Below are 115343 nucleotides of genomic sequence, written 5' to 3' on the forward strand. Positions count from 1 at the left end.
ATTCATGTCTCCTCCCTGTCAGATGATACAAGGAAAACGCTATACGAATTGCCCGAATATTTGCCTTTGACGGAAGAAATGAATCGCTTAACCGACCTTATGCTGATTATGCGCAAACATGCTTCGCTCGATGACCCTGCAATGATAAGTTTAGGTCTAGCCGCGCTTCATCTATATCCTATTGAATCAGAAAGAGTGCTTCTCCAGAAGGAGAAGCACCCTGCCGTTTATTCTGCGCTATCTTGGATCCATGAGCACTACCCGGAAGACATCACGCTAAAAAAGCTGGCCAGTCAAGTCGGCCAGTCTCCCGAGCATCTGCTCCGGCTCTTCAAAATGAACGTTCAATCGACGCCAATCCATTATCTATGGGAATATCGGGTTAATCAGGCTGTCGCGCTTCTGACCAGTACCGGGTTGACCGTCTCTGAGATTGCCCACCGCTGCGGGTTTAAGACGTCCCATCACTGTGCGAGGCTAGTCAAGAAGTCGACGGGAAGGACGGCCACCGAAATGCGCCAGTTGTCTTGGAGCGGCGTACGCAAATCATAAATTAGTTGCTAGCGCGCTATAATTGGCCATTTCAAATATTGGGATATGAGTGTTTAATCTCGTGTCCGTTTTCCAAAAAACGACGATTTGTACCTTTGGCTGCTGTAAGATTATTGACGATATTACTCTTTGTTCTTGCCGCTATTCACCCTTACGCACATGAAACGTTACGCTTGTCCCTTTCCCAAATGCACTTTGGATGCGAAGTCCCGTTCCGAAGTGCCTGATTAAACGCTGATTCGTATTGATCAATCCGACACCCGAGCTGCTGTCCGCTTTTCTTTCCAATATTCGTTGCAATAACCCATCCTCCATGCCGACCCCGTCGTCTTCAACGGTTATCTCTGCATACGTTTCATAGACAGAAATTCGAATGACAATCTTACCGCCCTCCGTGCGTTTCATAATGCCGTGTCTTATCGCATTTTCAACCAAAGGCTGGATCGATAGAAAGGGAACTTTTACATGCCCGCGGCGATCGACCTCCCAAATAATCTCCAGCCTTTCTTCAAAACGAACCTTTTCAATATATAGATAAGACTGCACTAAACTTAGCTCGTCTTCGAGCGGAATAAGCTCGTCTATATTTTGAAACTTAAATTTGTTCCTCAAAAAATGGCTGAACTCATGCAGCAAATCGCGCATTTTATCCAAATCGATTTCACTTAAAGCCGTCACCGCATTTAAGGTGTTAAATAAAAAATGAGGCTGGATTTGCGCTTGCAGCCACGCGGCTTCCAACCGCAGCTGCTCGCGGACGAATTGTTTAATCGTCGTTAGCGCCTCTATCCGCGACTTTAATTCGATCGCTTCCACCGGCTTGGTCACATAATCGTTGGCTCCCGCCAAAAAACCGCTTTGAATGTCTTTGGGCCGGCTTCTTGCGGTAAGGAGCAACACGGGCAGCTCTGTAAATGAAAATCGCTCGCGAATCGTTCGCGTCAGTTCATACCCTGACATCTGCGGCATCATAATATCGGAGATGACCAGATCCCACTCCTTTGTATCCAGCAGCGCCAGCGCTTCTTTCCCGCTCGTGGCCGTCTCGATCACATATTCGTCCGGCGGCAATATGGATTCCAGCACTTGAAGATTGACAGGATCATCATCAACAATAAGGATGAGCGGACGGTTTGGATTCATTTCCAATAACGTCGCCGGTCTCGCAGCCGGAAGGTTTTCCGCCCTAGCCGAATGGACCACTAACGGATCGTGATCCCTGCCGGAGCCTTCTTTCACTTCTTTCTCTACATTCTCATTCAAACCAGCCAGATCTAACGAAAATGTAAAGGTCGATCCTTCGCCCAAAGCGGAGGCCGCCTCCAACGTACCGCCATGAAGCTCAACCAGCTGCTTGCTTATGCTTAACCCTAGCCCAAAACCGCCTTCGATCATCGTCTCGCTCGTGCTGGCTTGCTCGTATGGACGGAATACCCGTTTAAGCATCTCCGCATCCATCCCGATCCCGGTATCCGAAATAACGATATAGGCGCGGTCGTCCTCCGCATAAGCCTGAATCGATATGATGCCTTCATTCGTATATTTCACTGCATTATGAAGTAAATTGAAAACGATTTGAATGACCCGGTTCTCATCCGCGGAAACCGGAGGGAAATCATCTGGAATATGATTGGCTATTTTAACGAACTTCACTTCCGCGTTTAATTGCAGCATGTCAATGACTCCGGTTACGATCGGCTGAATAAACAGGACCGTTTTCTGTAAGCGCGGATTGCCCTCACGTAAACTCATCACGTCGATCAAATCGTTTAATATGAGCGTCAGCCGGCGTCCTACGCTCAGAACCGTTTCAAGCTCTTTGACGCTTCTTTCCTGCAGCATGGATTTTTCTCTATTTAAAACGGATTGCGACATGTTGAGCATGCTGTGAAGCGGGTTTTTAAATTCATGGGAAGTATTGGCCAGAAATTGATCCTTATGGTCGTTCATTCGCTGCAAGGTTGCGGCAACCTCTTTCGTTCGGGCATGCATGATAAAATAATCCTTAAACCAAACGGTGGCTAAACATCCCATCGAAACAATCATATCGAACGGATAAAAGACAAGACTCAACCCGCTATCCCGCCACAGCAACGACCAAATAAAATGATGAATGATCGCAAGGAACGACATCAGCAGCAATAGATTGCTTCTTATATCTTTAATTACTTTTTTATAAATGGCGATCATCGTGATCCCTGCCGCAGTGAAGCCTAACAGGTAATAAACCGGGAAGAGCATAATCACCTGACGCGTATCCAAAAACAACGTGATGCCGGCAGTCCCTAAACTCATTACCCTATAAACCGGATATATCTTCTTCCAGTATGGGAGCTCCCGATGATTCGTACATTGCAGCAAAGCGTAGGCTCCGATAACGAGCGCAGCGTTCGCCAGCCGGAAATCCCAATTATTGCCCATGTAAAATAACTGGTGAAACAGCTTCTCATCATTACTGAGTACGTTAGTTAGCGCAATACAGAAAGTCAGCAATGAAAAATAGAGCAGCTTCTTCTCCTTATTTCCCAGTAAAAATAAAATAAGCGCGTAGACGGCATGCATAAAAAAGATGATGGTTGCCAAAAGCTGCATTGATACGGAAATTTTCATTTCCTTATCGACGGCTTCTTCCGAACCGAATTTAACGGAACGAACAATGCCGCTGCTTCGGCTATCCGTATAATTCGACGCCTGAATCACAAGCTCGATTACGCCGTTAACGTCTGGAGTAAATGTCGCAGAGTACGGCAGGTTTTTCGCTACATACGCATTCTCCGTTCCCGCTACCCGTCCGGATTTGGCAAGCAATCGTCCGTTTACGTACAATTCCGACGAACTGCGCACGCTCGGTACGCGAACGCTATAATTAAGATCCTTTTCCGGATCTACATAAAGCCGCAAACGATAAGAAGCAAATCCAAACTGTGAAGATTGGTCAGCATGCAATGCTTCGTCCCAGCCTCCCGGAACTTGAATAAGCTTCGGCTCATTCTCGCCCGACGCTTGCCGCTTCCCGTCTCCCATCAACCATTGCGAAGGATAAAACTCCCATTCCCCGTCAAGCAAAAGAATGCCGCCGTCCTCCGCATTCCAATTATGCAAATCCATTTGCCCGTTTGTAATGGATTCTTGTTTTTGAATATGGAACGTTTTGAGCCACAACATGCGCGAACCGGATAAAACAACGAGTATTAATCCCAGCACGAGCAGAATATGGCTTTTTCTCATCTGGTATTTCGGTGAATGGTTTGCCAAGAAGTATTCCTCTCCCAGTCAATAGATGTCCTAATGTCTATTATACAACCATCCTTGCTTGGCGGACTTTTAATATTTTTTAGTGAAAAATAAAAAAATGAACAAAGGATGTCGTCCTTTGCTCATTCTCTCATGATTCGAATTCGCGAGCCCAATTGCTTTTCATTCCCAAAATGGTGTGCCTGTAAATAAAAAGTCTTCCCTATTTGCATACCTGCCAAATTCGCGAAACGATGACTTTTTTACATCCATCGGCAGCCAACAGTACGCATCAGGCAGACCGATAGCGTTCATCATCATAGCCTCATTGAGCTCTTGTACCTGTTAGCTTAAGGAACCTCGGATAATGACACGGTCCAAATTAGGGTCAGTTTAAGTATACTACCAGTATAACTGCCCCTTTCTCATTTTGGCGATGTATGTGATTTGCCCTGTGTGACCTGGCAAATGTCTAAATTGATGCAGCATCATTTCAAGAACAGTAACATTGTTGTCAACTCCGCTATTCGTTAGTGGCGGCAAATTCAAATACGGTTGATCGACTAACATTTCAGGTTTTACTTTCACCTTTTCCAAGACTTCAATGATGAGCTCAAAAGATCTGGTAATAAGCGCCAACGCTTGTCCTTTCGATAGTTGGAGCCCACGTTCAAACTCCTTATCTCTGTTTCTTGTATCTGAAACGTTAAAAAATACGGTTTCAATTCGTTGATGAACGGTTCCCCAAATGTGAGCCACTATATTGGCGATGCTATTGCTCTCAGGTGTGGGTGCCCATACGATATCTTCGTCTGATAATTGTTCAATTACGTATAAAGTCCATTTTTTTTCTGATTTATATTTCATCAAGAGAAATTCAATCAGTAACGATGTGCTGTCCAAGAAACTCACACCTCCTTTAATTTCACAAAGACACAACAAGAACATATGTTCCTATTATTAGGCCATATTAATCCATTGCAAGCAAATATTCATTGCAAAAAATTATCCAATCGTTTAACGAGGTAGCTTTTTTTCAATCTCTATTCATAACCAAGAAAACGGCTTAGAGGATCCCCTAGTACGTTCCGCGCGTTCCATTTCTTCGGCAATGATGCCAAGGCCTTCTTCAATATCACGTTCATCGGTCCGTATGATACTCATGCGTAACAAGTTCATTTTAGGAAAAGCTGAAAGGTACTGCCGGTCGGCCGCTAGGACGTCAACACCACGATTGTTCAATTGCCTGATCAATTCCTCTTTATTCACGTCTGAAAGGCGTATTGCAGAAAAGAGTCCTCCGCTAGACTGGATGGAATACAAGGAATCTTTAGGTAATAATCTCCTTGAAATATCTCTTAATTTGTTCATGCGATGATTGTACAAGGATTTCATTTGCTTAGCATGATGATCGTACATTCCGGACTTTAAATAAATCTCCAGTACCCCTTGGGACAGAACGGACGTACTAAGATCGGCCGACTGTTTGTACAGGTGAAGCAGAGGAATTAATGAATTCGGTACTGCTGCTGCAGCAAGTCTTAATCCGGGCAGCATCACCTTAGAAAAACTTCGAAGATAAATGACACGACTGGAGCCATTATAAGCACGAATAGGATCTGCCTTGGCGTTTGTTTCCAAATCCGCAAGATAGTCATCCTCTACAATGTAAACGTCGTATGCCTGAGCCAGCTCCGCTAGTCTCTGCTTTTCTTCTTGTGTATATGAAGTACCTAATGGATTATGGAATCGCGGTATTGTATAAAAAAACTTTATTAAATTGCTTTGAAAATGTCGCTCCAAAGCTGCCCAATCCATTCCGTTAGGCGTTCTTTCGATGCCAATTACGGTCTGTTTTTGTGCTTTTAATGCATTCAGCATTCCCCAATATGTCGGTTGTTCAAGCAAAATGTTCGTCTTCCCGTTCGGAAAAGGCATCCCGGCTAAAAGATGAAGAGCTTGCTGAGCGCCCGAGAATATAAATATTTGCTCTTCCGATGAAAAGACTTGTTGCTGATGAAACAGCTTCACAATTTCCTGACGAAGGGAGAGTAATCCTTGCGGATCCGGATATGTGAATATAGAAGCCTCAAATAGCTCCATTGCTTTGTTTATACATTGCCTAAAATCCTTTTGTGATATAGATGAGGGATCAGGCGCTGCTGATGCAAAATCGATTCGTTTTGTTTGTATCAAGGGTAGAAGCGCTTCTTGCGCTACGACAAAGTAACCGCTCTTCGGGCGTGAATAAATCAGATACTCCTTTTCGAGTTCCTGATACGCGCTAATGATTGTGTTAACGCTGCAATCAAATTTTTGGCTCTGCATGCGGATGGAAGGCAATCTCTGGCCGGGTTTAATTAGACCTTTGACGATGTCTGAGCGAATGCTTTGTATAATCGAGTCCTTTTTATTTGTCATAGCCCTACCCCTAATTCGTCTGTACCCATACAGATGGAACTTTTATAGATACACACATACTTTTGCACCTATTATAATGCAGATTATCGTACAAAAGTATATCCGGGGTGACTAGCATGAACAAAACGACAAATGGTTGGATCAGCGGATTCTTAGGTGTGCTTATCTTTAGTGGTTCTCTACCGGCTACACGTTTGGCTGTAATGGATATTAATCCTTTGTTCCTAACGGTATGTCGTGCCGCAATAGCTGGGGTCCTGGCGGGCGTACTCCTTCTCCTATTCAGGCAGCAACGCCCTGCCAGAAGCGACATTCTTCCGCTGTTGTTAGTAGCTCTTGGTGTTGTAGTGGGGTTCCCGCTGCTGACTGCCCTAGCGCTTCAGTATGTCACATCCGCTCATGCGATTATTTACATCGGGCTTCTGCCGCTCTCGACTGCAATTTTTGGCGTACTGCGGGGCGGTGAGCGTCCGCGACCAATTTTTTGGGTATTATCCGCTTTAGGAAGTTGCCTTGTGGCAGGATTCGCTCTAGCAAATGGGGCCACATCTTCGCCAATAGGTGATGGACTCATGCTGGCATCAATTATTGTGTGCGGTTATGGTTATGCGGAAGGTGCACTTCTCTCACGGAAATTAGGCGGTTGGCAAGTCATCTCTTGGGCGCTCATCATCTCGCTTCCCGTAATGTTATTGCTCTCGTTATATTACATGCCACAGTCTTGGGCTAACATCCGCGTTTCGGCATTCTTAAGCCTGGCTTACGTCTCTCTTTTCAGCATGCTTATCGGTTTCGTATTTTGGTATCGCGGTCTTGCTCAAGGAGGTATAGCGGCAGTCGGGCAGCTGCAGCTCCTCCAGCCATTTTTTGGTTTGTTGCTCTCGGCTCTCGTTCTGCATGAGTCAGTCGGTTGGCCAATCTTTATTGTAAACATCGGTGTCGTATTGTGCGTGGCGTTTGCAAAACGTTTTGCATCCAAATAGTTGAAGATCAGGGTTGGAGCCCTGATCTTTTTTCCTTGGAACGGTCATGTAGCGATGAAGCATTCAACCGTTTTATTTCCGCGATCATAACGCCCAGCAGAATGAATGCTGCTCCGACATAACCTTTTATCGGCAAAAGTTCATGTGCGAAAAAATAAGCGAATATAGCTGCAAATACAGGTTCCAAGGAAAAAATGAGGCCCGTATGCGTTGGCGTCGTATATTTTTGGGCGATCGTCTGCGCAATATACCCGAATGCACTGCAAACGACGCTTAGTACCAACACGGCTTGCCAACTCTCATAGGAAGACGGAAGCATCGGAACTTCATAAATGAAAGCGAACAATAATCCAAAGCCTCCTGCAAAACCAAGCTGCAAAATTCCCAGGTTTACTATGTCCGCAGCCTTCGCGGCCGATCCAGTTAACAAAATATGAATGGCATACAGCAGCGCAGCTAACATACACAAGAAATCGCCTGGCATGATGCTCATACGATCATTTAACGTAAGCAATCCGATACCGACCATAGTTACCAAAACCCCTGCTATCACGTTCGATTCCGGTTTCTTCTTTACTATAAGCGCAGACAATAAGGGCACGAAAATAACGGTTAAACCGGCTAGAAATCCGGCGTTGGACGCGGTCGTGTTTTTTAGGCCGAAAATAATAGAGGATGACACGGCAAACAGAAGAAAACCGAGCGCGAATGAGAATATCACCGTTTTCAAATTTATAGCTCGATATCGTTTGACCAGAATGGGAAGACATAATAAAAAAGCCAGCCCATAGCGAAGAGCAACGATATTGAAGGCGGACAACGAATCCAGGCCGATCTTCATAAACAGATAGGACGAACCCCAGCACATCGTAACGAGTAGGATCAACAAATCGGCTTTTAGCGGTTTCATTCATATCCCCCTGCAAAAGAAGTTAAGAGTATTTCCAATAGACAGCCATTCATTTTTTCATTAGTATATTACTCAGTAGATAAATTAGTAAAATGAATATTTATTATCTTATACATGAAAAAAAGTAATGTTTAAGGGAGGGTTTGGGTTTGAGTATCGCCAAGTATGAAATTTTCCGAAAGGTTGTCGAGGTTGGGGGTTTGACCAGTGCAGCGGAATCCTTGGGACTCACGCAATCGGCAGTAAGTCATGCCATAGCCAGCCTTGAAGATGAATTCGGTTTTTTGCTTCTGGCGCGAAATCGAACGGGAGTCCGCTTAACCGTAAACGGTGAACGCGTCTTAAAGCATGTTCACGAAATTTTATCGGGTAATGAACAATTAAAGCAAGAAGTCGCTGCGATTAACGGCTTGGAAGTTGGCACCATTCGGATCGGCACGTTTTCAAGCGTTGCGATTCATTGGTTGCCCGGCATGATGAAACAATTTCTGTACGATCACCCTTCAATCGATATAAAGCTGGTACAAGGCAACTATAATGATATTGAAGCATGGATTAAAAACGGTGAAATCGACTTTGGATTTTTGTCTTTGCCTTCCGCGGAAAGCTTTGAGACGATTCCCTTGGAAAGGGATCGCATGGTATGCATCGTTTCCAAAGAACATCCCTTAAGCCAACAATCGCGCATACGTTATGATCAAATCGAAAAAGAATGGTTTATTATGCCTACTTACAGCTGCGACCAAGACGTTAGGCGCATATTACAATTACACGCTTGCAAGCCGCACGTTCAATTCCAAGCAGGTAATGATCATGCGATCATCGCTATGGTTGAGAACGGTCTGGGGATAAGCATCATTTCTGAAATGTTCGTAAAAGGATGCACTCATAATGTCATACCGATAGAGCTGGAAGACGGAATGTATAGAACACTCGGTATCGCCATCCCCTCTTTGAAGCATGCTTCACCTGCAACACGCAAATTTATCGACCACGCCCAACTATGGTTAAAAGGAAAGGGAAGTATGATTTAGGCAGTGAAACATAAAGGAGATTCAATTTGGTTAAGGTTAGCCAACTTCACTTTACTTCGACAAAAAGGTTCAAGTTCTTGTCGTTCATCTGCAACAAGAACTTGAACCTTTAAAAACAAAAACCCGCAAGTTATGCGGGCTTGAATCGGGCTATATTCTTGTCGATGTTTTTGGTGTTCTTTGTTCCCCCTCCTCCTTCTGAATCTCTTGAATGATTACCGTAATAAAATCTTCTTTTTCCTCCGTAAGTTCTTTCTTAAACCATGCGGCGCATTCTTCAGAAAAACTGTTGCGTTCGTTTTTTAAGAAGATATCCACCCATTCGAAAACCTGTTTCGATTCACTTATGCCCATGTAAAACATCGGGCGTATGGCTATTTTCAAAAGCTCTCGTTCAAGGTGCGGTCGCGAGGAGATAACTATAGGGATAACTTCTAAAAAACCATCCGCAGCTGCTTCACAATTGTAGCTTGGTATCCAATTTCCGATCATTTCGATAATTAGTTTATCTTCGACTTCGCAGGAACCTGCTTTGATGCTACCCAGTAATTTGGAAATGTCATCGCCAGATACTTTTTCCATAGCGGAGACCTCCGATTTCTTATCTCTTACCACTTCATTTCTTTTGTTTTCTAACTGTTTCACTCTCTTACATGCGCCTCATTCCATTCCCCTGGCATAGCGTTTAAGTACCCCTCTTAGCTTAATAGAATATCTTCAACATACTCGTCGAATATCACCCAATTATCCCCAATCCAGATCAATTCTTCTATAAACCGGCTCATAGGTCTGTTGCTCTTATACTTTGCATGTATCCATTTGCATTCTTTGTACCATGTTAATTTTAGAGATCTTACTAATCGTTTAGCTGTTATCATTTCGTGTTCCGAATAACCCTCGACATAAGCCTTTACGTTTTCTGATGGAAAACCATTAGATGTAAGCGTGCAGGAAAGCAATGCTCTTGATAAATCAAAGTCGGTGTATACGTAACTGACTCGATCAAAATCAATAATATCGACAATTCGGTCGTCTTCAAACATTAAATTATCGATATGCATATCCCAATGCGCCCATCCATGAGCACAGGCTAATAGATCATTAAGATCTATACGATTTAAAATATTCATCTGACATTCAATAGCTTCAGCATACCGTTTATGTTCGGCAGACGATGTTTCCATAAGGTTTGTCTGGAGTCTTTTATACATACTTTCTTTTGAAGGTAATTCCCAATGGAGAGAATCAAGTTGTGATAAGTTGATATTCATCCATTTATGCATATGTCCGGTTGCTTTCCCTAGCGTGAACATCTGGGAAGAATTCGCCTGTCCAGCCTGAATATGTTTTCCCTGACTTGCCCCAGTTATGGTGTATTCAACATCCCTTGCCGTCGAATATGTACATTCGCCCTTGTAGGACATTACTGGCTGACATGGAATTCCTGCAATGTACATCTGATTTTGACATTTTAATGCTTGACGTGTTCCTTCGATTGTTCGTTTATTTCGTATTTTATCGTGCATTTTAACAAAAAGCTCTCCTTGGTCGGACATCATAAGCCAACAGACATTTCCATGATTCCAACCTACTGGCACTGCTGAATCTACACTGATCCCAAACTTTACTTTCATATCCGCAATAATATCGTCCATTAGCAATTCACGAATGACTTCATTTTCCACTACTTTAACCCCATCCCCTTACATCCATTTATGTCTGATTCGCCGGTGATATAGATTACTCAAATTATAGGACATTTGACTTTCCGATGGAAGTTTGATTAAGCGTAGCCGCCGTTAGGTGAACAAAGGCAGCCGATCATTCTGGCCGGCTGCCTTCGTGGTGACTTATTCATTTCTTGTACCCGTCTTAGTTTAGTCTTTTCACGGAGCAAATTAAGAATTTACTCTATATGTTACTATCAACTCAAAAACGACCAACGTGTAAAGAGGTCTACTCATTATGCGTACGCTCTAATAAGTAACGATCAATTACATTATTTAAAAAAAGAAGTTAAGAATCATGATGTGTACCAAATCTTCCAAAGAGACGGGATCCTGTCACAATATCCTCCCCCCTTAACGCAACGTTCCTTCGAAAGACTGAGATCCGCTCATTACAAATAATGCAACCTTCTTGGCAACTTCCTCTTTATTCGTGGTGATGTTACCGGTTGCCCATTGCAAGGCACCTTCATGAATGACTTGAGCAAAAACAGGCACAAACATATTCTTCTCGTTATCTGTACAGATCTGTTCCAAACTTTTCGACAAAAAAACCTTCAACTCCTTTAGTATTTTTTCCTTCATTTGCGGTAAAACCAAGCCAACATAGCTGCTGCGGCATTGAATGTTCGGTTGATGATAAAAATCGCATACCGCTAAAACGAGTTGAGTTATGCTGTCTTGATTGAAACTGACAACGCCCGCAGTATGGTTTTCGATGGAAGCCGAGGCGGAATCCCCCAAAATATAATCCATTAAATCGTATTTATCATTAAAATGCGCATAAAATGTAGCCCGGTTAACTTGTGCTCCCTTTGTTATATCCGCTATTGTAATTTTTTCAAAATCCTTTTTAGAAACCAAATTGAAAAAAGCATGAATCAATGACTGTTTCGTTTGGGTCATTCGTAGATTCATTACTTTTGTGGCCATCCTTCTCACCTCTTACCCGACAATTTAACCTTCTTGTCGCTATAGCAACATTCGCCCGTAGGTTGTTTATTGTTGCATGAAGCCAATGACTGTATAGTTTTCATTAAAGCAACATATGTTACTTTAATATATCATAGGTAAGGAGTTAATAAAAAATGAAAACTATTGCCATTGTTGGTGCTGGCCCTGGATTAGGCTTGTCTCTAGCTAAGAAATTCGGTGAGAATGGATTTAGAGTAGCGGCCATTGCACGTAACCCTGAGAAACTAGCAATTATCGAACATGAGCTTAAAAAACTAAACATTGAGGCTCAGACTTTTGTAGCGGATGTCACGGACTTAGCTGCTTTAAAACTAACCATTCAAGCAGTAAAAAAAGAGTTCGGTTCGATCGATGTGCTTGAATTTAGCCCTTATGCCGGGTGGAATACATTCACAAATGTGCTGGAAACTACGCCTCAAAGCGTATTAGAACAAATAAATAGCTATTTGCTGCCTGCCGTTCTTTCCGTCAATGAGGTTCTGCCGGACATGATGAATAACGGTTTCGGTGCCATTCTATTTACAACAGGTTTATCAGCCATGTTCCCATTACCTATGGTCGGAAATGCCGGAATCGTGATGTCGGGTATTCGTAATTATGCTACAAATCTGCACAATCAGCTGAAAGATAAAGGGGTTTTTATCGGACATCTTTCAATCGGAACCATGATACAAGCCGGTACAGCAGGGGATCCCGATGTTATTGCAGACGCTTGGTATCATCTATACGAGAAAAAAGACCGCTTTGAAGAAATATTCCCTCAAGGGTTTGATCCGACTAACATTCCTAATTAATCAGGTTCTTGTCGCGCGTAGACAAAAGGGGCCAGTTCTTGTCGTTCGTCCGCGACAAGAATTTGTCCCTTTAAACGTGTATAATATTTTTACATTTAAACGGTTATGTTTTTATGCAGCGAAATGGAGGTTACATTTATTGAAACTGGAAAGGCTCTTATCCATCATTATTCTACTGCTGAATCGTCGTATGGTGCAGGCTAAGGAGTTGGCGGAGCGGTTTGAGGTATCCATTCGTACGATATACCGGGATATTGACGCCATTAATGCAGCGGGCATCCCGATCGTCACTTATCAAGGAACAAACGGCGGCATTGGTTTGTCGGAAGGTTACCGCTTGGATCGAAATATGCTAACCAATGACGAGCTTGCTGCTATCGTTACCGCCCTCCGCAGTATCTCCACTTCATATGGCAAAGAGCAACACCAACGACTCGTAGAAAAAATAAATAGTGTCGTACTGCCGGCACATGAAGAAGAATTTCAACATAAGACAAATCGCGTCCTAATCGATTACTCTCCATGGGATGGAATCGAACATCTCCGTCCGAAACTACAACTGTTAGATGAAGCCATAGATAGCTGTGTATTCGTTAACTTCACCTATTCGAATGCAGAAGGTGAAGTTTCCCAGCGAAAAGCAGAGCCGCACATGCTCATCCTCAAAGGACGGCAATGGTATCTAAAAGCATATTGTTTAGAGAAACAAGAGTTCCGCCTTTTTAAACTAAAAAGAATGAAAGAGCTCGCAATAAATCGTGAAGGAACGTTCACTCGTCGAGATCCCGCAACTCAGGAGCATATCGATGGCAAGAGTAAGCTCAAGCCGTCCAACGTACCGGAAGTTGTCTTTCAATTCCAAGAGGAAGCCCGTCATATTGCGGAAGAATGGTTTGACATTGAAGAACTTTTGCCAGTTCAGGATGGCAGTTGGCTTGTAAAAAAGGCGTATCCGGAAAATGAATGGCTCTATAGTTTCATTCTTAGCTTGGGACATCATGTAGAGGTGCTTGAGCCCCAACATTTAAGGAAGATCATTGCTGATCGTGCGGAAAAGATAGCAAAGATTTATAAAAAAACAAAGTAACTTGACAGTCAGTTGTCAGGTTTATTGTTTTATACTGGTTTCATTCTATAATAAGGAGCATGATTAAGGATGGAACGAATTGTACCTGCGCGGATTGAGGAATTACCTTCCTTCACGTTAGCTGGAATTAGCACTGTTACGACAAATGAAGCCGAACTAAGCAAAGATGGAAAAATTGGTAAGTTATTTGAACAGTTCCATTCGCAAGATATTGGTAAGAAGCTAGGTGTTACTATCCAAGAGGACGGTCATTATAGCTGTTACTTCAACTATGAGCGGGGAGATGCGGGACTTTATGAAGTAATGGTCAGCGTACATGTACGGGAAGCATTTCAGCTTCAAAACCAAGATATGATAAAAACTTTTACTGTTCCTGCAGCAAAATATGCTGTATTCGTCACTGAACGCGGACCAGTTATAGAGATGGTGCAGCGTGCTTGGGCTACTATTTGGCAATGGTCACAACAGCCAGGCAATAACCGCGCATTCACAGGGGATTTTGAATTTTATAGCAAGGATATTAATCCGGAGGACGGACAAGCAGAGATTTATATTTCGATAATATAGCGTCCATGTTGGTTCGTTTGTTATTTTTATAAAAAGGAATGAGCGAAATGAGCCATATGAGTGCAATTGAAAATACCAAGGTGGAGGATGTATTCAACTATGAAGGGAATCGAGCGATCGTATTTGCTGAAATAGATGAAATACCGGTAGTTGAATTAAAACAGTGCATTGCATTGGCACTCACTTATCATACTCGAAAGCATCAACCAATGCTTGGTATATAAGAAATAGAAATAAGTTCCAGCATCATAACCCGACTGTCTTCGTCCATGTCTGGGCTGATGGTAACAGCAAAGTTTTCATGGTTTTACCAGTCTGAAATCAAAAAAACACCCGATAAGAGTGTTTTCCTTTGTTGAAAATATCTTATTTGTTATCGTTTTTGCCTTTAGATCCTGTTCACTTGAATTGTGCGTGAGACGAATAGACATAGGCTTGCTTTTCAAACAGGGAAATCACCTCGGTAAGAGCCTTAACATCTTCAATTGTCACGGCATTGTATAAGCTAGCTCTTAGTCTTTTTTGGCTTCGGTGCCCGGCTACGCCTATGATATTTCTCTCTTTACAAAACGCTACGAACTTATCATCCGTCTCCTCGTGACCGGTTGTAAAGACAATGTTCATTTTTGAACGGTAGTTAACTCCAACGGGACAACGAAACATGTTCGAGGCATCAATCGAGTCATAAAGCAGCTTTGCCTTTTGATTATTGATCTCCTCCATTGCAGCTACGCCGCCGATCTCATTCTCCAGCCACTTTTGCATAAGGTTGGCTACATAGATAGAAAACACAGGCGGTGTATGGTAATTTGACTTGCTTTCGATATGGGAACGGTATTGAAGAAGCTGGGGAATGTCGTTATTTTCCAAAATATATTTTTTTCTCACTGCAACAACTGTCAAGCCGGAGAGACCAATATTTTTTTGTGCATGGGCATAGATACAGGAAACGTTGTCCAAATTCATTCTGTAGCTTAGCATATCGCTGGATACATCTAGAACCAGTGGCGTACCGATATCGGGGAAGTCTCGAAACTGCGTGCCCTCAACAGTGTTATTGCTGCAAAGGTGAAGATATCTAGCGGATCCGCTCGTACAAGCTGAATCGATTACCGGTAACGAAGTGTCGATATCAGATCCGAATCCGACTACGCTTACCTTTCGTTTGCAAAGTTTAGCCTCGTTTATTGCTTTTTTCGACCAGTAACCGGTATCTGCATACTCGATCAGATCGCCTTCCCTTGAAAGATTCAAAGGCACCATGGAGAACTGCAACGTTCCGCCGCCTTGCAGGAGCATGACTTCCCAATCATCATCCAATTCCAGCAATCGTTTAAAACCTTCAACGGTTTCTTCGATTAGCTCTATGATTTCGCTGCTGCGATGGCTTAGTTCCATCACGCTAGCCCCGCTGTTTTTATACGAGAAAAGTTCACTCTGAATCTGCTTCAATACAGATTTGGGGAGAGCTCCCGGCCCTGCAGAAAAGTTGATTGTCGTCATTTTTATCTCTCTCCTTGTTTAGTAGTTACCGCAAATCAAAATGAATAAAATAACGTGTCTCACCATCGATAATGCTGCATTCAATGACTTTAAATCGAAAGACCCTTTTATACAACGACATTGGGCGGGGGGCCGATGTCGCCAAAAGATCGGTAAATCCGCGGTCAGCCAGCATCTGGCAAGTTTGTCCCCACAACCTTTTATCTATTTTATTTTTTTCTGAAAACAATGTCAGGATTTCGCAAATACGCGTTTTTTCCTTCGGTTGCGGAGAGAAACAGAACCCGTATTCACTGAATTGAAATTCTCTCTCAGCCACATTAAAAGCTATAGCACCAATGATAGAATCTCTTTCGTGAAGATTGAATACCATTTGATCACTATAGGAAATCTTTGTTTTGATCCGTGCGTATGTATCGTCAAACTCCCATATCTTTCGGATAAGATTCTGTTTTTCAAGATGAATATAAGCCTTGTAAAACCTTTCCTCATAATTGTTTAATGCCGTCAAATCGCTTGTATTAAGCAGTTGCAGGTTTGGGAGGTCTGTATCTATTTTTTCCTCCGCGGAAACATGGCTCATTTCGTATTTTCCTCCCAAGATCGCTCATTGTATTTGTATATAGATCGATTCCTACCGCCCTTTCGTCCACCTCGCATTTTCGTCAATAATTGACAGACAACGACAGTATACCAACCCGTCCTCCCAAATCGCTCCCAAAATAAAAAAACAGAGAGTCGCTCTCTCTGTTTATCCCGCTACGTTAATATGCGAAAAGGTCAAATCATCTACTACGTTTCCGTCGATTTGCGTATAAACGCTGCCGCTAGCTTGCGGATCTCCTCCGCAGGCGCTACGTTAAGCTCTGCTTCCAGCCTTCTGACATACTGCTCGTATATCGTACGAAAGGAACCGATCTCCCCGTCTTCGGCATAATGGCGAAGAAGCTCTCCGGTCATTTCCTCATCGAGCGGAGCATGCTGTAAATAGACGCGAAGCGTCTCTTTCGCCGCTGAACGCTCCCCGATTCGCCGGTAATAGGCGGTCAACATACGGGCAAGACCGGCTTGCTGCGCTGCAATCTCGGCAGCCAGCCCTGCACTCCAACTATAATCCTTGCCGCCGAACAAGGAACCGGCATGCGACCGCAGCAGCTTGGCGGCTTCCGCCGCGTTCCGCATATCGATCTCCGACGTACGGTTCATGAAATCCCGGAAACGTTCCAAATCCGAGAAATCGGGAGATATTTGCAGCCGGTATCCTTCATTGCTGTGCGATAAATCCATGCTCACGCCGGCATCCTTCAGCGCTTTTTTCATCCGGTAAACCGAATTGTGCACGTTATGGAGCGCACGATCTTCATCCAGGTCCGGCCAGAGCAGGTCGGCCAGCTGCCATTGTCCCACAAGCCGGTTCGGATACGCCAGCATATAAGCGAAAAGTTCTTCTGTCTTGCGGGTCGGCCAGTTGATCAGGCTTCCGTTCGCCCCCCTTGTTTCGAAGGTGCCGATGCAGCGCGCGATCGGCTCCTTATCCACCGCGATAACGGGTCGATGCCCCGAACGCATGACGTGAAGCTTCAACAATCTTGCCGCTACCCGCTCCAGCTCCTCCGAAGTGACCGGCTTCAGCAAATAATCGGCCGCATGGACGCGGAACGCTTCTACCGCATAATCGGGATACGCCGTTGTGAATACGATCTGAAGCTCCTCATTTTGCGCTTTTAACTTTTCTGCAAGCTGTATACCGCCCATTTTCGGCATCTCGACATCGAGAAACACGGCGTCGGGCTTCAGCTCCTCATGGCGATCCAGAGCGGCAAGCGGACTGGCGAACGATCCGGCAACTTGCAGCAGCGGATGCTCCCCGACCAGTCTCTCCATCAAATCCAAAATCGGTTGCTCATCTTCCACAATCATGACGCGAAGCAAACGTACTCCCCCTCCAGCTAGAATCAGAAAAACCGCGGCAAATGCTAACTAACCTGCCGTTTTTGCCGTCTCTCGTTTCGGCAAATAAACGACGACCCTTGTTCCTTTCTCCAAGGCGGAATCAATGGATACACTCGCGCCCGGTAATGACATCAGCCGTTTGCGGACATTGGTCATTCCAATGCCGGAACCTTCAGGACGTTCGCCTGCATTCAATTGATACAGCACATCATCCGCCATCCCTACACCGTCGTCGGCAATCTCGAACCTGACATATCCGTTCCCGTCCGTAATCGATAACGTCACGGTTCCAACTCCATCCTTTTCAAAAATGCCATGCCGAATCGCATTCTCAACAAATGGCTGAATCGTGAAAAAAGGGATCAAAACCGAGTCCAACCCGAAATCCTGCTGGAGCTTAAAGGAGAGGCGATCGCCGAATCGCGCCTTCTCGATCTCCACATAAGCCCGAATGAGATCCATTTCTACGCCGAGCGACACATAGGACGTGTGAAGTTCCGTCTGAAAGACCGTTCGCAAATAGCGGCTCAACATAGATAGAAGGTAAGCTGCTTTTTTTCCATCCGTGTAACAGAATGAAACGATGCTGCTAATCGCATTGTACAGAAAATGCGGCTTGATTTGCGCTTGCAGAAACGCGATCTCATTGCGCATGGCCTGATCCATCGAAGTTTTCATCGACAATAACGTTCGAACCCGCGCGGCTAACGTCCTCGAATCGAATGGCTTGGCAATAAAGTCATTTCCTCCGGCCCCGAAGCAAAGCTCGATATCGTACAAGGAATCCTTTACCGTGGCAAAAAGAACGGGCAGTTCAAGCACGGAGCGCGTTTCCCGCACGGTTCGGCACAAGTCGATGCCCGAGATTTCAGGCATCATGACATCCACAATCATCAGATCAACGCGCGGATAAGCCTCGAGCTTACAAAGCGCCTCCTTGGCGGAAAAAGCCGTCAACACGTTATATTCTTCTCTCAACAAGTTGAGTAAAATTCTCACGTTCGACGCTTCGTCGTCGACAACCAGTACGGTGATCTCCCGCATCGGATCGACGACATCCAGTTGCATATGTGACGTGGAGGCCAGTCTGCTTCCGGATGCCGCCGATAACATCAATGGTCCGGTCATTTCAGCATTGCCAACTTGAGCGGCCGGCAGGGTGAAAGTCATTCGTGTACCTTGTCCCGGTTCGGACCGTTCAACATAAATACGACCGCCCATTCTCTCGATCAGTTTCCGACTGATATAGAGACCGAGTCCCATTCCCGTAAATCCGTCGTTAGGCATGACCTGATTCGCCTGTTCGAAATAACCGAATATCGCTTCATGGCTTTCAGGCGGAATGCCGACCCCCGTATCCTCGACAGACACGACCAATAGGTCTTCCTCCGATGCGGCGCTGATTTCGATACGACCTTTTTTCGTATGCTTCATGGCATTGTGAATCAGGTTGTACAGCACCTGCCGTACCCGATTCTCATCCGCAGCGGCGATTGTGCCGGGCGGAATACGGTTCTCTAAGCGCACATCCTTGCCTGTCAATTCAAATTCCAGTACTTGAAACGCCGTCTCGGAGGCGACGCGAAGATCCACCGCTGACCGCTCCAGAAGCAGATCGCCATGCTTCAACCGGACAACATCAACCAAATCGCCCACGAGCGCAGACAGTTTGGTCGACGTATCATGAATGAGCGAAAGCTCCGTCCGCTGCCTATCGGATAACATGCCTGCTTTGCCGTCCAGCAAATAGGAAGCGATGTTCTGAATGCCGTGCAAAGGCGTTTTCAACTCATGCGACGTATTTGCCAGAAATTCGTCCTTCAGTTTATCGTGAACGAGCAGCTGCTCCGTCAATTTCTCGTTCTGTTCTGTTGCTGAAGTCAGCCGCAGCGCGAGCAGCGTATTCATGAACATGATGACGGCAAGAAAGGCCATCCGGCGTCCCATGTCGGTCTGTACCATACCGAGCGAGTAGAGAAATCCGACCAGCAGGATCATGGTGACGGAGATTAGCATGCCAACCACCAATATAGCTTCCTTCTGCTTGAGTTGCCCATCCTTCTTCAAGACGAGTCTGACGGCTCGATATAAGTAGAAAGCGACCACCAGCGTAACGTAATTCCAAGGCCAATTGGCGACTTTGGAGTATACCTCGTAAGGCAGTGTAAGGACGGCTCCCAAATAGAGAGCGATCGGCGAAAGCAGCAAAGCGAGATGTCTGCGTGTCAGCAGCTTGCCCTCCAGATGATAGAGGAAGATACCGAGCACGGCAATATTGGAGAATCCGCCAAGGTTATACATTTTGTGATACATTTCATTTGAAATGCCCGGCACGAGCTGCAACACGAGCTTGTCGCCGTCCAGCACGACGAGTACCATCAAGGTTAGAAAGTAAAGTCCGCTGTAAAGGTACGCTTTGTCTTTCAGTCGCATGACGTAAATGCTGAGGTGGTACCCGCCAAACAGAAGCAGGATAAACAGACCGAAAAATTCGAAAGCGAACAAAATGCGGTCTAACCGTAGAATGTCGGCCTGCGAGCCGAAGTACAAATCCTCGAAGCCGCCGCCATTCGACAGGGTGAAATTGGCTACCTGAAGGATGATTTCCATCTCCGGCCCTTGTCCCCAGGCGAACGTGCTGTAAGGCTTGTTGCCTGCCTTGTAATCTTGGTTGGCGGCAGTGGCCGGGTTTCCTCCATTGCCAAGCAATAGTCCGTTCACGTAAAAGCGGTGCGACGAGTTAACGTTCGATATCCGGAACCCATACCGGCTTCCGGGCACGGGCAGCTTCACGGTCAACCGATAGGTTCCATATTTGGTCTGGCTTGCTTTGTCGACAGGAACGCTGCCGTACCACGCATTCGGAATATGGGCGGTGTAGGATGACGTGACAGATGTTCCCCCATTGCGGAAATCATCCGGTGTCAAGAGTGCATTCGGGTAAAAGCTCCACTCCCCGTTAAGCGCGATGAAGCTTCTCTGGCTGAAATCCCACCGGCTCAGATCGAGATCGCCCTGCCGTGCTGTCGGCGCCTCCCGATCGGGAACCGTAAATTGGTAAAGCGCGATTAGAAGAACGAACGAGATCAGCGGGACGAGCGCAACCCCCGCCGCCCGATAACCGAATCGTATTCCCTGTCGTAAATTCAAGCTTCGCATCGCCGCCCTCCATTCCAACATCTCCTTGCCGCATTTGTTCCGCAGTGCTTGTATGCTGAATCATACCATAGCATACTCTCAATATCCTCGCTGTTTTATAGAGAGTCATCATGTACTACATTCTATAAGAATACAATCCCAAACTACTCACAAAAAATAAGACCTGGCAACCTCCTGCTCCAAACAGCCAACCGACAGGAATGCTGCGCATAAAGGTAGTGTCGCTGGTGATCCAGACGTGCATAGAGGAACGGGCACTACACATAAAAACAGATTAATTGATCCGAATCTCGTAATCTCAAAAAATGAAAACCAGTCCGTCACTAAGTTACAGTGCCGGACTGGTTTTCCATTTACCGCATGCTATTAATTTAAGCTGCTCCACGCGGGCTTCTTCTTACCAGAAAGAAATAAGCCAGCATGGCTGCAGCGCTCGTCAATAAAATAATGACGCCCAACGGAACGGCAGTATCTTCACCCGCAATGCCGACTAGCGGAGAAACGACTGCTCCGAGCAAGAAGGGAATGACCCCAAGCAGCGCAGCAGCGCTCCCCGCCATATGACCCTGGCTCTCCATCGCAAGCGGGAATGCTGCCGTAGATGTAATGCCGATTGCCGCTACGAAGAAAAACAGCGGAATTACCAATGCGAAAAGCGGTCCATGAACGATGGCCACCACTAAGACAGCGACGCTTGCCAAACAGGCAAGCCATAGGCCCAACAATAAAAAAGCGTGTTCGGATACGCGATGCGCCATCCGACCTACAAGTTGGGAGCCGATGATCAGGCTGATGCCGTTCGACCCGAACAAAAGAGCGAATACGGTCGGCGAGGCCCCGTAAATATTTTGATAAATAAAGGGCGTTCCCGAAACATAAGCGAAGACTCCCGCAATCATAATACCCTGTGCCAGCATATAGCCGGCAAACTGCCGATCTCGCAGAAGCGATCCAAAGTTCCTCAGCTGCTGCACGAAATTGCTGGGCCTGCGGAGATCGGATGGCAGAGTCTCCTGCAGCCTCCATTTAGTCATCGTCAAAAGGTAGATGCCCAGCAGTGCCAGCGCTATAAATACGCCGACCCAAGTAGTGAAAGAAAGAACCCCGCTACCGGTTACCGGTGCCACGAGCGGTCCCAAATTACCGACAAGCAGAAGCAGCGAGAAAAATTTTGTGAGCTCGTGACCGGTGTACAGGTCGCGTGCGATCGCGCGGGAAATGACAATGCCTGCGGAAGCGGCAAACCCCTGCACAAACCGGAATGCGATCAACAGTCCGATATTTGGCGAGAATGCGCAAGCTAACGAGGCGGCTACATAAACGGCCATGGAGATAAGCAGCGGATTGCGTCTACCGTAAACATCGCTTAGCGAACCCATGACGAGCTGTCCGATGCCAAGTCCGAGCAAACAAGCGGTCAGGCTGAGCTGCACCAGCGAAGCTGTCGTATCGAATTGCTTCACAATCTCCGGGAACGCCGGTAAATACATATCGATCGTAAAAGGCCCGAGCGTCGAAAATAAACCGAGCAGCAAAGCAAGTCTAAACACATGCTGATTGTTCTTGTTGGTCATAATAAAGCGAATCTCCTATTCTTCATTCCATATCCGAGTCTCTTACTCTCTATTTCGCTTTCGAATTTGCACAAGATCCGGAAACCGGCTTGTATGTTTCAAAGCAAAGAGTCTGTTTTTCATCCTATCACAACTGTACGGATTCCGACAACAAAATAAGTGTGTGAGCTGTCGTATTCATGTCCTGCAGAATCGAACGATAATGAGGCAAAAGTTTAAGAGTTGAAACGCTACTATCCTTGTTGTTATTGAACTTTATATTCCGTTAGCGCAACAGGCTGCCTATTCGGCAGCCTGCACATGTTACCTACGCTATTAGTTGATTTACTTATAATCCAAAATGCTCACGAATTAGTCTAAATTGTTCTTCAACACTTAAGCTAGTAGTTCTTTCAATAGTCTTAATACCATTTTTAACACAGGCATTTCTAATATCACAAGAAACCTTTACCATGTTTTTGTTTCCATTTTTGATTGTTTCCGCTGGATTAACTGTAAGGTTAATAACATCCAAAATCATCTTATGGTCTTCCCTGAAGAAATAGAGCCTTTCTATTTCTTCATCGGACGTATAAAGACATATCATTCTTTCTTTAGGAATAAAGGGCAATATTTGTTCGGGCATAATTCCTAAATCTATTATAATTGGTGTATCGGTAGGCATTTTCAACAAATCGATAACAAGAAACTCCATCATTTCTTCGACAATTTGAAAAAGCCATTCACAATGTTCATCATTGGGTTTATTAAACCATTTGTCCCAATCCAAATCAGGATGAGGATATTGAAGGGCAGGGTATTCAATAGGGCTAGTGAATGGTCTATATTTTAAGACATTATCCTCTAGTGTTTGAAATCCTAACTCCTCAATAAATTTCTTTGTCATTGTGGTCTTGCCCGCGCAACAACCACCATTTAACCAATAAACATGCTTTAATTGTTCTTTTAGATAATTATCATTAATTTTCATATTTCTCCTCCTCAAATGTTAATTTTGAGGAAGCTGGCGGATTCTTATCGGCTTTCTATAATAGTGAAAGTACAAATTAAATCCTCCTTTCTATAATATCCCAATAACATTCGACTAACTGGGTATTAATTCCTCTTACATTCTCTATCCTGCCCATTCTCTCGCTAATTGTTCCTCAACTTCCGGTCACTCCTTCCTTCCCGTCGTTTGTTCAGAACGAATAAACTAATAAGAACAATAGATTCCGACTATTAACACCAAGAAACCGCGTAGCATCAAGCCTTCGCGGTTTTTTTAAAAAATTGACGTTCCAGCGCATGCAATTGCTTATTGAGATCCGAAGATATTTCGTCAGAAATTCCGGTTAATGTGATTTTTTGGGTGTTGATTTTAAGCCGTACCTGTCGTTCCCGTTCCGTCTGGGCCATCTATAAGATCCACCAGGCCAATACCAATGGTGGTGATCGCCGCTGCCTTCCCCAGCTTCTTTACGCCTTCTTTAAGCAGCTCTTTATCGTTTTCTTTCATGCCTGTCACCATATCTTTCCCGCTTTCAACCACGTATTCGATCCCATAGCCGATACCTTTAACAGTTGTACTTACCACATCTCCAAGCTCGCCTATTCCCGTCTTCGCTTGCCGATTATCAGCCGTTAACAAGCCTGCGCCGACATCCCATACGCCGCTCGCCGCTTGCCCTGCAATTTCACCCGTCTTAGCGGTTACTCTTTCTACATCATTGCCGATCTCTTTAATGTAATTGCTATTAACGAGCTCACCGGCAACACGCACAGTACCTCCAATCACTAGCCCTGTCACATCGCCCGCCAGCTTCCCAATGCCTCTCAGAAAATCCATCTAAAGCACCTCTTTATCTCAAATTATTATATATTGACTGTTGACACACTTGTTTAGTCATTATTATATTTGAGTACCGGTATTAACAGGAACAGACCTGCGGCTTTATTTGAACTGGACTTTAGTCGGAGGAAAGCTATTCGATTAATCGCTAACTCATTGGGCTGCTTTCCTGGTAGCTCCTTACCGCCTAGGCGGAAAGGCAAGAATACGGGAGTGCACCGCTTATTCACTCAAGGACACATCCTCAAAGGAATGCATCATCTATAGCGATGGATTACCGCTTAAGTCTCGCCTGCCCCCATCCCATTGGGGTATTCTCATAAAGATGACGCCGGTTCGGCCAGGTTATTCCATCGGTTGACTCACTAGCATATGGTAAAGCCCTTTGACCGCCATCAATTCCTCATGCGTGCCCGACTCCGCGATCACCCCTTGATCCAGAACGAGGATCCGGTCCGCATGCCGGACTGTGCTCAGCCTGTGCGCGATGATGAGGGTCGTCCGATCTTCGAGGATCGTCCTCATATTGCGCTGAATCGTCTGCTCGGATTCATTGTCGAGCGCGCTTGTCGCTTCATCGAAAATCAATATGGGCGGGTTGCCCATCAAGGCCCGGGCGATGGCAATGCGCTGGCGCTGCCCGCCGGACAGGTTTGCTCCCCGCTCTCCGACATGCGTCTCGTACCCGCTCGGGAAACTCATCACGAACTCGTGCGCGCCGGCCAGCATAGCCGCCGCTATCACTTGATCCATCGACGCTTCGGGAAGCTGGTAGGCGATGTTCTCGCGGATCGAACCGCTAAAGAGTGCCGCTTCTTGCTGCACGACCCCGATCTGCTTGCGCAGCGTAACGGCCTGCACCTGCATCAGGTCGTGCCCGTCGATGCGAATCGTCCCGCTGCTAGGCGCGTAGAGCCTCAGCAGCAAATTCGCCAGCGTGGATTTCCCGGACCCGCTTCTCCCCACGATGGCGATCGTCTGGCCCGGCGCCAGCTCGAAGGAAATATTTTGCAGCACATTTTTCCCGTCGGCCTCGTAGCGAAACGAGACGCGTTCGAAGGCTATCGCCCCCTGAAGCTTCGGCAGCGCCGTCAATCGGCTCGGATCGGCTTCCTCCCGTTCGGTCTCGAACACATCGTCCAACCGCTCCAAAGCGATCCGCACGCCCTGAAACTCGTCCCACATGCCGATCAAGCTCAGCGCCGCCTGGGTCACGAGCGCATATACCGCGCTGAAAGCCATCAATTCCCCGACCGTCAGTTTCTCCCCGATAATCAATTCGGCTCCGGCATACAGTACCGTAACGCTGCTTAAGGTCTGCAGCACCGTGGCGACGGAACCGGAGAAGATGCCGAGTTTCCATCCCTTCATCTGCACGAACGTCGTTTGGCGAAATTTGCTCTCCACTTTCTTCCGCACTTCGTCTTCAGCTGCAAGAGCCTTCACGGTACGCATGGAGCCGATCGTTTCCACTAATGCGTTTTGCAGATCGACATTGGCTTGGAACTGATGTCGGCTGTTGCGCTTCATGAGCGGGGTCACGATCAGCGTCAGCGCGATGAAGCAGGGGATGAACGCCAATGCGAGCCAAGCCAGCACGACGTTGTAGGTAAACATGACGGTCATGTACACAATGATCGTCATCACGTTCAACACGGCGTTCATGCTATTCGTAACGAGGAATTGCCGGATCACCTGATTCTCCCCGGCGCGCGTCAAGATGTCGCCCACCTTCCGCGTGGCGAAGTAGCGCATAGGCAAACGAAATACGTGCCGATAGAAACCCATGAGCATGTCGATGTCGATCTTGATGAACGTCCCCGCGATGACCCATTCCCGGATCGCTTGCACGAGCATGGTCAGCACGGACACCCCTAACATGACGACCAGCATCACATTCAAGTCCTCATACTGGCGGCCGATCAGCACCCGGTCGATCACTCGCTGCGTGAACAGCGGGAGCGCCAGATGAATGACCTGCAGAAGCAAGGTCAGCCAGACGAGATGGAACAGCCCTTGCTTATGCGAGGCAAAATACGCCCAGTATCGGCCAAACGACGGCTTCGACTCTTCCTGCGCGAATAAAGCTTCGGTCGGCTTCAAGAGCACCGCATTCAGCGTCCAGCCCTTCAAAAAATCGGCGTGCGTATACGTCAGCAGCCCGATACTCGGGTCGGCGACGGTTACATGACGGTCCTCGACTTGCACGACCACGACATAGTGCTTGCCCTGCCAATGGGCGATCACCGGCATCGGCTGCTCGGCCAGTCCCTTCATGCTGCTGCGGACCGCCTCCGCTTGGAAGCCGATCGCTTCGGCAGTTTTGCATAGATGGAAGATCGTGCTGCCCTCCAAGCCTACCTGCGCCAGCTCCCTCAGCCGATGGATGCTCAGTCGCTTGCCATAGTGCCGGGCGATCATCGAGAGGCAGGTCGGGCCGCAGTCCATCTCGCTTTGCTGCAGGAGCACCGGGAACCGGTTCCGGAATCGCCATGTTCTCCGCCCGCCATATCGCTGCCGCTTCTCCCGATCGGCTTCCTCGGCCATGCTTGGTTCGTCCCCCGCGCTTGCATCCGCCGCGGCCGTGTTCGTTTCCGTCTTTAGCAAGATGTCCGCAGGCTGCCGGTAAGCGGAAGCAATGCCGATGATCGTGGCTCTAACTTTCGGATAAGCCGCGATCAACCGGTCGAAATCCTGCTTGGCCAAGCTGAAAACGGACACCGCTCCATCCGCCACTACGCTGGCCTGCCGGGGACCTCCTGTCAGCAGCGCCAGCTCTCCGAAAAATTCGCCGGCTTGGACCGTATTCAACTTCCGGCCTCCCTCGCTGTCCTTCAGGACGGAAGCCGTGCCTGAACGAAGAATATAAAAAGCGTCTCCCGCTTCCCCTTCACGGACGATCGCTTGACCCGGGGCATATTCCTTTATCACCATAATATCCAGCAGGGAGCGCAGCTCCTGATGCTGCAGCGGGGCGAACAGCGCCGTCCGCTTGAGAAACTTGCGCATCGACTCATCGGCCAGCTGTTCGAGCAAATACCCCTTCAATTCCGGATGGGCGTCGATCAATTGCATGAACATCGACCTGGACAGCCGCAGCAGCTCCAACTGCGTCGAAGCCCGCAGCGTAAGCTCCTGCAAGTCCTCATTCAGCAGGGCTTCCTGTCCGAAATGCGAGCCGGATTCCATCAAGCCCAGATTGATTTCGTTCCCGTTCGGCTCCGTCCCGATCATGCGCACTTTGCCCGCGATGACGAGATAGAATGCATCTCCCCGCTCCCCGGCCTGAACAATCGTGTCCCCCATCTGGTAGGACACCTGTTCGAAGGAGGCGGCAACCTTCGCTTTCTCCTGCGGCAACAGCACCTGAAAAATAGGAATCGTGTCCAATATCATAGATTGTGAATAATCTAGCATTCCCGAGCCTCCCGAACGTTCCCCCTCATGCTTCCCCTGCCAAATCGCGCCAAAGTTTCACATCGACGTTTGCTTGATTCACGGCTTCGTCCAGCCAGGCTTCAAATAGCTGATCCGCCAACTGCAGCCGAAGCTCTCCGGTCAGTGCCGCCGAATTCACTTCCCACACATGCAGCAATCGGTAGCAGGAGCCAAATGGAAACGGTCCCACCGTACTTCCGGCTTCCGCCCCAAACACCAAGGCTTCCTCTTCACCGCTCAGCTCGGCTCGTCCGACCCATCCGACGTAGCCTCCGTCATACCGGCTGCCGCCGATCACGCTATACGTTTGCGCCAGCTCGTAGAACGACCCGCCCTCTTCCAGCTGAAACCGTAGCTCCAGCGCCTGTTCCCGGGTTCGGAGCGCCAATTGCGACACACAGGCCCGATCGAAGGCAAGCCGATTCTCCAGGAAATAGGCGTCGACCCGAGCCTCCGTCACGAGACGCTTCACCTTCTCGGTCAGCAGACGGGCCCGAGCCTCCTCGAAAAGATCGGTTGTCGCCAGCCCGTGCCTCCTCAGCCAAGCTTTCGTCTCCGCCGCGCTGTACAATCCCATTTGCTGCCGCATCGCATTCGCCGCCGCTTTCCACTCTTGCTCGTCGGCCGGCAGACCGTGCTGTTCCGCCACCGCCAAGATCACAGCTCTTCGTATGCCGTCCTCGACCGTTGTGAATCGGCCTGTCATTGCCGCCAGCTTGAGGATGTCGCGCAATCGCCATTCCGTTCCGTTCACGCTTAACGCTACCTGCTCCATCGCTTTCATTTTTCAGTCCCCTCACCAAGAAAAACGGAAGAAACCTAACCAACGTTAGGTTTCTTCCCTTTAGCAACGATTTGCACAAACCGCTTTCATTCGACCCCGACACGACAGCAGCGGAGCGGCCCCGCGGCCTAAGCTCCGTTTGGAGCTTAAAAAGGTCTGGTAGGCGTGACGGGCGTGACTATCCCGCCTGGTTGGGGCGCATTCATGTTTGGATTTGTCAACGTACCTGGTGCCCCTTGCGCGGGTGGGGGTTTAATGCCCTGAGGAGGCATATAGCCGAATTGGCCAGTAGCTCTGGGATCGATGTATCCAACTATTACTAACTGGCCGTTGATTACTTGTACGATGGGGGTCCGTTCTCCTTCTCCTCCGGCTGCTTCTTTCATTTCCTGCTCAGTTAATGGCTTCTCCAAATCATCAAGCTCAAAATCTTTTGCTGTTTTGTCATTGGACATTGCTAGTTCCTCCCGTTCATTAGCAAATCTAACTTAATCGATGTAACCGTTCTTTAAAGCACGATAGCTCTAGAAGAATGATGAGTGCAGCATGAAAGCTATAATATAAGTATAGTTCAGCTCAATAAAAGAATAATGAAAGATTCCGGCTATAAATAGCAAGAAACCGCGTAATATCAAGCCTTTGCGGTTTTTAAAAATGACGGACTTTTTTTAATGAATAGCGTCGATGTTGCCAAATCATTATTTTCAAATCTACTGATACTAAAATTACAACAAATACCGCTTCGATATGCTCCTTTGAAAATTCAAGCCCCCCGTTAGGAACGCTTTCGTTGTGAATGACCGCCATTGGCTGCAGTACCTTCTCCATTCGGCTCATAAAAAAAGCTCAACCCAAGCTCCAGCGAGGTTGAACCTTTTGGTTGTTTTAACGGCAAGCTTTAAGGCCACCCTTAGTGGGTGGACTTTTCTTCTATCTCGATTTGTTCAAAATTCTTATGCCGATCTAACTCTTCCGAAAACCGTTCACATACGCCTGCCCTTCCCTCGGCGATGCTGCCGATCATTTCCGTGGCAGCATCGTTGGTTCTGGAGCTCTTGTACCCGTCGTGTTTTGAGGTCAGCCAGTTTTACTGGACAATCCCCATAACACCGTCTGAACGATCGCCGCGGCAGGATACAATTTGGATTTTTCCGCCTCAAAACTTTATGTACTATAGTTAGGAGTAGTACAATATTACAAGATGAATAAGGAAGCGAGAGTGAAAAAAGTGAATACAAGAGTTGCAAAAGAATTTGACTATCCCGCTTTAAGGAAAATTTACTTGGAATCACGCCGTAAAAATTTTTATTGGGCGGATACAGAAGCAATGACTTTAGATGATTTTGATAAGCATACGGAAGGAGAGTATATTATTTTAGCAGAGGAGGATAATCGAATCCTCGGATTTGCTTCTCTCTATTTGCCGGATAACTTTATCCATAATTTATTCGTTCACCCCGATTTCTTCGGTATGAGTGTTGGCGGATTGTTGCTTCATGCCTCTATAGAAAAAATGAACAAACCAATAAGATTGAAATGCATATCGGAAAATCATGCGGCGATAAAATTTTATGAGCATAAAGGCTGGAAAAAAATCGTTGAAGAAGGTAATCCATCAGAGAAATACTGGGTTATGGAATACAAATAACAGTATTAGGCGGTATTCTTTCTGTGCCGGATTTAAGGATGCGCCGTCCATCCCGCATCGTTTTCCTCACGTGCGGGAACCGTGCAGGTTTCGCCTTCTGTACTCTTCGGGAGTGATGCCGTTCTGCTTTTTGAAAAAGCGAATGAACGCCATGCTGGAATGATAGCCCGTTTTCTCCGCGATATCCTGAATTTTCATGGCCGGCCTCTGCAGCAACTCCTTCGCCTTCGCGTTCCGAATGTCCGCAATATAGTCCGAGAGCCCGTTCCCCGTCGTTTGCTTGTAGAACCGCGAGAAGTAGGACGGATTGAAATTGACATGCCCAGCCAGCGTGGCCAAGGTCAGATCGTCCGCAATTTGCGCCTCGATGTAAGCATGGATTTTATCGATCACATCATTCGCATTCACGTTCGCCGCACTCCGCTTGCATTTGAAAATCGTCGCGGCAAAGATACGGAAACAGCCGCCGATCGTCTCCCACGAGCCTTCCTCGCCGGACTGAATGCGCTTATACAGCGTTCGCAGCACATCTAATTCGTCCTGCAGGCCGCAGGCAGCCAAATTCGGGATGTAAACGGCGTTAAGCGCGTGCAAGCATTCGAGCTTATGCATATGCCCGGTCGCATTGCCAAGCAGGAACGCATTCAACTCGCCGAACAGCTTGTCGAACTCGGCTTCGCGCCCGCTTTCCAGATATTCGCCCAATAGACGGACTTTGTGCAGCTGAAAATAAGCCGTGCCCGCTTGTACGGCTGTCTCCTCCGCCTCCGGCTGAGCGGCTTCGGCCTGCTTTCGCCCGATTGCAATCCGAAGCTCGCGGAGCGTGCCGCGGACGGCCTCCGATCCGAACGGCACATCGCTCATGGCAACCCCGCCGTCCGCATCGAGCAGCTCCCGGTATGCTTGCTGAACCAAGCTGCGGGCGGCGTCTTCTTCGCAGATCGCATCGATTGCCTTTTCGATCGTCCGAATGATTTTCCGGTCGTCCTCAACCTTGAGAATATACTCGAACCCGCCAAGGGACATCGCGCTGCGCACGTATTCAAAGTCGTCGTATGCCGTAAGAAAGATGACCTTGCAATGCGGCCAGCGGTGCCGGATCTCTTTCAGCAGGTCGATTCCCTCCATGCCCGGCATCTTTATGTCGCAAAGTACAATGTCGATCCGTTCGCTCCGCAACACATCGAGCGCTTTCGAGCCGGAATACGCTTTATAAAGCTTGACGTTTAAATGAGCCGCCTCTTGCAGCAGCCCTTCCAGCCCGTCCGCCACGATCGGCATATCGTCAACGATGAGCAACCTGTACATCGGATTCCACCTCCTGCCATGGCCTCAGTTTAATTTGCACGTGCAGCCCCCCGAGCAGCGAACGGTTGAACGAGATGCCGCAGTCTTCCCCATAACGCAATTGAATGCGTCGATGAACGTTCGCAATTCCGTTCGAATCGTCGAGCTCTCCTCCATCGTTTCCCAGTATGCCGTTCAAACGGCCGATCGTACGGTCGTCCAGCTTGCTCCCGTTATCCTCCACGTGCACGAGCAGAAAGCCCCCCTCTCTCTCCATATGTACCCAAAGAAACCCGTTTTCCTCCTGTTTCTCAAACACATGCTTGTACACGTTCTCAATAATCGGCTGAAGCACGAGCCGGATCACCATTCCGCCTTCGGCCACCCATTCGGGAACCTGGAATTCGACCCGAACCCGATCACCCAAGCAAACAGTCTGGATATGGACGTAGGTTTGGGCATGTTTGATTTCAAGCGCGAGCGGAATTTCATCCGCCCGATCGCGCGTCACATACTGAAAGTAATTCCCCATGTAGGTGCAGAATTGATATGCCCGTTCCGTATCGACCGTTTTGATCAGGCGGCACAGGACAAAAAAACAATTATACAGGAAATGAGGATTGATTTGCGATTGAAGCCGCTTCAATTCCGACCTCTGGCTTCGAATTTTCTGTTCATACACTTCCTGTATTAAGCTTTTCTGCCGATCGACCATATCGTTAAAGCCCCGATACAAAAAGCCGAATTCGTCTTTCCGGTTTTCCGGCAGCGTCGGGTACGTGTGAGCATCCCACATTTTGTTGAAGGCGCGGACGATTTTGTTCATCGGGCGGCGGATCACGTTGTTGATCGAATACGAGAACAGGATGATGATTAACACGGACGCAGCGGACAAAACCCAGAACCAGTTCTTAAGTGTCGTCAATGCGCCGAGCACATAAGTCTCCGGCGTGAACGTAACCAGATAGGCATTGATCGAGGATGAATACCGGTACGAGACGATCATCCGCTGGTTTTCCATGGAAATCGTCGACACTCCGTTCTGCCCTCCCTGTGTCTGGCGGTTCTGTAAAAATTGCTTCAAAGCATCGATATTTGAAGCGCTAACATTTCTTGCAATCGACCAGTCCTGCTTCAAGTTGATCAGCGCCGCGCTCCCTTCGCCGGGTGTAACGACGGTCGACAGCATGTCGTCTACTTGCTCGATCGAAAGCTCGATGCCCAGCACGAAAATCGGCTTGCGCTTCGCGTTGGACGGATAGTCGAGGCCGAGGAATAATCGGTTGTCCCAATAAATGAGCGGTCCTCCGCTTTTATTTCCTTGCAGCGCCTCCATTTCCGGCATATCGATGCTTGCGTCGTAGCTCGTACTCGAGACGGTTCTGCCGATTAGCGGAACATACGCTTTGGCGTCGGCGATGAACAAACTCGAGTATTTCATCAGGTAGAGCCGCCGCTGTAAAGCGTTGACAAGCTCCAGCCGCTCGTATTCGCTGATTTGATCGCCGATCGCGCTGAGCTTCCGCAGGTCCTGGTCGACGACATATTCAGGCATGGAGGCGGAGATTCTATCGATTTCCCGCTCCAGCACGTTCATGAAATAATCGGTTCGCGCTTTGATCGACTCGGTCATCTCGTTCCGGATGCCGTCCGACCCTTTCTTGTTCATGCTAAGCGTTATCAGATACAGCGGCGTGATGACAAGAAAAAACGTAAGAAACAGCTTCAAAAAAATCGAAGGATTTTTCAATTCATGAATGAGCCTCATTTGCGGACCCCCGCCCCGTCTCTATATTGTCTTTATATTTGCATGGTTTCGGCGGATTCGGCAAATGAAACATTTTACAGATGCTACAAACAAAAACAAGCGCCTGCGGCATCCTTTGGACGCCAAACGTTTACCGAGAAGTCAAGCCACATCCGCGATATATTTTCCGAGACCTCAAGGATAAACGATTTCGCCGTTCTTGAAACTAATAAAATCTGATCGTTTATACAAAAAAGCAAAAATAAGAGGCCTGACGGCAACCTCTTATACATGCTTCAGTCCTTTTTATTCTTTTACGCTGCCCATAACGATCCCTTTGATAAAAAAGCGCTGCAGGAACGGGTAGACTATCAATATCGGAAAAGCGGCGACGAAAATTTGCGCGGCGGTACTCGTCCGGTCCGACAGCTGCCGCAAAATATCCAGCTCCTCCGAGGAAATGAACCGAAAATCTTTCTTGATGATAATGGTCTGCAGGAAGGTCTGCAGCGGATAATTTTCGGGACGGTTCATCAGGATAAGACCGTCGAACCAGCTGTTCCAATGCCCTACGATCGTAAACAATCCGATTGTCGCCAAAGCCGGCGTCGATAACGGCAAATAAATTTTAAACAGTGTCACGAAATGGTTCGCTCCGTCTATTTTCGCCGATTCCTCCAGTTCCTTGGGGAGCCCGCGGTAAAAGTTCAACAGTAAAATGACGTTGAAGACCGGCACGGCGCCCGGCAGGACAAGCGCCCAGATCGTATCCATCAGACCGGTCGCCTTGATCGTCATATACCATGGAATCAAACCGCCGCCGAACAGGATCGTGATGACGAAGTACCAAGCATATACGGTGCGGAACTTGAAATGCGACGTCTCTTTCGACAATGGATATGCGGCCAGCACCGTGAGCAGCATGCTGATGGAGGTACCGAGCGCCACCCGCTTTAGCGTCACCAAAAACGCTGTGAAATATTGCGGCTTGCTCATGATATTTTGATAGGCTACGGTCGTAAACTCGACGGGCCACAGCGTCACCTTCCCGGCAGCGGCCGCAGAACCCGAACTGAAGGACAGAGCCAGTATATGGATCATGGGCAAAATGCACATCAAGGAGAGCGCGCCGAGAAACAGGTAGTTGAACACGGTGAATGTCAATCTGCCCGGGGTCATTCGGGTTTTCAATGGGCCTCCCCCTTCAGAAAATTCTATAATTGGCAAATCGGTAAGCCAGGAAATAAGACATAGAAATAAAGACAAGGGAGACGACGGATTTGAACAGTCCAACAGCCGTTGCGACTCCGTACTGGAACTGCTCCAGACCTAATCTATATACCAGCGTATCGATAATGTCGCCGCTCTCGTAAACTTGCGGGCTGTATAGGTTGAAAACCTGGTCGAAACCGGCGTTCAACACGTTCCCCAAACTCAAAGTCGCCAGCAAAATGATCACGGGCAACATTCCCGGCAGCGTAATATGCCAAGTTTGTTTCCACCGGTTGGCGCCGTCCATTTCGGCGGCTTCGTACAGCGAAGGATTAATGCTTGTCAGCGCAGCCAAATAAACGATCGTGCCGAAGCCGAATTCCTTCCACACGTCGGAAAGTACGATGACGGCCGGAAACCAGCGATTGTTTCCGAGGAAGTAGATCGGATCGATACCGATGAATTCCAGCGCTTTGTTGACAATCCCCGTCGAAGGCGACAAAATATCGATCAGAATGCCGCCAAGCAGCACCCACGACAGGAAGTGCGGCAGATAAACGAGCGTTTGAAACACACGCTTGAACAATTGTTTGCGAATTTCATTAAGCAGAATGGCCACGACGATCGGCACGATCAATCCGACGATCATTTTCATGATCGCGATGCTGACCGTATTGAACATGATGCGCCCGATATCGGGATATTCGAGGAGCCACTTGAAGTTTTTCCACCCGACCTTCGGAGAATGAAAAATCCCTTTGGCCGGCATATATTTCTCGAAAGCAATCGTAATGCCGGCCATCGGAATGTAGCTGTAAATAAACAGAAGCACCACGCTCGGCAATATCATCAGATGCAAAGGCCATTCCCTTATCCATCGTTTCTTGAGCACTATTCCCACCACCGCATGTCACAGGATAAAGACGGCAGGAGGGAAAGCCCTCCCGCCGCGTCAGACCGCTGCCTTACTTTTGCTTCGCGAACCAGTCGTTGACTTCTTGCGTAATTTTTTCGCCGCCGAGGCTCTTCCAGTCGGCCACGAATTTGTCGAACTCATCGATGGATACTTGGCCCATGATGATTTTAGTAAACGTTTCTTTTTCTTTCGCGTCCAAAATCGACTTTTTGTCCTGCATCGTTACGGTAGGCGCGCCAAAGAATTCATCCGCCATATACCGTTTTTCTTGCAAATACTGGTTCATGATCGAGAAGGAACCGCCCGGTTTGGCGATCATCCAGTTTAGCCAGCCGCTCATGTCGCCGTTCAAATAACGCAGCGAGGTTTCGTACCGGTTCGTCCAATCCGCATTGTCTTTAAAAGCGCTAGGGTCTTTCGCTTCGATTGCTTTCGGAAGCACGGCGCCGGCTTGCACGTTGCCGTCCTGCGAGTTGAGGCGGATCGGATTGACTTTGTAGTACAGCTTCCCTTTATCCTCCAACTCTTTTCCGTTCATATACAGCTTCCGCTCATCCGTCACGCCGTTCGAATTGATTTTGACCCATTGGTTCAAAATTTGGATGACGGCTTCCGGGTTCTTGCAATTTTTGGAGATAACAACGTATCCGTTCAAGCCTAAGCCGACCTGCGCTCTGGCAGGGGTTGCGTCAATCGACGGCAGTCCGTATACTTCCCAGTCCTGCACCAGCTTGCCATCCTTGATCGCCGCCTTTTCCAGCGGCCATGCGCTCAACCAAAATTCGCCATAGGCGATCCCGATTTGGTTGCCGACAACAAGCTCGTTTTCTTTGTCAACATCCTTCGTGCCGAATTCCGGATCGATTTGACCCGCCTTGTACATATCTTGCAATTGCTTCAGCGCCGTTTTCATTTGCGGCTGGACGCTTCCGTAAACAAGCTTGCCGTCGTCACCCTTCTGCCACGTTTGCGGATAAGCATGGTAGCCGTTGAAGAAGCCGGTAAGTCCGTAAGTGCCGTATAAGTCCTTGTTCAGTGTCATGCCGTACGATTTGCCGGTTCCGCCTCCCGGGTTTTGCTTCGTGAATTCTTCGGCAATTTTCAACACGTCCTGCATCGTTTTCGGTTCCGGCAGGTTGAGCTTTTGCAGCCAATCCTTGCGCACCCACAAGTAGTGAGACGAATTGTACGGGCTGTCCGCCATCGGAATCGCCATCAGCTTACCGCCGGATTTTGCCGACTTCATCTGGTTCCCGCCGTCTTTCGTAAACCAAGCTTTGGTTTCAGGCGTTGCGTACTTATCGAACAAGGCGCTTATATCCATAATCATGTCCGAATCGATCAACTGCTGCAGCTGCATTTGGTCGCTGACCGTGAAGAAATCGGGAATATCGTTCGATGCGATCATCATGTTCAGCTTCTGAGTAAATTGCTTCGAGTCCGCAACCCATACATTCTTGATACGGATTCCCAAATCTTTCTCATAGGCATCGTATACGGCGTTTTTGTCCATCGATTCGCCCGGATCCCACTTGATGTCGGACGGGTTGGAGCGTACAGTCGTCAGCTCCACGACCTTCGCGGAACCGGACGGCGCCGCCGACGGCGAAGATGAAGGCGAAGTGTTTTGCCCGTCTTTAGAGCCGGAGTCGGAAGAACTGCAAGCACTTACAAAAACAAGCGCTCCGCACATGACTCCGAAAGCCGTTGATTTTTGCCACTTTCCCATTGTAAATACCCCCTGCTTATTTTTTGGTCGCTTAAGAATCCGCTTTCGTAATGATTATAGGCCTGATATCCCGCCGTAATCCATTTACTAGTTTTTACTTTGTATACGATCATTTACTTCTTTCCGGAAAGGGAGGCGATCATCGGCTGTAACTGCTCTAGCTAATGAAAATAGCGATGATCGCTTGCGTTAACAGGCTCCATTGGATTTTTGCCCTGCTGAAACGAAAGAAGCTTTCATGGATTTGGCCTAACCTGAAATACAACACGTAAAACCTTCCAGTTCATATTGGAAGGTTATTTGGCATACGCCGTTATCAGTATAGCATCATCCATGGCCGCATCATTAAGGGAAATATTCACAGATATTTTACCCGGGTAATATTGTTATTCTATTTTTATCCGGGTATAATTAGTGAGACAATCAGAGAGGAGGTCAGCATGAGTAATCCCCTAACACGCTTTTACTGCACGGCATTTTTGGGTGTGGGAGTCGTCGCCAGTGGTTCGTTACAGCACGTTGTTACTACAGTGAAGGATGCTCTGGATGACAGAGACCTCACACAGTTGCTTTTATTTGACGATTCTACGGGGAAGCCAGTAGATGTGGATTTTCGTGGGAAGACAGATGATGTGCTCAAACGATTGGGTGAACAGTTTGGTGACTTACCCAGTAAGGAAGTGAATCACCAGCCTACACGGCGGGTCGGTCGACCTAAGCTGGGGGTTGTATCCGGTGAGGTTACGTTATTGCCACGGCATTGGGAATGGCTCAAGAGTCAACCTGGAGGAGCGTCGGTAACATTACGAAAACTCATTGATGAGGCTCGCCGTGCTGGAGAAAAACAGAGCAGTATCCGAGAGTCGCAAGAAGCAGCATATAACTTTATGACAGCTATGGCCGGGAACTTCAATCAATACGAAGAAGCTCTGCGGGCACTGTATGCTGGTGATTTGGATCGTTTTTACCACTTCATCGATGACTGGGCACCTGATATCAGAAACCATGTCAAAAGATTAGCCGCAAATGCATTCGCTGAAGGGAACTTATGAATGAAAGCAATCGGAGGCGTAAAAAATTAAAAAGGAACTACGAAAGGAGTTGCTATGACAGAGTTTGAATCTATTCGTTACATCGAATCATCTGCCTATGGCAGAACTTCCGATACCGAATTAATTGAAGGAGAACATGATCATGAATATTCTGAAAGTCAACGGCGTTGATTTGGCCTATGACAGTTTCGGTAACGAAAATGACGAGGCTATTATCCTAATCGCCGGGCTTGGAACCCAGATGATTCGTTGGACGGTTCCGTTTTGTCGGATATTAGCAGCGGAGGGCTTTCGCGTAATCCGCTTTGACAATCGCGACGTGGGTTGCTCGACACACTTTAGCCATTATCGGGCGCTGGATTTTGACGCACTGGCGACTGCTCTCATGTCAGGACAGCGACCGGACATCCCTTATACTCTCGATGACATGGCTGGCGACGCTATCGGACTGCTCGATGCCCTTGGCAGGTCGATGGGCGGAATGATCGCCCAGATTGCAGCCAGTGAGTACCCTGAACGGGTTTTATCACTCACCTCCATTATGTCTAGTTCCGGTAATCCCACCCTTCCGCAAGCTTCCCCGGATGTCATGGCGATGATGACTAAGCCGGCGCCGAACCCCTTTGAGGATGAAGCAGGCTTTTTGGCGCACAGCCTCTCTTTTGCCAAACGCATCGCCGGCACCGGCTATCCATTTGAAGAAGACGCTTATCGGGCACTCATTCTGGAGGAAGTCCAGCGAGCCTACGATCCAGGCAGTGTCGGACGGCAAATTGCTGCGATCGCCGTCTCCGGTGACCGTCGTCCGCGGCTGGCGACCATAAAAGTACCAGCACTTGTCATTCATGGGATGGACGATCCCCTGTTCGTCCCGGCGTGTGGCGAGGACACGGCTTCGGCCATCCCGGGCGCCGAGCTAATGTTGGTTGACGGCATGGGACACGACCTGCCGCACCAACTGTACAAATTAACCGCTGATGGCATAGTGCGAACGGCTCGTCGCAATTGACAAGTTTTTGACGCGGTGTAGAGTCGATCGGAAAAGAAGCCGGCTTCGCACGCGCTTTATGACGTCCGCGGCCGGCTATTTCGGTTGCGCCGCTATTTGACCAGGTGTTTCAGCACGTCATCAATTTTTTTGCCGTTGGCGAGGGCGCCGCTCGCCATCCAGTAGTTGGCGTCCACTTCGTATACATGGCCTTGCTTGACAGCCGGCACGCTTTTCCAGATCGGGTCCGCCAGCCATTCGTTCGCCTTTGGCCGCACAGCCTCGCCCTGCACCATGTAAAAAATATAATCGGCGTCAAGCTGCGGCAGCACTTCCTGCGAAATCGGCTTGTTCAGTTCCCAGGACAGCTCCCGCACCATCTTGTGGGGTTGCAGGCCAAGGTCGCCGTACAGCACAGGACCGCTATAATACGTGCCGTCCATCAGCAGCACTTCCTTCGGCTTGATCCGAATGACGGCGAACGTTCTGCCTTTGACGACCGGTTCGAGTCGTTGTTTTGCTTCGCTTACCTTGCGATCGTAATCTTGAATCGCTTTTTCCGCTGCGTCTTTTTTGTTCAGTATGTCGCCCAGCACCCGCAGCGTTCCTTTCCAATCGACCGTAGCATCGTCGAATGTGTAGGTCGGGGCGATTTTTTTGAAACCGTCGATTGCGCCATCCGCAGCCAGTTGTTTTGTATACAGCACAATCAGGTCGGGATTGGCGTTCAGCAGCGCCTCCATGTTGACGCCGTTCGCGAAATCGAGCTTCGGCACGTCGGGCAGGTAAGGCTGCAGATAGTCCTGCACGAGCGGACCGAGCGACCATTGCATGGTCGGCTTGACGCCAAGCGTTACCAGGGCGTCCTCGACGTAAGGGGCGACGATGCGCTGCGGCGCTGCGGGAACGCTCACTTGGCCGAGCGCATCCTTCAAGGAGCGTGGAGCCGCGGAAGGCTGGCCGGCGGCCGATTGGCCTGCAGACGGGGAAGGAGACGATGACGCATCGCCGGACTTGTCGCCGGCGGAGCCGCAAGCGGCAAGCGCAACTACCAGACTGCAGATCATCAGGGCATTTAAACATAGCTTTGATGGACGAATCACTGGTGCAAACCCTCCTATGATATTGATTCTCATTATCGTTGATGATTGTATCACAAGAGGGGGTGAATCCACTACCGCGAATGGTGCGAAAAAAAGCGGGTCGATTGTGCGGTCGCCCCCGCCTGAGCAGTAGCCAAGGCGGCGCTACCTCCAAATCCGCGCCGCTTCGTCCAATACAAGCGTGTGCGCAAAAGGCGAATACTCCAGCCACGGAATCTCGTCGATGCGGTGAACCGTCCTGCGGTTCACCGCCGGCAATGCCAGCCAGACAGCGCTTGTTTGCAAATCGTCCCACCGCCGCTGCGATTCGCGATCGGCGTCGACGATCAGCAGGATGCGGTCGCAATCAAGCCGCGTCAGCTCGGCCGCTGTTATTTCGCGGCAAACCTTAATGGCGGCGGCATTATGCGCCGGCGTCAAATCCAGATCCTGAAACAGCACGGAACCGCCGTTGCGGTTTCCATATACATGCAGCCCGTCTGAAGCGATATGTAAGAGCAGCGAGCGCTCCGAGCCGAATCTGCCGCTGATCCGTTTGCGCAGCAGCTCCGCTTTGCGCTCGTATCCGGAGAGCCAGGCCGCCGCATCCCGCTTCTTGGCCAGAAACGAGGCGATCTCGCGGAAATGGTCGCGCCACGTCATCTCCAGCCACGGGATGGTGACGACGGGAGCGATTTTGGCCAGGCTATCCCCTGTTTGCCTGTCCACGAACTCGTCGCACAGGATCACTTCCGGCCTCGCGGCGGCGAGCGCCTGCAGGTGGCTTTCCCATACGTCCGCGTCGGGCTGCTTGACTCGTTTCAAATGAAACGGAATCGCGTCGTGGTAGGCGCTGCGGTGGCTTTCGCGCCTGCGATCCACATAAGTGGCGAGCGGCACCGCCTGCAGCGTCAGCATATGCGCCGCATAGTGGTAGCTGAGAGCAGCTACCTTCTCCCGCTTGCGGGCGATAAACATCGTCGGCGAGATGCCGACCGTCTCCTTGAACTTGCGGCGGAACCGGGATTCGTCGCGGTAACCGACCAACTGCGCCACTTCGCGCACGGTGCAGTCGAGCGACACCAGATGTTCCCGCGCCTTGTCCAGGCGGATGCTCTCGAGCATCTCGCTCGGGCTTCGTCCCGTCGTCTCTTTGAAGCGACGGGAATAGTGCCAGGGGCTCATGCCGGCAATTCGGGCCAGCGTGGCGCGGCTTATCGGCTCCTCGTAGTGCGTATGCATATAGGCGATCGTGCTTGCGATCGCAGATGCCGCTGCCTGCTGCATCGGGGCTTCCAGCTGCGGGACTATCGTTTCGAGCAGCCGGTGAAACATTTGCTGGCGCGCAAACGGCTGCAGCCGCTGTTCGTCGCGTCGCCGCTGACCGGCAATGGCCGCTGCCGCATGAACGGCTTCCGCAAAGCTCAGCTTCGGCAACACGCCGGCAAGCGATTGCGGAAACGCGTCATTCGTTTTCACAAAGGCAAGTGAACCTCCGCCGGCGTCGGCTTCCCGCAACACCTGAAAGGAAACCCGATACCCCTGCAGCGGTTTCGATGGATCGGCATTCAGCTCGAACAAGGAGGCGGGCAGGAGCAGTGCGGCGTTTCCCGGCCCGAGTGGAAACCGACTGCCGTCAACGAGCAGCTCCCCGTTCCCGCTTTCAATCAGCAGCAAGAGATAGTCGCCGGCAAACCGGCGATCCGCCTCCCAGTCCGCAATACCGTGCAGGCTTGTCGCTTCCAGTAGTCGAAACAGAGGGTCGCTGTCGTATCGGCAGGCGTTGTCGGGCATCTCGATACACTCCTTGTTTTTCATTGATAATAATTCTCACATCAGTATAACAAGGAGCGGCTGCGAAAGGAATCGGTCAATCGTTCGACAGCCAAATGCTCTATCATATAGAACGATCAACCGGTTCATCGTAAATCCGGGACATAAACTGTGTCACATCATCCGCGCTCTTGACGCTGATGATGCCCAAAACTTTGTCAATAAAGTTTATGTATTGCTCCTTTTGCTATGCCACGCTCTAGCTTTCATGACTAATAGTCAGCATGTTTTCGTTAGCATCCAAATAAACAACAATCAATTGATCCGTATACTCCGGGTTAAAAGTAAAATCCATAATGAAAATCTGTTCTTTTTGCTCTTTTTCAAAGTTGCTTCCCAGCCATCCTTCGCCCAAGCCGCTTCCCAAGCTTTTTAACATAAGCAGGTCAACCATCTCCAGTTCGCTTAATGTTTCAGGCCGCTCAGTCCCGAGCATTTCTTTTACGCTTTCCTCATCCATTTCTGAAAGATGAAACTCAAAGAAGTCATGTAGTATCGTATAACCGGGATCTTTTTTACTTTGAATACTATCTCTTAGATGTGCCCGAGCTTTGTTTACCAACTCTTCCATGTGATCAAGCGCATGGGCAGCACGGGCGACAGCGGCCTCATTTTGTGTAATCTTTTCCGACACATGAAAATAAAACGGGATCTTATTATCAGGCAAAAGGTTATCTATCCAAATATCGTTGCCAGATGTGTACGCTAGACCAGGAAATTTCGTGCTTGGTATTTGTTTCGTCATTTTGTTAGCTCCTTAAGCAAGTTATTTGTAGTCATGTCCCCAAGAGGTAAAACGTTTCGGTCACACCTTATCCTTGTACAATTTTTCATCGGTCTCTATTAACCATCAAGGGGCATGTTATACGCCCATTTTACCATAGCTTTACTACACTATCCCGCCCTTTCGTTGAGCAAACGCAGCCGATCTGCTTTAAACCAACTAGTCATTAAAAGAAGCTAACGCATAATTCAATTCCACGTCCTGCCCTTCGATAACCTTCATCGTAAACGTTTGCTCGTTCATGGGAACCGTAATGTCGGGAGCAGCTCCGCCTTTTTCGCGTTCATCGCTATCGCCTTGGATCGTTTTGTCTCGATTGAGAGATCTGCCATCCGGGAATCGCACGACATACCCTCCCGGCATTTTCATTTCTATAGGAGCGGAGACGACGCCGAACGAACCGTTCGTGGATGTAAAGCCGACAATTTTGACATTGGGCATTCCTTTTAAAAACAAAGGTAAGCCTTCCCCCGAGCTTGTGGTGTTATGATTAATGAGCACAGCGATTTTCCCTGGAAAGTAAATCCGCGAAGGATACACTTTTCTGGTTTCGGCACGGTTTATTTCGAAACGTCCCGTATTCCGATTGTAGTAACTGACGTATTCAAAAATCTTTTTCTCGTTCACGAAATGTCCTGCCATTTGGGCAACAAGGTCATCCTCTCCGCCCGGATTATCCCGTAGATCGATGATTATTCCCTTTACTTGTTTCTCTTGAAACTCTTTTAATTTATCTTCCAGCGCTTGCGCGGGATCGGATTGCGTTGTTCCAGGGAGGAAGTATCTGATTTTAACGTATCCGTATTCCTTCCGAAGAATCTCGCCTTCCACGGGAGGATCTTCTTTCTTCAGCTTTACCTTCGTTTTCTTCAAGGTTTCGTACTGATCGTCGTAGGCTGTAAGCATCGCAGTCATGATCGCTTGATCGTCCCGATTCCGAAATTCGACTTGGATTTCTTTGCCGATCGGAGCTCTTGCCAAGAACCTTCCTTGATTTTGAATCCGATCTCCTTCGGTTGCCGACGGGTTCTCGCTCCAGGACGTTTGGTCCAATGCTTTCTGAACGTCTTTCCCATCCCACGAAATGATTTCGGCTCCGAGCTTGATTCCGCTTTTGTCGGCCGGGCTGCCCGCTAATAGCAAACTAACCAACACCTTTCCGTTATCCAATCGAACCGTGCTAATACCGACTCCGCCGCCGACCTCGTTCTTAAACGCGATATTATCGTCGTACAGATGTTCGTTCGCGATTTTGATATGACCGTCACGGAAAGAGAAGAGATAATCCCTTAACGTTTTATAGTATAGGTTTGGATCTTGGTTGATTTCCGCTTGGAGAAATAGAGGCTCGTATTTATTTCGCTTTGCTTCCCAATCGATTTTTTTCCAGTCTCCGAAAGGATATTCGGCGGACAATCTTTCGTTCATCGCGATGAAAGCCTTGGAATAGCTCTTCTGGCTTAAATCGCTCACCGGATTGTATCGAACTTCACCCGCAATGTATAATGCGAATAGCGAAGGCAGGGAACCGATGACACAAACGATAACCATGAAAATCCGAAATTTCGGGGACATCGGCTTACTGGCCCGTTTGAAGACTCTTCTAATGGTGCATAAAAAAAGGATAACCGTAGAGGAGGAAATCAGCAGAGCCAGTATAGAGGCATCGCCATTGATAAGGCTTATAACCGCAATGATTACACCGACGCTCGGTATAAAATCAAACCACCGGTTATTTTTGAGGAGGGGCAAGGCATACCGCAGTATGACGAGCATATTTAGCGCACATAAAATCATTGTCCAGACTGTCAACCATTTCCATGAATCCATAACTTCTTCAATAAAGTTCATCGTTCTAATTCCTCCGATCGGTTCAATGTGTTTCGCAATGAGCTTATCGGAGAAATATGAACGGAGCGTGAACTCATTTTTTAAAGGCGGAACCGGAAAGCGGGACGGCGGGAAGCGTTACGGTGAACGTTGTGCCCAGACCGACCGTACTTTCCACTTCTATGCTTCCGCGATGAAGGGCGACGATTTTCTGGGAGATGGCAAGACCGAGACCATTGCCGTTCCTGTCTTCAGCCCGCGACTTGTCCGCTTTGTAAAAGCGCTCGAAAATAGAGCCTATATCCTCCGGTGCAATGCCGATTCCGGAATCGCTTATCGCAATGGCAATCTCATGAGGATGAGGTCGGCTGATCGCGATGAGGATTTGTCCTCCTTGGGGCGTGAACTTGATTGCATTCCCGAGCAAATTCATCCAAACTTGATTGAGCTGATCCCGGTCGGCCGTTATTTTGACGCCGGCACCCGACGGGGACGCTATATCGACATGAATATTTTTGGCAGACCATTGGGGCTCGCACGCGACGACGACTCGTCGAATTTGTTCATCGAGGGTAAACGATTCCGTCTCGAACGGATGATGATCCGATTCGAGGGAAGTCAGCTTCAGCAGATTATCGCTGAGTCTGGACAACCTGTCGCTCTCGGTAACGATAATATCCAAGTACTGGACGCGATCGTCCTCCGCAATAACCAAATTGCCATCCTTCAACGCCTTCGCTAACCCAGAGATGGAAGTTAACGGCGATTGGATTTCATGAGACACGTTCGATACGAAATCCTGTCGCATCCGCTCCATTTGCTTGATTTCTCGGGCCATGTCGTTAATGCTCCGTGAGAGCGTTCCCAGCTCGTCTCCGCGATTGATTTTCAGCTCAACCTCGAAGTCGCCTTTGGCCAGCCGCTTAGTCGCATCCGTCATCGCTTGAAGAGGCTTCACCAGGTATCTGCCGGCAATGAGAATGCACAAGCTTCCGATCGCGAGCATGAGGAACAGAATGGTGAATAACAAACGGATGATCGTGACTTCGTTCTTGGAAGAGCTCTGCAAAAATAAGGCATACCGTTTTCCTTCAGATGGAAACGGAATACCAACGAACGTTCCTTTATCTTTTCCTTGCGAACGGTACGACTCTCCGCTCAACACCTTATGAACGGATTCCGGGTTAATTCCTTCAGCCTTCTTGCCCTTGGTCGGTACATAGGCGTTCAGCCCGCCATTGCCGTCGTAAAGCAGCAAAGTATAGGAAACCATTTCGGCCATATTTTCCATGAAAGCTTCCAAATCCGGAGGATTCGTTTGTTCGTACACGCGTATCATACGATCGCCGACCGCCATCATATCGTTTTTCCCCGTATCGTTCAGATCATTCTGGAATAGAGCAAGGGCGAGGAGAAGGGATGTGATCAAGCTGATGACGATCACGGCAAGAAAAGTCAGCACGACGCGAACGTATAACGTTTTCATCCCGGATTCACCGCCAGCCGATAGCCGACGCTTCGTGCCGTTTCAATGCGAAAATGGCGGACGTCCCCGGCAAAGCGTTCCCGTAGCCGCTTGATATGAACGTCGACGGTCCGGTCGTCGCCTTCGTAATCCATGCCCCAAATCTGTGTGATCAGCTGCTCTCTTGTAAAAATCTGCCCCGGGTGGCCGGCAAGCATGAACAGCAGTTCGAATTCTTTCAGAGGCAAAGCCAGTTCCTCTTCTCCCCGCATGACCTTATACGTTTTCCGGTTCAGCACGATTTCACCCAACGGGATGACCTGGGACGAGGCAATACGGTATCGTCTCAGTAAAGCTTTCACCCTCATCACAAGCTCAACCGGATCGAACGGCTTCGTCAAATAATCGTCGGTTCCGAGCTGGAAGCCTTTTATCTTTTGTCCTGATTCGCTCTTGGCCGTTACCATCAGGAGCGGAATGTCGGGGTCGCTTTTCCGAATCTCATTGCACAAATCCCATCCGTCCAAACGCGGCATCATAATGTCGAGGATAACCAGATCGATTCCCGAACCTTTGACGATGGCATGCGCATCGATGCCGTTGTCCGCCTCGGTCAGATCGAACCCTTCATTCTTCAAGTAAAGGCGCATCAGGGCGCGAATGTGCGGATCGTCGTCCACGATAAGAATTTTGACCATATCAATAATCCTCCAAAGGGAAGCTATAACCTAACTGGGTCAATTCACGAAACGGAAAATCAATGGCTATTAACAGACATTACTATGCTATCAATAAATCCGTCAAAATAATTTTATATAGGAGAAACAGTATGTTCAATACTATCGTGGTTTTCATCTATATTCTATTTCACGCCGGCAGCCCTAGAGCGGCAATGGTTGACGTTGTAATATCCATTGTCATTGTCCGTTCTGCCTGCATGTTATTCTTCACCAATTTTCATATAGTTGAAATCTAAGTCGGATATCAGCCAGTTGTTATGCAGCATCATCGAATAGGAATTTACGGATCCTTCAAATAACTGTTCTACCGTTTTGGTAGCCGATGATAGCCTATAAAAGACCGATTTCCCTGAATGATAATCAATCGTTCTCCACAGAAAATCACCTTCCTTCATCATTCCCAGGTAAGACACCTTCTCCTCTGGACGCCAGAACTTCCCTTTGTTCAAATCTGCCACGAAAATCTGACCATTAAAGCGGGAATAGGGAGACCATGATTCGACGAGTTCCCATTCGTCCAGATCGTACGTCTCCGCTGCCTCAAGAGCGGACAGATTTCCCGTTCGCAACTGTAAGGCCTTGTAACGGTTATCCGCTTTTTGCTCATCGATCGGTTTATTCTTGTCAATTCCATAGTAGTGCACGATGGCAGTTTCCCGTTCCGGTATCCAGCCGGCTATTTCCACGTGAGTGTGAGTTCCTTTTGTCTCGAATCGTTGAATCGTTCGGCCAGACTGATCGGAAATGACAAGGCCCTGCGGGGCTACGATATCGCTCTCTCCTCCGGCCATCCGGTGTTCATCTCCGTCTTCGAATGCGTAGGAATGAGCAGAGAATCGGCCATCCGGACTCCAGTTTACACCGAGCCTGAAACTTCCCTTAGGCAGGGGATCCGCAAGGAGCTGTCCGCCAAGATCATAGAGCTTCCCTTCATGCCAGAACCTCTCTCCATCCGGTGACCGGGAAATCGAATACATAGGCCATGTGCTCGTGAACCGTTTCTTTAGCAGCGAAACGACCGTTTGATTTAACTTGAATACGTCTACGGTTCCTTTGGAAAAAGCGGGCAGAATCAGGGTATCTTTCCTGCTGTTGAGCCACCCCGGCGCATAAAAATCAGGGGAAATATGAGCCGGATTTCTCTCGTAAAGCACCTTCTTCTCGCCCGTGTTTATATTAAGTTTCTCAACATTATAGGAAGTGTTCTCCATTTCTGATCCGTGTACAGCAACGTAAACGATATGCTCATCATCCAGGAAGCCGAATACGTTCGTCACGGAATCCGTCGTATAGGAATCGGACGTCAGACCGCACATGAGCATCAAGGTTCGTACCGCTCTGGTATCCGGATTTATGATTAGCAAGTCTTTGCGATACCAGGTTCCGTTCTCGACAGGTTCCGTTCGCCGTATGACATGGACGATCGCTTCCTGATTCGGTACGATGAGCGTTTGCATGCTGAACCCGTCTCCTGCATCGACCAAATTCACCCGAAACCCCTGAGGTATGTCCGTCAAAGTAGCCTGTAGAGCTTTCTCTTCGAGTGGTATGGGCTTTGGAACATGAATCGAAGGAATTACGTCCGGCTCTGTTGGTGATGGATTAATGCTTGGCGTCGCCAAATCCCCGGAATGCACGGGAGCGAAGGAAGGATTGCGAGTACCAGCTGCACTTGAGATTTCCCCAGATTTCTCTTCGCAGCCCGCCATCAAGATAGCAACCATAATCACTACCGCAAGCGATAAGTTGTATTTCCTCGTCATTGCACCATCACGACCTTCCTTCGCATCCTTTGCTGTATTAGACGCTTTTAACAGTAAAATGTTTCCATTGACATAAACCTACCACTATGTAAAAAAACGTACTCCTACCTGAGAGTACGTGTTATGGGAGAGATGGCAGTTGAGATTAAAACTGGAAAAAGATTTCATGAGCGTTATTAAGGCGTCACAGTCAGAATGGGCTTATGTTCCGCGACAGTCTCATGATATTAGATATGAAGCTATCGTTACCCTTTAACTTTGCCGCCTCCGCTTTACTTCAGCAAAAGGGTCAAGTTTCTGTCGTTCGTCCGCGACAAAAACTTGACCCTTTTGTAGACGTTTCCACTAATGACATTCACGTCTAAACTTTGACAATTAACATTGGGCAACTGTTGCACTATTCTGCCCGTTAAGAACTCAGCCGGATTCCTTAATTCGCCTGATTCCTTGCACTATCCGCTCCTTGAGACTCTCCCGCAGAGAGTAAATGACCGGTGCCGAAGGGATGTCGAATTTCAGATGGGAGTGGGGAATCTCCGTGAGTATGGTGCCGATCGGGTTGCCTTGCTTGTCATGGATTACGTTCCAAAATATTCTCGATCTGTTGTCTTCCGCACCCCATTTTTCAAGGGAGTTTCGGAAAATCAAGCGATTGGCGATAACGAAATCATTCTCTTCGAGCTTCTCCATAGTGCTGAAACCGGCATCTTCCAGCTGTTCGAATATGAACGGCATAAGCTGATCCAAATACAGACCATAGGCCGCATCTTCGATTTCAACAAAAGCAGCCGTCAATTGCTCATACATGGATTCGTACTTGGACCTCCACTCGGACTCGATATAACTGTTGGCCACATCACTTATTTCTTCGATCACCATGTCTTGCCGGAAAAACGGGATTCCTTTCTTCACCATCAAACGCCTCCTTCTCATCATTTCAATTCCATTGTACAACTTGCAAGCCAATTCGAAGGTTAAGAATAAAAAGAGAAGGAATATCAACTATTTTTACAGAAAACCTTATTGACATGTTTAATCTTGATCTATTGTAATGAGGGGAGATGACGAGTTGACGATGCGCCCAAAAAAAATGGCGGCGAAATTCATGATTAGCGCCAGTACCATAAGGAATTACGAGGCTAACGGCCTGATTCCTCCAGCTGAACGATCATCAAATGGCTACCGTATTTATACGGACCGGCACGCAGCCTATCTGTCGTGCATCCAAGCCATGGCCCCGGCATTCGGAATGGAAGTGACGGCCGAGGTGCTTCGTTGTCTCCATCAGAACAAACCGCAAGATGCAATGTGGATCATCAGGAAAAAAGAAGTCGCTTTATACGAGGAAAAAGAGAAATTAGAGAGGTTAATCCAGGATATTCGGATATACGCTAACGAAAATAAATCTCCATTTGCCGAGGAGCCGTTCACCATCAACGAAGCATCCGATCTGACGCAGGTTCCCAAATCGGCGATCCGCTACTGGGAGCAAGCAGGATATATAACGGCGGATCGGGATCCTGACAACCGATATCGTCGATACAGTGGATCTCATTTGCTAAAAATCAGGTTGATTTAAGTGCTGCAAAGCTCCGTGTATTCAGAAGATACCGTGAATTTTAAGCAATCCATCGCCGCGGCCAAAGATACGGATCTGCAGGGGGTCATGAATGTGGCTGAGAACGTCAGGACTTATCTGGATAAGATCATCGAATCCCAGATGTTTGGGATATCCCATTTATACCAATTAATTCAATTTACCAAAACCTCGATCTTCGACGGAGCTATTATCATTCAACCGCACCCGAATGGACCCGACGTTTAGATCATGGAAGGATTGAAACCTGATAGAAGGAATCTTTATTATTTCTTTGTATCGTGTTTAGATTTGGATAACTCCGACAATGCTACTTTTGCTGCATTTCGTACATTAGTATGTTCGTGATTTTCATATCTACTTAAAATTGGTACATACTTTACATTGAAAGTTAAGCCTAAAGCATAAATTGCATCTGCAAGTAGTTCAGATTCGATAAATTCGATTCTTTCTGCTAAATACTCTAATGAATCCTCTGAATAACCGGCAAGCAATTTTAAAATCTCTTCTTTAACTTCCTTTTCATGATTTTCAAACAAGTGTTTTTCCAAAAGAACTATTACTTTATCAAAATAAGGTAAGTCGTATTCAAAATAAGGGTCTAGGTATTTATCTAAGCAAAATAATATACTTCTTTTTTCATCAACATTAGAACTTTTTAAAAATTCATCAATTGCATCTACACCTCTATTAACAATGTCCTCATGCTTCTTAGTATAAATGATCAACTTAAACCACCACCTCATAATGATGACTTTTGCACAAAACTGCTCGTTAGTTGAGAAACGGCAGTCGATCGTTCTGGCCGGCTGCCGTCGTGATGTCTTATTCAACTCTTGTACCCGTTAGCTTAAAGAAGCTGGATGCATCATCTCCCGGCAGCCCCATGTTGTGTTGTATTAAGCTAACGTTCTCCGTTTAAAAATATTTCAATTAACTGGTTTGGATTATCAAATAAAAATGTTGGGTTTAGTGGGGCAAGCCTTCCAAGTTTACCTTCTCCCCAAACAGAAATCCGCGCGATGTGCAAATGAATATCGGGATTTGCCTTCACTTGCTTAGCAAAATACCGGCTGTATGACCCAACGTCTAAGGAGTCGATTGCGATTTTATACATCTCGTTATCGGTCAGTGAGAGCGTTACGTCAAGAATAATCCCAAATAGCCCTAAACCGCCAATAACTAAGGGAAAGAGGTTAGCATTTTCAGTGCGGCTGACGTTGAGGATGCGGCCATCCGCCAAAAGCAGTCTAAATGACTCCACACTTTTGATCAGAGAGCCATTGCGAATGTCACGTCCGTGAGCATTCACACTAAGAGAGCCTCCAACCATAAAAATGTTTTGTGATTGCATTGTCTTAACTGCGAGTCCGTATGGATTGATATAATCCTACACGTCTTTCCATGTTGCGCCGGCCTGGACGCGGATCATTTTTTGTTCCGGATCAAACTCCATCACCTCGTTGTAAGAGGTCATATCCACAACGATGCTGTCTTTGTAATATGTATGTCCACCTTGACTATGCCGTTGTCCAGCGATAGAGATGGTAAGATGCTTTTTCTGGGCTTCCTGTAAAATGTCCCGTAGCTGCTCTTCCTCACGCCCTTTTACAACCCGGGTTACTTTTATTGGATGTAGTCGGCTGTAGTCGGTAATCAGGTAGGGATCCTGGTCTGGCGTAGAGTTCTGAAAATAATTCACAAGACAAAGCACTGTAAGCAGGAGGAGAGCGAACGCCTTTTTCATAAGTACCTCCTCATTAGAGCGATATTGCCAATTCCATTAAAGTACCCCTCTTCTTCCCTTATAACTGTTTCATTCATTACACCCTTTATCGAGACTTATTACTCTGGGACTTCTATATATTCCGATACTCTAGCTTTAAGTATTTCAATTAAATCTTCATCCATATAACCATAATCGTCGGGTATATCTAGGTTCCAGATCGCCTTTTCATTAAGTGTCGAACCAAATTTATGTTTGAGTCGGCTCAAGTGCTTTTTTTCCATTACAAATATGAGATCTGCCCAACCAATATGTCCACTTGTTACCTTAATCCTAGCACCTTCTTCTGTCCCAGCAGACCTCACATCATAACCATTATATTTATGGAATATTTTTTCGGCTGTTGGGCTTCGCCATTTGTTTCTGCTACATATAAACAAAATTTTTATGTTTATCATCCTCTTATCAAATCCACTGATTTTTACCACTCTACGGATAATAATACACTAAAAATGGCATCAACGTTTGCGTTACTCTGCCCGTTACTTCAATAAAAAAAGCAGCCGATCATTCTAGCCGGCTGCCTTCGTGTTCTTCTATAGTGTCTCGTGTAACAAAGCCTATTCAGCATCAAATTGGCCATACGTATTTGGACAATCATACAATCCCTTCCAATGCGTTTTCAATATATTGTCGTATATTCTATATGGAGGTGTAGTTATGCTTCAACTAAACGGAATTGTCGGCGGGAAGGCGCCGATTAAGTTAAGTCCCGGAAAAAGTGTTGATGTGCAAACCATTGTGATTGACGTGCCTAACAGGAAAAGGCTTGTGTTGAAAAGTTTGAATTTCCTGCTGTCCAACGATGCATTCACCTTCAAGGTGGAGGCACTGCCTTCGACAGGATCGTTCACGGTCCGCGGCGGTTCCGGCGATTTGCAGCCGAACAAAGTACTTTTCAACAATCGAACCGGAGACGTAGTCCGAATTTTTCTAAACATTTCCGTTATCAACAGAGCGCGAAACACCCGCACGCTAGACCGCAACTCCTGTTGGCTGCTGAAGCTTGCGCGCGTTTGAAGACACATTTTCGGGCGCGGCCTAATTTGAATATTTTATCAAGGGTACTGAGTTAAGGTCCTAATGAAATAGGGTAAGCAATTGTCATTTTTGCCTACCCCATTACATTTTTATTCAGCACGATGGCGTATTCTTTATTCGTTTAATAAAGTGGTGGACCGGTTTTGGACCAGCTTTGCGACTTCCTCTGCGGACTTCTGGCCGCTGAAATATGCGAGCGACTCCTCCCCCACGATGGAAATCACCTTCAAGTCGAGAATCGAGTATTGATCCGTTATGTCCAAAAGCTGCGTAAATCGGGTAAGTTCCTCGGCCTCCACCTTAACGGTTTGGCCGTCAGGCAGCTTGTAAGATCCCGCATGGATTTTCTCCTTGATCTCATCGAACTTCTGTCCGTTCACCGATTTGAACAGCGAGAATCCTTCCCGCTCCGGCAGCAATTGCCCCTCTTCTGATAAAAGGAAACTCATCAGCTTCCATGCCTCCTTCTGTGCGGGCGTTTTCACCACAATGGCTAATTGGGTGGTCGGGATGATCCGCATATTGCCTGACTGCTCCCCACTGTGCGGTTTTTGCAGCAGCAGAGGTTTATTTAACACCATGTGCGGTACGTTAATCACATCAGCCGGCTCACGCAAAACGGCGGAAAAAAACAATTGCTTGCCAAACTCCGCGGACTCAGCGGTCATCACGCCGTCATCGTACATTTTCTTCACCTGTTTCAACATGGCTATGAATTCCTGGGAATCGAATCTTGCCTTCTTTGCCGCCCTATCCACGTAAAGGCTGTAGCTGTCAATCATCATTTCCTGGACCAGCATGTCCGGCGTATATTCAGCCATTGCAACAAAACCATTTTTCCCCTGTGTCACCTTCTTAGCAATATCGACAAAGTCCTGCCAGGTCCAGGTCTTCTCATTTATGCCGGCATCCTTCAATGCCTCTCCGTTCCCGATGAATGCTCTCAGGTAAAATCCGGACGGAATCGCATACGTTCCGCCTTTCGGGTTCAAAGCCTTCAATACATTCATGTGCATATTATCTTGCTTCAACGTGCCGTCTTGTTTCATCAAAGCATCCATGTTGAGAATAAGTCCCTTTTCGACATAATCATCCGAGGGCAATCCCTCCGTTAGTTCAAGAATATCCGGACCTTTCCCGGATAGCAGCGCCGTATTGATCGACTTCCGGTATTCGTCCCGATCCCCGATGTTATTCTCTTCCCCTGCCTTTTTATAAGCCTGAATCTGCAAATCGATGTCCGGATACTTGGCCTCGAACTTTTTCTCCAACGCCTCGTAGAAAGGCGTGGACTTCATAGTAGACAAAGTGAGGATCGTTTTTCCTCCTTCCGATACCTTGTCTTTTGTTTCCGTCTCGCCTCCGCTGCCTCCAGTGCTGCAAGCTGTCATAGTCACCGCCGCGATAGTTGCCAGTATTGTTCTTAATCTTTTAACCATGGTTAAACCTCCGAATCCTATCCTCTTTATTTTGATTTCTTACTGCAGGCGAATCCGATTCCCGTCCTGCAGCGGCTCGCTGCTTTCAAGAATGATCAGATCCCCTTCGTACAGGCGGTCCGCCGGAATCATCGTCTCCCGATCGTTTACCCCGCTTGCCTCGACCAGTACTTTGCGGGCCACAAACACATTGCCCAAAGCCCCCCGCTGCTGCTCCACCTTGAAAATAAAAAGTCTCTCGCCCTCACGATGGACCGCTTCGTTCGGGATCATCCACCCTTTCTCGGACGAAGACCGCGCCAGCTTGACCGAAACCTGTTCACCCCCTTTCAGGGCGGAATTGGCCACATGGATGAGCAGTTGCTTTTGTTGGACCGCCGCCGGCGCTCCGATGCCGCCATCCGACGAACCGGATGCGCGTGAGCCCGCTTCGGCGATCTTTTCAATCATGCCCTCCAGAACGCGAACCGGCTGTTCCCCCGACGCTGCGGCAGTTAGCTCGATCGGTTGATTGGCCGCGAGTCCGAGGCGGTCGACGAGATCGCCGTCGGCAACGATATCCAGCCGATACCCTAAGTCACTGTTCGACATCACAACATCCGGTTGACTTATGGAAGCGAGACCTTCTACGGCATTCATTTTCAGCACGATTCCATCAAACGGAGCGGCAAGTTCTTTTCGCTGCTTCAAAAGCTCTCGCTGCATGTCGATTTTACGTTGCTGCATGGAAATATCGATTTTTCGCGTTTCCAATTCACGCTTGATTTCCTTCGTGCCAGACTCGTTTTCGTTGATCGCCGACGCTTTAAATTGATCCCACACATTTTCCAGTACGATCGTTTGCTTCTCCAGCTGTGCAATCTCGTCCTCGAGCTCCGCCTCAGCAGAAGTGCTTTCGTACACGACGAGTTTCTGCCCTTTTTTGACTGCCTCCCCTTGCTTCACAAGAACTTGCCGGACCTTCCAACCGGCCGGATTCGGCAGCTCCGCCTGATTCACTGGTCGCAATACTCCGCTTCCCTTCAGCGTGTAGGTTAGTCCTCCTCTCGTCGCCGGATCCGCCCTTACCTTTGGCAGCGTGACCGACTGCAACGTATTGCTGAATAACGTAAAGAACAGCAACAGTCCGAACAGCAGCAGCATCACGGCGGATATCCATCTTTTTCGCTTACGATCAACCTGCTCCTTTGATAACTCCATATGCTTGGCTTTCTCCTCCTACCCTTTGATCCCGGACAATTGAACGCCTTCGATGAAATACGTCTCCGAGTATAGGAACAATAGCACCATTGGAGACATATACAGCATCGATGCGGCAAAAACCATCTCCCATTCCCCGCTTAATCTCGCCAGAAATACCGATAAAGGCTGCTTGAACGGATTGTCCAGAAAAATCAGCGGCTGCTCGACCATATTCCAATAATCGACGAATAACAAAATAATCAGCGCGGCCAGCCCTGACTTGACCATCGGAAGGATTATCGTCAGGAAGATCCTTAGATGGCCGGCCCCGTCGATTTTGGCCGCTTCGATATAGGCGTAAGGAATATGCAGCATGAACTGGCGCAGCATAAATACACCGAAAGCGGCAAAAACCCCTGGAAGGCTCACAGCTCCTGCACTGTGCAGCAAGCCCAGCTTATCCGCCATAATATAATTAGGAACCAGCGTAACCTGAAAGGGCATCAGCATTGTCAGCAGATACACCAGAAACAGGGGATCTCGACCGCGGAAATTCAGCTTCGCAAATGCATAAGCCGCCAGCGCTGCGACCGCCGTTTGTCCGACGATGATCGGCACGACCAGACCTACCGAATTCCAAAACATAAGCAAATAAGTAGGGGAATGCACCAGCAGGCTGCCATATTGCTCCAAGGTCACTTTGTCCGGAACCCATTTTACATTGACGAAAGTATCGGCACCCGACGAAGTCGCCTCCGTGAGTTTTCCAATCACCCCATAGTTGATTTTCTGCTCCTGTCCGGTCATCAGCGAATTCGTAAAGGTAATAATAATCGGGAACAGCATCAGCAATCCAATCATCCCCATCAACGCCGTTAACAGGCCTTTTTGTATCATTGGTATAACCCGCAAAAATTCACCTCCCTACTCCATGAACTGCCGATACCGGCGCTCCAGTCCAAACAGTCCGAGGACGATCGCCATTATGCCGCAGGCCATCAAGGTGGCCGCCGCCGTCAGCTTCTGAATGTCCAGCGACACAAACATGTTGTTCATGTAATGCTGCAGGATGTAAATGCTGTCGTGCGGGTAATCACCTGCCAGCAAATACGTCTCCCGGAACACTTTGAAAGAATTGATGATCGACATTACAACTACAAAAAACGTCGTCGTGGTCAGATAAACCAGCGTGATCCCAAAAAACTGGCGAAATCGCCCGGCACCCTCAATTTGCGCGGTTTCGTAATAATCCTTTGGGATTTGTTGAAGTCCCGCCAGGAAAAGAATGACGTTGTAGCCGACGTTTTTCCAAATATATACCGCTAGAACAACATACCGGGCGGCTTCCGTCTTCATCCAGTCCACCCGTTCGATCCCAAACCGGCTCAGGGTGTAATTGAGAATCCCGTTCCAGTCAAAAATCATCTGCCAGATGATAATGACAGAGGCGACCGGAACGACAAGCGGCAATACAAACGAGGTACGCAACCAATTCCGGAGGTAAATGTTCCGGTTCAGCAATAACGCCAGCCCTAAGGACAAAACCAGTATTAACGGAACGCTAACCGTGCTGAAATAAAAAGTGTTGTATGCCGCCTTCCGAAACGAATGGCTTGCCAAAAGCTCTTGATAATTCGCAAAACCAACGAACCTTCCCCCGGAAACGCCGCTCATGAACGAATACATCACCCCCATGACAAACGGGATAAGATAAAACACGGCAAATCCTCCTGCGCTCGGCATGAGAAATAGCCACGCCGCAGCAGCGTCCCGGCGCATCCAACGCCCCCAGCCCAGCGGAGCACGCAAAAAAAACCACTTCTTCATTTTCCAGTCCTCCTGCCTTTGATGCTCCAAGCATAAGGCAGACTGATAAAATAAGAAGTGGGGTAAATCTTAACTTTCCATTAAAGGAAAGGCTTATGTCGATGTTGATAAATACGGCAAACGCACCTCGAATTCGGTACGGATGACATCGCTTTGCACCGATATGACGCCCTCGTGCCGTTCTACGATGTTTTTGGCGATAAAAAGACCAAGCCCTGTGCTCCCTTCCTGATGGGTTCGCGCACGATCCCCGGTAAAAAACATGTCAAACACATGCGGAAGCTCGTCAGGCGGGATTGTTTTGCCGTAATTAATGACTTGAATGACGACTTGTCCCCCCTCTTGACGGCCGCAAATATCGATGAATCCACCGTCTTTGCCATAACGGTTGGCATTGGACAGCAGGTTCTCGAACACGCGGGCGAGGAGATCACCGTCTCCAGAAATCATTAGATGCGGAGTGATCTGAAGGCGTGCGGTCATCTCGCTTTTTTCGAATACCGGATACATCTCTTCGGTTAATTGGATCAGCAGCTCGCTCAGGTCGAGCGAGCTGCGGCGAATATTCAGCTTGCTGTAATTCATCCGCGTAATATCGAAAAGCTCGTCGATCAGCTTTTCCAGCCGCAGCGATTTCGTGTAGGCGATCGTCGTGTAATGCTTCATTTGCTCTTCGGTCAAATCCTTGCCTTGCAGGATAAAATCTAAATACCCGATGACCGAAGTCAACGGGGTACGCAAATCATGGGCAAGATTCAGCACCAGCTGCTCCTTGCTGTTCTCGGCGAAATCCCCCCGTTCCACCGCCTGCTTCAGCTGTTCGCTGGCCAAGTTGATGTCACGGGCAATGTCTCCGATTTCATCATTGGACGGGACATGGATCCGGTGGGAGAAGTCGCCCCCGGCCAACTGGTTAATCGCCCGGGAAATCTCCCGGAAATAAGATACGTAACGCCGAGTAAACAAATAAAAGTAAAAAAACGAAATCGGAAAAAAAAGAATCAGGAACGAATTAATATCGCCGATGTCTCTGATTGCTTCGCGGACTTCGAACATCGGATTTTCGCGAAGCAACGTGTAATAGTACTGCTGCAGCACTAAATAGATCAGAAATGTAGTGCCGGCGGACAACAACATGCTGAGCCCGAACAGGCGGATCATTTGGAAACGGAAGCCTCGTTTAGCCATTGAACGAATACCCTACTCCCCAGACGGTTTTGATCCGATTATGCTTATTCTGTTCTTCCCCCAGCTTCTTTCGCAAGGTTCGAATATGTACCATCACCGTATTCCCGCCTTCATAATACGCCTCGCCCCAGACTCGCTGATAAATATGCTCGGAGCTGAATACCTTCTTCGGATGGCTGGCCAGCAGCACCAAAATATCAAACTCCTTGGGCGTAAGCTCTACAGGCTCCCCATACAGAAACACGGTACGCTGCTCGGGATGGATCGCAAGCCCCCCGGTTTCCAGTACGGGCGTGCCCGCAGGAGCGGCCATCGACGGGTTCAAATGAATGGAGCGCCGCAGCTGGGCGTTCACTCGAGCCATCAGTTCCATCGGATTAAACGGTTTGGTCATATAATCATCGGCGCCGCGAACCAGGCCGGTGATCTTATCCAGGTCGGTAGCCTTGGCGCTCAGAAAAATAATCGGCAGATGATGGCGCTCGCGGATTAACCGGGTTACTTCGTACCCGTCGATCTTAGGCATCATGATGTCCAAAATCGCCAAATTCACGCTCTGTGTCCGTAACGCGTCGAGGGCTTCTTGTCCGTCAGCGGCTTTTAGGCACCGGTAGCCTTCTTTGACCAGATGCAGTTCGATCAGGTCTGCGATTTCCGCTTCGTCATCCGCAATCAGAATAGTGATCACTTTCAAGGCGTTTCCAGCTCCCTTTTTTTCGTATGTTAGTAGGATAAAGAAAAGTATTAAAAAAGAAATGGTGTTAAAAATTAATGTTTTATTAAATTAATGCACGAACTAAGCTGAACTAACTTCCCTTCTTTGCCAGAAATATTACGTTAGCGCACTATCGATGATTATTCATACCTCCAGTCAACGAAAAAGCTGCCGGATGCTCCGGCAGCTTTTTCGTAGGTTTTCCTGACCATTAGTTAAGCAACCTACTGAGCGGAAAAACAAACAACCTGTATCCGATTTTTTGAAGCGCGCAATGCTGAAGCCTATTACCAGCCCGTAAATCCGTGCGTAAAAAAATGAGCGCCGTTGACACGGTTCCGCCGCTGGATGCAAAAATAGCTTTTATGCCTGACGGCGGTACACCAAATCAGCGGCGATTCTTATAATCCCGGCGCCTTCGCTTGATCAGCCGGTACAACGTTTTGTCCCGAAGCCGCGCGAACAGCGCGTGAGACGGATAATCGAAGTTAACCTCGATCAGCCAGAGCTTTCCGTCGCGATCCACCCCGTAGTCGATGCCTATCTGGGATGAATATTTGTATTTGTTAAACCGGTCGCATATCGCATAACTGGCGTCGACCAGTTCTTTTTCCAGCTTTTTCTGCTCATCCTGTTTGCCCTTGGCAACGGAACGGCTCAAAGCCTGCCCGATCGGTAAAACATAACCTCCTCCTCGCCGAACATTTGTGATGATGCTCGACGATCCGGCTACTTTGGCCAGCATGCCGGAATACCGCCACTTGTTACGGCCATCTCTCATCATCATGACGCGGATGTCGTAACTGCGCCCGTTCACTTCGGCAAGGGGAATAGCTTGCTGCACGATATGGGCCTTGCCCTTTACCGCCGTAAGAACATGCCCGCAGACCGACTCCGCGGTCGCGAAAGTTCGCGGCTTCCCTTTTACTCGAAGCATGCGGTAACCGCCGTCCTCTTTCCACACCTTCATGATGCCTTTCCCCATATGCGCCATGTTCGGCTTCACATAGACGGAACCATACCGGCTCAACATGTCCTGAAATGCGGACTTGCCGTACCGTTTCGTTTCCGGAAGCATTGGAGCGATCCGGGAATCTTTCTGATAAAACGTATGCAGTCCCCATTTCCCCGGCATTTCGTTTCACCTTCCTGTCTGTCGAGATGGAAAGACAACATCCGCGTAACAGCGAACAACCGGAAGCGATGTGTGACGCTGCCACGGCCAATATTTGGCGGCATGCGACGTGTTGAAGCAAACGACCGTTTCGCCGGGCAGTACGGCTCTGCGATCGCAAAGCCGGAACAGCCCGGCCAAAGCCGCCGCCCCCTCAGGGGAAGCGGACAGTCCCATGCGAGCCGACTCGCACTGGGCTTGCCGGATTTCTTCTCGCGTAACGGCGATCGCATCGCCGCCCGACTGCTTCAGGATGGAGACGATCAGCTTCCCGTCCGGAGGCTCCGGAACCCGAAGGCCGGTCGGACTTGCGTCACAAGAACCTCCATCGCAGGAAGCCGCGGAATCCCCTTCCCGGTCGTGTAACAGACTGACAATCGGCTCGCAACCGCTTTCTTGCACCGAAACGAGACGCGGCAAGTCGCCCTGCACCCAGCCGAGCTCCTTCAATTGCGCGAAGGCTCGCCATAGGCCGATAATGCCGGAACCGCCGCCGGTCGGGTAAAGGATCACATTCGGCATTACCCAGCCGAGCTGCTCCGCCACTTCCAGCCCCATCGTTTTTTTTTACCTTCCGCCCGGCCAGGCTCGCGCAAAGTTCCCGTGTGAAACCAGCCCTGTTCGGCAATTCCTCTTCCCACGATTCGCCCTGCATCTTGAATCAGACCGTCGACAAGAAATACGCGGGCACCGTAATGGACCGCTTCCTCCACGATCAAGCCCGGGCAATCCATCGGTACGAACACGAATGCCTCCATCCCGGCGCATGCGGCATAAGCCGCTAAGGCGGAAGCGGCGTTTCCGTTCGAGTTGACGGCAACCTTCCGGATTCCGCGTTCCTGAAGCAGCGTTACCGCGACGGAAAATCCTCTCGCTTTGAAGCTGCCGGTCGGATTGATCTCTTCCCGCTTGCTGTACAAGCCGCCGAGTCCTAACCTCCGTTCCAGCGAGGTCAGACGCAGCAGCGGCGTCCCGCCTTCTCCTAGCGTTACCGGACTAGCTTGCTGCCGGACAGGCAGCAGTTCCCGGTACCTCCACATCGTCCAAGGACGGCGCGCAAGCGACTGCCGATTCCATGATTTTCGAAGGTACGGCAAATCGTACTCGACAAGGAAAGTCCCGCCGCAGCCGCATTTTCCTTTAACGTCGAACGGTTCCGTGTTTCCGCAGCGCGTACATGTCAGCAAGAAGCGTTCCACTTCATCACCACCGGCATTTGTAGTCATTGCTGCATTTTATACGGGGCGGATACCGAAAGGAACGGCCAGTACCCAGCGTCCGAATCGTGGTAATTAAGCACCGATTCCGGGTACCCGCATATTCATGGGATAACGACCCGAATGCGAAGGGGAGCGGATATGCTTCGATTGATGTGCAAAGGCAAAATTCACAGGGCTACCGTTACGGAAGCCGATCTCGACTATGTCGGCAGCATTACGATTGACGCCTCCTTAATGAAGGAGGCACGCATTCGTCCTTACGAAATGGTGCAAATCACCAGCCTGCGCAACGCGACGAGATGGAAAACCTATACGCTGCCAGCAGACGAAGGGTGCGGCAAAATATGCTTGAACGGCCCTCCCGCCCATTTGTTCCAGCCGGGCGACATCGTCATTATTTTGAGCATGGGCATCTTCTCGGAGGAGGAAGCGGCGGAGCTGCAACCGCGCGTGGTATATGTCGACGAACGCAACCGGATTACAAAAGTTGACGTGCACGAGTGGGCGGATTGGTCGTTCGATTAATGACAACCAAATAAGGAAGAGACCTCGAGAGAGGTCTCTTCCTACGGTCGGTTCAACCTTTGATCGAACCGAGCAGCATCCCTTTGACGAAATATTTTTGCAAAAACGGGTAGACAAGCAAAATCGGAATGATTGCGACGACGACCGTCGCCATCTTGATCGTTTCCGGGGGCAGCTGCTGCAGCTCCGCCACGTTTACGCCGAGCTCGGTACTGACGCTAGGCGTCACGATCATGTTGCGCAGCACTACCTGAATCGGCATCAGCGTGCGATCGGTCAAATACATGATTCCGCCGAAGTACGCATTCCAGTGCGTCACCCCGTAAAATAAACCGAGGGTGGCGATAATCGGCATCGACAGAGGCAGCACGATGCGGAACAGCGTCTGTACGTCGCTACAGCCGTCCACCTTCGCTGCTTCCTCGATTTCTCCCGGCAAATTCTCGAAGTACGTCTTCATGATAAGCATATTGAACGACGAGACCAAACCTGGGATAATTAGCGCCCAAATCGTATTCAGCAAACCGGTCGCCCGCACGACAAGATACAGCGGAATGAGACCGCCAGAGAACAGCATCGTGAACACAATCCCGGCCAACACAATATTCCGTCCCGGCAAAAACTTTTTCGACAGCGGATACGCTAGAAACATCGTCACGAAAAGGTTTAGAAACGTTCCGATCACCGTGACCGTTATCGTCACCTTCAATGCGTTCGGAATCCGGTCGCTCTCGAAAATGTATTTGTACGCCTCCAGCGTCATCTCGCCAGGCCAGACGACGAACCCCCCGTTGCGGAGCACCTCGACAATCGGCGTAATCGACATGATGAACACGTAATAAAGCGGGAACAGCGTCGCCAGGCCGAACAATGTCAGAGACGAGTAAATGAAAAAGTCAACAATGTAATCGGATTTCGTCTTCTTGAGTATGAATGACATGGTTTACCTCCTACCAAATTCCCGAGCCGCCGAGTTTTTTCGCGACCTTGTTGGCCCCGAAAACAAGAATGAAGCCAATGACCGATTTGAAAAAACCGACTGCCGCCGCAACGCTGAAATCCAGTTGTTCGATCCCTCGTCGGAATACCCAGGTGTCGATAATGTCCCCGACCTCGTAAACGCGGGCGTTCAGGAAGATGTAAACCTGCTCGAAGCCGGCGTCCAAAATGTGTCCGATGCGCAAAATGAGCAGCAGCACAAACACTTCGCGTATGCCCGGCAATGTAATATGCCACATCTGTCGCCATCGCCCGGCCCCGTCGACGACCGCCGCCTCGTACAGCTCGCTGTTGATGGCAGACAGCGCGGCCAAGTAAATAATCGCTCCGAATCCGGTACTCTTCCAAATCTCGGTCAATAGCAGGAGCGGGCGGAAAAAGTCTTTATCCGTCAACAAGTTAAGCGTCTGACCGGTCTGCTCCCTCCACCAGGAGGAGATCAGTCCTGCATCGGGCGCAAGGAAAGAGAACACAAGCCCGTACACGATAATCCACGAAAGGAAATACGGTCCGTATGATACCGACTGAATGACGCGCTTGAACCATTGCACCCGAATTTCATTCAAAATGAGCGCCAGCAACACGTCCGGAAGCATATTAAACAAAATCCGGTAAAGACTTAGCAGCAACGTATTTCTCAGCAAAATTGTGAAATCGGGCGACGAAAATACGGTGATGAAGTTTTCGAAGCCGACCCAGTCACTGCCCCAAATTCCTTTAACAAGATTGTACTTTTTGAAGGCGATCAAAAGACCGGCCATCGGTACATAGTGATAAACGACGTAGTAGAGGATGCCCGGAAGCATCATAAGATAAAACCAGCGGTAGCGGACAAGCGCTCTTCCGATTAGGAGGAACCTTTGAGGCAAGAACGTATTTGTTCCAGGCGGACTGTTCCCCGATAGATGATTCGTTTTCACTGCTGCATTCCTCCTGCTGCGGCTTCATATACATTTTTCTACTTGGCGGCTAATGATCTGCTACAAGCTGATGCAGTGTACGGCAAAATCCGCGGCAACGTCCGGTAGCAGAGGATGCTGAAGAAAGCGGCGCTCGAAGCGGACTGGAGTGCCGTGTCGGCTGAGCGCCGCCCTAAAAAGCGACTAATTAGTGCGAGGAGTGTAAGTTGTCAAATGCCCGAATCAAGTCATCCGCGTCATATACGAATCCGAAAATCAGCGCTACGCGCCACAGGGCGACTTCCTTATGCACTTCCCGCCGTGCGCTTTCCTTGTTCTCAATGGCCGTAACCGCCTGACGAACGGCCGAGCAAAGTATCCCGTGGCGGTTCATGTCCGCCATGCCGCCCGGCGAAAGCAGCAAACAGCCGTCGATAGCAAACCCGGTGTAAATCAGATGGTTGATGCCGTAATGCCTGCATAGCGCAAACAATTGCTTCGATGTTGCCGCTACGCCTTCACTGCCTTGCGGCTCCGCTTCCGGGAGGAAGCGGAGATTCGTTACACTTCTATCGTTGTCGGTACAGTTATGGATTCCCGGGAACACATTGTTCCTGCGGAATTCTTGAAGATGATCATAGCTGTCGTCGTGGTTGATCTGTTCGGCCATCGGAGGCTCTTCGCCGGCGAGCCGAACGGCCTGCTTGAAGCCGGGATATCCGGAGTAGTAGTCCTTCCCGCCGACTACGTGAAAAAGGCGTATCCCCGCCCCGCGAACGGCAGTCAGTAGTCCGGGAAATATATCGCGGCTGATAGCGTACGATCTTGGAAGGTACTCCACAGCCCGAAACGCACCCGGATATTGCTCAGCTTCGCCGCAATCCCATGCGTGCATCACAACGACGGCGGTACGGTTCGGATCAAGCGGAAGCTCTGTTTTATTCCATCCTCCGTATGCCTCAGCCGGCACTTCCCGCTCAAGTTCAGCATCAAACTGTCGGTAGTAATGGACAGGAACTTGGATTATGCTCATGGTTCGCCTCCAGTGATCAGAACTCGTCTCCCTGTTTTGCAGGTATGCCTTCCATAAGAGCAACTTCATTCGAATTCAAAGCGCCAGCGAACAGTTCTATCTCTCGAATCGTTCCGGAGAAGTGGCATTGCGGCCCTTTCCCGATCGTAAGCGGCAATCCGGCCAGCGCGGAGCTGTCGATAAGCTGATGATCGCAAGCCGCCTCGGATACGAGTTGGCCGTCGACATACAGCGAGAGCCGCGTTTTGTCGTATGTCACGACTGCGCGATGCCACCCGTCGGTGAGAGAAGTATCGTGCGTCGCCAGCGGATCGCGACTCATACTCCACACTTTGCCGCTCGGCAATGTGCCGGCAAACAGCTTGCCGTTGAACACCGCCATCGACCAAACGCGGCGATATCGAACATTCGGATCCGGTTCCTCGAGCACAGCAATCCGTTCCCAGTTCCGTTCACCGTTGTAGCGGAATACGTAACCCCCCGGCAGCGTGCCTCCGTACAGCTTGCCGTTAAACACCGAAACGCCCATCACTTCCAATTCGTCGTCCATCAGTCCGAAATCGCTCCATTCGGTACCGCCTTCGTAGCGCAACATCCTTGCTTCGTTCCAAATGCCCATCAGCAGTTGGTTGTGGAAAATCGAGAAGCAGTACACTTGTGAGCATTGCGGCACATTCCCGCAGTAGGTCCACGGCTCATCGAGCTTTCTCCGGTATACGCCACCCTTCTCATTACAACCGATATACAAATCACCTTGATACGGCGCCATATTAAATGTGCGCGTCCGACCTTCCGGACCCGGTGCACCAAGAATCTCGCAGTTGCCATACTCATCGTAGGCGAACACTCCGTGGGGATAAAACGACATCGCAATGAGTCGGTCGTCGTACACCGTTAGCGCCCCGACGCTATCGTTATCCGGCACTGGCAGTTCGGCGAACAGTTCCCAAGTCCGACCGCCCGTATAGCGGTAAATGCGGCCGCCTGGCTCAAGGTTCGGCGACTCCGGGAGCGCCGAGCCGCTCGCCCGGTAGCGCATCGTGCCAGCGTATAGCCGGCCTTTGAATTCGGCCAGCGCATATACCGCATTGCTGTCATCCGGGTGGCCGCAATCGATCCACGCGCTTGCAGCCTCATCCAGACGGAATACCCTCCCGCGATGATCTGCTGCATTATCGAACGTTCCGACATACAGATGCCCGTTGAACACGCACATGGCGCTAATCATACGTCCTTCTCCGGGACTGCCCCAGTCGCGCCACTTCTCTTCTCCGCGAGCCGTGCTCCAGCCAAACTGCAGGTTGCGCCAGTTGGGTTGGGTCGATGTGACACCGGCCTGGGTCAAAACCGACAAATGCCACCCCTCCATCCGTTTCTCCGAGTACACATTTGCCAAGCCCCCGGGTAAAAATCCTTTCCTGTCGTTTATCTGAAACTGCATCGATAAGCTGAAAGGCTGCTGGCCGTCCGTTTCCGCAAAAACCGGCAATGTCACAGTCGAACTGATGCCGTTAAATAACGCACCTTCGCCGCCAAAAACGATCTCGCTCGCTTCACCGTGCCTCCCATGACCTGAAGCATCCCTACAGTCGGCACTCAGCGGCCAATAGCCGATACGCTGAACAGGCTTTCCTTTGTCTCCATTATGTGGTTTCTCCATTTGCTTCTCCTCCGGTTACCGTTTTCAATTCCACTTTTTATTCGGAACGGATATTCATCTCATCAACCCATACGGTGCCGGCAACCGACGGATTGTTGTGGGTGATGACGATTTTTAGCGTCCGGTCATATGCAGAAGGGGCGGTGAACGTCATCGTCGAGGCCGTCCAGTTGGAAGCGGAAATGACCGTGCTCGCCAATTCGGTGTTCGATGAAGTATCGATGATCGCCACCTTGCCGCCTGCCGTCCCGCTCGACTTTCCTTCGATCGTGACGGTATACGTCCCGCTCGACTTGTAACCTTTCCATTCGTAGAACAACTCCTGCTCCTCCGCTCCAGCCGCCGACACCAGCTTGAGCGATGAAAGTCCGGAATGCTTGTCGGTTGTATCCAGCAAAACGTTCGTCATGCTTGTTTCCTCGCCCCTCTGCCAGTATCGCGGGAGTGTAGAATCCCATTGGTCCGGCGTCTCAAAACCGGCATTGGCAACCTCGGTACCGCTGAGCGACGGCAATGCTCGTACGTCATCAAAGCCGACCTGCTGCATGGCTGGCGTATAATCGCCGGTGTACAACCGCACTCGGATATTATGACCCGAACTGGCAGGCGTTCGAACGGTAAACGCCTTTCGAGTCCATGACGTTTCCGAAAAGTTTATCGATCCTAGTAATGTCGAGGTCGTATAATCGTACACTTCGGCACGACCGTCCGTCAGTCCGTATACTTTACCTAGAAACGAAATCGTGTAATCGGTGTTCAGCTCATAGTCCGCAATGGGCTGCTCCAGTACCTGCCAAGCCGATCCGTCCGTCTTGATGATAACCGAGTCTTCCCCCATTCCCGGGTCACAAGTAGTCCGATACACCGTACTGCTGTCCCCTTGCCATCGCGCCCACCGATACGGCAGAGTCGGGTCCAGCGGATCTGCAAGCTCGAAATTCGAGTTGGCTATTTTGTTGCCGCTCCACTTGGCGATTCCCGACGCCTGGGTAGGGGAACATGCGAGCGTATCGCATATTGCAGCGGAAATATCGCGGAGCAGCGGATCGATTTCGGCCATATACGTCCAATTATGATAATAAATGGTGAGCATGTTATCTCCTGTGTTGACGGGCCCGCGCGAATTGTCCCACGATACAACCGGACTGGTGAGACTGCCGTTCCACATAATGTCGGTCATCGTGCGTGCAAACTTTTGCATATCCGTATAAGTAAACACCTGACCTCGCCGATAGGCGCCCAGCACCCCCGTCATCGTTATGGCAGCATGAGACATATCTTCGTAGGTGTACACCGCATAATGTCCTTCATCCCAAGGCCCCATCGGGTCCCAGTAATGCCACAAGTAAGCGTCCGTATTTTGCGCGGTATTGAGAGGATGGGCATCTATCGTTTCCTTGAACGCTCTCTCCATATCGTTGGCTCGGCTCCAGTAGAACGGCCGATCGACGGCGTAGGCGTACTCCCCTTCCGTGGCCTCATAAAGCTGATAGAACAGCTCGGCGACCATCAAGTATTGATTGTGCGGCATTGTCCGCCCAGGAAACCATTCCGTACTGAATCCATCGGGGATTAAATAAACGCCGGTGCCGTTATTGTGACCGTCGACTCCACTGATTTGGCGCCACCACGGATCCCACTTATGCACGAGATTGTCTGCAATAAAGTTCCGGTACGTATCGGCTTTTGCTTTGTAGGCGGCGTGCAGCGAACTGTCGGCATAAACCGTATTGACAAAACGGAGAATGGCTGAGCCGATCATCGCTTCATGGACTTGATTTTCCCAAGACTGTGCCACCATGATGCCGTCTAACCAAAGAGTATCGTTTGCAGCGCCCGACGGAATCGATATTTCTACAAACAGCTCATGTCCGGCCTCCGGAGTTTGAAAGTATCCCGTCGTATAAGGGATCTGCTCGCTTAAGCCCCAACTGCCCAACGTCGTGTTGGTTGTGCGGTCCTGCAAGCGAACTCGCCCCGTCGCACCCGGGGAAACTTTGCCGTTAAAGTTGATTCCGTATTCCGAGTTCGGATGATAGTTGTGCAGCTGCTGTACGATTTCAGGAGCCAGACTGCCGTCATAAACAAGTCGCAATCCCCACTCGTCGGCAAAAACTGTCGGATCATTATAGCGATGAGCGGCAGCAAACGGGGTCGCCTCTCGGGTCCAGGCAGCCGCATCGGTCATAGCCAACGATCGAATGGATATATCATCGATGTAATCGATCGCTTGCCCCGGCGATGCCGGTCGAACAAGGCGCAGTTTCACGGTATGGTCCGTTGTCGAGGGCGCCGTGTACTTGAGCACATGCTTGGACCAGGCCGTTCCCGTGATGTTGGATGAGCCAAGCATCACACTGCCTGTCTCGTCGTAAATCTGTAACTCGCCGGGATAACGCGGGTCAGTCGTGCGTGCCCAAAACGTGATCACATACGTCTCATCCGGGACATAGGGCAACGTCTGTTCGAGTCCTTTCGCCGATACGTTGTCGGCGCTCATCGCAACGCCCCATTGATAGCTATAATAGTTGTTGATTCCCGATGAAAGGTAAATGTCGGTAGAAGACGTTCCGCTGGTCCGTGTCCAGCCTGCCGGAAGCGTCGGGTCTCCTTCAGCCGATTCGAAAGCGCCGTTAATAACAAGATTTGTCGGCGCAGTGTAGGACAATTCAAAATCGTCAAACAAACTCGTGAAGCCGACGAGCTGCCAGTCGGATTGGAGCAATCGGATTTTCACCGTTTTGCCGGAAGCTTGAGGTGCGGTAAACGTCAACGAATAACTATCCCACGACGTGCTGGAAAACATTATATTACCAAGCACTACGGCGTCAGTTTCATTGTAAACGCTCACTAAGCCGGAAGCGGCGCCGCCCATCACCTTTCCCTTGAATGTGAGGGTATAGATATGTCCGGGCAAGTAGTCAATCACCTGTTCGGCGATTTCCCAAGAGGAATGATCGGTTGTTACGGCAAGCGCGTTGCTGCCACTGAAAGCGTCTGTTGTCATATAAACATTGGCTGATGTCGATTCAGGCCAGCGAATCCAGCCTGCGGCCATTGTGTTGTCCAGCGGGTCCGGATTTTCCATACCGCCATTGTCCAATGCGGCCGTTTCAGGGGCCGGAGCGTCCGGAGCGTCAGAAATCTTGACCGATACGGCATCGAAGCGCGCTTTGTAACCTGCCTCCGTATAGCTTTCCAGACCAAGCCGAAGCTGAAGAATTCCGTTCGACGGTGCCGTAAACTCAAACAAATAACGCTCGAACCCAACGTGATGGACACGCATCATTCCGAGTACGGAACCTGTCGTGGCGTTGAACACATCCACAATAGCCTCGGTTTGCTCGGTTTCGACACCGGCAAATACTTCTACGATATAGGATTTGCCGGATTCGTAGGCAAACGGCTGTACGAGCCGGTTGTCATCGACACTGTTACTGGTGACGATGACGCCCGCAGCTCCGTCAAAGGAATCCCCCGACGCAGTTGAACGATACACGCTGCCGGAATCCCCCTGAACGATCCAGTTGTCAGGGATGTTATCGTTGTCGGTGTCGGCTTCGAACGAGCTGTTCTCAATATGTTCCTCGCTTGCCGCCCTGCTTGCACCCGGGATAGAGAACGTGGAATTTTTGATTTGCGGTTTCGCATAGCCGAAGTCGGCCCAGCCCAAATTGCCGTCATTGTCATGATCACGCGCGTTGGCCACGATTCGATCCGTCTGGTCCACAATTTTGTCCAGCCAAAAGCGTTCCCCTGTCGTCTCGTACATGTCAACATAAGCGTTGGAGTAATAGCTTTGTCCCCAGGCCATCGAGCCGCCCGTTTCCTCATCGGATGCTGCCCGGCCAAAATTGTAGCTTTGATCAACGAAGAGAAAACGGTCAAGATCGGTGTCCTGGGCGGCGGCCCCTAATGGCAGCAGCCCCGTGCTTAATAGAGCTGCAACCAGCGTCATGCTAATAAGCTTCCATTTTTTCACGATCATCAAAACCTCCCATTCAGATGATGGACAGGAGCGAAGGGGCCACCAGCCAGCGCGCTTCGCTCCCAAAAGCTTTAGCGAATGACGCCTGCGCTTCGTACATTTTCGGTATAGGCGTCCTCCAAATCTTTCACTTTGTACTTATTGAGCAATTCATCCAGATAACGCGGCCAATTTTTTCCCGACTTGTCTTCAAAAAGCGCTTTCGCCAGAAATTCGTCGCGCCGTTTGTCCACACCGGCCAAATCAAAGTTTGTCGGCGGAATGAGTGAAACTCCCCCAGTAAACATATGAGTCGGCTGGGCTTCAAGCCATTTGAGAATGCCACGGTCGCGATCGGTATGCTTGTTGTCCATCAGCTCCAATCCGAACACTTCCGGCTGTCGTACCGCTTCCGTAAAAAAAGACCAGATTCGCAAATAATCGCCGTTTTTGATAATGTCATTGGTGTATGCCTCGTAATCGGGCTGGATCGTATTACCTTCGCGTGTATAGTGCTTGCCCTCCTGACCAAATTGGGTGAGCAGAAATCCTTCCTCGCTTGCCAGCCAGTCCAAAATCTCCACAGAACGACGTACCTTTTCCGGGTTTTTCGCGGCAACAGACTTCGCAAACAGGAACGGACTTGACGGAGCTCCGTCAAACATGACCGGTCTATCGCCAAAAAGGGTGAACGGTCTCCAATCCGCCTTCGGATTGATTTGCTTCGACCGGTATTGAATGCCTTGCTCGTTGTTGTCCAATGCAAAATCAATGGAGTTGCCGACGACGACGCCGACCCGGCCCTGAATCGCCTTTTCGATATGCTGCGGATTCTTGTTCAAGTACCAGTCGGGATCGACAACCTGCATATCAATCGCTTTAGCAATATCATCCAGCACCTGTTCCATTTTCGGCGAATACAAGCTCAAAATAAATCGATTTCCCTCGACAAACCCAGGAAACAGCAGTCCATGGTTGATTTCCTCCGGCCAATCATAACCAATGCTGGTTCCGCCGCCGGATGTGGTGAAGCCGTACGTGTCGTTTTTGCCGTTGCCGTCCGGATCTTTGAAGGTAAACTGGTGCAGCACCTCCATGTATTCCTTGTAATTGGTCGGCATTTTCAGGTTAAGCGCATCGAGCCAATCCTTGCGAATATAGTAAGACCGGTAAACCTTTTTCCTGTACGGCAAAGGAGCGAGATAAAAACCGCCTTCCACCTGGTAGCGCTGCAGCACTTCTTTACTCACCCAATGCTTAAAATAGTTCGGCATCGTTTGCGGCGAGACGAAATCCGTCAAATCGGCGATTAGTCCGTTCTGGACCAATTGAACCCCGCCGTCGGGATTGGCGTCCCGCCACATATCGGGCGGCGTGGAGGCAAGCAGCGCGTTTATCTTCGTATTGTAGTCGCTGCCGGCCGCCATGTACTCCACATGTAAATCCACGTTGAACTTCTCCTCGATCGTTTTTCGAACGAAGTCTTTGTCCGCACTTGGCAGCACGCTGTTGGGCGGTGCCGTAATGAACCAGTTAAGGCTGATCTTCTTACTTGCTTCGGCCTTGGTGCCGGTCGTGCCGTTTGTTTCGCCCGTACCAGGGGTTTCGCTCTGCGGCGACCCTTTGCTGGTGCAGGCGCTCAGCGCTAACGTTGCCGCCATCGTCAGCGCGATCCCGCTTTTGCCAATTCGTAACGCTTTCATGTTTATCCCCCATTGATTTCAGATTCCGGTTGTCAAAACCGGTATCGCCATCGTGACATGGCCGCGAAAACCGTTCAATTGTCACTTCGTCTTTCCGCAAGGCGACAAACGGATAAGCAGGACGACATAAAGATAACAGCCCTCTTTCTCAAGAGAAAGGGGCTGTTGGGCAACGCTTCACTCCTCCGAAGCGATATACCGGTTGCGAAACGCTCCCGGCGTCGTGCCGGTCGACTGCTTGAATATGCGGGTAAAATTGGTGACCGATGTGTAGCGCAAACGTTCGGCAATGACACGGATGGGCAGCTCCGAAGAAGACAGCCATTCCTTCGCCCTGGTCATGCGAAGCTGGATGAGAAACTCGCTGAAGGACAGCCCCGTTTCCTCCTTGAACCATTTACTCAAAGTCGCCCGGGATACCCCCATTTGCTCGGCTAGCGACTGCAGGGATATATCCTCCTCCAACTGCTGCTGGAGCGCGGAGACGGCATGCTGAACGAGCTTTTTGCGGCGTGGAACGTGAAGCTCCTCAAGCTGATGCTGAATGCCGGTCAGTACCGTATCCCGCATCCACTGATGCAGTAGGGCCAGACTGTGCATACCGGACAGCTGACCGAGAGCCTCTTCACCGATAATGCCGGACAACTCGATATCCGATGCAGCCAGCAGTCGCTCCAGTTCGCCGAGCAGATGGGTGAACAGAGCCAAAATCGTCGCCGAGCTGTGGATCGACTGACCGGCTTCTCGCACCAGCTCATCCAGACTTTCATACGCTTCCTCAAAACGCCCTTGGGCAACTGCGGCCGTGATCGCCTGCTCATGTACAATCAGACGACCGAGCGGAGCGTGCAAGGTGCTTTCGATGCTTTCCCGGGTAATGAGCGATTGCGGCCCTTTGGCCAGCCGATACGACATGAGCGATTGCGCTTCCTCATAGGAAAGCTGAACATGCTCGAGCCCTTTTCGCGGCCCGGCGATTGCAACCGACAGCGAGAACGGGAACTCCCGGTCTATTTGTTGGCAAAGCTGCTCGCCAAGCTGTTTGATTTTCGCAAAGGACACTTCCTCAGGCTCGTCGGCAGCCAATACAAAAACAACCTGTCCGGGCTTCGGCGAGATGCCGAGAATCGGATAGTGCATCGCTCCGAGCTCCTCGATCCGCTTGCGCAGGGCATACACGATGAGGGAGCGGTCGGTTTCGCCATACATTTGCTTCAATTCGTGCCACTGATCGATTTCGGCGATGCAGACATAGATTAGTTCGCCTCGCAGCGGAGCGAGCTCCGCCTGCCGCACCTGATCGGGAATGTCCGGATCGGTCATCTTGCCGTGTAACAGCTGAAGCAGTACATGCTCCTTCACAAGCGGCATTTGCTCATTCAGCCGCACCATCAGTCGCTCATTGTTGTCGTGCAGCTGCTGAATGGTGAAGTCGAGACTGTCGATAATGTCGGGAGCCCGCTTGACGAAGAGGCCGGCATGTCCTTCCGAACGCGGTGAAAACTTATTCACCAGACGCTGCAGAGGGGAATACAGCCGATTCGACCCTACGATGGCGGCGCCGGCCCATATAATCGCCAGCCCTCCGGCAAGCAGCCAGGCGATGCGCTGCATATTGTGCGATTGCCGGGACAGTTCCTGGGTAGAGGCGATCGCCACATACTTCCACCCGTTGGCCGATGATTGCGTAGCTGTCATAATAAACGATTCCCCGTTCAGCTCGATCTGATCGGGCAATTCGCGGCTGGCCGTGACGAGGCCGACAATCTGGGCGGTCGGATCGGCCGCGCCGCCGCTGCTCCACGTCTGGCCGCTCACGACTGGACGATTGCGATCGTCCAGCACGAGCAGGATGCGCTGAAGCGGCGGAGCCATTCGCTCAATCATTTTGACCAGCAGAGCCGATTTCAGATGAACGACCAGAACCCCTTTCGGCGCAGACGAGTTCAAAGGTACCGGACGGACGATCAGCAGATCATTCTGATTCGCAAACGTTTGCGGCGGAAGCCGGTAGGAGGTAATCGTGCCGTTCCATACCAGCCGGTTGATTTCGCTGAACGGATAATAGATTTCCCGCACGAGCCCGGTCGTTTGCGAATATACCGTATTCTGGGTTGGGAAAATAAGCGATATGTCGATAGGCAGATCAGAATTACCGACAAGATTGCGCAAAGTATCCATCAGCTCAAGGGAAATGTCGAGCGTCTTCATCGAAACCCCGCGCTCCGCAGCCTCCAGCACGATCGGACTTGTCGCCAGCGAGATCGAAATTTCATCGATACGGGACAAGTAATTGTTCAGTTGAGACTCAAAATTCTTCAGAATGCTTTGCTGATGCAAGTCGACTTCACGCTGCAGCGATTTGGAAAATATATAAGAGGAAATAAAACCGAGCAAAATGACGGGAACAGCGCTCACCATCATCGTAAAAGCGATCAGTTTGCTCTTGAACGAAAACCGCTTGCCTGACACGCTGTTCACCCCTTTTTTTTCATATTTGAAAGCGATTTCACAAACGAACAGAAGGACAAAAACTTACACTGTCGTCCCTTCTTCCCCGAGCTGGTCCGAGGTCCCCCTTGCTCCCATCATAACTTGCAAACAGGTTCGCTGGCAAGGGAGGGAAAATCGTTGGATCATTTTGCGATCCTCACCACAATTCACGAATCAAGCAGAATGACCCAAAGCGTGAATATGGTTTTACGATATCACATTTAATAATACTCTTTAAAAAGAAATAACTCAGGCATTGTTTGGTTGAATATCACATTACTTTCACCTTCATAGACCCACATCTTGTCATTAAAAACTTCTGCAATAAACCAAATGTACTTTTCTTGATTAAAGTATTCAAAATGTTTATATGTTGGATTTACAAATCCTACAGAGTATGTAGGCTCCTTAAGTCTATTCCATCCACAATGTAATCTTTTTTGTGTGTAGTAAGTTTTTATTAAGAAACTTTCTTCAATATTATCCAGAATACTCCGCCATTGATCTTTCCTTACTTAAATTATAGTCTCCATGCAAGCTCCTCAACTATCGTGTCCCGTTAGCTTAATGGTTTATCACCCCGAATAACTTCTAAATTAAGCGGAGAAATCATCAATATTCTCTACCACTTTAATTTTTCCGTTAATCAAGAGCTCGGGAAGTTCATTCTTTACATTAAGGGAAAAGCATCTTCTCAAAAAAGAAGTTGTATAAGGTGTTTTTCTGGTCTATATCAAAATTAATCACCAGTTCAAGAAACATTCACTTCCTAGTAACAATGTGGTAGACATACAAGAGGCTATGCATCACGCGTCTCCGTCACTCCAATAGCTTCCCGCAGGAAATAACGCAGCGTCTTCCTAAATTGAGCACAATCCGGCATCTCACTTCGCCGTGCACTGGCGGCCGGGATCAATCAACTAGCCTTTGAGACGGAATGGATATCTCCAGTCCTATTCCTTAAAGGCGATCTGTCGGGAATGGGATAATGTTCTTGTCACCCGACAACAAGGACGAGGCTGCCGCGTAAATGATTGACGGTCTTGTCGTGCTGTACAAAGGAGTAGTTCGACCGCGACAAGAACTTTAGGGAATGTGACAATGAAGGTGGAGAACAATTATTACTAAACTATCCTGCTTGTTGAACAGGCTGCCGAATGTCCGGCAGCCTATTCTCATTACGCTAGCGTTCCCGTTAGTGCTAAGGAAACCGTGTGACAGTCTTAAAGTTTACCTTACTTTTAATTTTTTACTAAAGTTATTATCATCGGTTATATAAGTCAATGAGTCGACGTTAAGCGATGAAGCATTAGCGTACAATTCATTCAAGGTTTCGACATCCTTACAGTAAAGTGATGTGTAGACAGAGTCCACAATCAGCAATATTAGTTCGCAATCACTTATAAGAAAGTCTTCGTATGAATCGATTTCTAATAAATTGGACTCTAGGGGAAAAGCTTTTAGGTCAGCAAAGATTATATATTGAGGCTCTGTGGTGTCAATGAACTGAAGTAATTCCTTTCCTTTGAGTATATCTACGTCATCAGGAAATAACGACACTAAATCGTTATCTTGAAGTTTATATTCTTCTCCTGCTCCAATTATCCAGTTGTATTCCTTACAATCAATCGGCTTCAGGATATTAGGTAGCCACTTACCGTACTCATTCGGGATCTCGAAACTAATACCTCGCATACTTTGTACCCCCTTTTAACCCATTAGATCATCCTGATAGTTTAGTGAAGCGATTGCCTATAATTTAAGACATTATGAAGAACTCCTCGATTGGAGTCCTTTTGTTTTTCCTAACGAATTCTCCATCTGCAAAATTTCCATTATTTCGATTAATCAGCGTTTACACTAATTCAAAAAGCTATCGTCATCTCCCCAATCAAAAAGAAGCCTTCACCATATTATAGGTATAGACCGACGGAAGGGATGGCTAATTGCGGAAAATAAACGCACAGACTATTGCCATCGAACGGAAACAAAACTAAGGAAGGTTTAAATGTCCGGTTTTAATGGAGCTTTCACATCAACTGGCACGATTCTTGTTTTGTTCATTTTGTTGGTGATCATCGCTTGTACGTGCGGTTTCTTCGGCGGTGGATTCGGATACTAATTCTGTTGTGATTTAGAAAGGAGAGAAATAATAAATGAGTGAAGTTGCTGAAGTTCGCGGAATCGGAAGAGGATTTACTTCTACTGGTACTATCCTGGTTCTTTTCATTCTGTTGGTCATCGTGGCCTGTGCTTGTATGGGCTTTGGCTATTAATACTTTTGTTATAGGGATTTTAGTCCTTTTTGTCCTGTTGGTCTTTGTCGCATGTGCTTTGATGTAGAATACTAATCAGTATCCACTAGGAGGGAGCCCCCATTGCTTCCCTTCTACATACTGTCAGCCCCACCAGCCGAAGCCAGTGGGAGACTCGATATTTTATACTTCGACACCTTATTGTCGAGCAAACATAATCGCTGCCGATATTCGGCGTCTTCTTCAAATGTAAATTATAGTAGAAAGTGATGAAAAAGAGGAGATGCATCGCTGCAAGCTCCTCAACTATCGTACCCGTTAGCGTAATGAGGGTGAGTTCTAATCATTCCAAAAACCAACATCACCAGTTTCATACAATATTTTTCCTTCTTTGTTCGTTGCCCGAATAGTAATAGGCATCTTCAATTCGTTTTCGACCAAGGAGTACCATATCGAATATTCGCCATTTTTAATAATATGAGCTGTCTTGTCACCCTCACTTATCAAAAGAATCTGAGTTATTTCTGGATCTTTAACAACTCCATAAAGCATATGAATATTTGATTTTTGATTTTCCGATCCATGCCAGCTTAAGTCTTGATCTGTAAACATTGGACTTTTATTTATATAATCACTCAGTTCATATCCACGAAATTTTTTCTGTAATAATACAACGCATAACTCTGACTTATTAGTTTTATAAAATGCTATCGTCTGATCTCTATCTGCATGTATATGTATTAATTCACTGTAACCCAAATCTGATTCTGAAATTACATTTCCAATTTGATCATACAGAGGTTTATTTTGTTGCATTAGCCATATCAAAAGAATGAAAGAAACAGAAATAAAAACAACGACGAGCGGAATTAGAAATTTATTAATTTTCATTTTCCTCTCCTAACAAAGATTGGTACTAAATTTATATTCGCTGAACGACATCATACCCCTTTTTTCTTTAATCGGATTATTCCACTAATCTGCCCGTTACTTCAATAAAGAGAGAAGGAGCCGCCTCATGGCAAGCTCCTCCGCAATCGTGTCCCGTTAGCTTAACAGGACCGAAGGCCGAATAGCCCGAAGCGTGAATGCGGTGTTAGCCGATGCTTCCTCTTCTTCGAGTTACCCACCGAATATGTCTTGATCTTCTTATGCCCTTATCCGATCTTATGAGATGGTTTAGTTTTACTGATCCGAATGGTAGTCAACTACATGCGATTGCTTATTAAAAACAGCGCCGGTTCATATCGACAGCCCCATTCTGGTTGATTATTATCGTACCCGTAGCTTAATCAATCTTCGCGATTCCCCGCGCTATCTGTAACGACAAGTTTTTGAAATAAAACAAGGGGCTGTCCTCAATACGCCCCACTTAACGTGTGAAATTCGCAAACAAAAGGCTTCCAGCTCCACTTTAACAGTGGTTTTGAAAGCTTTTTGTTTACATTTTGGGACCGGCTCATTCCGCTTTACCCTTTTGGGACAACCCCAGGGCTAAAACCCACTGTTTTCAGCTTGACCGATCGCTTCGAGACCGATAACGATACTTTCTCCGTATAAAGACTATTTTCATGGCTTAAGAACGTAGGAATTGCGACGAGATTTTTTATGATGTAATATCGTCGAAATTCTGCAAAAGGCGCAGCTCCAGCCCTTTTTCGTTTGATGTTAGTTCTTGCATGATCGGAATAGTCATATCGGTATTGGGGTTGTATTTCAGGCCCCAGTGCATAATGGCAAAAACGACCGGAAACAGGTCAAGTGCCTTTTGTGTTGGTCGGTACATAGTTTGTGCGCGGTTTGAATCTCCTTCTATCTTGACGAGCAGGCCTGCTTCAGCGAGTGATTGAAGCCGCGCACTCAAAATATTAGTTGAGATGTGCTCGCGTGAAGCAAGAAACTCGCGGTAATACCGCTTGTTATGGATAAGGACGTCACGAAGTATGACTAGGCTCCAGGGATCACCCCATATGTCGAGCGCATATACGATTGGACAAACTGTGGAAGGTCGCTTTTTCATGAGAATGATTATACAATTCGTGCTTGCATTTTGCAAGTTTGTACTTGCATTTTGAAAGTACAGAATTTATACTCGATGTGTAGTCAACATTTAACGAGGGGAGATAGCTTGCATGAATCAAAGTTATAGCACTTTTTTTAAGGTAGACCAAAGCCCGGAAGAAGTCTTCGCCGCCATCAATAACGTCCGCGGATGGTGGTCTGAGGAAATTGAGGGCACTACCGACGAACTCGGTGAATTTAAGTACCGCTACCAAGATATTCACCGCTGCACCATCCAAATCACCGAGCTTGTTCCAGGTAAAAAGGTTGTTTGGCACATTACAGACAACTACTTTAACTTCGTTAAGGACAAGAACGAGTGGAAGGATACCGACATTCTCTTTGAAATCGCCAAGAAGGACGGCAAAACAGAAGTTCGATTTACGCACGTAGGCCTCGTTCCCGAGTATGAGTGCTACGCCGTCTGTACGGACTCCTGGGGCATCTACATAAGCGGCAGCCTTCGCGACTTGATCACCAAGGGTAAGGGCCAGCCCAACCAAAGCGAGCAAATTGCAAACAAACACGGCATAAAGAACTCTTAGAAACCCATGCCATAGACCGTAGCTCGGCGCTTAGCAACCAAGGCTTTGCAAGAGATTTCGCTGCCTCTTCTGAAAGCGTCGAGCAAAGTATTAGCAATAGTCCCCAAAAACTTGCCGTTATTTGTGGCACGGTTCAGCGCGAATGATCTTAAACTATCCTGCCGATTAGTTGAGAAACGGCAGCCACTTTCACCGGCTGCCGTCTCTTGGTGTTTATTGAGTTATCGTACCCGTTAGTTGAATAAACACGACAATTCATTCTTCTTCAAATATCCAACGCTTGCCATACTGTTTTATCAAAGATTTGTTTTCTGAGGTCTCCTCTATAACTGAACCGTAAATATCAGATGTTTCTCTATTTTTCACAAATGGTCCATTAATCCCTCTAAACCAGGCTGTATGTTTGACGCCATTGACTTCATAAATTATTTTATAAAAAGCGTTATCATAGTCATTTCTCTTTCCAATACGACTTTCCATTGTTTCAATAAATGGGCTATCCTCTAGTTTCACTTCAATTATTTGTTGAACAGTACCACCTTTTAACTTAATCGACTTGTTGATCTCTTCTTTATGTAAGTCTTTTCCCATCATCCAAAATACGAAAAAGATTATTATCGCTGAAACAAGTGCGATTATGGCAACCGTCCCACCGACTTTGCTTCCATATTTTCTAATTAACAACACCCCCCCCCATTAGCGGAAAACTCGACTAATAATTTTGATTTCTTATGAAATATAAGAGCCTTTGAGCAGGTTACGGATGATGCCGGCAGCCTGTTCGTCATTGAACTATCGTACCCGTTAGCGGAATAGACTTTTTTGTACAGCTGTTACAATTTCCTTAGCAAGAACTTCAACTTGCTTTGTTCCATCTACGACCAGATTGCAGTCCTTTTTTACATTCTTATTTACTTTTTCATAAGAATCCCTACTTACAGAAAGGTATTGATCCACAAATTCAATAATACTTTTTATTAATGCAGATACTTCTACATTTTCTGGAACACTAGAGGCTGCTCTTTTTATTGTTCGGGCGAATGCAATTTCTGGAGGAATATCAATGCAAACCACAAAATCGATAAGCCCTGACATAGCACTTCTTCCTCTACCAAATGGCTCTTCGAGAATGACCCAATTAACCCGTTCCTGATTGCGTAAAGTCTCCAAGTCTTCAACCAATCTAGGAGTTATAAAGTCGTTCGGATTGCAGCCCTCGCTAAGCCACCTTGTTAAGTCCTCAGGAAACTTTGTAGATTCTTTGTAATCATCGAAATGAAGTGAACAAGCATCCGGTAACAATTTTTCAACGGCCTTTACCAGACTACTTTTACCCGAACCCGATGGGCCGCTTATTGAAACAACCATAGCACTCATCTCTGACCCTCTTTCGGTTCCAATTAAAATTATACTTGGAATAAGTATACAGTAGGTATATTTACAATTCACTTTCATTTTTCCAAATCTATTCAGCAAATCTGCCCGTTACTTCATTGAACAAGAGGAGCTGCATCGCTGCAAGCTCCTCCACTATAGTACCCGTTAGCGTAATTGTTGAAAGAAAATAAACTATTAGTGGAGTGGTTAGTTTGATGCGGTTTTTGAGCTAGAAAATCGTCAGCTTTCTAACTTTTAGAAAATAACATCTAGGTACAAGGCTTGAAAAATAAAGTCTTAGACTGTTGCTGATGTCATCCTTAATGCTTTGTTCTTCTAACAAAAGTCCCGCAATCACGAGGTAGGCTGCGGGACTTTTGTGTCTTAGTAATGGGAAACTATTGTTTCAACTTTTATCTTAAAATAACTATTCAAGTCCTTCAAAATTGCATCGCCAATCGGACACCCACGCGGGGAAGTAACCTAATCGGTTTGCAACCCTCAGTGAAGCTATGTGACTGGAGATTGCATCATAAGTCGGCACCTCTCCACGTTCCAATATTTCAAAAGTCAACCTGTTTACAAGATAACTGGCCAGTCCCCTATTCCGATATTCTGGCACCACTTCATCGCCGATTTGCCACATTTTCGCACAGGTTTTGCTGGCACCCGCCACACCGACAATTTCCCCCTTTTTCTTTGCAACCATAATCAGATCGGTCTGCCAAGGAAGATTCGGATCATAAATGACTGCTTCTCGGAATTTTGGACCTTCAGTATCCGCAAATAATCGGTGGAATTCTTCCCGCCCCATCCATTCAAACGTAAAGAGGTCCGGCGGCGACATCGGTTTTATTTTTGTTACATCAGGCAGAAAATGCAAGTAAAGCCCCCTGATGAACGGCAAGGAAAATACGGCATCCCTGCTTTTGCCCTGCATCTGCGATTGGGCAATGGCCAACCGTTCGGGGGTTGCCGAAACGACAATCGATTTTCCCATAGACAGGATTTCGAAATATCGCGCCTTTCTAGGAAACGGTCTGCGTCCGGGATTTTCCTTGGCATCCACAAAAACAATACTGTCCTTTTCGCCGTTCAGATCATCGACTGAGCAATTCAGGTCTACGGCAAGTTGGGATTGCACAATAAACAACATTTCTTCTTTTGTAATCATTCAGGTCTTCACCCTTTGTATGTTAAAATGTTGCGCCGCGGTCGCATAAATAACATACAATTACAGATGAAAAAGATATAGACTTATAATTATTTTTTTTATAAAATAGTATTTATCCGTGACTTTTTTAGGTGTTGGATTTCATAAGGGCAACCAGTGAATCGGCGTATCCATGCGCCGTTTTTTGTTTGTTAACACCTTAGTTCCGGACCCCTTGGCCACGTTCGCCAAGTTCCCCTGCTCGGCGGCGATCAACTGACCTTTCAACAGCAGAGGCTCGCCCAGGTACAGGGCGAGCCAGCTATGTGCCTGATTACGTCCTTAGTCGGAAGCAAAGGCAAGTCTTATGCCAATGTACTCATCTGTTCTTCCTTCACTTCGCCTGCAAGCGGCTCTCCGGCGAGCATTCGCCGCAGTTCGTCGATCGCAAACTGTCCGAGACGCTTTACGCCGTTATTGACCGCGCCGGCCAGATGCGGGGTTATGATGCAATTGGGCAAACCGCGCAAAGGATGGTCGGCAGCCGGCGGTTCCGGATCGGTCACGTCCAGACAAGCGAACAGCCGGCCTTCCCGCAATACGTCGGCAAGCGCCTCTTCGTCCACAATCGAACCGCGCGCCGTATTGATCAAGATCGCATCGTCCTTCATCCAGCCGAGACGCTCGCGATTGAACATTTTGTGCGTTTCGGGAATGGACGGCGCATGAATGGAAACGACATCACTTCTTCGCAGCACCTCTTCCAATCCCCTCTTCACCGCCCCCATTACCTCGGCCTGTTCTGCCGTCAATACGGGATCATAGACAAGGATCGTCACTTCGAAGTTGCGCAGCAGCCGAATGTAGTGCGCGCCGGCCTTGCCGGCCCCGATTACACCTATTGTCACCCGGTACAGCTCCCGGACACGTCCTCTGCCTTCGTCCCATTTTCCATTGCGCGTATCCTGCGACAGCCGCCACATTTCCTTGAGCGAAGCGATCGTCATCCCGAGCGCCGTTTCTGCTACACCGATCCCAAGCGGACCGTTGCCGCTCGTTACCCGGATACCCCGGCTCCACAAATCAGGGGTGACGATCCCCTTGACCGTTCCCGCTGCATGAATAACGGCTTTAAGCTCCGGGGCAACTTCCAGGATGTCGCGGGTAAGCGTCGGGCAACCCCACGACGTAATGGCATAATCCGCTCCTTCCAACAACCGCTTCAAAATCTCCGGCCGGGGGACGCCGGGCTGGTCGTTTCTCGCGACTTCTCCGATGTCGGCCAGCTGCCGCCAATGCGAATCCTCAAAAATTCGTTGCTGTATGTCCGGTTCCGCCAGTATGGCTATTTTAACTCCCATGCTTCTCCACTCCGTCTCCTGATCATTATTTTCCTAATTCTTCTCATTTTCCGGGAATAGAGCGAATACGTCCGTATTATCCGACGGCGTCGACAACTTCGACGGAGCAGTCGAGGAACTGCTCGATCTCGTCCCGCGTTTTGCGGAGCTTGCTGACAAAACGGTTCAACTCTTTCCCTTCGCGAAGCTCAATAAAACTCGGAATGCCCAAATACTCAACTGCTCGCATAAATCCGGCAGCTCGTCGCGGTCGATCTGAATGATTGTCAGCTTATCGGCATACGCTTTCTCGACATGCAGACAAGCGGAAATCAATCGCCGCCGGGCGTTCCCCGTGACAGAGTTGCATGTTTAAGGGGTCGGACTGTTGTATTGAATAAGCTTGGTCGGATCGCTGTATGACGCGTAATACATATGGCCGGCATCATCTTTCGTAAGATATCTGGCGTCGTTGCTGAGTATAGTCAGCGTTTTGGACTGTCCGGTAAGCATAAAGAATTTTCCCCGTCCCGTACCGTATACGTTGCCGTCATTGCCAACAACAAGATCAAAGTCGATATGGGTGATGCTTGTGTAGTTTGCGGTAAACTTTTTGGAAGCGTATATAACCTGTCTGGTATCGGGATTGAAAATAAACAGTGTCCCTCCCGCCATCCCCCAAATGTTTCCGTCCGGTCCAAGTGTCAGCGCGCTTATTACTTTCTGGCCGGCTACCGGAACCGTCTCATACACCTTCTGGCCGCTGGCGACATCGTACACAAACAGCTTGGCTTCCGTCTCAGTCGGGTCAATGCCATATCCGCCCCAGATCGATGTTCCCCCGTACATTTCTCCATCCTTGTAGGCAAGGGAAACTACACTTTGATTGGTCACGATATTTTGGTGCACCGCGTAGGTTGCCGTGCTTACATCGTAGGCGGTGAATGCCCCTTCAAGCGATCCGTAGTTCGGCGCTGTCCCTATAAACAACTTATTTTCGGATTCGACTCCCAACATACCGTACGGCCGGTCTTGACCATAGGAAGAAAGGCTGAACAAATACTCAGGAGGCCACTGCATCGAAGTTGTATCATATTTGTAAATTTTGGCCTTGCCATAAGTACCGATGTACAGATCAGTGCCGATATGGCTCATGCCTTCTCCTTGACCGATTCCCTTCATTTGGTTGACGATTCGTCCCGTCGCCGGATCATAAATGCCGACACCGTGATATTGATAGCCCGTCGTGTAAACTTTACCGTCTGGTCCTGCATGGACATCCCGAGACTGGAAATCTTGAAGCGGTAAATCCAAATCGGTAATAACCACATCCCCTGTAACCAGATTGTACGTAAACATCTGATCGGCGCTGTTTCCTACAAGCTGCCACTGCCCGTTCACTTGCATAAAATCAAGATCATTGGCGGCAAGATCGATTTCTACGCCAGTCGCTTGATAGGCGGCTGTGCTCATATCGTACGTGTAAAACTGCCCGTCAGCGATATAGTATACGAGATCGCTGTTTAAAGGAGACGGAGGAGAGACTTCAAAACCTGCGTACGCCATCGGAATCTCGCTTTCAAGCACTCCTGTATCCAGATCATATACAAGCATCTGATAATCCGGTGTAAGCTTTACAAACAACTTTCTGCCGCTTATGTTAAACCGATAGGCAAATTCCTGATCGCTATACGCTGCTGGAAGTATATTTTCTTTGGTTCGAGTAGCCAAATCATATTTGATAATATGCGCGTTAGCCCCTACCCCCAGGTACAGTTGATCGGTTTGGGCATCGTACGCTACCCCCTTGATATATGACTCACCCGGCACAAGCGGCGATTCCAGCAATGTGAAGCCGACCGCAGGATCATATTCGAACAAGGCTCCGTTCGGGTAGGTTCCTCCATACACTTTGCCATTTGGCCCTGCAACCAGCTCCCAGATATGCGTTGCGGAAGCAGGCGCTTGGCCTAAGTCGATGACTTGCGTTCCGCCAGGGTCCAGCTTGTACAGATGGCCGTTTGTAAACGAGCCTGCGTAAACGATCCCGTCGCTTGCCTGAACAATAGCCCATGCGCCCGTTGCTCCCGGAAGTAAATGGAGCAGTTCGGTATTTCCGTATACGGCATCAATGACTGACAGTTTGGCGTTGATCGGGCTTCCCATCTGAACGCTGTAAAGCTTCTTATTGCCAGAACTGTCCACACCGAACTCCGAGGCTTGAAGCTGAATCCCCTTCATTTGCGGCCCCAAATTCAAGAATGTCTTCTCTACCTTCACATCGTCAAAATAAGCTGTCCCCGTCGACCCGACCGGTAAATAAAGCAGTACCTTCACAGCCGCCGCATTGGCTGGAACCGTTCCGGACACCCCGATCCGAGTCCACTCCAGGGTGGGAGAGTGAAACGTTTTGCCCGTAGAGCTTATATATTGCCCGTTTGCATCATAATACCGCAAGTAGATGACAACGCTTTCGGAAAAATAAGCCATAGCCGTTGCCGTATAGGTTTCGCCCGGACTAACATATAACTTGCCGCTCTCCACGCCAAAAGCGGAGGTTAGGCTGTTGTCCACGATTCTCAAGCTGGCTGCGCCGCTGTTGACTTTCTCGTTTGTTACCGTGACTCCGCCGCTTCCGTGCGTCTGCGTCCAGCCCGGAAACCCGCTTCCTTCTTCAAATCCGCTGTTGGCCACCATCGCTTCCAGCACTACATCGTCGAAATATGCCGTCGCTGTACCGCCGGTAGAGGAGTAGAGCAGCAAACTTACCGTTTCCGTATTGGCTGGGGCCACGCCTGTTACCTCCAGTTCCGTCCAGGTCCCTGTCGGCGAAGTGATAAACTGGTTGTAGTTCCCTATTCGCGTTTGTGAAGCGTCCCAGAAGCGCATATAAATCCCCACGCTGCCGCTTTGCAGCTTCACCCGGACCTTAGCCTTGTAGACCTCACCGGCGATCGCCTTGATTTTGTCGCTCTCAAGCCCCGCCGCATTTACGGTACTATTGTCCTCCAGCTTCAAACTGGCTTGCAGGCTGTAAAACTCATCATTAACCACGCTGAACCCGCTTGTTCCATACGTTTCTGTCCACCCCGGAATAACGCCGGCCATCGACTCGTCATCAAAGCTATAGTTCGCGACATCTCTTGTAAGCGCATGCGCTTGGTTTACGCCGGAAGGATATGTACCGAACACGCCGGCTAACCCGGCAACAAGCAGCAATACCATGCGCAAACTTCTACTCCAGCTTGCTCTTATCGTCATTTAACTTCCTCCCTATAGGATACGCATCATGGATGCATCGGTCATGGCGCTTATATCAACTCCGACTTTTGCAGCAATTTTTGCACCATTGCTGCAACCTCCGCCCGGGTCAGATACGCTTGGGGGGCAAGCTGGTTCTCCGTTCGTCCTGACACAACCCCGGCTTGCACACTGTCGGCAACGCCGCCCTTCGCCCAACCGGATATTTCCGCCGCATCTTCAAACGGCTGGAGCCGTTCCTCCGCAGATCGTTCGGGGAGACTGGCCTTCAGCTTAGTTATTTCCATCGCATTGGCTATGATGACCATCGCCTGTTCCCTTGTGATCTTGTCATTCGGCTGGAAGACCCCGTCGCCTGACCCCTGGACAAGCCCATATTCATGCGCGGTTTGCACAGCTGCGTTGTACCAATCAGTCGGCATCACATCCGTGAAATAAGCGGAATCAGTTATCGGCTTTAATCCTAGCCCGCGGACCACGATGGAAGCGAACTCCGCGCGGGTGATGTCACGGTCCGGATCGAACATCCCCTCTCCGGTGCCGTTTATCACCATTCTTGATCCCATATCATTTACCGCTTCTTCCGCCCAATGCCCGGTCATGTCCCTGAATGTAACCGGATGCCATACCAAGGCGTACACGCTGTTCGTTAAACTGTTAACCCTGGCGTAATACTTGCCCTCCATGAGCACGATTTGCGTAGGCACATGACGAACGATCCCATCCGGCTCGATGACGACAACGGTCGAAACTTTACCGGGATCCGCTCCCTCGGAAATCGTGATCATCCGTTCGACATAGGCGTTGAACTGAGCTATATCAATAACGGTATCTCCGTATACGCCTTTCACCGAAAACTGCACTGGCGGTACGGCGAGGGTGAACGATCCGCGGTTTGCGGTGTCCTCGATAACCCGCAGCATGTCATTCGACGGCTCCGCGATCTCAATCCTGATCTTGATATTCTGAAGCTGCGCGCCTGCTCCTAGCCTCGCAGCTAACGCCTGAATGTTTACTTGCTCCGCAGGCAAGGAATAGATTGCCCGAGCGGTTTGGAGCTTTACGACTGCCTGCTTCTGTTCCATATCCTGAATGATTTGGCCGTCCAATTCGCCGATAATGACATCGGATGCCGTCTCAACCGGAATCACAATGACAGCACCCTCCGCCTCGGAAGCGAGCTGCCTCGCCAGCTTCTCCGGGTTCAGGACAACCGTAATTACCCGCTTCGTGTCCACCGTTGTCGTCGTCGTTATTCCGACATCCGCCGCTCGGCCATTAATGAGGACGACGGCATCCGTCTGCGATCCTGGAAACCCTGTGTCCGCAGGGGGCGTTGTCGGCGACGGCGTCGCAGGAGGCACTGTCGGATTGCTGCCCGCAGGAGGTACGACGGTCAAACTTCCGTGAACAATCTGAAATTGATGGGTTAAACTCTCTGCGTTGCCGTCCGATAGCTGCGCGTTGGCAAGCCGAATGTCGTAGCTGCCTGGCGCAGCGCCGTCTTTCACCTTAAAGACGGCGACTGCAACCTCTTTGTTTCCTGCCTCGATGATCGAACCAAGACTTCCGATGACGACCTTCCCGGTTCCGATATTGGAAAAAACGCTGAAAGCCGCCGGAAGATTCGTCCCTTTTCGGAGTTCCGTAAGTTCGAGTGTGTTTTCCGAATAAGAAAGCTGGAACTGGAGCGCGGTCACGGCTCCATCGCTTGCAAGCATAATCGGAATGGCGAGATGGTCTCCTGCTCTTCCCGAAGCGTTTCCGACGCTTAGCTGCCGATGGCTATCATCGGCGTAAACGGCGTTCCAGGCAGCAAGCAGCAAGCAGATTCCGATCAGCAAAGGGAGAAACGATCTTCTTATGAGCATCTTAGTTTACCAGCATCTTTGCCAGCAGCACCCAGTCGCCGACATCGATCGTATTTCCGGCATTCAACCGGGATGCGAACGCTTGTCTGTCGTTCGGCGTTTCTTTAAGCAAAATGTAATTGGCCAGCTTCTGCCAATCGAGCAGGTTGACAACGCCGTCGTCATTCGCATCGCCTTTGATGACGATATTCGGAATGTCGATGGTCTTAATCGCTTCATTGCCTGCCGCATCCTTCATGTAGACCGTATAGATGCCTTTTTTTGTTGCAGTGAACGAAGACCCGGTCAATAAGACGCCGCTGGTGCGAATATCCTCCAGTGTTTGTTCGCCTTCGGCCCACTTCGTTTCCGCAATGGCGCTTCCTGTTCCGTCGCCGGCAACCGTCACCGTTACCGTTTCCGCGTAGTCCGTTGTAGATGCTGTCAGGTCAATGATTGGCGCGATCGTATCCCCCTGTACGGTCACCGTTGCCGTCGCATTCGCAAGCATGCGGAGGTCTCCATTTTCATTCGTAACCATAATATTCGATAAGCTGATCGGAGTCGTCGCCCCGTATGGACGGTTGGCCGCAATCGTAAAAGCGAAGCTGCCCAATGCGTCCGGGAGTTCTGCGCTTGGCGATGAGCCGTTCGGCGCGTAACCGATCAGGACGCGGTATTTGTTCTCCGCCGCCACGTAGTTAACGCTGATGATAGAGCCTTCAGCGGGCGCCGTCAGCGTCAAATCCGCTCCATCAAACGTCATATCGAATTCGATCGCATGGATTGAGGTCGTGTCCGACGTATCCCTCACGAGAGAGAGCGGCAACAGCACCTCAGCGCCTGCAGGACCCGATTGGTTCTGCAGCTCGAGCTTGGGTAAGACATTGTTCTGCCCCTGTTCAAAGCTGATACCCATCTTATAGAGCTTGTACTGGCGATCACTGGAGAAATAAATACTTTTTTTGTCTTCACTGACTGCCATCAAGTTAGCCTGTTTATTGGTCAATTTGCGCATTTCACCGGTTTGTGTGTCTATAACAGTAATAACCTCACCGGCATTGGTCACTAGCAGCGTATCGGTAAGCCAGTCCATTTGATAGGGCAGATACCAGGCAGTATTGGTAGACCATGAGGTATCCCTTGTTTTGAATTCTCTGATTACCTCCAGGGTTTCCGGATTGACTTCAAATATAACGCCGTTCGATATGGCCCACAAATCTCCGTTAGGACCCATGGATAGTCCTCCGATATGCATAACGGAAGTAGATACATTCTGTAAGTCGGGCTCAACCACTTTCGTAACCGTCTTGGTTGCCAGGTCAAAGATGAACAGCTTGGCGTTCACATCAACAGGGTCAATGCCGAGCCCTCCCCAAACGGAGGTCGAACCGTAAATTTTGCCATCTTTATAAGCAAGTCCGATAATACTTTGATTCGGGATGATCCCCTTGTATACTTCCTTTTGTGTATTGTCCGCTTTGGGGAGCAGGGTCAAGGCGCCATCCAGAACTCCATAATCCGGAACCGTAGAAATCGCCACATAATCTCCCGCTTCAATCAATTGGAAGGGACGATCCTGATCAAGTCCGCTGCCGCTAAGTTTCGTAACTAAAGCTTTCGTAGATTGGCTAAAATCCATCGTGTTAAAATCTATCGTATAGATTTCAGCCTTGGGATAGACACCCGCATAATACTTTCCATGAGCCTCTCCCATTCCCTCAATTTGCTCCATTGTGATGTATTTGATCTCATCCGTCTTACTGTTTAAAATCCCCAATACAGGTCCCATATAAGCACCGATGGCAATGGTGTCCGTTCCTTGGGGGCCTCTTTCCAAAGCTCGAATCACCTTTGGCTGAAGACCGGCATCTACGGGAATATTCTCATATCCAACCTGCGAAGCTCCAAACTTTTTACGCCCGGAAAACCCGCCGCTGCCATCAGGATACCCGAAACTGTTGTAGGTGACGGTGCCGTTCTTCTGAACCGTTACCAAGGTTAGGCCGGGCAGGTCTACTTGATTCTCAAATTGTATGAAGGTAGAACCTCTCATTCCGGGATTCACAGAATTAGCATCGAAACCTGCAACCACAGAGTAAGTGCCCGTTGTCAGATCAAAGGCTTTCAATTTCAGATATCCGCGATCCCAAACATACACCTTATTGTTCAACGCGGGGGGAACATGCGTACCGTTATTTCGAATAACGTTCTCCGGCTCTGTTAGCCATCTATTATTGGCGATATCATAGATCACCAGCATGGCAAGATTAGTAGGTTTGGTTGCTTCTACAAACGCGAAAATATAGTTCCCTCGCAATGTCAATCCTTGAACTTTATCAAAGGGAATTTTTTCATTTGTTACATTCTTGATTCCATCATGATTTTGAAACGGTCCGGTATATGAAAATTCAGGAAGTTCTTCAACCGCGCCGCTTTCAAGATTCAATCTGGCAAACTTAGCTTCTGTCTGAGTGGCTCCGAATAAGTACATATACCCATTATCCGCAATCACATGAGCTTTAACATAGTTCCCTCCAAACAGCTTCTCTTTCATGATCTGAAATTTCTTTTGCGTGATGTCATATTTCACAAGAAGAGCACTGGGATAGGTTCCGAAGTAAGCATTATCTTCACTGTCGAAGCTGACATGATATAATGCCGTTTGCAATGTTCCATCCGATGCCCGGATCGCCCCTAAACTTTCCAGCTCTTTGGTTACCGGACTGTAGCGGAAAACGTTAGCATTAGACTGGGTGGCGATATACACATTACCTTGGGAATCTGTTCCGTGGGTCCAGGTCACTTTGGCGCCCGGCAGAGGGAAGTCCCGCAAGATCCTTCTGTTGTCCAAATCGTACACGATAAATTTGGCCGGAGCTTCCGAACCAACAGAATTATCCCCTGAAGCCGAGGTATAGAGAACATTGACCTGTTGTCCGCCCTCCTCCTCCACTCCATAGGCGCTGTTGATAAACTCTGTAGAGCCAGCGGTGGCAAGCGGGTATCCGAAGCCTTGCGGCTCCGTCGCCGTAAACGTATTTAGCTGGTTGCTTATATACGATTGTTCCTGCGCATAAACCTGACCGCTTGACGCACAAATCGCGACGATCAGAAAAAGCGCCAGTACCTGTGAAAAAATGATCTTCCATCGGTTCATTTTTGTACCTCCTCTTTTTCAGCAAATCCCTGTTTTGCAACCGCTCTCAATTCCAATCTATGAAAATGCACCTCGCGGTGCATTTTCATCTGATTTTATGGGCTTTTTGAACAGGAGCGCGAAACGAACGATCGCCCTACTTCACGTCAAAGCCGCCGTTCTTTTGAATCTGCTTTGTATACGTGTCGAAGATTTCTTTCCCTTTATTTTTCGTCAGCAGCGTTTCCAAATACTCCGGCCATTTCTCTACAGGCAAGTCGCCGAACACAATTTTAGAAAGAACGGCATTCATTTCTTTGCGGTAATCGCCAATATTGATGTCCGCCGGTGGCGTTACGTATGTCCCGCCGGTATAGGAGACGAGTTTGTTGCTAAGCAAGGTTTTGACAATCTGCCGGTCCCGGTCCGTTTCCTTAGGATTGATAATCTCGAGGCCAATCGGTGCTGTATCCGATACTCTTGTGAAGAAGTCGTAAATTTGCAAAAACTTTCCGTTGTCCGCATTAAACTTATTGATCGCATCCGGAATAAGCGTTACCTTATTGCCTGCCTTCGTATACGATTCGCCTTCTTTGCCATAATGCGTCAGCAGGAAGCCGTCCGGACTAGCAAGGAAATCCAAAATTTGCATCATCCTTTTTACTTTGTCCGGGTCTTTATCCGCCAAGCCTTTCGGGACGACAAAACCGAACGAGCCTTGCGGCGTCGACCAGATGCCCTTCGCATCGGGAAACGGGTTAAACGGGACGATCTCGGCTTTCGGATTGATTTCCCGGGCTTTGTTCAGCGCGCTCGCTTCCGCGCCTTCCAGCGCGAAATCCCGGCCATCATATTTAATGATCCCTGCCTTGCCTTCGATCATCCGATTTACATGCTCCGTGCCTTTATTCAGGAACCAGTTCGGATCCACCACCTTCTCGGCGATCAAATCCTTGATTTCCTTCAACACTTGACCGGTTTTCGGGTTTGATCCGGAATCTATTAACTGTCCGTTGTCAATAAACATAGAGGAATAGAAGCCGTTTTTGACCCATTGCGGCCATTCAAAGCCGACGTTGGCGCCGTTGCCCGACGTACTGAAGCCGTACGTATCTGCTTTGCCATTTTTGTCCGGATCATTAAACGTAAATTTCCGCACCGCGTCCAACATTTCATCATAATTCGTAGGTACCTTCAGCCCCAGATTATCCAGCCAATCTTTGCGAATATACCAGGATGTATACGGATGCAAGTTAAAAGGTAGAGGAGCGCGCAGCCCTTCCGGATAACCTTCGATGGAATAATAGCCCTTCAATTCCTTTTCACTAATCCATTTGAAATAGTTTGGCATCGTCTGCGGGGTAACAAGTGGCCGTAAATCGGCAATCAACCCGTCTTTCGCGTACGTTTGCGAATCGCGGCCGGAGACAACCAAGAGATCAGGCGGCGTGTTCGAGGCAAAACGCACATTGATTTTGTTCGTAGAATCCGTACCGCTCACCATATGGGTAATGGTCAAATTGACATTGAATTTTTCGTCGATCGTTTTTTTGATAATATCTTTGTCCGGACTCGGCAGCGAACCTCCTGTACCCGTCGGCACAAAAAATTCAATATCGTATTTTTTGGCGTTTGCTTCCGCCTTCGGCGACCCCGACGGCTGAGTTGTCCCGCTCGGTGACGGGCTGCCGCTCGGGCTGTTGCTAGCGGATTTCCCGCCGCAAGCGGAACCAAGCAGCGCAAAGCTTGTTGCAACGGATACCAATACCAGGAAACGTTTTTTTGAACTCATCGTACTTCCCCTCTCGTCTCTCGTCTATCATCTCATTTTTCACGACTTCATGTACTGCAGCAATCGGTGAAGCGTCAATACGCATTGCCATTATCCTTTAACGGCTCCAAGCATCACCCCTTTAGTAAAATACTTTTGGACGAACGGGTAAACAAACAATATAGGAAGGGTTGTCGCCACAACCATGGCCATCCGGATGGCGAATGGAGGAAGCGCGGATTCCAGCCCTTGTACCTGATTCATCATTTCCACACTCAGATTTGGCTGCTGCAGCATGTCGCGCAAGATGACCTGAAGCGGATACAGTTTGGGATTCGTAATATACATGATGCCGGCAAAAAACTCATTCCAATGTGATACCGCATAGAACAATCCGAGTGTGGCGATGATCGCCTTTGACAGCGGAATAACGATCAGCCATAACGTTTGCAAGTCGTTGCAGCCGTCAATTTTGGCCGCCTCCTGAATCTCGACGGATAAATTTTCAAAAAAAGTTTTTGCAATCAATAAATTGAACGTTGTGATCAAACCCGGCACGATCAATGACCAGATGGAATCAAGCAAGCCGAACTCTTTAACAACCAGATAGGTTGGAATGAGGCCGCCGTTGAAAATCATCGTAAATACGATCAGCATCAAACATAACTTGCGGCCGGGCATCTGCTTGCGCGACAGCGGATAAGCCAGCAGCAGCGTAAAGAGAAGATTCAGGATGGTGCCGACAACGGTAATAATCGTCGTGACTTTGAGCGATTGCGGCAATCGCGGACTGGCAAAAATCGCTTTATAGGCACTGAATGTAATCTCTGACGGGAAGAAAGCGAATCCTCCGTTGCGAATCGTTTCTTGTAACGGCGTAATGGACATGATGATCACGTAATACATGGGAAACAGCGTCATCAGCCCAATTAAAGTAAGAATCGTGTACATAAGCACGTCAACGATCCGGTCATTGATTGTTTTAGGTCCATTGGTCATCGTTATCGCCTCCTACCAAATACCGGAATCATCCATTTTTTTGGCCAGTTTATTGGCGCCTACCACAAGGATCAATCCGATGAACGATTTAAATAAACCGACAGCAGCCGCAAAGCTGAACTGCATCTCCTCAAGGCCGCGCCGGAAAACCCATGTATCGATAATGTCCCCGACCTCGTAAACTCTGGCATTCAGGAAAATATACACTTGGCCGAAACCGGCATCGAGAATGCTGCCCAAACGGATGATCAGGAGCAAAATGATGACACTGCGGATGCCGGGAAGCGTAACATGCCATATTCTGCGCCATCTCCCCGCTCCGTCGACGATAGCCGCCTCATACAAGGTAGGATCGATGGAAGTCAAAGCCGCTAGATAGATAATCGCCCCGAAGCCAATTTCTTTCCATATTTGCGTGATATACAGAATCGGCCTAAACCAATCTTTAGAAGTGAGAAAATCGATCGGCTCTCCTCCGAGCCCTTTGATCCATTCGTTGATCACCCCGTCTGCCGGAGCGAGGAAAGCAAGCGCCAAGCCGTAAATAATGACCCAGGACAGAAAATGCGGCATATAGGAAATCGTTTGGATCGTACGCTTAAACCATTTCGAGCCAACCTCGTTCAGAATAAGCGCCAGAATAATATCAGGGGCCATGCCGAGTACGATTTTAAAAACACTGATGACTAACGTATTTCGCAGCAAAATATAAAAATCATGACTTTGAAAAATTTCTTTGAAATAATGCAGGCCAACCCAGGGACTTCCGAGTACGCCTTTCGTCAGGCTGTATTCCTTAAAAGCAATCAGCAAACCGAACATCGGCAAATATTTAAAGCACAAATAGTACAGCATCCCCGGAATCAACATCAAATACATCCATTTGTATTCCTTGATCGTTCGGACAATCTTATCCCATCTGCTTCTTCTCACCACCCGGGAATATGTTCCCTTGTTTTCTACTGAAATCTCTGCCATTCCCTCACTCCCACTCGCCAAAGTAAAGCGTTTTCATTTCTTTCTCTGTCATCATCTTAGCTTTTTCCCTATACCTGCGAGTAGGAGACAAATTTCAAAACCTGTGTATATTTTATAGAGAAATATCAAAGAGCCCCCACCTGGCCGGCAGAAGGGGGCCTCAGATCAGCCATTATCGAGACCTCTTATATTCAGTCGGCGTCACACCGACCATCAGTTTAAACATTTTGCAAAAATAGCGGTAATCCGTAATCCCTACTGCCTGGGCAATTTCATAAATTTTCAACTCGGTCTTGCCAAGCAATTCCTTCGCCTTGTGCATACGAATGCGACTTATGTAATCCGATAAATATTCACCGGTTTCCTGCTTGAACAATTGTCCGACATAAGCCGGATTCAAATGAACCGCATCGGCCAGATCGGCAATGGACAAATCTTCATTGTAGCGATTCGCGATCAGCCCGCAAATGACGGCAATCTCTCTGCGTACCGCATTTTTCTGCTCGAACAAGGTTGACGGGATCGCCAGGTAGTCGACAGCCAGCTCCCACCAATGGCAATAAGCTTGCCAAGTGTTGACGAGCTCCAACCGCATTCTCAGACTTTTCTTATGCGGCTCCGGCACCTTCATCCCGTTCTCCAAAACCCCTCTTGCGACAGCCAATAAAAAATCCGATGATTGTGCAGGGTCGCGGAGCGTTGTAAGCTGTTCGACCATCGTCATAAATTCGCGCCATTCGCGGTTATGCAAGGACTTGGTCATTCTCGCGATCTGCTCCAGCCGCTCCACGCTGTCCGGTTCTGGTTCCGGTTCGATCATGCCGTCCTGGTTGGCCATTACCGCTTTTCCGGAATAAAAATAATCTTGCAGTCTGGCTTGTCCCTCCGCAATCTGCTTGGCCACTTGTTCCATTTGCGAAGTGATTGCGCTTACAAACACAAAGCAGTCACTCTTTACGATCTCTCTTGTTTTCTCCAAGCCATATCGGACGAATTCGTGCAGCGCGAATTGAAAGAACGCATAACCTCTCTGCATCGGGCAAGTTACAAGTATGGTTAATCTGCTGTTGCGATAAGGAAATACGGCGACCTGGATGGATGTTTCCGCAAAATCCTCCCTCTGTTCAAGCGCTTCACCAGCCAGCCATTGCATGTGCTCAAAAGCTTCTTCCGCGAGCGAATTTTCATGAAATACCCAATACCAATCCCAGCCAACGGAAATAACGGAGCAATAGCTGCCTTTGAAGGGGATCCATTCGTTGATTTGCCGCATGCTGTCGGAAGTTGCCGATGCGGGTTCGCTTACCATACGCTGAATGAGCTGGTTTCTGGCGGTCCACTCCTCCTGGCGCTGTTGTTCGATCCTGCGGTTATGCAAATCCTCTTTCATCCAATCACCCTGAATCTCTTCCGCCACCGCTTTACACGCCTGTAACACTTGTTCCTGTGACAATCCCATTTTCAGCAAATAATTTTTCGCGCCAAGCACGACTGCCCTCTGGGCATAAGCAAACTCGTCATGCGCGGTCAGAAAAATGATGCGAACATGCGGCCATCTTGTTTTTACGTATTGGGCAAACTCCAGTCCGTCCATAATCGGCATCGTAATATCCGTCAAAACGAGATGCGGCAGCTCCCGTTCCATCATGGCGATCGCTTCCTGCCCGTTGATCGCCGCCCCCATCCACAGGAAGCCTGCCTCTTCCCACGGAATCTGTTCTGCAAAATGCTCTCGGACAATTTGTTCGTCATCTACTACGAGTATTTTCATCTTTTCCAAACGCTGTCCCCTCCTGCCATCTGCTCCTGCATCCAATCGGTGATCCCGTTCACACTCAGGCGGAGGAAAGCGGCAGCCGGATCGTCACAATGAGTCCTTCCCCGGCATCATTGGCAATATCCAAGCCGTAGTTGTCGCCAAAATAAAGTTGAATCCGTTCCTGAATATTCCGAATCCCCAAGTTGTTCAACCCTTTGAATGAATTGTTGTCGCGCTGCTTCTCGAACAAATTTCGAATAACATCCTCGTCTATGCCTGGCCCGGTATCCGACACTTCGATCGAAACCGTATCCGTCGCATGGGCGGTCGCAGCCACAATAATATGATTCCGTTCGCCCGGCTTGCTCAGCCCGTAGAAAATACTATTCTCCACAAGCGTAATCAGCGTTAATTTCGGGATCGAAACAGCCGAGAGAAGCTCGTCCGCAATAACAATATCCAGATCAAACACATGGCCGTAGCGTAATCGCATCAGTTCGGCATACCGTTCCAGTTTATGAATTTCCTCCTCAAGCGGCACGACATCTCCCACTTTATCGATCGAATATTTCAACAACTCCATCAAAGCTTTGATCAGCGGGCCAATTTCCCCCGCTCGTTCCGTACCGCTCAGCCAATAAAAAGCGTTTAGCGTATTATACAGGAAGTGGGGTTGAATTTGCGACTGCAGCACTCTGATTTCTTGAACCCGCTTCCGCTCTTCCGCTTTCTGCAAGTTCGTGAACATATCGTTCAGATTGTTCATCATCTTGTTAAAATGGGTAGCAATCCAAGAAAATTCATCGTTGCGTTTAAACACAATACGCGTATCCAAATGGCCGAGCGAGCTCTCGTTCATGTGCCGGATGATCGTGCGGATCGGTTTTCGGATATAAGCAGCTACCCGATAGGATACAAACAGCGAAATGGAAATCCAGATAACAAAAATAGTCAGAACCTGCTTTCGAAGCGACGACAGCAGCGGGTATGCCTCGGCTTCGTTAACTGCCGCAAACACAATCCAGTCCCAACGGTTGTTGTTGCTTCGCAACATTTTATAATTGCCGTCCGCCGTTTGAATGCTGTTCAAATCATTCCTTTTCCCTACAAGCGTTTGGCCCAGCACTTCGATCATGTGGTCTCGCTGCAATTTCTGGCTGTATAACTCTACCGGCGCATTAGAACTTACAAATTCACCGTTTTGCGAAAAAATGTAGATCTGTTTATCCTTCGGAAATGAGGCGGCAAGGTTGGCAAAAGAGTTGACATTCAACTCAAGAGCAACCGTAATGCTGCGCGATTTGTCGCGTGTATTGAACGATTTGGCCACTACGACAGAACGGCCAAGCCCCGAATTGAACGGTTCGCTCCACCAAAATCCCCATTGTCTCGCCTGCTTATCGACTTCCTTAACCCACTCTGGCGATAACATGTGCTTGTACAGCTCCGGCGAGATTGTCACCAGCTTCCCTTCCTCAATCACATAGACGGTATTGATTTCATTCGGATAGGAGGAGATTAAGTTATTCATCAGCAAGGAATAGCCTTCTAACGGCAGCGATTCGAAAATATCCGCATTGGCAAAGTAAACAAGCTGGGATTGCATATTCAGCATATACCATTTTAAATAATCCTCGACATGAACGACAGACGATTGCAGCGATTTCTCCTGATTTTCCTTCACCAGAACATATACGGTGGAATATGCAATAACACCGATCATCATCAAGCCAACCAGCAAACTAAAAAAAGAAATGAGAAAAACTTTTCTGCTTGTGCTTGTAAAAAGACGTTTTCTCTGGAACATGCCCCCATAATTCCCCTTCCATTACTATCCAACTATGTCCCGGCTTTAGTTTACTTTACTTTCAACGCAGCTGATTTTGCAAACGCTTTTTTTGTTCCACTTCCCAGCGGTTATGTACGGCCTGCAAAAAATCCCTTATAGCCGCCGGACATCTGCCATCTATCAGCATGGAACTCTAAAAGGCACTTCTGCCTCTAGCTAATTACTTGATCCCTAATCTCAGTGTATCAGGGTGGCTTTACGCAGCTTCCGTCACCCGATCTATAGAACTCACATTAATTTTCGTAGACCAATGAAAAGATAACTCCAATCTCCTTACCATAATCCCATGGATGGCACGCTGCATTGACAATGAAGTAATTCCCAAAATAAGTGATCTCGCCAGCCGAAATTTAATTACTCAATTCTGCCTTTTACTTTAACGTTTCGGGCCAACATCAAGCTTGCTTTACAGCCAGAGAAAACCAGTGATAAACTGAATAAAATTGGAAAAGCAGGAGTGGACGATAATGAGCTGGGATGTTCTCATCATGAAAGAGAAATATGATTTCGACGCACCAGAGGAGAATCAACCAGATATTGCCCCCCTCGGCAAACGGGACGAGATCATCGAAAAATTGACGAAATGTATTCCTAATTTGGATTATCGGGATGAAGCGTGGGGAATCTTGAATGACGAAGGTTACTCGATCGAGTTTAACACTGGAGACGAGGAGCTTGTGGACTCCATTATGCTGCATATCAGGGGCGGAGGAACTGTGATGGATACCATCCAATTGGTTTCCGAGACGCTGGATGCATATGCGCTCGATACATCTGACTGTGCCTATATTGATTTTAAGCAACCTGAGCAAGCAAAGGAATCATGGGAGCGATTCCAGAAGTATCGGGACAAAGTTTTAAACAAAGAGAAATAGGTAAATCGTTGCCGTCACTTATGATACGGTTCACCGCGCTGTCTGTAACGGCAAGTTTTAGGGCCATCCTTAGCGGGATGGCCCTTTTTTATAATGGAAAGTGTGCTTGACATTACTTGCATTGCACGATATATTTTTGTCATGGAAAGCTACCTTTCCATAAGGAGAGTGAACGCATGAACAACCGCTTAGAAGAAATTCGCAAGAAACACGGAATTAAGCAAGAAGAATTAGCGGCGGCTCTTGAAGTGTCAAGGCAAACGATCGGTTCGCTGGAAAATGGACGTTATAACCCCTCGATCCTTTTAGCGTTCAAGATTGCTCGTTTTTTCGGTATGACTATCGAAGAAATCTTTATTTATGAGGAGGATGAGAATGTATGAACAAAACGATTTTGTCTAATTTGTTTACGGTTGCAGGCATAGCCATACTAGCAGTCGGTGTGTACTTCATCAAAACAATTGAAGATCCGCAAGGATTGCTTCGAGCGTTACCTTATATCTGCGTTGGCATCGGGAGTGGAATGTTCGGTCACGGTATGGGAGAAATAATGATCCGATACGCGAAGAAGAACAATCCCGCCGCAGCAAAGCAGCTAGAAATTGAACAGAAAGACGAACGCAATCTGGCAATCGCCAATCGGGCAAAAGCAAAAGCATATGACATGATGGTTTTTGTGTTCGGGGCCTTAATAACAGCATTGGCCTTGATGGATATCGATTTAACAATGGTATTGGTATTTGTTGCTGCCTATCTGTTTATCATTGGATACTGCACTTATTACCGGTATAAGTACTATAAAGAAATGTAATAAAAAAGCCTTTCGGTAAGTTACACAAAGAAAGGAATGAAGACATGACGAAATTATCTCTCAGTGGTTTAAAATACGGAGAACGTGCTGTGGAAGTAAAATTATGACTGACTATATCAGTTCCATTTTTTTGCACTTCTAAACATCTCAACAGTCACTCTTCACCATATATACAAATCCATGCTCCGCAGGGAATTCCGCAAAAAACTTACCCTTATTTATGATACGGTTCACCGCGATTGATCTTCAACTATCCTGCCCGTTACTTTAATGAACTGGAGCAGGTCGCCTAGGCGCCTGCTCCATCATTTCACTATCGTACCCGTTAGCGCAATGTCCTAACATTTCACTGCGAACGGTTTCTCTCTTACTATGAGCTTAAGAGACTATCTTTTCACTCACGCCAATCCAGATTTGGAGCCTTCTGCAACTGCACTTGTACGCCAAATGTTCTCCCCGCTTCAAGCAAAAATTCTTTGCAAAAATAATAACCTCGGTGATACACAATCCGATTGTTTTCGAAAACAAATTCGCGAATATCGTGAAGAGCAAGCCCTAGCTCGGTTTCAGCCAATGCCACGAATACTTTTCGGCCCCATAAAAGCTCCAACGAAACATGCAAAACCGGCCCTCTGTGTTTGAAAGAACCATTAAGCATTTCCCTCTTCGAATATTCCTGGAATCCAGGTTTTGCATCATTATGAATACTTTCCTCAAACATTCCAAGAATACTATCCACATCGCCGTTTCTCATTGCCAGAAGTAGGGTATCAAGCAGCGAAGCGTTTGATTCAATATTTTCTGACTGAATTTGATCGGATAATTTGCTGCGATTGTTGCGGATATTGGTTCTCGCACGATGAAGGGCTGCATAAACCGAACCTTCGGTCATTCGAACCATTCCGGCTACGTCAGAAGCAGTAAATCCATATACTTCCATGAGTAAGAAAACAGCAATTTGCCTTTGCGGCAGATATGATCGATCTAGCGTCTTCAGTAAGAAAATTATTTATTTATAGATACATATAAAAGAACAGCAGGAGTTTGCTGGTATCATCCTGCAGACTCCTGCCGTCAAAAGAAAGATTACAAGCGAACCGCGAGCTTGATGATGGCCGGCAGCACAAGTGAATCTTATGTTCCTTTACCTTATTAAGAACCGTTAACCTCGCACAAGGAGCCGGCAATATACCGCAAGCCGTCTTGCGCATCATAGTAATAGTACGTGATGAACACGTTACCGCCTTCGAGTTGAACGGCGCTAGTATAGCCGATATCTCTTCCTGGCGCATCTTCACGGACGATAATTTCCTCCGCTTCGTCGATGTTGCCGCATTCCGCGTCCAACACGATGGCCCGAATACCATAAGGCTTATGCCTATAGCCATAAGTAAGCAGCACATTGCCGTCTTCCAGCCGCAGCAGATGAAACGGGCTGGGGGAATCGATAGCGTGCTTCACCGGCAGGCTCCATGTTTTTCCGTTATCCGAAGACTCCGATGTAAATAATGGGGAACTCTTATGTTCGGCGCCATCCTCTTTGGATATTTTCATGCTGCGGATGAAAGCGACCAGCTTCCCGCTTGCGGTCCTGTATAGATTCGGTTCGTAAAAATAATGACCGTCGCAATCTGCAATGGCGGCCAGTATCGACCATGTTTCACCGCGATCCTTCGTTTCGGCGATGAGCACTTCCGAAGCTCCCCCCTCAGTAATGCGATAAAGCGGAGCCATAATGGTGCCGTCTTCCAATTCCGTGCAATTGCCGCGGATGGCGGTATCCGCGATGTTTATGCAGACCGGAGAACTCCACGTTTGTCCCCCGTCCGTCGATTGCACCGTATAAACGCCTTCGATTCGGCCCAACCATTTTCCGTATACCGAACTCCATAGCCCGCTCCCGCTTCTATCTTGGACGTCGTCAGCGTCGTACACCTTCCACATAAAAAAAGTAGCGAACAACGTTCCGTCTTGCAGTACGTTTAGACATGGGTCCTGTACGCCGCAAAAATAATCGTCATAAAGAACGAGGGGGTCACGATTCCAGGTTTCCCCATCCTTGGTTACAAGATAAACCGCTTTGGACGCAGGGTCGAGATGGGTGATTTGCCCGTATGTCCGCTGACGGTCAGGGGCTTGACGAAACGAAATCGCCAGTCGGCCGTCCTGCATTTGGACAATGCTTGGAAAACAATTGTAATTCCCGTCCTTATGGATGATTTCATGTTTTATCGGTTGCAATAGCGGCATATCCTTTTCCTCCCTGGGGTAGTTATTCGAAATCCGGCTTTTTTAGCCTTTGACCGAACCGATCATGGCGCCCTTGACAAAATATTTTTGGATAAACGGGTAAATCAGCAGAATCGGTAACGTACAAACGATGATGACTGCAGATTTGATCGTTTGCGGAGGCGGCAAAGATTCGTAAAGCTGACCGGGCGAGCTTTCCTGATCCGTCATGACGCCGCTTAACAAGATGTTCCGCATCACCATCTGCAAAGGCATTTTTCTCACATCGTCCATATAGATGGCCGCGTCGAACCACGCGTTCCAATGCCCGACGGCGTAAAACAAGCCGATTGTCGCAAAGGAAGGAAGCGCAAGCGGAAAAATGATTTTTAGCAAAATCGTGGGCGGATTCGCCCCATCGACGATTGCCGATTCTTCAATCTCCTGCGGGATGTTCATGAAGAACGTTCGCATGATAAACATATTCCACGCGCTGATCAAGCTCGGGATAACCATCACCCAGATGGAATTACGCAAACCGAGATTATCGATCAGCAGAAAGGTCGGAATCAAACCGCCGCTGAAAATCATCGTCAAGAAGACAATCGTTACGATCAGATTTCGCCCAGGCAAGCTTCTTTTGGATAAACCGTAGGCAAGCATAGACGTAAACAGCAAATTCAACAGCGTGCCGACCGTAACGCGAAATATCGTAATCTTGTAGGCATTCAGCAGCAGTGATGATTTACTAAAAATCATTTTGTAGGCAGTCAAATCAAAGGTCTGCGGTAAAAGGATAAACGCCCCCCTCTTCGCCGCTTCCGCTTCGCTTACAAAAGAGGTCGCCAAGACCGACAGAAAAGGAATGAGGAACAGCAAACTAAGGCCGATCAGCAACATATAATTGCATGCATGAAATATTTTTTCGGATTTCGTTACGGCAATCGTATTCAATTTTTCCGCCTCCTACCAGATGCCTGTCTGATTGAGTTTACGGGCGAGTAGATTGGCGCCGACAATCAAGACCATAGCGATTACGTTTTTGAAAATGCCGACTGCGGCGGCATACGAATACTGCATGGCGATAAGTCCTTCGCGGTACACGTAAGTATCGATAATGTCGGCAACCTCGTATACGGAAGGAGAGTAGAGCAGCAATATTTTCTCGAATCCGGCGTTCAGCAGCCCTCCGATATTGAAAATGAGCAGAATGACGATGACCGGAACGATACCTGGCAGCGTAATATGCCATATTTGCCTCCACTTGCTCGCGCCGTCGATAGTCGCCGCTTCATATTGCTGCGGATCGATACCCGCTATAGCGGCCAAATAAAGAATGCTTCCCCAGCCAATTCCATGCCAAATGCCCGAGATGACCAAAATGCTGCGAAAATAATCGGTACTGCCGAGAAAATGGACAGGCTCCCCTCCGAACCACTTTACGATTTCGTTGATGAGACCGCCATTCGTTGAAAGCAGATGCATGATTAACCCGGTCAATACGATCATGGAAATAAAATGGGGCAAATAGGAAATCGTTTGAACCGTTTTTTTAAACCACTTGTTTTTTACCTCGTTAATCATCAAAGCCAGGATGATCGGCGCCGGAAATCCGAACAGCAGCTTATAAAAGCTGATCATGACGGTGTTCCCGAGCACATTCCAAAAGTAATAGGAGTTGAAGAAACGAATAAAATGCTTGAACCCTACCCATTCCCCCGACAAAATTCCGGCAACGCCTTCAAACGGCGAGATTTCCTTAAACGCGATGATGATCCCGAACATCGGAATATAATCGAATAGGAGGAAATAGAGCAACCCTGGGAGAATAAGCCAATAATAAAACTTATGAAGCTTCATTCGCGTCCATATTGAACGTTTGCGTTTCAGCCCTTTTGCGGCGGTCAAAGCGTAATTCATCTGCATACCGTTCACCTCTTGAGAAAATGCTTTTTAAACTACCTCTATAAAAGAGAAAGCCGGATGAGAGCGCCTTCACTCCCCTCCGGCGTTCGGATCATTTTTTCTGGCGGCTGTTATATTGCGCCGTCTTCTCGTCTATCAGTTTATCCATGCCGACTTTATACAACTGTTCGATAAACTTTTCGTAATCGGACATCGGTCTCGCTCCCATAATGAATTTCACGGTTTCTTCTTTGATCAACCGGTCGATGTCGCCCAAATTCGGCACGTTTTCTTTCAGGCTGTTCGTATCGTAGATGATGTTGTAATCCAGCGGTCTTTTCGCATTGCCGAATTGATACATCTCCGCGTTAAAATAATCGTACATCATGGCGGTTTCAGGAGATGGACTGGTCGGCGAGTTTTTGATATCCGCAACTTGAACCGTTGCGAATTCGCCAGCGTATTTCCGCTCCTTCGAAAGCTCGAAAATCCGCTTCGATTTGTCAGTCCAATTCCAGTCTTCGCCTTCGACGCCTCTGACCGCAGTCAGCCAATTGCCGACATCTTGATAGACCCAGTCGATAAACTTGACGGCCGCCTCAGGATGCTCCGCTTTTTTCGTTATGAGGATGGCGGCGGAATTCAAGCTTGAGGACGTTTGCAATTTCCCTTTCGGCCCCGTTATACCCTTGGCAAGCTGGAAGTCCATTTCTGGAAAAGATGATTTGAGCTTCGGTTGATTTAACGCCACGCGGGTGAAGTATTTGACCGATGCGCCTACCCGGTTCGTTTTAAGCAGCGCGAGCGAATCGTCTTTCGTTAACGCTTCTTTATCGATATATCCTTTTTGGTACCAGTCCGCCATTTTAGTCAAAAAATCTTTGTAACCGGGATGCAATTCAACCGGTTTTATTTTTTTGTCGGCCGGGTCCAGCCAGGTGCTGTACCCGTTCTCCCCCTCGATGAAGCCGCCAAGCATGCCGTAACGGAGACCCGTGAGATCGGTCATGAGCGGAATCGAATCCGCTTTGCCATTGCCGTCCGGATCGAGATCTCTAAACGCTTTCAAAACCGCTTCCAATTCGTCCAGCGTTTTCGGCATTTGCAGGTTTAATTTTTTGAGCCAATCGGCCCGAACATATACCGGATAACCTACAAAAGCTCTTGAACTGGGAATTCCCCATATATTCCCCTCCTTGTCCGTTACGCTTTTCCATTCTTCCTCCGAAAATACCTTTTTGATATTCGAGCCGTATTTGTCAAGCAGATCGTTCAACGATCGAAGCACGCCTTTCGATGCATAGCTGTCCCACGCCCCGTTAAACATATCGATTTTCTCGTTCGAAGACAGCAAAATATTCAACTTCTCGCCAGCCGCCCCTTTGGGCGGAACGATAGCTACAGGTTCGATACCGGCACGTTCACGAATAAGATCCGTCATTTGCTGAAGCTTTTGCGGATCGCTGCCTTCCGGCTTCTCGTTAAGTAACGTTCCGTTGTTGGAGAAAAAGTGGACCTTCGGCACTTCTTTTTTGACGTTTTCCTTATTGCTTTCATCGCCGGAACCCGATTTTTGCGAAGCGCAGCCCGTCAACATCAACGACGAGACCATCGCAGACACAACACAGGAACGAAGCAGCTTTTTCTTCATGCTTACCCCTCTTTTCGTTTCTTTGGTTGTCATGTTTGAATCATTTCGGTTGCCGTGCGCACGGTGCCGCCTGGTACCAAACTATCACGAGCCGCCTTTCCGGAATATATCAATATTTCTACAAACGTATTATTTTTTATAGTTGTCAAAAAAGTATTAGGCCAACTACGCCTTTATACGATGCCGTCCGGATCAAAAATCGAGCATTCGACAGCAGGCTCCTCCAATCCGTTAAAGGCATGATAAAACAAGCAGGCAATCTTCCCGTCTTCCGTTTGCACCGCAACCGGCTGCCCGCCATCCGTCGACCACATGGCATCGATCATCGTTCTGTACGTCCATGTGTTCCCGTTGTCCGTACTTTTCCAACACGATATTCCCGTTATTTGCTGGCCCGTATGATCAATACCGATCGAGTTTAACCCGCTGGCGCCTACACGATCGCCGGCCATAAGCAAAAGGCTGTTGTCCGATAAACGAATCAGGAATGGCTGGGTGCCGTTGATGTGCCTGAAATCAAATTGTACCGGGGACGACCAGCTCGTACCTCCGTCCACGGATCGTGTCCAAACCATGAAGCGGGATTTGTTGAAGCCGTCTTCGCGAATAACCGAAAGAAGCGATCCGTCGGCACATTCGATAAGTGCGGCCTCTGAAAACTTTCTGCCGGCAACGCGAGCGATTAAAGATCTGAACGACCACGTCAGTCCGCCGTCAACGCTTTGCAAGAGCGCCGTCTCCGTATCGGTCCCGTTTACGCCGTATCCGGTTCTGAGCAATATCCCGCTATGCTGGATCGGCTGTCCCCAAAGCGCATACTTGACGCTTCCGTTCGAAACCGTACCGTGAGAAGCACAACTGTATCCGCTTACATTTTTCTTGACCGAGAAATTTTTGAAAACGATTATATCCCCGACTGCCAGCAAGCCGTCCAAAAGGGAAGGATCATAGGCTAGCGTAGCATTGTCGAAAAAACGTTTGGTTTGCCAAGTATGTCCGCCGTCATCGCTCCTTGCCATCATTTGGCCATCGCTGTTTGCGTGTCCGGCCCCGGTAGAATAAATGCCGATCAAGGAGCCTCCTATTTTCCTAAGATCGGGAAAAGCGTTATAGACGTTTTCTCGTCTGTCGATAAGTACCGTTTGAAGCCGGAGAATCTCTCTGTAGTCGGCATTCAGCAATGTGCGGGGAACGGTAAGCGTCACTCCGTCCTTGATCGCGACAATCGAATATTCCGATCCCGAATACGCTGATATCATAACGGCGCCTCCGCGGTAAAATGGCAGGAATACAGGCTGCCGACAGTTGTCGCCTGGTTGTTCGTAATGACACAGCCGGTCGTATTGATGTTCAATACGAGAGCGCCAATATCTCCGCTTCCGTTAAACAGGTTTCCGCTGGCTCCGGAATCCGGGCTATAGACGGTAACCGTAGGGTTGGCGCGCATCGGCACGGCAAAGCGCACGTTCATATTAATCGCTCCCTGAGTCTCTGTGCCTCTTGCGCGCTCCCGAAGCGCGCCTTCCGACGTTGCGAAAGCAACGCCTACGTCGTAATTGTAGCTTTTCGCAAACTCCCGCTGCGCCTTTCGCAAACACTCGGAGATCGGATCGGGTACGAATAGCGTCGCTGCGGGGCCGCGTTCAATCTTGACCTGCTCGATTTCAAACCAATCCTCCGCCGCGGTACCCGTCGGCGCATAGGTCAAGCGAAGCGCAATTTGCTTCACGTTGACCGGTACGTCAGCCGATAGTTCATAGCGCGCTCTGGTCGCGGACGCAGTAACCAGGATGCCTGCCAGCGTACTGTCGCCCGAGGAGTAAAAGCCGTTCGCGGCTGTGACGGACTGCTCCGTCACGTTCGTACTGCCTTTGATTTGCGCCGTCAGGTTAGCGGAAGAAAAGCCGCTGCCCGTACGCAGGACGAAAGACGCCGTAACCTTATCGCCGATAACCGGTCTTGTATCGGATGCCGACAGGTTATAAACAAGCGTCATTTGCGCGGAGGACGCATCTCCATCATTCCGGCGGACCCGAAGCGCAAAATTGTTGCCGTACTCGCCTACCTGCTGGCTGATCGTCGCGCCGCTGGCAAACCCGGTTCGCGCAAAGCTCCATCCGTCTGCCGTATGTTTCCTGCTCGGGAACGAGGTGAAAACGGCTCCTCGCTGCCATATGTCCATATTTCCGTTCCAGCAAAAGTTGTCGGCTGCCGCGATCGCAATCCATTCGGCAGCGCTATACTCTTTCTTTTCCTTATACACGGCGTCTGTGACCGAGGTATCGTTGTCCGAAGCCGCCTCCGTTGCCCGTCCGTTCAATAAACCATGGGCTGCCAGAGCGACGCCTGCCGCGCCGATGGAAGCCAGCAGCTTCCTTCTGCTGATCAAACCGTCCTTTTCCGAATCATTCATGTTTTCCCCTCCGTTCAATTTTTCGAATCAACTTATCTATCAGGAGCGGGAGCCGTTAGCACGGTGCCGCCCAACCACAAAATAGCATGCGATAAGCGGCGTCCGATATAATAAATTTTATACAAACGTAATGTTTTTTTTGCGTCAGCCGAATAATTTGCGGTATTCACCCGGCGTGACGCCGGTATATTCCTTAAAAACCTTGATGAAGTAGTAAGCGTTCTGATACCCGACCTGCCGGCCGATCTCATTGACTTTCATCTCGCTTTGCACAAGCATTTCTTTGCTTTTTTCCATCCGCAAGGCGGTTACATATTCGACGAATGATTTTCCTGAAATTTGTTTGAAAAGCCGGCTAACGTAAGCGGGATTCAAATTCAACTGCTCCGATACCGATTGCAGCGATATGTCATTCGCATAATCCCGCTCCAATATGTGCTGGACCTTTGTGATATGATGATTGCCTTTCACCTTCATTTCTTCGCCGACGTAATCTGCAGCCTGCGCGATGAAATGGCGGAACCACGTCTCGATCTGTTCAAGCGACTTCTGCTCGACTAAAGTCCGGTACGGATTGCCGCCGTTCTTGAACACTTGCTGCGGATCGGCGCCAAGCGCGCTCAGAGTGCCGACGATATCGGTCAACAATCGGACGAATATCGGTAAAATCTCGTTGTAATGCAGCTTGTTTTTGCCTAAAGCGATTTCGGAAGCGATTTCATCGAATATTCGATTTGTTTCTGCGGAATTGCCGGTTTTTACGTACCCGCATAATAGTTCCGCCTTCCGATTCGGATACTTGAAGTGGATTTGGCCGTCAATCACGACATCATCAATATAAATGACTTGACTGCCGCCAAGCAGCATCCGGTATTTCAGCGCTTCTTCCGCTTCTTCGTAGCTTTTAGGAAGTTCGGCAATCGTAACGCATTGCCGTCCGATGCCGATGGACAAGCGGTTGTTTAACTTCCGTTCCAACTCTTCGAGCAGCGTTTGGGCCAAGTGAAATACACCGGCTAAATCCATATCCTCTGCTGTCAGGATAATAGCCACGCTGTCCGGGGCGGCATCCACGGTTATGAAAGAACCGGACTTGAACGCAGCACTATTGTCGATTGCATCGATAATCCGAATGTTGTTCATGTCGGACGCAGCCGCGTTGTCCGGCCCGCCGCCCGGACGGTCGGGGTCGAACGACACCACAAAGACCATCAATGGGGGCGCAGAGATGTTCAATTGCAAATATGCCATTTTTTCTGCTATTTCCACAGTGGTGCCGGCTTGCCCTTTAAGCAGCGAAAGCTTGAACCGCTCTCGGTAATACGGCAGGCTTTCCTCCAGTTTTTCCTTGAAATAGTCTCTCTCGTTTATCGTTATAGCGATCGGACGGTAAAGCCTTTTCGAGGAAAGAACAGACAGAAGAACGGTTAAAAGAAGTAGAAAAGCGGCTGAAAACAGGATCGTCCGTTTCAAATATGTGAGACTGTTTAACAACTCGTCCAAATTGACGACATTGAAAAACGTCCAATGAAGAATCTCTGAAGTGTAATTAGAGACAAGTACCTTTTTGCCATCGAATTTGCTTTGGAAAGAACTGCCGGAACTTTCTGTCTTATCCGCTTCCGCAAATAAGCTCCGGATATTCCGATGCAGATGAGCGGCGTTTTTGTTCAAAAGAATCCTGCCATCGCCGTTCGTAACATACAGATCGTCCTTAGGGTTAATCTTATTGATAATGTGATGATAAATTTTTTCCGCGTCCAGATTGATCAGGATTGCGTTGTCCTTCGCATTCGTTTTGAAAACGATCGTAAGCGCGTTGAACTTATCGCCGCTATCTCGGCTGGCGCTGCGTGTATCCATAAAGATCGGGGATAAAATAGAACTGTTTAACGGGTCGTACCAGTCCTTGTCATAAAATTCGTCAAAAGGGACCGTCGTGCTGGAATTGTCGTTGTTGACGGCCAATACAAGATTATTCTCTCTCTCGTAGAAATAAACGGAGTCGACGAATGCGTTGGATAGTTTAAAAATACGCATGTTATCGACAACGCTTTGCTTGTTTAACAAATAAGAATAATGTACAGGCAACTCATGCTGCTCGAAGGCACCCGACATCGTTTCGTAGTAATACCTGTTCGGAAAGCTTTCAAAATCGCGAAAGGATCGGCTCAGAACGAGCTGCTGCGAGCTGTCCAATATTTGCCGGACGACGATTTCCACCGCGTTGATCGTTTGCTTCAAATATTTCATGTTGTTGTTTCCTGATTCTTCCTGCAGCGTGGCGGAAACGTTGAAGTAAGCGATACTGCTCATCAGAAAATGGGGGAATATAGCAATCAGCATCATCGTCACGATCAATTTTCTGTATAAGGAGAGGTCTTTCCAGCTTTTCAATTTTCGAATCGGCATTGCAGCAGTCAATGTTGTTCCTCCCATGAATAACCTTTGGGTGAAGTCTACCATATCTATTAACAAAAGCAAGAACGAGTTTAGCACGTAAATTATATCGCCGTGCAGCCCGATTTCGTACCGGTCGAATAATCGTGTATCTTTGATGCACGTAGCATCCGCAAAGAGAAGCATAGATTTCGGGAGAGCTTTGAAATGCAATAAAAAAAGGACTGTCTCATTATTTTTGAAACAGCCCTTGATATTACACGATTTTATTTAGATTTTTGTCTCAATCGTTTTGACTGCTATCTCAATCTGCTCGACGTTCGACACATGTCCTCTTACTGCAATTGTGCATCCTAAAATAATCAAGGATCTTCCTGGTTAGAAGTATCTGGCCATCCTCAAGCCCACTTGCGTCGTATATCTTCCGCTTCTCTAACCATCCTCTGAATCAGCTCGGAGACTTCTGGTACATCATGAATAAAGGCGACGGATTGTCCGGCCCATCCGAAGCCCTCTTCTTGGATACCTTCATAAATCCAGCGTCTGTTTGCTTCCCCGCTGATATAGGGCTTAAGCGCTTCATAGTCATTCGTCTCACGTTCAAGCTCTATAATCTTGTCGGTCAAAGGGCTTCGCAGCGCTCTGGCAGGAAAGCCGATCGAGCGTTTGATGACAACGGTATCCGCCGAAGACGCCTCGACTAAGGCATTCTTATAGGAAGAGGAAGCGTGCCGACATTCCTGAGTCGCAATAAACCGCGTCCCCATTACGATTCCCTCCGCTCCTAGAGCAAGGGCAGCCATCCAGCCGCGACCGTCGCCAATACCGCCGGAAGCGACAACGGGGATACGAACAGCATCCACCACCTGGGGAACAAGAACCATAGTTCCGACTTCATCACGCCCCAGGTGCCCTCCCCCCTCATGTCCGACAACGATTACTGCGGATGCGCCGAGCCGTTCGGCTTTTTGAGCTTGTGTTCGAGAGGAGACAAGTACCAGGGTTTTTAGATCTGCTGACTGCAGCAGGGGCATAAATGGCGCTGGATTACCACCTGTAAGGGTGACTGCAGAAACCTTTTCCTCCATAGCAATTCGAAGCCTCTCCTCAATATCGCCGCTGTGCATACCGATGGCAAAGTTGACGCCAAAAGGCTTGTCAGTCAGAGTGCGGGTACGTCTGATTTCCCTCCGCAAGGTATTAGCATCCGGAAGACTCATGGCTGTAATCTGGCCGAATCCGCCGATATTGGAGACAGCAGCCGCAAGATCGGAATAGGCCAAATAAGCAAGCCCTCCTTGAATAATCGGGTACTTGATCTGAAGCAGTTCCGTCAAACGTGTATTCCAATTCATTGTGATTCCTCCTGTATCCATCATCAGATGTATATCCGAATGATGAGCATCATGAACACAAATATAATCGTAAATCCGCCTGCAACGAAGTCGCTCCGCTTGAATTCAAGCTGATTATAAGAAGTCCTTCCCTTTCCGGTTCCATAAGCCCTCGCATCAATCGCAAAGGACAGCTGTTCGGCCCGCTGGATGGTCGTAGCAAAGAGCGGAACCAGAATAGGGATATAGGCGAACACCCGTTTAAGTCTGGTGACCGAGGTGACGTCATATCCCCTGGCCTGCTGGGCCAGGATAATGCGATCCAGTTCCTGAGTAATGGTAGGTATAAAGCGAATGGCGATCACCACCATTAAAGAAAAAGCCTCCGTCGGAACACCTAATTTAGACAGCGGCTTTAACAGTTTTTCTAGGCCCTGAGCCAAGATTAGCGGTTTGGTAGTAGCAGTAAGGACAGACGCAAGCAGAACCAGCAAAATAATCCGCCATACGATACGAGTCCCGTTCACTACCCCCTCTTGGTTCAGCTTGATTTGGGACCATGACCAGATCACCGTATCTCCGGTAAGCAGGACATGGTATAGAAAAGTGAAGATCAAAATTAACAAAAGCGGCTTTAAACCTCTGGCAAACAGTCGCAGCGGTATCTTGGACGTCAACAGCAGCATCCCCACAAAGGCAGTCGCCGCCACATAACTGGTAAAGTTCTGGAGCAGCAGAAAGCTCATCATGATCACGATCAAACTCAGCAGCTTGGTCCGAGGGTCCAAGCGATGAAGAAGGGAACCCGTATCTGTGAATTGACCCAATACGATTTTATTAGTCATTCTGAAGACTCCTTGCTTCCCAAACCAGTCGTACTTTATTTAAAATATCCTGCTCCCTGCAGCTTTCTACTTCAATCCTATGTCCGGATAATTCTTCTACCAGCCTAAGAAGCTGGACAGGCTCAGGCAGAGGCAGGCCAGCCCTCTCCAGTACTTCCGTGTTCTTCATAAATAATGAGTTCGCCTCCGAATGCACCAAGAGATGCCCCTTATGAAGCACCATAACTTCGTCCGAATAATCGGCAACATCTTCCATTTGATGAGATATAAACAAAACTGTACGATTGTTCATTTGCTGCCATTCTTTTAACATCTGCAGCATAACACGCCTGCTCGATGGATCGAGTCCCGCTGTGGGCTCATCCAATATAAGCATCTTAGGATCTGCTAATAACACGGAAGCGATGGCAACGCGTCTTTTCTGTCCCCCGCTTAAATTAAAGGGAGGTACCTGAAGAATGGCAGTGGATAAACCTACCTGCTCCAATACAGGTTTTAGGGCTTCCTCGATCCTTTTTTGGGAATAGCCCAGCATTTTCGGTCCAAAGGTCAGCTCCTTATAAACAGTTGTTTCAAATATCTGATGCTCTGGATACTGAAAAACAAAGCCGATCTCCCGGACAGCCTTCATACGTCCTTTGCTGTCATCAGGCAATGGCTGTTGGTGAAGGGTATATTCTCCTTTATAGGAAGGAATCAGCCCTTTAATCACTTTGGCAAAGGTGGATTTGCCTGCCCCGGTCTGCCCAATGACCGAAATCCATTTCCCTTCCTGCAGGGTACAGCTGACGTTCCGGAGAACTTCCCGCCCTGCTATGCTCACACTTACCTGATTTAACTCGTATGCCATTGGGTGCGAATCGTCTCCTTCCAGTCCGCATTCAGCTCGGTGTTTAAACCGAGCAAGAGGTGCAGCTTGGCGGCAAAGGGTTGATCCAGCTTATTGTCTGCAAGGGTTTTGGTTCGAAACAGCTCCGATGGAGTACCGTCAAATGTAATGCTCCCTCCATCTAGTAGCAGGACCCGATCCGCCTCCAAAACCTCATTCATATGATGAGTGATATGGATAATGGTCATACCTTGACTATGGAGTTCCTGCATCACCGACAGGATCTGCCTTCTCCCCTGCGGATCAAGCATAGAAGTGGCTTCATCAAAGACAAGGATACGGGGGCGCATGGCCAGAATCGCCGCGATAGCTGCACGCTGCTTCTGACCGCCGGAAAGCTCATGAGGCATCGCTTCTGCATAATCCTCCATTCGAACAGCTCGCAAAGCCTGATCCACACGAGCGCTCATTTCCTCTCTTGGGAGCCGAAGATTTTCTAACCCAAATATCACTTCATCCAGAACGGATGTTGTAATAAATTGATCGTCCGGACTTTGAAAAACAAGGCCCACTTGCTCACGAATTCGGGGAAGATTTTCGGCATTTAGCGTGCTCAGAAGCCCAATACGCACTCGCCCTTCCCTCGGCTGCAGCAATCCATTCA

The 115343-nt window shown here is 48.6% G+C and carries 93 protein-coding genes and 5 pseudogenes (2 of these 98 cut by a window edge); 19 read left to right on the forward strand and 79 right to left on the reverse strand.

From position 1 onward, the window contains the following. Positions 1 to 552 carry the 3' portion of a helix-turn-helix domain-containing protein gene (locus DQG23_RS09305; protein WP_113030556.1) on the forward strand. Its footprint begins 264 nt before the window's first position, so only the last 552 of its 816 coding nucleotides appear in the window; the start codon falls outside the window, past its left edge; its stop codon occupies positions 550 to 552. Between the two features lie 141 nt (positions 553 to 693). Here DQG23_RS09305 and DQG23_RS09310 read toward each other — a convergent pair whose 3' ends face one another. The 3 genes from DQG23_RS09310 to DQG23_RS09320 form a co-directional block, all read right to left on the reverse strand. Beyond that, a complete protein-coding gene (locus DQG23_RS09310; protein ID WP_420330222.1) occupies positions 694 to 3780 on the reverse strand; it encodes a hybrid sensor histidine kinase/response regulator in 3087 nt (1028 codons plus the stop codon). A gap of 408 nt (positions 3781 to 4188) precedes the next feature. Next, the gene (locus DQG23_RS09315; protein ID WP_158560369.1) at positions 4189 to 4689 is read right to left on the reverse strand and encodes a DinB family protein; all 501 of its coding nucleotides are present in this window, start codon (positions 4687 to 4689) and stop codon (positions 4189 to 4191) included. Between the two features lie 144 nt (positions 4690 to 4833). Beyond that, positions 4834 to 6207, reverse strand: coding sequence for an aminotransferase-like domain-containing protein (locus DQG23_RS09320; protein ID WP_113030559.1), 1374 nt, complete (start codon positions 6205 to 6207; stop codon positions 4834 to 4836). 116 nt (positions 6208 to 6323) lie between these two features. On the opposite strand from DQG23_RS09320, the gene DQG23_RS09325 reads away from it, so the two are divergent. Then, positions 6324 to 7190 carry a DMT family transporter gene (locus tag DQG23_RS09325; RefSeq protein WP_113030560.1) on the forward strand — a complete coding sequence of 289 codons (867 nt, stop codon included), beginning with the start codon at positions 6324 to 6326 and terminating at the stop codon, positions 7188 to 7190. A gap of 7 nt (positions 7191 to 7197) precedes the next feature. Here the strand turns inward: DQG23_RS09325 and DQG23_RS09330 are convergent, their stop codons facing one another. After that, positions 7198 to 8100, reverse strand: coding sequence for a DMT family transporter (locus tag DQG23_RS09330; protein ID WP_113030561.1), 903 nt, complete (start codon positions 8098 to 8100; stop codon positions 7198 to 7200). A gap of 149 nt (positions 8101 to 8249) precedes the next feature. Here DQG23_RS09330 and DQG23_RS09335 point away from each other — a divergent pair, with 149 nt between their 5' ends. Continuing rightward, on the forward strand, positions 8250 to 9134 hold the full coding sequence (locus tag DQG23_RS09335; protein WP_113030562.1) for a LysR family transcriptional regulator: 885 nt from the start codon (positions 8250 to 8252) through the stop codon (positions 9132 to 9134). A gap of 150 nt (positions 9135 to 9284) precedes the next feature. Here DQG23_RS09335 and DQG23_RS09340 read toward each other — a convergent pair whose 3' ends face one another. The 3 genes from DQG23_RS09340 to DQG23_RS09350 all read right to left on the reverse strand — a co-directional run bounded on the left by DQG23_RS09340 (position 9285) and on the right by DQG23_RS09350 (position 11794). Continuing rightward, the gene (locus DQG23_RS09340; RefSeq protein WP_113030563.1) at positions 9285 to 9716 is read right to left on the reverse strand and encodes a hypothetical protein; all 432 of its coding nucleotides are present in this window, start codon (positions 9714 to 9716) and stop codon (positions 9285 to 9287) included. A gap of 116 nt (positions 9717 to 9832) precedes the next feature. Next, positions 9833 to 10819, reverse strand: coding sequence for a phosphotransferase (locus DQG23_RS09345; protein ID WP_113030564.1), 987 nt, complete (start codon positions 10817 to 10819; stop codon positions 9833 to 9835). A gap of 396 nt (positions 10820 to 11215) precedes the next feature. Beyond that, the gene (locus DQG23_RS09350) at positions 11216 to 11794 is read right to left on the reverse strand and encodes a TetR/AcrR family transcriptional regulator (protein WP_113030565.1); all 579 of its coding nucleotides are present in this window, start codon (positions 11792 to 11794) and stop codon (positions 11216 to 11218) included. Between the two features lie 155 nt (positions 11795 to 11949). On the opposite strand from DQG23_RS09350, the gene DQG23_RS09355 reads away from it, so the two are divergent. The 4 genes from DQG23_RS09355 (at position 11950) to DQG23_RS42095 (ending at position 14508) form a co-directional block, all read left to right on the forward strand. Then, a complete protein-coding gene (locus DQG23_RS09355) occupies positions 11950 to 12630 on the forward strand; it encodes an SDR family NAD(P)-dependent oxidoreductase (protein WP_113030566.1) in 681 nt (226 codons plus the stop codon). A gap of 139 nt (positions 12631 to 12769) precedes the next feature. After that, the gene (locus DQG23_RS09360; RefSeq protein ID WP_113030567.1) at positions 12770 to 13717 is read left to right on the forward strand and encodes a helix-turn-helix transcriptional regulator; all 948 of its coding nucleotides are present in this window, start codon (positions 12770 to 12772) and stop codon (positions 13715 to 13717) included. A gap of 69 nt (positions 13718 to 13786) precedes the next feature. Continuing rightward, the gene (locus tag DQG23_RS09365; RefSeq protein WP_113030568.1) at positions 13787 to 14284 is read left to right on the forward strand and encodes a GyrI-like domain-containing protein; all 498 of its coding nucleotides are present in this window, start codon (positions 13787 to 13789) and stop codon (positions 14282 to 14284) included. Between the two features lie 47 nt (positions 14285 to 14331). Beyond that, positions 14332 to 14508 (forward strand): hypothetical protein, encoded by a 177-nt coding sequence (locus DQG23_RS42095; protein ID WP_158560370.1) that lies wholly within the window; start codon positions 14332 to 14334, stop codon positions 14506 to 14508. A 175-nt stretch (positions 14509 to 14683) separates the two neighbouring features. Here the strand turns inward: DQG23_RS42095 and serC are convergent, their stop codons facing one another. From serC to DQG23_RS41780, 11 genes are all read right to left on the reverse strand, one after another. After that, complete coding sequence (gene serC, locus DQG23_RS09370; RefSeq protein ID WP_113030569.1) at positions 14684 to 15787, reverse strand: 3-phosphoserine/phosphohydroxythreonine transaminase; 1104 nt, start codon at positions 15785 to 15787, stop codon at positions 14684 to 14686. A gap of 25 nt (positions 15788 to 15812) precedes the next feature. Then, positions 15813 to 16370, reverse strand: coding sequence for a hypothetical protein (locus tag DQG23_RS09375; protein WP_113030570.1), 558 nt, complete (start codon positions 16368 to 16370; stop codon positions 15813 to 15815). Between the two features lie 209 nt (positions 16371 to 16579). After that, positions 16580 to 17719 carry a response regulator gene (locus DQG23_RS09380; RefSeq protein WP_113030571.1) on the reverse strand — a complete coding sequence of 380 codons (1140 nt, stop codon included), beginning with the start codon at positions 17717 to 17719 and terminating at the stop codon, positions 16580 to 16582. Between the two features lie 48 nt (positions 17720 to 17767). Continuing rightward, positions 17768 to 20890: a hybrid sensor histidine kinase/response regulator gene (locus tag DQG23_RS09385; RefSeq protein WP_238177817.1), complete on the reverse strand. Its 3123-nt coding sequence runs from the start codon at positions 20888 to 20890 to the stop codon at positions 17768 to 17770. A gap of 380 nt (positions 20891 to 21270) precedes the next feature. Continuing rightward, positions 21271 to 22473 (reverse strand): Bcr/CflA family efflux MFS transporter, encoded by a 1203-nt coding sequence (locus tag DQG23_RS09390; RefSeq protein WP_113030573.1) that lies wholly within the window; start codon positions 22471 to 22473, stop codon positions 21271 to 21273. Between the two features lie 328 nt (positions 22474 to 22801). Next, complete coding sequence (locus DQG23_RS09395; protein ID WP_113030574.1) at positions 22802 to 23443, reverse strand: DEAD/DEAH box helicase family protein; 642 nt, start codon at positions 23441 to 23443, stop codon at positions 22802 to 22804. Positions 23444 to 23833: 390 nt separating this feature from the next. Next, entirely contained in the window at positions 23834 to 24301 is a 468-nt protein-coding gene (locus tag DQG23_RS09400; protein ID WP_113030575.1) for a hypothetical protein, read from the reverse strand. Between the two features lie 348 nt (positions 24302 to 24649). Then, complete coding sequence (locus DQG23_RS09405) at positions 24650 to 27721, reverse strand: peptidase domain-containing ABC transporter (RefSeq protein ID WP_113030576.1); 3072 nt, start codon at positions 27719 to 27721, stop codon at positions 24650 to 24652. A 25-nt stretch (positions 27722 to 27746) separates the two neighbouring features. Beyond that, on the reverse strand, positions 27747 to 28526 hold the full coding sequence (locus tag DQG23_RS09410; protein WP_113030577.1) for a foldase protein PrsA: 780 nt from the start codon (positions 28524 to 28526) through the stop codon (positions 27747 to 27749). A 146-nt stretch (positions 28527 to 28672) separates the two neighbouring features. Beyond that, entirely contained in the window at positions 28673 to 28981 is a 309-nt protein-coding gene (locus tag DQG23_RS09415; RefSeq protein ID WP_113030578.1) for a hypothetical protein, read from the reverse strand. 193 nt (positions 28982 to 29174) lie between these two features. Further along, complete coding sequence (locus DQG23_RS41780) at positions 29175 to 29363, reverse strand: hypothetical protein (protein ID WP_146762270.1); 189 nt, start codon at positions 29361 to 29363, stop codon at positions 29175 to 29177. 391 nt (positions 29364 to 29754) lie between these two features. Here DQG23_RS41780 and DQG23_RS09420 point away from each other — a divergent pair, with 391 nt between their 5' ends. Then, positions 29755 to 30174 carry a GNAT family N-acetyltransferase gene (locus DQG23_RS09420; RefSeq protein ID WP_113030799.1) on the forward strand — a complete coding sequence of 140 codons (420 nt, stop codon included), beginning with the start codon at positions 29755 to 29757 and terminating at the stop codon, positions 30172 to 30174. A 66-nt stretch (positions 30175 to 30240) separates the two neighbouring features. Here the strand turns inward: DQG23_RS09420 and DQG23_RS09425 are convergent, their stop codons facing one another. From DQG23_RS09425 to DQG23_RS09445, 5 genes are all read right to left on the reverse strand, one after another. Next, on the reverse strand, positions 30241 to 31482 hold the full coding sequence (locus DQG23_RS09425) for a response regulator (RefSeq protein WP_113030579.1): 1242 nt from the start codon (positions 31480 to 31482) through the stop codon (positions 30241 to 30243). Beyond that, the gene (locus DQG23_RS09430) at positions 31460 to 33229 is read right to left on the reverse strand and encodes a sensor histidine kinase (protein WP_113030580.1); all 1770 of its coding nucleotides are present in this window, start codon (positions 33227 to 33229) and stop codon (positions 31460 to 31462) included. Before DQG23_RS09430 ends, DQG23_RS09425 begins: the two co-directional genes overlap by 23 nt. 285 nt (positions 33230 to 33514) lie before the next feature. Next, complete coding sequence (locus tag DQG23_RS09435; protein WP_113030800.1) at positions 33515 to 34387, reverse strand: carbohydrate ABC transporter permease; 873 nt, start codon at positions 34385 to 34387, stop codon at positions 33515 to 33517. A gap of 25 nt (positions 34388 to 34412) precedes the next feature. Further along, positions 34413 to 35270 carry an ABC transporter permease gene (locus DQG23_RS09440; RefSeq protein WP_192894574.1) on the reverse strand — a complete coding sequence of 286 codons (858 nt, stop codon included), beginning with the start codon at positions 35268 to 35270 and terminating at the stop codon, positions 34413 to 34415. 115 nt (positions 35271 to 35385) lie between these two features. After that, a complete protein-coding gene (locus DQG23_RS09445; RefSeq protein WP_113030581.1) occupies positions 35386 to 37065 on the reverse strand; it encodes an extracellular solute-binding protein in 1680 nt (559 codons plus the stop codon). Positions 37066 to 37505: 440 nt separating this feature from the next. Here DQG23_RS09445 and DQG23_RS09450 point away from each other — a divergent pair, with 440 nt between their 5' ends. Together DQG23_RS09450 and DQG23_RS09455 are read left to right on the forward strand one after the other, a co-directional pair. Further along, complete coding sequence (locus DQG23_RS09450; protein ID WP_113030582.1) at positions 37506 to 38117, forward strand: DUF2239 family protein; 612 nt, start codon at positions 37506 to 37508, stop codon at positions 38115 to 38117. A gap of 142 nt (positions 38118 to 38259) precedes the next feature. Beyond that, positions 38260 to 39126 (forward strand): alpha/beta fold hydrolase, encoded by an 867-nt coding sequence (locus DQG23_RS09455; RefSeq protein ID WP_113030583.1) that lies wholly within the window; start codon positions 38260 to 38262, stop codon positions 39124 to 39126. A 92-nt stretch (positions 39127 to 39218) separates the two neighbouring features. Here DQG23_RS09455 and DQG23_RS09460 read toward each other — a convergent pair whose 3' ends face one another. The 8 genes from DQG23_RS09460 to DQG23_RS09495 all read right to left on the reverse strand — a co-directional run bounded on the left by DQG23_RS09460 (position 39219) and on the right by DQG23_RS09495 (position 49517). Beyond that, complete coding sequence (locus DQG23_RS09460) at positions 39219 to 40208, reverse strand: ABC transporter substrate-binding protein (protein WP_158560372.1); 990 nt, start codon at positions 40206 to 40208, stop codon at positions 39219 to 39221. Between the two features lie 144 nt (positions 40209 to 40352). Further along, on the reverse strand, positions 40353 to 41981 hold the full coding sequence (locus DQG23_RS09465; RefSeq protein ID WP_158560373.1) for a helix-turn-helix domain-containing protein: 1629 nt from the start codon (positions 41979 to 41981) through the stop codon (positions 40353 to 40355). Positions 41982 to 42219: 238 nt separating this feature from the next. Then, positions 42220 to 42765 (reverse strand): DUF2004 domain-containing protein, encoded by a 546-nt coding sequence (locus DQG23_RS09470; protein WP_113030586.1) that lies wholly within the window; start codon positions 42763 to 42765, stop codon positions 42220 to 42222. Between the two features lie 198 nt (positions 42766 to 42963). Then, positions 42964 to 44655, reverse strand: coding sequence for a S41 family peptidase (locus DQG23_RS09475; RefSeq protein ID WP_113030587.1), 1692 nt, complete (start codon positions 44653 to 44655; stop codon positions 42964 to 42966). Positions 44656 to 44728: 73 nt separating this feature from the next. Next, the gene (locus DQG23_RS09480) at positions 44729 to 46120 is read right to left on the reverse strand and encodes a sensor histidine kinase (protein WP_113030588.1); all 1392 of its coding nucleotides are present in this window, start codon (positions 46118 to 46120) and stop codon (positions 44729 to 44731) included. Next, positions 46117 to 46797, reverse strand: coding sequence for a response regulator transcription factor (locus DQG23_RS09485; RefSeq protein ID WP_113030589.1), 681 nt, complete (start codon positions 46795 to 46797; stop codon positions 46117 to 46119). Before DQG23_RS09485 ends, DQG23_RS09480 begins: the two co-directional genes overlap by 4 nt. 242 nt (positions 46798 to 47039) lie before the next feature. Continuing rightward, on the reverse strand, positions 47040 to 48329 hold the full coding sequence (locus tag DQG23_RS09490; protein WP_146762271.1) for a hypothetical protein: 1290 nt from the start codon (positions 48327 to 48329) through the stop codon (positions 47040 to 47042). A 690-nt stretch (positions 48330 to 49019) separates the two neighbouring features. Next, the gene (locus DQG23_RS09495) at positions 49020 to 49517 is read right to left on the reverse strand and encodes a DUF6022 family protein (protein WP_192894569.1); all 498 of its coding nucleotides are present in this window, start codon (positions 49515 to 49517) and stop codon (positions 49020 to 49022) included. A 160-nt stretch (positions 49518 to 49677) separates the two neighbouring features. Here DQG23_RS09495 and DQG23_RS09500 point away from each other — a divergent pair, with 160 nt between their 5' ends. Then, positions 49678 to 50181, forward strand: a complete 504-nt coding sequence (locus DQG23_RS09500; protein WP_238177818.1) for a MerR family DNA-binding transcriptional regulator — start codon at positions 49678 to 49680, stop codon at positions 50179 to 50181. 33 nt (positions 50182 to 50214) lie between these two features. Next, a complete protein-coding gene (locus tag DQG23_RS42900) occupies positions 50215 to 50427 on the forward strand; it encodes a hypothetical protein (RefSeq protein ID WP_238177819.1) in 213 nt (70 codons plus the stop codon). A 38-nt stretch (positions 50428 to 50465) separates the two neighbouring features. On the opposite strand, the gene DQG23_RS09505 is transcribed toward DQG23_RS42900, so the two are convergent. The 3 genes and pseudogenes from DQG23_RS09505 to DQG23_RS09515 form a co-directional block, all read right to left on the reverse strand. After that, on the reverse strand, positions 50466 to 50927 hold the full coding sequence (locus DQG23_RS09505; RefSeq protein ID WP_146762272.1) for a HEAT repeat domain-containing protein: 462 nt from the start codon (positions 50925 to 50927) through the stop codon (positions 50466 to 50468). A 176-nt stretch (positions 50928 to 51103) separates the two neighbouring features. Further along, a pseudogene (locus DQG23_RS09510) lies at positions 51104 to 51946 on the reverse strand (FAD-binding oxidoreductase). Positions 51947 to 52044: 98 nt separating this feature from the next. Continuing rightward, entirely contained in the window at positions 52045 to 52374 is a 330-nt protein-coding gene (locus DQG23_RS09515; RefSeq protein WP_192894575.1) for a low molecular weight protein tyrosine phosphatase family protein, read from the reverse strand. A 271-nt stretch (positions 52375 to 52645) separates the two neighbouring features. Between DQG23_RS09515 and DQG23_RS09520 the strand changes: the two genes are divergently transcribed. Further along, positions 52646 to 53005 carry a hypothetical protein gene (locus DQG23_RS09520; protein ID WP_113030593.1) on the forward strand — a complete coding sequence of 120 codons (360 nt, stop codon included), beginning with the start codon at positions 52646 to 52648 and terminating at the stop codon, positions 53003 to 53005. Positions 53006 to 53139: 134 nt separating this feature from the next. Here DQG23_RS09520 and DQG23_RS09525 read toward each other — a convergent pair whose 3' ends face one another. The 8 genes and pseudogenes from DQG23_RS09525 to DQG23_RS09560 all read right to left on the reverse strand — a co-directional run bounded on the left by DQG23_RS09525 (position 53140) and on the right by DQG23_RS09560 (position 61777). Next, positions 53140 to 54465: an ABC transporter substrate-binding protein gene (locus tag DQG23_RS09525; protein ID WP_113030594.1), complete on the reverse strand. Its 1326-nt coding sequence runs from the start codon at positions 54463 to 54465 to the stop codon at positions 53140 to 53142. Positions 54466 to 54504: 39 nt separating this feature from the next. After that, positions 54505 to 55665 carry an efflux RND transporter periplasmic adaptor subunit gene (locus tag DQG23_RS09530; protein WP_113030595.1) on the reverse strand — a complete coding sequence of 387 codons (1161 nt, stop codon included), beginning with the start codon at positions 55663 to 55665 and terminating at the stop codon, positions 54505 to 54507. An 18-nt stretch (positions 55666 to 55683) separates the two neighbouring features. After that, complete coding sequence (locus DQG23_RS09535; protein ID WP_192894576.1) at positions 55684 to 56544, reverse strand: carbohydrate ABC transporter permease; 861 nt, start codon at positions 56542 to 56544, stop codon at positions 55684 to 55686. Between the two features lie 27 nt (positions 56545 to 56571). Next, positions 56572 to 57426, reverse strand: a complete 855-nt coding sequence (locus tag DQG23_RS09540) for a carbohydrate ABC transporter permease (protein ID WP_192894577.1) — start codon at positions 57424 to 57426, stop codon at positions 56572 to 56574. A gap of 141 nt (positions 57427 to 57567) precedes the next feature. Next, entirely contained in the window at positions 57568 to 58662 is a 1095-nt protein-coding gene (locus DQG23_RS09545) for a sensor histidine kinase (protein ID WP_113030598.1), read from the reverse strand. After that, a complete protein-coding gene (locus tag DQG23_RS09550; protein ID WP_113030599.1) occupies positions 58655 to 59356 on the reverse strand; it encodes a response regulator transcription factor in 702 nt (233 codons plus the stop codon). The genes DQG23_RS09545 and DQG23_RS09550 overlap by 8 nt, the downstream gene beginning before the upstream one ends. Before the next feature lie 409 nt (positions 59357 to 59765). Further along, the gene (locus DQG23_RS09555) at positions 59766 to 60512 is read right to left on the reverse strand and encodes a YheC/YheD family protein (protein WP_113030600.1); all 747 of its coding nucleotides are present in this window, start codon (positions 60510 to 60512) and stop codon (positions 59766 to 59768) included. 6 nt (positions 60513 to 60518) lie between these two features. Beyond that, a pseudogene (locus DQG23_RS09560) lies at positions 60519 to 61777 on the reverse strand (threonine synthase). A 132-nt stretch (positions 61778 to 61909) separates the two neighbouring features. On the opposite strand from DQG23_RS09560, the gene panD reads away from it, so the two are divergent. Further along, positions 61910 to 62296 (forward strand): aspartate 1-decarboxylase, encoded by a 387-nt coding sequence (gene panD / locus DQG23_RS09565; RefSeq protein ID WP_113030601.1) that lies wholly within the window; start codon positions 61910 to 61912, stop codon positions 62294 to 62296. A gap of 52 nt (positions 62297 to 62348) precedes the next feature. Here panD and DQG23_RS09570 read toward each other — a convergent pair whose 3' ends face one another. From DQG23_RS09570 to DQG23_RS09615, 10 genes and pseudogenes are all read right to left on the reverse strand, one after another. After that, the gene (locus tag DQG23_RS09570) at positions 62349 to 63236 is read right to left on the reverse strand and encodes a carbohydrate ABC transporter permease (RefSeq protein ID WP_113030602.1); all 888 of its coding nucleotides are present in this window, start codon (positions 63234 to 63236) and stop codon (positions 62349 to 62351) included. 10 nt (positions 63237 to 63246) lie between these two features. Beyond that, positions 63247 to 64215: an ABC transporter permease gene (locus tag DQG23_RS09575; protein ID WP_238177820.1), complete on the reverse strand. Its 969-nt coding sequence runs from the start codon at positions 64213 to 64215 to the stop codon at positions 63247 to 63249. Between the two features lie 187 nt (positions 64216 to 64402). Beyond that, positions 64403 to 65227: a hypothetical protein gene (locus DQG23_RS09580; RefSeq protein WP_113030603.1), complete on the reverse strand. Its 825-nt coding sequence runs from the start codon at positions 65225 to 65227 to the stop codon at positions 64403 to 64405. 16 nt (positions 65228 to 65243) lie between these two features. Next, complete coding sequence (locus DQG23_RS09585) at positions 65244 to 66887, reverse strand: LamG-like jellyroll fold domain-containing protein (protein WP_113030604.1); 1644 nt, start codon at positions 66885 to 66887, stop codon at positions 65244 to 65246. A 37-nt stretch (positions 66888 to 66924) separates the two neighbouring features. Then, a complete protein-coding gene (locus tag DQG23_RS09590) occupies positions 66925 to 70875 on the reverse strand; it encodes a hypothetical protein (RefSeq protein ID WP_113030605.1) in 3951 nt (1316 codons plus the stop codon). Positions 70876 to 70946: 71 nt separating this feature from the next. Next, complete coding sequence (locus DQG23_RS09595) at positions 70947 to 72557, reverse strand: extracellular solute-binding protein (protein ID WP_113030606.1); 1611 nt, start codon at positions 72555 to 72557, stop codon at positions 70947 to 70949. Between the two features lie 177 nt (positions 72558 to 72734). Then, complete coding sequence (locus tag DQG23_RS09600) at positions 72735 to 75029, reverse strand: helix-turn-helix domain-containing protein (RefSeq protein WP_113030607.1); 2295 nt, start codon at positions 75027 to 75029, stop codon at positions 72735 to 72737. Between the two features lie 242 nt (positions 75030 to 75271). Next, positions 75272 to 75553 (reverse strand): annotated as a pseudogene (locus DQG23_RS43725) (DUF6756 family protein); the annotation flags it as partial. A gap of 93 nt (positions 75554 to 75646) precedes the next feature. Beyond that, positions 75647 to 75727 (reverse strand): annotated as a pseudogene (locus DQG23_RS43730) (DUF2441 domain-containing protein); the annotation flags it as partial. Between the two features lie 553 nt (positions 75728 to 76280). Continuing rightward, positions 76281 to 76745, reverse strand: coding sequence for a DUF2691 family protein (locus DQG23_RS09615; RefSeq protein ID WP_113030608.1), 465 nt, complete (start codon positions 76743 to 76745; stop codon positions 76281 to 76283). Positions 76746 to 77206: 461 nt separating this feature from the next. Between DQG23_RS09615 and yjcZ the strand changes: the two genes are divergently transcribed. Further along, on the forward strand, positions 77207 to 77326 hold the full coding sequence (gene yjcZ / locus DQG23_RS09625) for a sporulation protein YjcZ (RefSeq protein WP_113030610.1): 120 nt from the start codon (positions 77207 to 77209) through the stop codon (positions 77324 to 77326). Between the two features lie 318 nt (positions 77327 to 77644). Here yjcZ and DQG23_RS09630 read toward each other — a convergent pair whose 3' ends face one another. Continuing rightward, positions 77645 to 78196, reverse strand: a complete 552-nt coding sequence (locus DQG23_RS09630; protein ID WP_113030611.1) for a hypothetical protein — start codon at positions 78194 to 78196, stop codon at positions 77645 to 77647. Positions 78197 to 78911: 715 nt separating this feature from the next. After that, a complete protein-coding gene (locus DQG23_RS09635) occupies positions 78912 to 79325 on the reverse strand; it encodes a winged helix-turn-helix transcriptional regulator (RefSeq protein ID WP_146762273.1) in 414 nt (137 codons plus the stop codon). 112 nt (positions 79326 to 79437) lie between these two features. Here DQG23_RS09635 and DQG23_RS09640 point away from each other — a divergent pair, with 112 nt between their 5' ends. Next, positions 79438 to 79911 (forward strand): SRPBCC family protein, encoded by a 474-nt coding sequence (locus DQG23_RS09640; RefSeq protein WP_113030613.1) that lies wholly within the window; start codon positions 79438 to 79440, stop codon positions 79909 to 79911. Positions 79912 to 80166: 255 nt separating this feature from the next. Here DQG23_RS09640 and DQG23_RS09645 read toward each other — a convergent pair whose 3' ends face one another. The 13 genes and pseudogenes from DQG23_RS09645 to DQG23_RS09705 form a co-directional block, all read right to left on the reverse strand. After that, on the reverse strand, positions 80167 to 80595 hold the full coding sequence (locus DQG23_RS09645) for a hypothetical protein (RefSeq protein ID WP_113030614.1): 429 nt from the start codon (positions 80593 to 80595) through the stop codon (positions 80167 to 80169). Positions 80596 to 80715: 120 nt separating this feature from the next. After that, the gene (locus DQG23_RS09650; RefSeq protein ID WP_113030615.1) at positions 80716 to 81288 is read right to left on the reverse strand and encodes a nucleoside/nucleotide kinase family protein; all 573 of its coding nucleotides are present in this window, start codon (positions 81286 to 81288) and stop codon (positions 80716 to 80718) included. A 427-nt stretch (positions 81289 to 81715) separates the two neighbouring features. Beyond that, positions 81716 to 82462, reverse strand: coding sequence for a GNAT family N-acetyltransferase (locus DQG23_RS09655; protein WP_113030616.1), 747 nt, complete (start codon positions 82460 to 82462; stop codon positions 81716 to 81718). Between the two features lie 344 nt (positions 82463 to 82806). Continuing rightward, positions 82807 to 83802, reverse strand: a complete 996-nt coding sequence (locus DQG23_RS09660; RefSeq protein WP_113030617.1) for a hydroxyacid dehydrogenase — start codon at positions 83800 to 83802, stop codon at positions 82807 to 82809. 76 nt (positions 83803 to 83878) lie between these two features. Next, positions 83879 to 84096: pseudogene (locus tag DQG23_RS09665) on the reverse strand (thioredoxin family protein); the annotation flags it as partial. A gap of 57 nt (positions 84097 to 84153) precedes the next feature. Further along, a complete protein-coding gene (locus tag DQG23_RS09670) occupies positions 84154 to 87042 on the reverse strand; it encodes a carbohydrate binding domain-containing protein (RefSeq protein WP_113030618.1) in 2889 nt (962 codons plus the stop codon). A 50-nt stretch (positions 87043 to 87092) separates the two neighbouring features. Beyond that, complete coding sequence (locus DQG23_RS09675; protein ID WP_113030619.1) at positions 87093 to 88913, reverse strand: S-layer homology domain-containing protein; 1821 nt, start codon at positions 88911 to 88913, stop codon at positions 87093 to 87095. A gap of 1 nt (position 88914) precedes the next feature. Next, positions 88915 to 92052: a cohesin domain-containing protein gene (locus tag DQG23_RS09680; protein ID WP_113030620.1), complete on the reverse strand. Its 3138-nt coding sequence runs from the start codon at positions 92050 to 92052 to the stop codon at positions 88915 to 88917. 136 nt (positions 92053 to 92188) lie between these two features. Next, a complete protein-coding gene (locus tag DQG23_RS09685) occupies positions 92189 to 93823 on the reverse strand; it encodes an extracellular solute-binding protein (RefSeq protein WP_113030621.1) in 1635 nt (544 codons plus the stop codon). A 90-nt stretch (positions 93824 to 93913) separates the two neighbouring features. Further along, positions 93914 to 94801: a carbohydrate ABC transporter permease gene (locus DQG23_RS09690; protein ID WP_113030622.1), complete on the reverse strand. Its 888-nt coding sequence runs from the start codon at positions 94799 to 94801 to the stop codon at positions 93914 to 93916. 12 nt (positions 94802 to 94813) lie between these two features. After that, a complete protein-coding gene (locus DQG23_RS09695) occupies positions 94814 to 95779 on the reverse strand; it encodes an ABC transporter permease (RefSeq protein WP_113030623.1) in 966 nt (321 codons plus the stop codon). Between the two features lie 172 nt (positions 95780 to 95951). Beyond that, positions 95952 to 97550, reverse strand: coding sequence for a response regulator (locus tag DQG23_RS09700; RefSeq protein WP_238177834.1), 1599 nt, complete (start codon positions 97548 to 97550; stop codon positions 95952 to 95954). A 64-nt stretch (positions 97551 to 97614) separates the two neighbouring features. Further along, positions 97615 to 99345: a cache domain-containing sensor histidine kinase gene (locus tag DQG23_RS09705; RefSeq protein WP_113030625.1), complete on the reverse strand. Its 1731-nt coding sequence runs from the start codon at positions 99343 to 99345 to the stop codon at positions 97615 to 97617. 509 nt (positions 99346 to 99854) lie between these two features. Here DQG23_RS09705 and DQG23_RS09710 point away from each other — a divergent pair. The 3 genes from DQG23_RS09710 (at position 99855) to DQG23_RS09720 (ending at position 101073) form a co-directional block, all read left to right on the forward strand. After that, on the forward strand, positions 99855 to 100262 hold the full coding sequence (locus DQG23_RS09710; RefSeq protein ID WP_113030626.1) for a hypothetical protein: 408 nt from the start codon (positions 99855 to 99857) through the stop codon (positions 100260 to 100262). Between the two features lie 176 nt (positions 100263 to 100438). Then, positions 100439 to 100645: a helix-turn-helix transcriptional regulator gene (locus DQG23_RS09715; RefSeq protein ID WP_113030627.1), complete on the forward strand. Its 207-nt coding sequence runs from the start codon at positions 100439 to 100441 to the stop codon at positions 100643 to 100645. Continuing rightward, positions 100642 to 101073: a hypothetical protein gene (locus DQG23_RS09720; RefSeq protein ID WP_113030628.1), complete on the forward strand. Its 432-nt coding sequence runs from the start codon at positions 100642 to 100644 to the stop codon at positions 101071 to 101073. Before DQG23_RS09715 ends, DQG23_RS09720 begins: the two co-directional genes overlap by 4 nt. A gap of 394 nt (positions 101074 to 101467) precedes the next feature. Here DQG23_RS09720 and DQG23_RS09725 read toward each other — a convergent pair whose 3' ends face one another. From DQG23_RS09725 to DQG23_RS09780, 12 genes are all read right to left on the reverse strand, one after another. Next, positions 101468 to 102082, reverse strand: a complete 615-nt coding sequence (locus tag DQG23_RS09725; protein WP_337589397.1) for a sigma factor-like helix-turn-helix DNA-binding protein — start codon at positions 102080 to 102082, stop codon at positions 101468 to 101470. A gap of 143 nt (positions 102083 to 102225) precedes the next feature. Then, positions 102226 to 103323, reverse strand: coding sequence for a sialidase family protein (locus tag DQG23_RS09730; protein WP_113030630.1), 1098 nt, complete (start codon positions 103321 to 103323; stop codon positions 102226 to 102228). A gap of 42 nt (positions 103324 to 103365) precedes the next feature. Next, positions 103366 to 104256 carry a carbohydrate ABC transporter permease gene (locus tag DQG23_RS09735; RefSeq protein ID WP_113030631.1) on the reverse strand — a complete coding sequence of 297 codons (891 nt, stop codon included), beginning with the start codon at positions 104254 to 104256 and terminating at the stop codon, positions 103366 to 103368. Between the two features lie 12 nt (positions 104257 to 104268). Then, a complete protein-coding gene (locus DQG23_RS09740) occupies positions 104269 to 105228 on the reverse strand; it encodes an ABC transporter permease (RefSeq protein WP_238177822.1) in 960 nt (319 codons plus the stop codon). Positions 105229 to 105319: 91 nt separating this feature from the next. Next, positions 105320 to 106858 (reverse strand): extracellular solute-binding protein, encoded by a 1539-nt coding sequence (locus DQG23_RS09745; protein ID WP_113030632.1) that lies wholly within the window; start codon positions 106856 to 106858, stop codon positions 105320 to 105322. 173 nt (positions 106859 to 107031) lie between these two features. After that, positions 107032 to 108117, reverse strand: coding sequence for a sialidase family protein (locus DQG23_RS09750; RefSeq protein ID WP_113030633.1), 1086 nt, complete (start codon positions 108115 to 108117; stop codon positions 107032 to 107034). Beyond that, complete coding sequence (locus DQG23_RS09755; protein WP_113030634.1) at positions 108114 to 109271, reverse strand: hypothetical protein; 1158 nt, start codon at positions 109269 to 109271, stop codon at positions 108114 to 108116. The genes DQG23_RS09750 and DQG23_RS09755 overlap by 4 nt, the downstream gene beginning before the upstream one ends. 144 nt (positions 109272 to 109415) lie before the next feature. Then, positions 109416 to 111695, reverse strand: a complete 2280-nt coding sequence (locus DQG23_RS09760) for a helix-turn-helix domain-containing protein (protein ID WP_158560375.1) — start codon at positions 111693 to 111695, stop codon at positions 109416 to 109418. Positions 111696 to 112069: 374 nt separating this feature from the next. After that, positions 112070 to 113026 (reverse strand): NAD(P)H-dependent flavin oxidoreductase, encoded by a 957-nt coding sequence (locus DQG23_RS09765; protein WP_113030636.1) that lies wholly within the window; start codon positions 113024 to 113026, stop codon positions 112070 to 112072. 23 nt (positions 113027 to 113049) lie between these two features. Continuing rightward, on the reverse strand, positions 113050 to 113850 hold the full coding sequence (locus tag DQG23_RS09770) for an energy-coupling factor transporter transmembrane component T family protein (RefSeq protein WP_113030637.1): 801 nt from the start codon (positions 113848 to 113850) through the stop codon (positions 113050 to 113052). Next, positions 113843 to 114700: an ATP-binding cassette domain-containing protein gene (locus tag DQG23_RS09775; protein WP_113030638.1), complete on the reverse strand. Its 858-nt coding sequence runs from the start codon at positions 114698 to 114700 to the stop codon at positions 113843 to 113845. The genes DQG23_RS09770 and DQG23_RS09775 overlap by 8 nt, the downstream gene beginning before the upstream one ends. Further along, a protein-coding gene (locus DQG23_RS09780; RefSeq protein ID WP_113030639.1) for an energy-coupling factor transporter ATPase crosses the window boundary here: on the reverse strand, positions 114685 to 115343 show its 3' portion. The gene runs 142 nt beyond the window's last position; only the last 659 of its 801 coding nucleotides appear in the window; its start codon lies off the right edge, out of view — the gene reads right to left on this strand; its stop codon occupies positions 114685 to 114687. The genes DQG23_RS09775 and DQG23_RS09780 overlap by 16 nt, the downstream gene beginning before the upstream one ends.

The sequence above is a fragment of the Paenibacillus contaminans genome (assembly GCF_003285015.1).
Taxonomy (GTDB): domain Bacteria; phylum Bacillota; class Bacilli; order Paenibacillales; family NBRC-103111; genus Paenibacillus_V; species Paenibacillus_V contaminans.

Excerpts from the sequence above, each read along its gene's own strand:
- DQG23_RS09310 (WP_420330222.1), bottom strand. The coding sequence starts at position 3,780 with ATGAGAAAAAGCCATATTCTGCTCGTGCTGGGATTAATACTCGTTGTT.
- DQG23_RS09320 (WP_113030559.1), bottom strand. The coding sequence starts at position 6,207 with ATGACAAATAAAAAGGACTCGATTATACAAAGCATTCGCTCAGACATC.
- DQG23_RS09325 (WP_113030560.1), top strand. The coding sequence starts at position 6,324 with ATGAACAAAACGACAAATGGTTGGATCAGCGGATTCTTAGGTGTGCTT.
- DQG23_RS09330 (WP_113030561.1), bottom strand. The coding sequence starts at position 8,100 with ATGAAACCGCTAAAAGCCGATTTGTTGATCCTACTCGTTACGATGTGC.
- DQG23_RS09340 (WP_113030563.1), bottom strand. The coding sequence starts at position 9,716 with ATGGAAAAAGTATCTGGCGATGACATTTCCAAATTACTGGGTAGCATC.
- DQG23_RS09350 (WP_113030565.1), bottom strand. The coding sequence starts at position 11,794 with ATGGCCACAAAAGTAATGAATCTACGAATGACCCAAACGAAACAGTCA.
- DQG23_RS09355 (WP_113030566.1), top strand. The coding sequence starts at position 11,950 with ATGAAAACTATTGCCATTGTTGGTGCTGGCCCTGGATTAGGCTTGTCT.
- DQG23_RS09365 (WP_113030568.1), top strand. The coding sequence starts at position 13,787 with ATGGAACGAATTGTACCTGCGCGGATTGAGGAATTACCTTCCTTCACG.
- DQG23_RS42095 (WP_158560370.1), top strand. The coding sequence starts at position 14,332 with ATGAGCCATATGAGTGCAATTGAAAATACCAAGGTGGAGGATGTATTC.
- serC (WP_113030569.1), bottom strand. The coding sequence starts at position 15,787 with ATGACGACAATCAACTTTTCTGCAGGGCCGGGAGCTCTCCCCAAATCT.
- DQG23_RS09375 (WP_113030570.1), bottom strand. The coding sequence starts at position 16,370 with ATGAGCCATGTTTCCGCGGAGGAAAAAATAGATACAGACCTCCCAAAC.
- DQG23_RS09390 (WP_113030573.1), bottom strand. The coding sequence starts at position 22,473 with ATGACCAACAAGAACAATCAGCATGTGTTTAGACTTGCTTTGCTGCTC.
- DQG23_RS09395 (WP_113030574.1), bottom strand. The coding sequence starts at position 23,443 with ATGAAAATTAATGATAATTATCTAAAAGAACAATTAAAGCATGTTTAT.
- DQG23_RS09400 (WP_113030575.1), bottom strand. The coding sequence starts at position 24,301 with ATGGATTTTCTGAGAGGCATTGGGAAGCTGGCGGGCGATGTGACAGGG.
- DQG23_RS09405 (WP_113030576.1), bottom strand. The coding sequence starts at position 27,721 with ATGCTAGATTATTCACAATCTATGATATTGGACACGATTCCTATTTTT.
- DQG23_RS09410 (WP_113030577.1), bottom strand. The coding sequence starts at position 28,526 with ATGAAAGCGATGGAGCAGGTAGCGTTAAGCGTGAACGGAACGGAATGG.
- DQG23_RS09415 (WP_113030578.1), bottom strand. The coding sequence starts at position 28,981 with ATGTCCAATGACAAAACAGCAAAAGATTTTGAGCTTGATGATTTGGAG.
- DQG23_RS41780 (WP_146762270.1), bottom strand. The coding sequence starts at position 29,363 with ATGAGCCGAATGGAGAAGGTACTGCAGCCAATGGCGGTCATTCACAAC.
- DQG23_RS09425 (WP_113030579.1), bottom strand. The coding sequence starts at position 31,482 with ATGTACAGGTTGCTCATCGTTGACGATATGCCGATCGTGGCGGACGGG.
- DQG23_RS09430 (WP_113030580.1), bottom strand. The coding sequence starts at position 33,229 with ATGAGGCTCATTCATGAATTGAAAAATCCTTCGATTTTTTTGAAGCTG.
- DQG23_RS09435 (WP_113030800.1), bottom strand. The coding sequence starts at position 34,387 with ATGACCCCGGGCAGATTGACATTCACCGTGTTCAACTACCTGTTTCTC.
- DQG23_RS09440 (WP_192894574.1), bottom strand. The coding sequence starts at position 35,270 with ATGATATTGCCGAGCGTGGTGCTTCTGTTTATTTACAGCTACATTCCG.
- DQG23_RS09445 (WP_113030581.1), bottom strand. The coding sequence starts at position 37,065 with ATGGGAAAGTGGCAAAAATCAACGGCTTTCGGAGTCATGTGCGGAGCG.
- DQG23_RS09450 (WP_113030582.1), top strand. The coding sequence starts at position 37,506 with ATGAGTAATCCCCTAACACGCTTTTACTGCACGGCATTTTTGGGTGTG.
- DQG23_RS09455 (WP_113030583.1), top strand. The coding sequence starts at position 38,260 with ATGAATATTCTGAAAGTCAACGGCGTTGATTTGGCCTATGACAGTTTC.
- DQG23_RS09465 (WP_158560373.1), bottom strand. The coding sequence starts at position 41,981 with ATGCCCGACAACGCCTGCCGATACGACAGCGACCCTCTGTTTCGACTA.
- DQG23_RS09470 (WP_113030586.1), bottom strand. The coding sequence starts at position 42,765 with ATGACGAAACAAATACCAAGCACGAAATTTCCTGGTCTAGCGTACACA.
- DQG23_RS09475 (WP_113030587.1), bottom strand. The coding sequence starts at position 44,655 with ATGAACTTTATTGAAGAAGTTATGGATTCATGGAAATGGTTGACAGTC.
- DQG23_RS09480 (WP_113030588.1), bottom strand. The coding sequence starts at position 46,120 with ATGAAAACGTTATACGTTCGCGTCGTGCTGACTTTTCTTGCCGTGATC.
- DQG23_RS09485 (WP_113030589.1), bottom strand. The coding sequence starts at position 46,797 with ATGGTCAAAATTCTTATCGTGGACGACGATCCGCACATTCGCGCCCTG.
- DQG23_RS09495 (WP_192894569.1), bottom strand. The coding sequence starts at position 49,517 with ATGGTGAAGAAAGGAATCCCGTTTTTCCGGCAAGACATGGTGATCGAA.
- DQG23_RS09500 (WP_238177818.1), top strand. The coding sequence starts at position 49,678 with ATGCGCCCAAAAAAAATGGCGGCGAAATTCATGATTAGCGCCAGTACC.
- DQG23_RS09520 (WP_113030593.1), top strand. The coding sequence starts at position 52,646 with ATGCTTCAACTAAACGGAATTGTCGGCGGGAAGGCGCCGATTAAGTTA.
- DQG23_RS09525 (WP_113030594.1), bottom strand. The coding sequence starts at position 54,465 with ATGGTTAAAAGATTAAGAACAATACTGGCAACTATCGCGGCGGTGACT.
- DQG23_RS09530 (WP_113030595.1), bottom strand. The coding sequence starts at position 55,665 with ATGGAGTTATCAAAGGAGCAGGTTGATCGTAAGCGAAAAAGATGGATA.
- DQG23_RS09535 (WP_192894576.1), bottom strand. The coding sequence starts at position 56,544 with ATGATACAAAAAGGCCTGTTAACGGCGTTGATGGGGATGATTGGATTG.
- DQG23_RS09540 (WP_192894577.1), bottom strand. The coding sequence starts at position 57,426 with ATGCGCCGGGACGCTGCTGCGGCGTGGCTATTTCTCATGCCGAGCGCA.
- DQG23_RS09545 (WP_113030598.1), bottom strand. The coding sequence starts at position 58,662 with ATGGCTAAACGAGGCTTCCGTTTCCAAATGATCCGCCTGTTCGGGCTC.
- DQG23_RS09555 (WP_113030600.1), bottom strand. The coding sequence starts at position 60,512 with ATGCCGGGGAAATGGGGACTGCATACGTTTTATCAGAAAGATTCCCGG.
- panD (WP_113030601.1), top strand. The coding sequence starts at position 61,910 with ATGCTTCGATTGATGTGCAAAGGCAAAATTCACAGGGCTACCGTTACG.
- DQG23_RS09570 (WP_113030602.1), bottom strand. The coding sequence starts at position 63,236 with ATGTCATTCATACTCAAGAAGACGAAATCCGATTACATTGTTGACTTT.
- DQG23_RS09580 (WP_113030603.1), bottom strand. The coding sequence starts at position 65,227 with ATGAGCATAATCCAAGTTCCTGTCCATTACTACCGACAGTTTGATGCT.
- DQG23_RS09585 (WP_113030604.1), bottom strand. The coding sequence starts at position 66,887 with ATGGAGAAACCACATAATGGAGACAAAGGAAAGCCTGTTCAGCGTATC.
- DQG23_RS09590 (WP_113030605.1), bottom strand. The coding sequence starts at position 70,875 with ATGATCGTGAAAAAATGGAAGCTTATTAGCATGACGCTGGTTGCAGCT.
- DQG23_RS09595 (WP_113030606.1), bottom strand. The coding sequence starts at position 72,557 with ATGAAAGCGTTACGAATTGGCAAAAGCGGGATCGCGCTGACGATGGCG.
- DQG23_RS09615 (WP_113030608.1), bottom strand. The coding sequence starts at position 76,745 with ATGCGAGGTATTAGTTTCGAGATCCCGAATGAGTACGGTAAGTGGCTA.
- yjcZ (WP_113030610.1), top strand. The coding sequence starts at position 77,207 with ATGAGTGAAGTTGCTGAAGTTCGCGGAATCGGAAGAGGATTTACTTCT.
- DQG23_RS09630 (WP_113030611.1), bottom strand. The coding sequence starts at position 78,196 with ATGAAAATTAATAAATTTCTAATTCCGCTCGTCGTTGTTTTTATTTCT.
- DQG23_RS09635 (WP_146762273.1), bottom strand. The coding sequence starts at position 79,325 with ATGAAAAAGCGACCTTCCACAGTTTGTCCAATCGTATATGCGCTCGAC.
- DQG23_RS09640 (WP_113030613.1), top strand. The coding sequence starts at position 79,438 with ATGAATCAAAGTTATAGCACTTTTTTTAAGGTAGACCAAAGCCCGGAA.
- DQG23_RS09650 (WP_113030615.1), bottom strand. The coding sequence starts at position 81,288 with ATGAGTGCTATGGTTGTTTCAATAAGCGGCCCATCGGGTTCGGGTAAA.
- DQG23_RS09655 (WP_113030616.1), bottom strand. The coding sequence starts at position 82,462 with ATGATTACAAAAGAAGAAATGTTGTTTATTGTGCAATCCCAACTTGCC.
- DQG23_RS09660 (WP_113030617.1), bottom strand. The coding sequence starts at position 83,802 with ATGGGAGTTAAAATAGCCATACTGGCGGAACCGGACATACAGCAACGA.
- DQG23_RS09670 (WP_113030618.1), bottom strand. The coding sequence starts at position 87,042 with ATGACGATAAGAGCAAGCTGGAGTAGAAGTTTGCGCATGGTATTGCTG.
- DQG23_RS09675 (WP_113030619.1), bottom strand. The coding sequence starts at position 88,913 with ATGCTCATAAGAAGATCGTTTCTCCCTTTGCTGATCGGAATCTGCTTG.
- DQG23_RS09680 (WP_113030620.1), bottom strand. The coding sequence starts at position 92,052 with ATGAACCGATGGAAGATCATTTTTTCACAGGTACTGGCGCTTTTTCTG.
- DQG23_RS09685 (WP_113030621.1), bottom strand. The coding sequence starts at position 93,823 with ATGAGTTCAAAAAAACGTTTCCTGGTATTGGTATCCGTTGCAACAAGC.
- DQG23_RS09690 (WP_113030622.1), bottom strand. The coding sequence starts at position 94,801 with ATGACCAATGGACCTAAAACAATCAATGACCGGATCGTTGACGTGCTT.
- DQG23_RS09695 (WP_113030623.1), bottom strand. The coding sequence starts at position 95,779 with ATGGCAGAGATTTCAGTAGAAAACAAGGGAACATATTCCCGGGTGGTG.
- DQG23_RS09700 (WP_238177834.1), bottom strand. The coding sequence starts at position 97,550 with ATGAAAATACTCGTAGTAGATGACGAACAAATTGTCCGAGAGCATTTT.
- DQG23_RS09705 (WP_113030625.1), bottom strand. The coding sequence starts at position 99,345 with ATGTTCCAGAGAAAACGTCTTTTTACAAGCACAAGCAGAAAAGTTTTT.
- DQG23_RS09710 (WP_113030626.1), top strand. The coding sequence starts at position 99,855 with ATGAGCTGGGATGTTCTCATCATGAAAGAGAAATATGATTTCGACGCA.
- DQG23_RS09715 (WP_113030627.1), top strand. The coding sequence starts at position 100,439 with ATGAACAACCGCTTAGAAGAAATTCGCAAGAAACACGGAATTAAGCAA.
- DQG23_RS09720 (WP_113030628.1), top strand. The coding sequence starts at position 100,642 with ATGAACAAAACGATTTTGTCTAATTTGTTTACGGTTGCAGGCATAGCC.
- DQG23_RS09730 (WP_113030630.1), bottom strand. The coding sequence starts at position 103,323 with ATGCCGCTATTGCAACCGATAAAACATGAAATCATCCATAAGGACGGG.
- DQG23_RS09740 (WP_238177822.1), bottom strand. The coding sequence starts at position 105,228 with ATGCAGATGAATTACGCTTTGACCGCCGCAAAAGGGCTGAAACGCAAA.
- DQG23_RS09745 (WP_113030632.1), bottom strand. The coding sequence starts at position 106,858 with ATGAAGAAAAAGCTGCTTCGTTCCTGTGTTGTGTCTGCGATGGTCTCG.
- DQG23_RS09750 (WP_113030633.1), bottom strand. The coding sequence starts at position 108,117 with ATGATATCAGCGTATTCGGGATCGGAATATTCGATTGTCGCGATCAAG.
- DQG23_RS09755 (WP_113030634.1), bottom strand. The coding sequence starts at position 109,271 with ATGAATGATTCGGAAAAGGACGGTTTGATCAGCAGAAGGAAGCTGCTG.
- DQG23_RS09765 (WP_113030636.1), bottom strand. The coding sequence starts at position 113,026 with ATGAATTGGAATACACGTTTGACGGAACTGCTTCAGATCAAGTACCCG.
- DQG23_RS09770 (WP_113030637.1), bottom strand. The coding sequence starts at position 113,850 with ATGACTAATAAAATCGTATTGGGTCAATTCACAGATACGGGTTCCCTT.
- DQG23_RS09775 (WP_113030638.1), bottom strand. The coding sequence starts at position 114,700 with ATGGCATACGAGTTAAATCAGGTAAGTGTGAGCATAGCAGGGCGGGAA.